This window comes from Streptomyces sp. NPDC028308, from assembly GCF_055565855.1.
This window is the reverse complement of record NZ_JBVHTO010000018.1, coordinates 1-115343: the sequence shown is the minus strand read 5'-3', so window position 1 is coordinate 115343 and position 115343 is coordinate 1. Positions and strand designations below refer to the sequence as shown.

At 71.4% G+C, this 115343-nt stretch carries 98 protein-coding genes and 1 tRNA gene (1 of these 99 running past the window's edge); 39 read left to right on the top strand and 60 right to left on the bottom strand.

Translation table 11 applies throughout. From position 1 onward, the window contains the following. Positions 1 to 1906: the 5' portion of a glycosyltransferase family 1 protein gene (locus ACZ4VA_RS35895; RefSeq protein ID WP_355780785.1), read on the bottom strand. It extends 713 nt beyond the left edge of the window; only the first 1906 of its 2619 coding nucleotides appear in the window; its start codon is at positions 1904 to 1906; its stop codon lies beyond the left edge, outside the window. 336 nt (positions 1907 to 2242) lie between these two features. Between ACZ4VA_RS35895 and ACZ4VA_RS35890 the strand changes: the two genes are divergently transcribed. The 5 genes from ACZ4VA_RS35890 to glgB all read left to right on the top strand — a co-directional run bounded on the left by ACZ4VA_RS35890 (position 2243) and on the right by glgB (position 11772). Next, positions 2243 to 3445, top strand: a complete 1203-nt coding sequence (locus ACZ4VA_RS35890) for a S8 family peptidase (RefSeq protein WP_468084075.1) — start codon at positions 2243 to 2245, stop codon at positions 3443 to 3445. A 222-nt stretch (positions 3446 to 3667) separates the two neighbouring features. Next, positions 3668 to 5788: an alpha-1,4-glucan--maltose-1-phosphate maltosyltransferase gene (locus tag ACZ4VA_RS35885; RefSeq protein WP_389390419.1), complete on the top strand. Its 2121-nt coding sequence runs from the start codon at positions 3668 to 3670 to the stop codon at positions 5786 to 5788. Continuing rightward, entirely contained in the window at positions 5785 to 7485 is a 1701-nt protein-coding gene (gene treS / locus ACZ4VA_RS35880; protein WP_355789481.1) for a maltose alpha-D-glucosyltransferase, read from the top strand. The genes ACZ4VA_RS35885 and treS overlap by 4 nt, the downstream gene beginning before the upstream one ends. Before the next feature lie 110 nt (positions 7486 to 7595). Beyond that, positions 7596 to 9002 carry a maltokinase N-terminal cap-like domain-containing protein gene (locus tag ACZ4VA_RS35875; protein ID WP_356169518.1) on the top strand — a complete coding sequence of 469 codons (1407 nt, stop codon included), beginning with the start codon at positions 7596 to 7598 and terminating at the stop codon, positions 9000 to 9002. Positions 9003 to 9051: 49 nt separating this feature from the next. Beyond that, the gene (gene glgB, locus ACZ4VA_RS35870; RefSeq protein WP_468084072.1) at positions 9052 to 11772 is read left to right on the top strand and encodes a 1,4-alpha-glucan branching enzyme; all 2721 of its coding nucleotides are present in this window, start codon (positions 9052 to 9054) and stop codon (positions 11770 to 11772) included. 67 nt (positions 11773 to 11839) lie between these two features. On the opposite strand, the gene ACZ4VA_RS35865 is transcribed toward glgB, so the two are convergent. From ACZ4VA_RS35865 to ACZ4VA_RS35850, 4 genes are all read right to left on the bottom strand, one after another. After that, positions 11840 to 14104: a HelD family protein gene (locus tag ACZ4VA_RS35865; protein ID WP_468084122.1), complete on the bottom strand. Its 2265-nt coding sequence runs from the start codon at positions 14102 to 14104 to the stop codon at positions 11840 to 11842. A gap of 147 nt (positions 14105 to 14251) precedes the next feature. Then, positions 14252 to 14584 (bottom strand): thioredoxin family protein, encoded by a 333-nt coding sequence (locus ACZ4VA_RS35860; RefSeq protein ID WP_355782541.1) that lies wholly within the window; start codon positions 14582 to 14584, stop codon positions 14252 to 14254. Further along, on the bottom strand, positions 14581 to 15009 hold the full coding sequence (locus tag ACZ4VA_RS35855) for a MerR family transcriptional regulator (RefSeq protein ID WP_355782560.1): 429 nt from the start codon (positions 15007 to 15009) through the stop codon (positions 14581 to 14583). Before ACZ4VA_RS35855 ends, ACZ4VA_RS35860 begins: the two co-directional genes overlap by 4 nt. A gap of 43 nt (positions 15010 to 15052) precedes the next feature. After that, complete coding sequence (locus ACZ4VA_RS35850; RefSeq protein ID WP_355782544.1) at positions 15053 to 15574, bottom strand: Lrp/AsnC family transcriptional regulator; 522 nt, start codon at positions 15572 to 15574, stop codon at positions 15053 to 15055. A 95-nt stretch (positions 15575 to 15669) separates the two neighbouring features. Between ACZ4VA_RS35850 and ACZ4VA_RS35845 the strand changes: the two genes are divergently transcribed. Beyond that, positions 15670 to 16602, top strand: a complete 933-nt coding sequence (locus tag ACZ4VA_RS35845) for an NAD-dependent epimerase/dehydratase family protein (protein WP_468084069.1) — start codon at positions 15670 to 15672, stop codon at positions 16600 to 16602. 217 nt (positions 16603 to 16819) lie between these two features. On the opposite strand, the gene ACZ4VA_RS35840 is transcribed toward ACZ4VA_RS35845, so the two are convergent. Further along, positions 16820 to 17449, bottom strand: a complete 630-nt coding sequence (locus tag ACZ4VA_RS35840) for a maleylpyruvate isomerase family mycothiol-dependent enzyme (protein WP_468084120.1) — start codon at positions 17447 to 17449, stop codon at positions 16820 to 16822. 102 nt (positions 17450 to 17551) lie between these two features. Between ACZ4VA_RS35840 and ACZ4VA_RS35835 the strand changes: the two genes are divergently transcribed. Further along, complete coding sequence (locus ACZ4VA_RS35835; RefSeq protein WP_468084067.1) at positions 17552 to 17992, top strand: MarR family winged helix-turn-helix transcriptional regulator; 441 nt, start codon at positions 17552 to 17554, stop codon at positions 17990 to 17992. A 73-nt stretch (positions 17993 to 18065) separates the two neighbouring features. Here ACZ4VA_RS35835 and ACZ4VA_RS35830 read toward each other — a convergent pair whose 3' ends face one another. Next, complete coding sequence (locus ACZ4VA_RS35830) at positions 18066 to 19865, bottom strand: MFS transporter (RefSeq protein ID WP_355792087.1); 1800 nt, start codon at positions 19863 to 19865, stop codon at positions 18066 to 18068. A gap of 223 nt (positions 19866 to 20088) precedes the next feature. Here ACZ4VA_RS35830 and ACZ4VA_RS35825 point away from each other — a divergent pair, with 223 nt between their 5' ends. Beyond that, positions 20089 to 20706 (top strand): TetR/AcrR family transcriptional regulator, encoded by a 618-nt coding sequence (locus ACZ4VA_RS35825; RefSeq protein ID WP_355792090.1) that lies wholly within the window; start codon positions 20089 to 20091, stop codon positions 20704 to 20706. 224 nt (positions 20707 to 20930) lie between these two features. Here the strand turns inward: ACZ4VA_RS35825 and ACZ4VA_RS35820 are convergent, their stop codons facing one another. Then, entirely contained in the window at positions 20931 to 22346 is a 1416-nt protein-coding gene (locus ACZ4VA_RS35820; RefSeq protein ID WP_388904082.1) for a cation:dicarboxylate symporter family transporter, read from the bottom strand. A gap of 339 nt (positions 22347 to 22685) precedes the next feature. Here ACZ4VA_RS35820 and ACZ4VA_RS35815 point away from each other — a divergent pair, with 339 nt between their 5' ends. The 6 genes from ACZ4VA_RS35815 to ACZ4VA_RS35790 all read left to right on the top strand — a co-directional run bounded on the left by ACZ4VA_RS35815 (position 22686) and on the right by ACZ4VA_RS35790 (position 30155). Continuing rightward, positions 22686 to 24413: a sensor histidine kinase gene (locus tag ACZ4VA_RS35815; protein ID WP_356169501.1), complete on the top strand. Its 1728-nt coding sequence runs from the start codon at positions 22686 to 22688 to the stop codon at positions 24411 to 24413. After that, on the top strand, positions 24410 to 25093 hold the full coding sequence (locus ACZ4VA_RS35810; RefSeq protein ID WP_356169499.1) for a response regulator: 684 nt from the start codon (positions 24410 to 24412) through the stop codon (positions 25091 to 25093). The genes ACZ4VA_RS35815 and ACZ4VA_RS35810 overlap by 4 nt, the downstream gene beginning before the upstream one ends. Positions 25094 to 25849: 756 nt before the next feature. Further along, positions 25850 to 27244, top strand: coding sequence for an extracellular solute-binding protein (locus ACZ4VA_RS35805; RefSeq protein ID WP_452922112.1), 1395 nt, complete (start codon positions 25850 to 25852; stop codon positions 27242 to 27244). A 92-nt stretch (positions 27245 to 27336) separates the two neighbouring features. Further along, positions 27337 to 28212 (top strand): carbohydrate ABC transporter permease, encoded by an 876-nt coding sequence (locus ACZ4VA_RS35800; protein ID WP_356169529.1) that lies wholly within the window; start codon positions 27337 to 27339, stop codon positions 28210 to 28212. A gap of 1 nt (position 28213) precedes the next feature. Beyond that, positions 28214 to 29074 (top strand): carbohydrate ABC transporter permease, encoded by an 861-nt coding sequence (locus ACZ4VA_RS35795; RefSeq protein ID WP_355779822.1) that lies wholly within the window; start codon positions 28214 to 28216, stop codon positions 29072 to 29074. A 451-nt stretch (positions 29075 to 29525) separates the two neighbouring features. Next, the gene (locus tag ACZ4VA_RS35790; RefSeq protein ID WP_355779845.1) at positions 29526 to 30155 is read left to right on the top strand and encodes an XRE family transcriptional regulator; all 630 of its coding nucleotides are present in this window, start codon (positions 29526 to 29528) and stop codon (positions 30153 to 30155) included. Positions 30156 to 30201: 46 nt separating this feature from the next. On the opposite strand, the gene ACZ4VA_RS35785 is transcribed toward ACZ4VA_RS35790, so the two are convergent. Further along, a complete protein-coding gene (locus ACZ4VA_RS35785; RefSeq protein ID WP_355779824.1) occupies positions 30202 to 31227 on the bottom strand; it encodes an ATP-dependent 6-phosphofructokinase in 1026 nt (341 codons plus the stop codon). Between the two features lie 281 nt (positions 31228 to 31508). Between ACZ4VA_RS35785 and pta the strand changes: the two genes are divergently transcribed. The 3 genes from pta (at position 31509) to pyk (ending at position 36386) form a co-directional block, all read left to right on the top strand. Next, positions 31509 to 33599, top strand: coding sequence for a phosphate acetyltransferase (pta, locus tag ACZ4VA_RS35780; RefSeq protein WP_355779827.1), 2091 nt, complete (start codon positions 31509 to 31511; stop codon positions 33597 to 33599). Further along, the gene (locus tag ACZ4VA_RS35775; RefSeq protein WP_356238326.1) at positions 33596 to 34882 is read left to right on the top strand and encodes an acetate kinase; all 1287 of its coding nucleotides are present in this window, start codon (positions 33596 to 33598) and stop codon (positions 34880 to 34882) included. The genes pta and ACZ4VA_RS35775 overlap by 4 nt, the downstream gene beginning before the upstream one ends. A gap of 73 nt (positions 34883 to 34955) precedes the next feature. After that, complete coding sequence (pyk, locus tag ACZ4VA_RS35770) at positions 34956 to 36386, top strand: pyruvate kinase (RefSeq protein WP_355779832.1); 1431 nt, start codon at positions 34956 to 34958, stop codon at positions 36384 to 36386. 201 nt (positions 36387 to 36587) lie between these two features. On the opposite strand, the gene ACZ4VA_RS35765 is transcribed toward pyk, so the two are convergent. The 4 genes from ACZ4VA_RS35765 to ACZ4VA_RS35750 form a co-directional block, all read right to left on the bottom strand. Then, positions 36588 to 37856, bottom strand: coding sequence for a hypothetical protein (locus ACZ4VA_RS35765; protein WP_356169491.1), 1269 nt, complete (start codon positions 37854 to 37856; stop codon positions 36588 to 36590). Beyond that, positions 37846 to 38421: a DUF6114 domain-containing protein gene (locus ACZ4VA_RS35760; RefSeq protein WP_355779837.1), complete on the bottom strand. Its 576-nt coding sequence runs from the start codon at positions 38419 to 38421 to the stop codon at positions 37846 to 37848. Before ACZ4VA_RS35760 ends, ACZ4VA_RS35765 begins: the two co-directional genes overlap by 11 nt. A gap of 106 nt (positions 38422 to 38527) precedes the next feature. Next, on the bottom strand, positions 38528 to 39160 hold the full coding sequence (locus ACZ4VA_RS35755; protein ID WP_355779839.1) for a DUF6230 family protein: 633 nt from the start codon (positions 39158 to 39160) through the stop codon (positions 38528 to 38530). A gap of 621 nt (positions 39161 to 39781) precedes the next feature. Continuing rightward, entirely contained in the window at positions 39782 to 40765 is a 984-nt protein-coding gene (locus ACZ4VA_RS35750) for a tetratricopeptide repeat protein (RefSeq protein WP_356169486.1), read from the bottom strand. A gap of 278 nt (positions 40766 to 41043) precedes the next feature. Here ACZ4VA_RS35750 and ACZ4VA_RS35745 point away from each other — a divergent pair, with 278 nt between their 5' ends. Next, entirely contained in the window at positions 41044 to 41670 is a 627-nt protein-coding gene (locus ACZ4VA_RS35745; RefSeq protein ID WP_355786950.1) for a TetR/AcrR family transcriptional regulator, read from the top strand. A gap of 211 nt (positions 41671 to 41881) precedes the next feature. Here the strand turns inward: ACZ4VA_RS35745 and ACZ4VA_RS35740 are convergent, their stop codons facing one another. The 4 genes from ACZ4VA_RS35740 to ACZ4VA_RS35725 form a co-directional block, all read right to left on the bottom strand. Beyond that, a complete protein-coding gene (locus tag ACZ4VA_RS35740) occupies positions 41882 to 43582 on the bottom strand; it encodes an acyl-CoA mutase large subunit family protein (protein ID WP_356169483.1) in 1701 nt (566 codons plus the stop codon). Positions 43583 to 43709: 127 nt separating this feature from the next. Beyond that, entirely contained in the window at positions 43710 to 44048 is a 339-nt protein-coding gene (locus tag ACZ4VA_RS35735) for a DUF3817 domain-containing protein (protein ID WP_355786956.1), read from the bottom strand. A gap of 65 nt (positions 44049 to 44113) precedes the next feature. Then, positions 44114 to 44623, bottom strand: coding sequence for a MarR family winged helix-turn-helix transcriptional regulator (locus tag ACZ4VA_RS35730; protein ID WP_355786960.1), 510 nt, complete (start codon positions 44621 to 44623; stop codon positions 44114 to 44116). Between the two features lie 10 nt (positions 44624 to 44633). Further along, on the bottom strand, positions 44634 to 46007 hold the full coding sequence (locus ACZ4VA_RS35725; RefSeq protein WP_468084059.1) for an MFS transporter: 1374 nt from the start codon (positions 46005 to 46007) through the stop codon (positions 44634 to 44636). Between the two features lie 84 nt (positions 46008 to 46091). Between ACZ4VA_RS35725 and ACZ4VA_RS35720 the strand changes: the two genes are divergently transcribed. Together ACZ4VA_RS35720 and ACZ4VA_RS35715 are read left to right on the top strand one after the other, a co-directional pair. Further along, positions 46092 to 47075, top strand: a complete 984-nt coding sequence (locus ACZ4VA_RS35720; protein ID WP_356169477.1) for an ArsR/SmtB family transcription factor — start codon at positions 46092 to 46094, stop codon at positions 47073 to 47075. A 116-nt stretch (positions 47076 to 47191) separates the two neighbouring features. After that, positions 47192 to 48199 (top strand): glycoside hydrolase family 6 protein, encoded by a 1008-nt coding sequence (locus ACZ4VA_RS35715; protein WP_468084057.1) that lies wholly within the window; start codon positions 47192 to 47194, stop codon positions 48197 to 48199. Between the two features lie 13 nt (positions 48200 to 48212). Here the strand turns inward: ACZ4VA_RS35715 and glxA are convergent, their stop codons facing one another. The 7 genes from glxA to ACZ4VA_RS35680 form a co-directional block, all read right to left on the bottom strand. Then, positions 48213 to 50168 (bottom strand): radical copper oxidase GlxA, encoded by a 1956-nt coding sequence (glxA, locus tag ACZ4VA_RS35710; RefSeq protein WP_355789174.1) that lies wholly within the window; start codon positions 50166 to 50168, stop codon positions 48213 to 48215. A 3-nt stretch (positions 50169 to 50171) separates the two neighbouring features. Then, positions 50172 to 51959 (bottom strand): glycosyltransferase family 2 protein, encoded by a 1788-nt coding sequence (locus ACZ4VA_RS35705; RefSeq protein ID WP_355789177.1) that lies wholly within the window; start codon positions 51957 to 51959, stop codon positions 50172 to 50174. A 252-nt stretch (positions 51960 to 52211) separates the two neighbouring features. Next, positions 52212 to 52841, bottom strand: coding sequence for a TetR/AcrR family transcriptional regulator (locus tag ACZ4VA_RS35700; protein ID WP_356169473.1), 630 nt, complete (start codon positions 52839 to 52841; stop codon positions 52212 to 52214). Next, entirely contained in the window at positions 52838 to 53518 is a 681-nt protein-coding gene (locus ACZ4VA_RS35695; RefSeq protein WP_468084054.1) for a DUF4166 domain-containing protein, read from the bottom strand. The genes ACZ4VA_RS35700 and ACZ4VA_RS35695 overlap by 4 nt, the downstream gene beginning before the upstream one ends. Next, positions 53515 to 54267: a hypothetical protein gene (locus ACZ4VA_RS35690; RefSeq protein WP_468084052.1), complete on the bottom strand. Its 753-nt coding sequence runs from the start codon at positions 54265 to 54267 to the stop codon at positions 53515 to 53517. The genes ACZ4VA_RS35695 and ACZ4VA_RS35690 overlap by 4 nt, the downstream gene beginning before the upstream one ends. 208 nt (positions 54268 to 54475) lie before the next feature. After that, the gene (locus ACZ4VA_RS35685; RefSeq protein WP_355785692.1) at positions 54476 to 54769 is read right to left on the bottom strand and encodes an MTH1187 family thiamine-binding protein; all 294 of its coding nucleotides are present in this window, start codon (positions 54767 to 54769) and stop codon (positions 54476 to 54478) included. Continuing rightward, positions 54766 to 55113 (bottom strand): DUF3817 domain-containing protein, encoded by a 348-nt coding sequence (locus ACZ4VA_RS35680; RefSeq protein ID WP_355785695.1) that lies wholly within the window; start codon positions 55111 to 55113, stop codon positions 54766 to 54768. The genes ACZ4VA_RS35685 and ACZ4VA_RS35680 overlap by 4 nt, the downstream gene beginning before the upstream one ends. A gap of 201 nt (positions 55114 to 55314) precedes the next feature. On the opposite strand from ACZ4VA_RS35680, the gene ACZ4VA_RS35675 reads away from it, so the two are divergent. The 4 genes from ACZ4VA_RS35675 (at position 55315) to ACZ4VA_RS35660 (ending at position 57962) form a co-directional block, all read left to right on the top strand. Further along, positions 55315 to 55947: an AIM24 family protein gene (locus ACZ4VA_RS35675; RefSeq protein ID WP_355785698.1), complete on the top strand. Its 633-nt coding sequence runs from the start codon at positions 55315 to 55317 to the stop codon at positions 55945 to 55947. Position 55948: 1 nt separating this feature from the next. Further along, entirely contained in the window at positions 55949 to 56599 is a 651-nt protein-coding gene (locus ACZ4VA_RS35670) for an AIM24 family protein (RefSeq protein ID WP_355785714.1), read from the top strand. Continuing rightward, the gene (locus ACZ4VA_RS35665) at positions 56596 to 57393 is read left to right on the top strand and encodes an AIM24 family protein (protein WP_355785701.1); all 798 of its coding nucleotides are present in this window, start codon (positions 56596 to 56598) and stop codon (positions 57391 to 57393) included. The genes ACZ4VA_RS35670 and ACZ4VA_RS35665 overlap by 4 nt, the downstream gene beginning before the upstream one ends. A 92-nt stretch (positions 57394 to 57485) precedes the next feature. Then, positions 57486 to 57962, top strand: coding sequence for a MarR family winged helix-turn-helix transcriptional regulator (locus tag ACZ4VA_RS35660; protein ID WP_121406028.1), 477 nt, complete (start codon positions 57486 to 57488; stop codon positions 57960 to 57962). 3 nt (positions 57963 to 57965) lie between these two features. Here the strand turns inward: ACZ4VA_RS35660 and ACZ4VA_RS35655 are convergent, their stop codons facing one another. Further along, on the bottom strand, positions 57966 to 59399 hold the full coding sequence (locus ACZ4VA_RS35655) for a sensor histidine kinase (RefSeq protein ID WP_452922127.1): 1434 nt from the start codon (positions 59397 to 59399) through the stop codon (positions 57966 to 57968). Then, the gene (locus ACZ4VA_RS35650; RefSeq protein WP_355794075.1) at positions 59396 to 60058 is read right to left on the bottom strand and encodes a response regulator transcription factor; all 663 of its coding nucleotides are present in this window, start codon (positions 60056 to 60058) and stop codon (positions 59396 to 59398) included. Before ACZ4VA_RS35650 ends, ACZ4VA_RS35655 begins: the two co-directional genes overlap by 4 nt. 127 nt (positions 60059 to 60185) lie before the next feature. Between ACZ4VA_RS35650 and ACZ4VA_RS35645 the strand changes: the two genes are divergently transcribed. Next, positions 60186 to 60764, top strand: coding sequence for a PepSY domain-containing protein (locus ACZ4VA_RS35645; RefSeq protein ID WP_356169459.1), 579 nt, complete (start codon positions 60186 to 60188; stop codon positions 60762 to 60764). A 479-nt stretch (positions 60765 to 61243) separates the two neighbouring features. Here the strand turns inward: ACZ4VA_RS35645 and meaB are convergent, their stop codons facing one another. Both meaB and ACZ4VA_RS35635 read right to left on the bottom strand, forming a co-directional pair. Continuing rightward, positions 61244 to 62200, bottom strand: coding sequence for a methylmalonyl Co-A mutase-associated GTPase MeaB (gene meaB / locus ACZ4VA_RS35640; RefSeq protein ID WP_355792008.1), 957 nt, complete (start codon positions 62198 to 62200; stop codon positions 61244 to 61246). A 97-nt stretch (positions 62201 to 62297) separates the two neighbouring features. Further along, complete coding sequence (locus tag ACZ4VA_RS35635) at positions 62298 to 63500, bottom strand: acetyl-CoA C-acetyltransferase (RefSeq protein ID WP_468084047.1); 1203 nt, start codon at positions 63498 to 63500, stop codon at positions 62298 to 62300. A gap of 148 nt (positions 63501 to 63648) precedes the next feature. Between ACZ4VA_RS35635 and mce the strand changes: the two genes are divergently transcribed. The 7 genes from mce (at position 63649) to ACZ4VA_RS35600 (ending at position 73531) form a co-directional block, all read left to right on the top strand. After that, positions 63649 to 64089, top strand: coding sequence for a methylmalonyl-CoA epimerase (gene mce / locus ACZ4VA_RS35630; RefSeq protein WP_355792002.1), 441 nt, complete (start codon positions 63649 to 63651; stop codon positions 64087 to 64089). Positions 64090 to 64344: 255 nt separating this feature from the next. Continuing rightward, a complete protein-coding gene (scy, locus tag ACZ4VA_RS35625; RefSeq protein WP_356169450.1) occupies positions 64345 to 68193 on the top strand; it encodes a polarized growth protein Scy in 3849 nt (1282 codons plus the stop codon). A 183-nt stretch (positions 68194 to 68376) separates the two neighbouring features. Next, on the top strand, positions 68377 to 69312 hold the full coding sequence (locus tag ACZ4VA_RS35620) for a coiled-coil domain-containing protein (protein ID WP_121406020.1): 936 nt from the start codon (positions 68377 to 68379) through the stop codon (positions 69310 to 69312). 121 nt (positions 69313 to 69433) lie between these two features. After that, complete coding sequence (locus ACZ4VA_RS35615; protein WP_356169448.1) at positions 69434 to 70423, top strand: ABC transporter ATP-binding protein; 990 nt, start codon at positions 69434 to 69436, stop codon at positions 70421 to 70423. Positions 70424 to 70425: 2 nt separating this feature from the next. Continuing rightward, positions 70426 to 71196: an ABC transporter permease gene (locus ACZ4VA_RS35610; protein WP_356169445.1), complete on the top strand. Its 771-nt coding sequence runs from the start codon at positions 70426 to 70428 to the stop codon at positions 71194 to 71196. Between the two features lie 254 nt (positions 71197 to 71450). After that, complete coding sequence (locus ACZ4VA_RS35605) at positions 71451 to 72689, top strand: ABC transporter ATP-binding protein (RefSeq protein ID WP_356169443.1); 1239 nt, start codon at positions 71451 to 71453, stop codon at positions 72687 to 72689. After that, a complete protein-coding gene (locus ACZ4VA_RS35600; RefSeq protein WP_468084043.1) occupies positions 72686 to 73531 on the top strand; it encodes an ABC transporter permease in 846 nt (281 codons plus the stop codon). Before ACZ4VA_RS35605 ends, ACZ4VA_RS35600 begins: the two co-directional genes overlap by 4 nt. Before the next feature lie 29 nt (positions 73532 to 73560). Here ACZ4VA_RS35600 and ACZ4VA_RS35595 read toward each other — a convergent pair whose 3' ends face one another. Then, entirely contained in the window at positions 73561 to 73902 is a 342-nt protein-coding gene (locus tag ACZ4VA_RS35595; RefSeq protein WP_355791413.1) for an ATP/GTP-binding protein, read from the bottom strand. Between the two features lie 220 nt (positions 73903 to 74122). Here ACZ4VA_RS35595 and ACZ4VA_RS35590 point away from each other — a divergent pair, with 220 nt between their 5' ends. Continuing rightward, on the top strand, positions 74123 to 75151 hold the full coding sequence (locus ACZ4VA_RS35590; protein WP_356169440.1) for an LLM class flavin-dependent oxidoreductase: 1029 nt from the start codon (positions 74123 to 74125) through the stop codon (positions 75149 to 75151). An 84-nt stretch (positions 75152 to 75235) separates the two neighbouring features. Here the strand turns inward: ACZ4VA_RS35590 and ACZ4VA_RS35585 are convergent, their stop codons facing one another. Further along, a complete protein-coding gene (locus ACZ4VA_RS35585) occupies positions 75236 to 75628 on the bottom strand; it encodes an SCO5389 family protein (protein WP_355791419.1) in 393 nt (130 codons plus the stop codon). Between the two features lie 298 nt (positions 75629 to 75926). Here ACZ4VA_RS35585 and nucS point away from each other — a divergent pair, with 298 nt between their 5' ends. Beyond that, positions 75927 to 76598, top strand: coding sequence for an endonuclease NucS (gene nucS / locus ACZ4VA_RS35580; RefSeq protein WP_355791422.1), 672 nt, complete (start codon positions 75927 to 75929; stop codon positions 76596 to 76598). An 80-nt stretch (positions 76599 to 76678) separates the two neighbouring features. Here the strand turns inward: nucS and ACZ4VA_RS35575 are convergent, their stop codons facing one another. The 3 genes from ACZ4VA_RS35575 to ACZ4VA_RS35565 form a co-directional block, all read right to left on the bottom strand. Further along, on the bottom strand, positions 76679 to 79111 hold the full coding sequence (locus tag ACZ4VA_RS35575; protein ID WP_468084040.1) for an ATP-binding protein: 2433 nt from the start codon (positions 79109 to 79111) through the stop codon (positions 76679 to 76681). 219 nt (positions 79112 to 79330) lie between these two features. Next, a complete protein-coding gene (locus ACZ4VA_RS35570) occupies positions 79331 to 79654 on the bottom strand; it encodes an STAS domain-containing protein (protein ID WP_037624916.1) in 324 nt (107 codons plus the stop codon). A gap of 158 nt (positions 79655 to 79812) precedes the next feature. After that, positions 79813 to 80661: a 3-hydroxyacyl-CoA dehydrogenase family protein gene (locus ACZ4VA_RS35565; RefSeq protein WP_355792605.1), complete on the bottom strand. Its 849-nt coding sequence runs from the start codon at positions 80659 to 80661 to the stop codon at positions 79813 to 79815. A 288-nt stretch (positions 80662 to 80949) separates the two neighbouring features. Between ACZ4VA_RS35565 and ACZ4VA_RS35560 the strand changes: the two genes are divergently transcribed. Beyond that, complete coding sequence (locus ACZ4VA_RS35560; protein WP_356169434.1) at positions 80950 to 81522, top strand: cob(I)yrinic acid a,c-diamide adenosyltransferase; 573 nt, start codon at positions 80950 to 80952, stop codon at positions 81520 to 81522. Here the strand turns inward: ACZ4VA_RS35560 and ACZ4VA_RS35555 are convergent. After that, positions 81439 to 82053 (bottom strand): hypothetical protein, encoded by a 615-nt coding sequence (locus tag ACZ4VA_RS35555; protein WP_356169432.1) that lies wholly within the window; start codon positions 82051 to 82053, stop codon positions 81439 to 81441. The genes ACZ4VA_RS35560 and ACZ4VA_RS35555 overlap by 84 nt on opposite strands. 151 nt (positions 82054 to 82204) lie before the next feature. Here ACZ4VA_RS35555 and ACZ4VA_RS35550 point away from each other — a divergent pair, with 151 nt between their 5' ends. The 3 genes from ACZ4VA_RS35550 to ACZ4VA_RS35540 all read left to right on the top strand — a co-directional run bounded on the left by ACZ4VA_RS35550 (position 82205) and on the right by ACZ4VA_RS35540 (position 86011). Continuing rightward, positions 82205 to 83389, top strand: a complete 1185-nt coding sequence (locus tag ACZ4VA_RS35550) for a sensor histidine kinase (RefSeq protein ID WP_468084036.1) — start codon at positions 82205 to 82207, stop codon at positions 83387 to 83389. Next, positions 83386 to 84027 carry a response regulator transcription factor gene (locus ACZ4VA_RS35545; protein WP_356169426.1) on the top strand — a complete coding sequence of 214 codons (642 nt, stop codon included), beginning with the start codon at positions 83386 to 83388 and terminating at the stop codon, positions 84025 to 84027. Before ACZ4VA_RS35550 ends, ACZ4VA_RS35545 begins: the two co-directional genes overlap by 4 nt. A gap of 145 nt (positions 84028 to 84172) precedes the next feature. Continuing rightward, positions 84173 to 86011: a glycosyl hydrolase family 18 protein gene (locus tag ACZ4VA_RS35540; protein WP_389390438.1), complete on the top strand. Its 1839-nt coding sequence runs from the start codon at positions 84173 to 84175 to the stop codon at positions 86009 to 86011. 160 nt (positions 86012 to 86171) lie between these two features. Here the strand turns inward: ACZ4VA_RS35540 and ACZ4VA_RS35535 are convergent, their stop codons facing one another. The 26 genes from ACZ4VA_RS35535 to ACZ4VA_RS35410 form a co-directional block, all read right to left on the bottom strand. Beyond that, positions 86172 to 86618 (bottom strand): DUF2550 domain-containing protein, encoded by a 447-nt coding sequence (locus ACZ4VA_RS35535; protein ID WP_355785602.1) that lies wholly within the window; start codon positions 86616 to 86618, stop codon positions 86172 to 86174. A gap of 138 nt (positions 86619 to 86756) precedes the next feature. Next, complete coding sequence (locus tag ACZ4VA_RS35530; protein ID WP_356169420.1) at positions 86757 to 87131, bottom strand: F0F1 ATP synthase subunit epsilon; 375 nt, start codon at positions 87129 to 87131, stop codon at positions 86757 to 86759. A gap of 118 nt (positions 87132 to 87249) precedes the next feature. Then, a complete protein-coding gene (gene atpD / locus ACZ4VA_RS35525) occupies positions 87250 to 88686 on the bottom strand; it encodes a F0F1 ATP synthase subunit beta (RefSeq protein WP_355780499.1) in 1437 nt (478 codons plus the stop codon). Further along, a complete protein-coding gene (locus ACZ4VA_RS35520; RefSeq protein WP_355780503.1) occupies positions 88686 to 89603 on the bottom strand; it encodes a F0F1 ATP synthase subunit gamma in 918 nt (305 codons plus the stop codon). Before ACZ4VA_RS35520 ends, atpD begins: the two co-directional genes overlap by 1 nt. A gap of 21 nt (positions 89604 to 89624) precedes the next feature. Continuing rightward, positions 89625 to 91214, bottom strand: coding sequence for a F0F1 ATP synthase subunit alpha (gene atpA, locus ACZ4VA_RS35515; RefSeq protein ID WP_355780506.1), 1590 nt, complete (start codon positions 91212 to 91214; stop codon positions 89625 to 89627). Between the two features lie 133 nt (positions 91215 to 91347). Then, positions 91348 to 92163, bottom strand: coding sequence for a F0F1 ATP synthase subunit delta (locus ACZ4VA_RS35510; RefSeq protein WP_468084032.1), 816 nt, complete (start codon positions 92161 to 92163; stop codon positions 91348 to 91350). After that, positions 92160 to 92705 (bottom strand): F0F1 ATP synthase subunit B, encoded by a 546-nt coding sequence (locus tag ACZ4VA_RS35505; protein WP_356169416.1) that lies wholly within the window; start codon positions 92703 to 92705, stop codon positions 92160 to 92162. The genes ACZ4VA_RS35510 and ACZ4VA_RS35505 overlap by 4 nt, the downstream gene beginning before the upstream one ends. Before the next feature lie 42 nt (positions 92706 to 92747). Continuing rightward, positions 92748 to 92978 carry an ATP synthase F0 subunit C gene (gene atpE / locus ACZ4VA_RS35500; RefSeq protein WP_355780514.1) on the bottom strand — a complete coding sequence of 77 codons (231 nt, stop codon included), beginning with the start codon at positions 92976 to 92978 and terminating at the stop codon, positions 92748 to 92750. Positions 92979 to 93053: 75 nt separating this feature from the next. Beyond that, positions 93054 to 93875, bottom strand: a complete 822-nt coding sequence (gene atpB, locus ACZ4VA_RS35495; RefSeq protein WP_355780517.1) for a F0F1 ATP synthase subunit A — start codon at positions 93873 to 93875, stop codon at positions 93054 to 93056. Positions 93876 to 94100: 225 nt separating this feature from the next. Next, on the bottom strand, positions 94101 to 94538 hold the full coding sequence (locus ACZ4VA_RS35490) for a hypothetical protein (protein ID WP_356169413.1): 438 nt from the start codon (positions 94536 to 94538) through the stop codon (positions 94101 to 94103). Between the two features lie 281 nt (positions 94539 to 94819). Then, positions 94820 to 96157, bottom strand: a complete 1338-nt coding sequence (locus ACZ4VA_RS35485) for an MraY family glycosyltransferase (RefSeq protein WP_355780523.1) — start codon at positions 96155 to 96157, stop codon at positions 94820 to 94822. A gap of 129 nt (positions 96158 to 96286) precedes the next feature. Beyond that, positions 96287 to 97525: a serine hydroxymethyltransferase gene (locus ACZ4VA_RS35480; protein WP_356169410.1), complete on the bottom strand. Its 1239-nt coding sequence runs from the start codon at positions 97523 to 97525 to the stop codon at positions 96287 to 96289. A gap of 71 nt (positions 97526 to 97596) precedes the next feature. Beyond that, positions 97597 to 98262 (bottom strand): arsenate reductase/protein-tyrosine-phosphatase family protein, encoded by a 666-nt coding sequence (locus ACZ4VA_RS35475; protein WP_355780529.1) that lies wholly within the window; start codon positions 98260 to 98262, stop codon positions 97597 to 97599. Next, the gene (locus tag ACZ4VA_RS35470) at positions 98259 to 98906 is read right to left on the bottom strand and encodes an L-threonylcarbamoyladenylate synthase (RefSeq protein WP_355780532.1); all 648 of its coding nucleotides are present in this window, start codon (positions 98904 to 98906) and stop codon (positions 98259 to 98261) included. The genes ACZ4VA_RS35475 and ACZ4VA_RS35470 overlap by 4 nt, the downstream gene beginning before the upstream one ends. A 53-nt stretch (positions 98907 to 98959) precedes the next feature. Further along, on the bottom strand, positions 98960 to 99799 hold the full coding sequence (gene prmC, locus ACZ4VA_RS35465; protein WP_355780534.1) for a peptide chain release factor N(5)-glutamine methyltransferase: 840 nt from the start codon (positions 99797 to 99799) through the stop codon (positions 98960 to 98962). A 93-nt stretch (positions 99800 to 99892) separates the two neighbouring features. Next, positions 99893 to 100969, bottom strand: coding sequence for a peptide chain release factor 1 (gene prfA, locus ACZ4VA_RS35460; protein ID WP_355780537.1), 1077 nt, complete (start codon positions 100967 to 100969; stop codon positions 99893 to 99895). A gap of 135 nt (positions 100970 to 101104) precedes the next feature. Then, complete coding sequence (gene rpmE, locus ACZ4VA_RS35455) at positions 101105 to 101326, bottom strand: 50S ribosomal protein L31 (RefSeq protein WP_010984345.1); 222 nt, start codon at positions 101324 to 101326, stop codon at positions 101105 to 101107. 173 nt (positions 101327 to 101499) lie between these two features. Continuing rightward, a complete protein-coding gene (locus ACZ4VA_RS35450) occupies positions 101500 to 102639 on the bottom strand; it encodes an LCP family protein (RefSeq protein ID WP_356169406.1) in 1140 nt (379 codons plus the stop codon). Between the two features lie 207 nt (positions 102640 to 102846). Then, a complete protein-coding gene (locus ACZ4VA_RS35445; protein ID WP_356238297.1) occupies positions 102847 to 104658 on the bottom strand; it encodes a trypsin-like serine protease in 1812 nt (603 codons plus the stop codon). Positions 104659 to 104832: 174 nt separating this feature from the next. Further along, positions 104833 to 106884: a transcription termination factor Rho gene (gene rho / locus ACZ4VA_RS35440; protein ID WP_356238295.1), complete on the bottom strand. Its 2052-nt coding sequence runs from the start codon at positions 106882 to 106884 to the stop codon at positions 104833 to 104835. Between the two features lie 392 nt (positions 106885 to 107276). After that, positions 107277 to 108206, bottom strand: a complete 930-nt coding sequence (gene thrB, locus ACZ4VA_RS35435) for a homoserine kinase (RefSeq protein ID WP_355786221.1) — start codon at positions 108204 to 108206, stop codon at positions 107277 to 107279. Positions 108207 to 108753: 547 nt separating this feature from the next. Beyond that, positions 108754 to 109812, bottom strand: a complete 1059-nt coding sequence (gene thrC, locus ACZ4VA_RS35430; protein WP_356169397.1) for a threonine synthase — start codon at positions 109810 to 109812, stop codon at positions 108754 to 108756. A gap of 6 nt (positions 109813 to 109818) precedes the next feature. After that, positions 109819 to 111117, bottom strand: a complete 1299-nt coding sequence (locus ACZ4VA_RS35425; protein ID WP_355790310.1) for a homoserine dehydrogenase — start codon at positions 111115 to 111117, stop codon at positions 109819 to 109821. A gap of 157 nt (positions 111118 to 111274) precedes the next feature. Continuing rightward, positions 111275 to 112666 (bottom strand): diaminopimelate decarboxylase, encoded by a 1392-nt coding sequence (gene lysA / locus ACZ4VA_RS35420; protein ID WP_468084025.1) that lies wholly within the window; start codon positions 112664 to 112666, stop codon positions 111275 to 111277. A gap of 7 nt (positions 112667 to 112673) precedes the next feature. Continuing rightward, positions 112674 to 113927, bottom strand: coding sequence for an ArgS-related anticodon-binding protein NrtL (gene nrtL, locus ACZ4VA_RS35415; RefSeq protein ID WP_468084023.1), 1254 nt, complete (start codon positions 113925 to 113927; stop codon positions 112674 to 112676). Positions 113928 to 114531: 604 nt separating this feature from the next. Continuing rightward, positions 114532 to 115020, bottom strand: a complete 489-nt coding sequence (locus ACZ4VA_RS35410) for a response regulator (protein WP_355783388.1) — start codon at positions 115018 to 115020, stop codon at positions 114532 to 114534. Positions 115021 to 115221: 201 nt separating this feature from the next. On the opposite strand from ACZ4VA_RS35410, the gene ACZ4VA_RS35405 reads away from it, so the two are divergent. Continuing rightward, positions 115222 to 115293 (top strand) — tRNA-Arg (locus ACZ4VA_RS35405). The last annotated feature ends 50 nt before the right edge of the window (positions 115294 to 115343 follow it).

Below are 115343 nucleotides of genomic sequence, written 5' to 3'. Positions count from 1 at the left end.
GGAACCACTCGTCCCACCAGCCGTCCAGGACGGACAGGTTGAGGCAGCCGTTCAGCGCGGCCTTCATGCCGCTCGTCCCGCAGGCCTCCAGCGGGCGCAGCGGGTTGTTCAGCCAGATGTCGCAGCCCGGGTAGAGCTTCTGCGCCATCGCCATGCCGTAGTCGGGCAGGAAGACGATGCGGTGGCGCACCCGGGGGTCGTCGGCGAAGCGGACGAGTTCCTGGATCAGGCGCTTGCCGCCGTCGTCGGCGGGGTGCGCCTTGCCGGCGACGACGATCTGGACCGGGCGCTCGGGGTGCAGCAGCAGGTCCATCAGCCGGTCCCGGTCGCGCAGCATCAGCGTCAGCCGCTTGTAGGAGGGGACGCGGCGGGCGAACCCTATCGTCAGGACGTCGGGGTCCAGGACGCCGTCGATCCACCCCAGTTCGGCCGTGCCCGCGCCGCGCCGGCGCCAGGAGGCGTACAGGCGTTGCCGTACCTCGGTGACGAGTTGTTCCCGCAGGACGCGCCGCAGGTCCCAGATCTCCTGGTCGGGGATCTCGCCCACCGCGTCCCAGCGGTCCGAGCCGCCGACGGTGAGCGCGTCCTCGGTGCGCCGGCCGCCGATCTGCCGGGCGCCGAGGCGGAACACCTCGGGGGCGACCCAGGTCGGCGCGTGCACCCCGTTGGTCACCGAGGTGATCGGGACCTCCTCCGGGTCGAAGCCCGGCCACAGGCCCGAGAACATCTCCCGGCTGACCTGCCCGTGCAGCAGGGACACGCCGTTGGCGCGCTGGCCGAGCCGCAGCCCCATCACGGCCATGTTGAAGAGGTTCGGCTCGCCGCCCGGGTAGGTCTCCATGCCCAGGCGCAGGATGCGCTCCACGTCGATCCGGGGCAGTTCGGCGTCGGGGCCGAAGTGGCGGGCCACCAGCTCCCGGTCGAAGCGGTCGATGCCGGCCGGGACCGGGGTGTGGGTGGTGAACACGGTGCCCGCGCGGACGGCTTCGAGGCCGGAGTCGAAGTCGAGCCCGGTGTCGCACAGTTCGGCGATGCGCTCCAGGCCGAGGAAGCCTGCGTGTCCCTCGTTGGTGTGGAAGACCTCGGGCTGGGCGTGACCGGTGAGCCGGCAGTACGTGCGGACCGCGCGCACCCCTCCTATGCCCAGCAGCATCTCCTGGAGCAGCCGGTGCTCGCTGCCGCCGCCGTAGAGCCGGTCGGTCACCCCGCGTTCGCCGGGGGCGTTCTCCTCGACGTCCGAGTCCAGCATGAGGAGCGGGACGCGGCCGACCTGGGCCAGCCAGACGCGGGCGCGCAGCCGGCTGCCGCCGGGCAGTGCCAGGGACACCTGGGCGGGGGTGCCGTCGGCCTCGCGCAGCAGCACCAGCGGGAGCTCGTTCGGGTCGAGGACGGGGTAGTGCTCCTGCTGCCAGCCGTCGCGCGAGAGGGACTGGCGGAAGTAGCCGTGCCGGTAGAGCAGGCCGACGCCGATGAGCGGGACGCCGAGGTCGCTGGCGGCCTTGAGGTGGTCGCCGGCGAGGATGCCGAGGCCGCCGGAGTACTGGGGCAGGGCGGCGGTGACGCCGAACTCGGGCGAGAAGTAGGCGATGGCGGCGGGCAGTTCGGCCGACTGGGTCTGGTACCAGCGCTCGCCGGTCACGTATTCGCGCAGGTCGTCGGAGGCGGCGGCCAGTCTGCGCAGGAAGCGCCGGTCCTCGGCGAGCTCGGCGAGGCGCGCGGTCGGCACGCTGCCCAGCAGCCGTACGGGGTCGCCGCCGGACGCGGTCCAGCGCTCGGGGTCCACGGACTGGAAGAGATCACGGGTCTCCGCATGCCATGACCACCGCAGATTGCGTGCGAGGTCGACGAGCGGGTGAAGGGCTTCGGGGAGTACGGGTCGAACGGTGAACCTGCGGATTGCCTTCACGAATTCCACCTTCACGGAGGACGTACGCGGCAGAGGGACGCACGTCGCTGTGCGCCCTTCGTCACCCACGACGGTAACGGGACGAGCGCCCTCGCAACCACGGCGCACGGCGGGACACGCGGCGGGTCTCCCGCGCCTGCCTGCCGACTTCGGCGTGAATTCGCCGCAACCTTCCCACCGGGCCGTCGTGCGCTCCATGGCCGGTTCCGCCCGCCTGTGCGCCCTTGTGGCGCTTCGCGCCCCACGAGAGGCTGCTCTCCGACGCACCGGCCCGGACCCGGCCCGACGGGGTGAACCGCGGCCCCCGTGCGCCGAGTCAGGGAGGGGAACCCGGACATGCCACAGACGCGCACCAGACGCCCGTACCGGGCGGGGGGCCTCGTCGCGGTCGTCATCGCGGCGGTGCTTTCGGCCACCGCGCCGCCCGCGCACGCCGCTCCCGAGGGACGGACAGCCGGGGCCGGGGGGCCCGGCGCGGTGGACGGGAGCTATCTCGTGACCCTCGAAGGGGGCACCGCGGCGTCCTCGGCGGCCGGGAGGGACGTCGCCGAGACGTATGGGGCGAAAATCAGCCACACCTACCGCGCTGCTCTCAATGGGTACGCGGTGCGGGCCGACCCGGCCCGGGCACGCCGGCTCGCGGCGGACCCCCGTGTCGTCTCGGTCGTCCAGGACACCGCGGTGCGCCTCGACCACCGGCAGCGGAACCCGCCCTCCTGGGGCCTGGACCGGATCGACCAGCCGGCCCGGCCGCTGGACCACCGCTACGCCTCACCGGATTCCGGGGGCGCCGGCGTCACCGTCTACGTCATCGACACCGGCATCCGCGTCACCCACCGGGACTTCGGCGGCCGGGCGGGCGACGGCTGGGACTTCGTCGACGGCGACCGCACCGCCGGGGACGGCAACGGGCACGGCACGCACGTCGCCGGCACCATAGCCGGGAGGACGTACGGCGTCGCCAAGAAGGCCCGCGTCGTCGCGGTGCGGGTCTTGGACGACGCGGGCGCCGGCACCACCGCCCAGGTCATCGCGGGCATCGACTGGGTGACCAGCCACGCCAGGAAACCGGCGGTCGCCAACCTGAGCCTCGGCGGCCCGGCGAACGCGCAACTGGACACGGCCGTACGCAATTCGATCGCCTCGGGCGTCACGTACGCCGTCGCGGCGGGCAACGACGGACTTTCGGCCAGTCTCTACTCGCCCGCCCGGGTCGGGGAGGCGCTCACCGTCGGAGCGACCGGCCGGAACGACGCCCGCGCCGGGTTCTCCAACTTCGGTCCCCGGGTCGACCTGTTCGCCCCGGGCGTGTCGATCACCTCGGCGTCGCACACCGGCGACACCGCCGAGGCCACCCTCTCCGGCACGTCGATGGCGACTCCGCACGTCACAGGGGCCGCGGCGCTCTATCTCGCCGGTCACCCGGGGGCCTCGCCGGCCCGGGTGGGCAAGGCGCTCGTCGAGCGGGCCAGCCGCGGGAAGGTCACCGGCGAGGGGCCCGGCTCGCCGGACCGGCTGCTGCGGACGAGCCGTCCGTAGCGGCGCGCATGGGAGCGCACCCCGGCCGGCCCGCCGGGGTCCGGCCGGCCGCGGCAACTTCCGGACGAGGCCGGTCTTGTGTGCAGATTTACGGGTGAGTAGTTAACAAAGCGCCGGATTGCTCACCCGAATAGGGTGGGAAGGCTCCTCCGGTACGCCCCGCAGGACCCACCTCCCCACACTCTCATCCGCCCACCCACGTTGACGCGGACAGGAGCGGTCATGCCCGCCAAGCACCACACGTCGCCACCCCCGACGCAGCACACCGTCACACCCTCCATGAGCAGGGTCGATTCAGGTCCCCCAGGTCCCCCCACCGCGGCGAAACCCTCCGCGGAGGTCACGGCGGGGGTCGGACGCATCCCTGTCCTGGACGTCCGGCCACGCGTCCTGGAAGGACGACGCCCCGCGAAGGCGGTGGTGCGCGAGTCGTTCGAGATATCGGCCACGGTCTTCCGCGAGGGCCACGACGCGGTCGCCGCCAACGTCGTCCTCAAGGACGCCGAGGGCCGCGAGGGGCCCTGGACCCCGATGCGTGAACTCGCCCCCGGCACCGACCGCTGGGGCGCCACCGTCTCCGTGCCGACGGAGGGCCACTGGACCTACGCCGTCGAGGCGTGGAGCGATCCGGTCGCCACCTGGCGCCACCACGCGGGCATCAAGATCCCCGCGGGAATGGACACCGAGCTGGTCCTGGAGGAGGGGGCCCGCCTGTACGAACGGGCGGCCGCCGGCCTGCCGGACGGCGGCGCACGGGACGTCGTCCTCGCCGCCGTGGCCGCGCTGCGCGACGGAGAGCGCCCCGCCGCGTCCCGGCTCGCCGCCGCGCTCACCCCCGAGGTGGACGAGGTCCTCGCCCGCCGTCCGCTGCGGGAACTCGTCACCTCCTCGGCGCCGCTGCCCCTCGTCGTGGAGCGCGAACGGGCGCTGTACGGCGCCTGGTACGAGTTCTTCCCGCGCTCCGAGGGCGCCGTGGTCCGGCCGGGCGAGCCGCCGGTCAGCGGGACGTTCCGCACGGCCGCCGAGCGGCTGCCCGCGATCGCGGAGATGGGCTTCGACGTCGTCTACCTCCCGCCGATCCACCCCATCGGCACCACCTTCCGCAAGGGCCCCGACAACACGCTGTCCGCGGGTCCGGACGACGTGGGCGTGCCGTGGGCGATCGGCTCACCGGAGGGCGGCCACGACGCCGTCCACCCGGACCTGGGCACGATCGAGGACTTCGACGCCTTCGTACGGCGGGCCTCGGGCCTCGGCCTGGAGGTGGCCCTGGACTTCGCGCTCCAGTGCTCCCCCGACCACCCGTGGGTCGAGAAGCACCCCGAGTGGTTCCACCACCGCCCCGACGGGACCATCGCCTACGCGGAGAACCCGCCGAAGAAGTACCAGGACATCTACCCGATCGCCTTCGACCGGGACATGCCGGGCCTGGTCGAGGAGACCGTGCGCGTCCTGCGGCACTGGATGGACCACGGCGTGCGGATCTTCCGGGTGGACAACCCGCACACCAAGCCGGTGGTGTTCTGGGAGCAGGTCATCGCGGACGTCAACCGCGCCGACCCCGACGTGATCTTCCTGGCCGAGGCGTTCACCCGGCCCGCGATGATGCACACCCTCGGGGCGATCGGCTTCCAGCAGTCGTACACCTACTTCACCTGGCGCAACACGAAGGAGGAGCTGACGGAGTACCTGACCGAGCTGTCGGGCGAGGCCGCCGCCTACATGCGGCCGAACTTCTTCGTGAACACCCCTGACATCCTGCACGAGTTCCTCCAGCGGGGCGGCCGTCCGGCGTTCGAGCTGCGGGCGGTGCTGGCTGCGACGCTCTCCCCGACGTGGGGCGTCTACAGCGGGTTCGAGCTCTGCGAGAACGTGCCCCTGCGGGAGGGCAGCGAGGAGTACCTGCACTCCGAGAAGTACGAACTGCGCCCCCGCGACTGGGCGGCGGCGGAGCGCGAGGGCCGCAGCATCGCGCCTCTCCTCGCGTCCCTCAACGCGGTACGGCGCCGCAGCCCGGCCCTGCGGCAGCTGCGTGACCTGCACTTCCACTCCACGGACAAGGAAGCCGTGATCGCCTACTCCAAGCGCAGCGGTTCGAACACGGTTCTGGTGGTGGCGAACCTGGACCCTCACCACACCCAGGAGGCCACGGTCTCGTTGGACATGCCGCAACTCGGCCTGGACTGGCACGAGTCCGTGCCGGTGCGCGACGAGCTCACCGGTGAGACCTACAACTGGGGCAGGGCCAACTATGTGCGTCTCGAGCCGGGTCACAGGCCGGCGCACATCCTCACCGTCCTGCGACCGTCCTCACCGCAGATCGGAGGGTCACCCGCCATATGATCGTCAACGAGCCCGTCCCGGACACCTTCGAGGACACCCCCGCCAAGGACCGCGACCCGGAATGGTTCAAACGAGCCGTCTTCTACGAGGTCCTCGTCCGCTCCTTCCAGGACAGCAACGGCGACGGCGTAGGTGACCTCAAGGGCCTCACGGCCAAACTCGACTACCTCCAGTGGCTCGGCGTCGACTGCCTCTGGCTGCCGCCCTTCTTCAAGTCACCGCTGCGCGACGGCGGTTACGACGTCAGCGACTACACCGCCGTGCTGCCCGAGTTCGGCGACCTCGCCGACTTCGTGGAGTTCGTCGACGCCGCCCACCAGCGCGGCATGCGCGTCATCATCGACTTCGTCATGAACCACACCAGCGACCAGCACCCGTGGTTCCAGGAGTCCCGCAACAACCCCGACGGCCCCTACGGCGACTACTACGTCTGGGCCGACGACGACAAGCAGTACCAGGACGCCCGCATCATCTTCGTCGACACCGAAGCATCCAACTGGACCTTCGACCCCGTCCGCAAGCAGTACTTCTGGCACCGCTTCTTCTCCCACCAGCCCGACCTCAACTACGAGAACCCGGCCGTGCAGGAGGAGATCATCTCCGCGCTGCGGTTCTGGCTGGACCTCGGCATCGACGGGTTCCGGCTGGACGCGGTGCCGTACCTGTACCAGGTCGAGGGAACCAACTGCGAAAACCTTCCGGCAACCCACGAGTTCCTCAAGCGGGTCCGCAAGGAGATCGACACGCAGTACCCGGACACGGTGCTGCTGGCGGAGGCGAACCAGTGGCCGGAGGACGTCGTCGACTACTTCGGCGACTTCCCCTCGGGCGGCGACGAGTGCCACATGGCGTTCCACTTCCCGGTGATGCCGCGCATCTTCATGGCGGTGCGCCGGGAGTCGCGCTACCCGGTGTCGGAGATCCTGGCCAAGACGCCGGCGATCCCGTCCGGCTGCCAGTGGGGCATCTTCCTGCGCAACCACGACGAGCTGACCCTGGAGATGGTCACCGACGAGGAACGCGACTACATGTACGCGGAGTACGCCAAGGACCCGCGCATGCGCGCCAACATCGGCATCCGGCGGCGGCTGGCCACGCTGCTGGACAACGACCGCAACCAGATCGAGCTGTTCACCGCGCTGCTGCTGTCCCTGCCCGGCTCGCCGATCCTGTACTACGGCGACGAGATCGGCATGGGCGACAACATCTGGCTCGGTGACCGCGACGCCGTCCGCACGCCGATGCAGTGGACCCCGGACCGCAACGCGGGCTTCTCGTCGTGCGACCCGGGCCGGCTCTTCCTGCCGACGATCATGGACCCGGTCTACGGCTACCAGGTCACCAACGTCGAAGCGTCCATGAGCAGCCCCTCCAGCCTGCTCCACTGGACCCGGCGCATGATCGAGATCCGCAAGCAGAACCTGGCGTTCGGCCTCGGCTCGTACACCGAACTGCCCTCCACCAACCCGGCCGTCATCGCGTTCCTGCGCGAGTACAAGGACGACCTCGTGCTGTGCGTGCACAACTTCTCCCGCTTCGCGCAGCCCACGGAGCTGGACCTGAGCGCGTTCAGCGGTCGGCATCCGGTCGAGCTGATCGGCGGGGTGCGCTTTCCGGCCATCGGCGAGCTGCCGTACTTGCTGACGCTCGCCGGTCACGGCTTCTACTGGTTCCGGCTCCGCAAGGACGCCGCGTAGAAGCGGGGCAGAAGCCGCGCAGAACCCGGTCGGGTCGGTTTCCACCGGCCCGACCGGGGCACGCATCAGTAACACCCCGCCCCGACCTCCCGGGGAAAGGACGCGACGCCATGTCGGAAGCCGCAACCCACCCAGTCACGGCCCCGGTCGCCCGCCCTGATCTGCTCGCGTCCCTCGATCCACTGCTGCGAGAATGGCTGCCGCGGCAGCGCTGGTTCGCGGGCAAAGGGCGTCCGGTGACCGGCTTCACCCTGGTGGCAGCCACCGAGCTGCTGCCGCCCGGCTCCACGACGGGCCTGTTCCACCTCCTCGTACGCGCACACCAGCCGCTCACCCCGGCACCGGGCGCCCTCGCCCACCCCGGGGACTGCTACCAGCTGCTGATAGGCGTGCGCGAGGCGCTGCCGCCCCGGCTGGCGCCCGCGCTGATCGGCCATCTCGACGAGGGCCCGCTGGCCGGACGGACCGCCTACGAGGCCCTGTACGACCCACGCTCCGCCGACGTGCTGCTCGAAGCGCTGCGGACGCAGGCCCGCATCGGGGACCTGCGGTTCGAGCGCGACCGGCGCCAGGACATCCGGGAGGACCTGGTTCCGCGGGTGGTGACGGCGGAGCAGTCCAACTCCTCCATCGTCTATGGAGATACGTTCATCCTGAAGCTGTTGCGCCGGATCGTGCCCGGGGTCAACCCCGATCTGGAGCTGCCGCTGGTGCTGGCCCGCGAGGGCTGCCCGCGGGTGCCCGCCCCCACGGCGTGGGTGCTCGCGGACCTGGCCGACGAGACGTACGTCCTCGGTGTCATGCAGCCCTTCGTGCAGGGTGCCGCCGACGGCTGGGAGCTCGCGCTGCGCGAGCTGGCCAAGGGCGAGGACTTCAGCGCCGAGGCCCGGGCGCTCGGCCGCGCCACGGCCGAGGTGCACACCGCGCTCGCCCGCGCGCTGCCCACGGTCACCGTCGGCCCGCCCCAGCTGCAACTGATCGTCGACGGCATGACCGAGCGGCTGGAGGCCGCCGCGCAGGCGGTGCCCGCCCTGCGGCCGTACGCCCCCGGGCTGCGCTCCGCCTTCCAGGCCCTGTCCGACCTGGCGGGCGAGGGTCACACCTGGACCGCCCAGCGCATCCACGGCGACCTGCACCTCGGGCAGTGCCTGCGCTCCGCGTCCGGCGAGTGGTCGCTGATCGACTTCGAGGGCGAACCGTCGAAGCCGCTCGCGGAACGCCGGATGCCGCAGCCTGCCGTGCGGGACATCGCGGGGATGCTGCGCTCCTTCGACTACGCGGCGCACTCGGCCGAGTCCCGGGCGGCGGGCTGGGCCGACGCCTGCCGGGCGGCGTACTGCAGCGGGTACGCGGAGGTCACCGGGCGCGACCCGCGCACCGATCCGGTCCTGTTGCGCGCCTACGAGACGGACAAGGCGATATACGAAGTGCTGTACGAGGCCCGGCACCGGCCCGACTGGCTGCCGGTGCCGATGGCCGCGGTGCGCCGGCTCGCCGCGGACGACGGCTCGCCGTGACCCGCGCCCCGAACCGCCCCACCTCACCCCTGCCGAGGAGGCCCTGCCCGTGACCCCCCGTCCCCCGTCCGAGGACAGTCCGAAGAAGACCGGCGCGAACGCGAGGAAGCCGGCCGCCGCCGAGAAGGCGGCCGACGGCAAGAGGACGGCCGCCGCGAAGAAGGCGGCCGGGAAGAAGACCACGGCGGCCCCGAAACGCTCCGCCGAGGAGAAGGCGGCCGTCAAGAAGGCCGCCGAGGGCGCACCGGCGGCGAAGAAGGCGACGGGGAAGAAGGCCGCCGCCAGGAAGTCGGCGGTCGTGAAGGCCGCGGCGACGAAGACCACGGCCGCCGGGACCACGGCCGCGCGGACACCGGCCGGGAAGACGGCCGCGAAGAAGACCGCGGACAAGAAGGTGCCCGCCCAGAAACGGGCCGGCGGTACGGGCGCCGGGCGGCGGAGCGATCAGGCGGGCGTCTCGGTCACCGCGCCCCGGACACCCGAGCCCGCGTCCGCCCAGGGGCCCGAGCCCACCAGTGCCCAGGTGCCCGCGCCCGCGCCCGCTCAGGTGCCCGCGCCCGCCGGGCCGCCGGAGCCGCCCGCCTTCGCCGGTGTCGAGCCGGACGACCGGGAGCGGCTGCTGAACGGCACGCACCACGACCCGCACGGGGTGCTCGGCGCGCACGTCGTGCCCGGCGGCGTGGCCTTCCGCGCGCTGCGCCCGTACGCCCTGGCGGTGTCCGTCGTCGTCGGCGAGACGCGGGCCGAGCTGCGGGACGACGGCGACGGCTTCTTCTCGGGAGTGCTGCCGCTGCGAGAGGTCCCCTCTCAACACCGGCTGGTCGTCACCTACGAGTCGGTGGTGCAGGAGACGGAGGACGCGTACGGGTTCCTGCCCGCGATCGGCGACTTCGACCTGCACCTGCTCGGCGAGGGCCGGCACGAGCAGCTCTGGAAGGCGCTCGGCGCGCAGCCGATGGTGCACCAGGGAGTGACCGGCACCCGGTTCACGGTGTGGGCGCCGAACGCGCGCGGCGTGCGCGTGGCCGGCACCTTCAACTACTGGGACGCCACCGGGTATCCGATGCGCTCGCTCGGCTCGTCCGGGGTGTGGGAGCTGTTCGTGCCCGCGATCGGCGAGGGCGAGCTGTACAAGTTCGAGATCACCAGGGCCGACGGTTCGAAGACCCTGCGGGCCGACCCGATGGCCCGGCGCACCGAGGTGCCGCCCAGCACCTCCTCGATCATCGAGGCCTCGCACCACGAGTGGCGGGACGAGGAGTGGATGTCCGCGCGTGCGCGGCGGCCCGCGCACGAGGCGCCCTTCTCGGTGTACGAGGTCCACCTGCCGTCCTGGCGGCCCGGTCTGACGTATCGTCAGCTCGCCGAGCAGCTGCCCGCGTACGTGGCAGACCTGGGCTTCACGCACGTCGAGTTGATGCCGGTGGCGGAGCACCCGTTCGGCGGCTCGTGGGGATACCAGGTCACCGGGTTCTACGCGCCGACGGCCCGGCTCGGCACTCCGGACGACTTCAAGTACCTGGTCGACGCCCTGCACCGGGCCGGGATCGGCGTGCTCATGGACTGGGTGCCCGCGCACTTCCCGCGCGACGACTGGGCACTGGCCGAGTTCGACGGGCGTCCGCTGTACGAGCACGCGGACCCGCTGCGGGCGGCCCATCCGGACTGGGGCACGCTGGAGTTCGACTACGGGCGCCGCGAGGTGCGGAACTTCCTGGTCGCCAACGCCGTGTACTGGTGCGAGGAGTTCCACATCGACGGCCTGCGCGTGGACGCCGTCGCCTCCATGCTTTACCTCGACTACTCGCGTGAACCCGGCCAGTGGACGCCGAACGAGCACGGCGGCCGGGAGAACCTGGACGCGGTGGCCTTCCTCCAGGAGATGAACGCCACCGTGTACCGGCGGAATCCGGGCGTGGTCACCATCGCCGAGGAGTCGACCGCCTGGGACGGCGTCACCCGCGCCACCCACCACACCGGGCCCGGCGGATTCGGCGGCCTGGGCTTCGGGCTGAAGTGGAACATGGGCTGGATGCACGACTCGCTCGGCTACGCGCAGCACGAGCCGGTCCACCGCCGGTACCACCACGACGAGATGACCTTCTCGATGGTGTACGCCTACAGCGAGAACTACGTGCTGCCGATCTCCCACGACGAGGTCGTGCACGGCAAGCGGTCGCTGGTGTCGAAGATGCCGGGCGACTGGTGGCAGCAGCGGGCCACCACCCGCGCCTACCTCGGCTTCATGTGGGCCCACCCCGGCAAGCAACTCCTCTTCATGGGCCAGGAGTTCGCGCAGGGCGCCGAATGGTCCGAGGCGCACGGACCCGACTGGTGGCTGCTCGACCCGGCGTACGGCGCGGAGGCCGACCACCGCGGCGTCCGCGACCTGGTCCGCGATCTCAACACCGTCTACCAGGGCGAACCCGCCCTGTGGGAGCGGGACACCGACCCCTCCGGGTTCGCGTGGATCGCCGGGGACGCAGCGGAGGACAACGTCTTCGCCTTCCTGCGGTACGACGCGGACGGCTCCCCGCTGCTCGCCGTCTCCCACTTCGCGCCGGTGGTCCGGCACGACTACCGGCTCGGGGTGCCGGACGACGTGCCCGCCTGGCACGAGGTCCTCAACACCGACCTCGGCCGGTACGGCGGCAGCGACGTCACCAACCCGCACCCGGTGAAGCCGGAGCCGCAGGGCGCCCACGGCCGTCCGGCGAGCATCCGGCTGACCCTGCCGCCCCTGTCGACGGTGTGGCTGCGCCCGGCCTGATCCGCGACCCGCTCACCGGCGCCGGACGGGCTGAATCCTCCCCCGGACGGATTCAGCCCCTCCGGCGTCAGGCCGTCTTCAGGGCCTCGGGCACGTCCCCGGTGTGCAGCACGCCCAGTACCTGGGTGGCGCGGGTCAGGGCGACGTACAGATCGCTCGTCCCGTACCGCCCCGGCTCGACCACCAGGACGGAGTCGAACTCCAGCCCCTTGGCCTGCCGGGGGTCGAGCAGCACGACGGTGCGGGTCAGGTCCGGCTCCGCGCCGGCGCTCACCCCGTCCAGCCGGGCGGCCAGCGCCCGGTGCAGGTCGCGGGGCGCGATCACGGCGAGCCGTCCCTCGGCGGGGGTGAGTTCGGCGACGGCCTCAGCGACGGCGCCGGGCAGGTCGTCGGTGGCGCGCACCCAGGGCCGTACGCCGGTGGAGCGCACCGAGCTGGGCGGCTCGAAGTCCGGGTTCCCGGCGCGCAGCACGGCCGCCGCGAGGTCCATGATCTCGGACGGGGTGCGATAGTTGACGGCGAGGCGGGTGTGCTCCCAGCGGTCCTCGACGTACGGGGCGAGGATGTCCGACCAGGAGCCGACGCCGCCCGCCTCGGACGTCTGCGCGGGGTCTCCGACCAGCGTCATCGAGCGGGTCGGGCTGCGCCGCATCAGCAGCCGCCAGGCCATCGGGGACAGCTCCTGCGCCTCGTCGACGATGATGTGCCCGAACGCCCAGGTGCGGTCGGCCGCGGCACGTTCGGCGGCGCTGCGGTGGTCGTCCTCCTCGTGCCGCTCGGCGAACCGCTCGGCGTCGATGATGTCGTGCGCGGACAGGATCTCGGAGTCCTCCTCGTCCTTGTCCTCGAACTCGTAGGTCCGGGAGGCGTAGGAGACGTCCAGCACGCCCTGGGCGTAGGCGACCTGCGCGTTGCGCTCCCGCTCGGCGGCGGCCCGCGCCAGCCGGTCGTCCTCGCCGAGGAGTTCGGCCGCCTCGTCCAGGAGGGGGACGTCCGCGACGGTCCACGCACGGGTGACCGGCCGACGGATCGCTGCCGCGTCCTCGTCGGCGACGTACCCCTCCGGGGCCGCCAGGAAGTCGGCGACCAGGCGCTGCGGGGTCAACCGGGGCCACAACTGGTCGATCGCGGACCAGACCTCGGGGTTCTCGGCGAGTTCGTCGCGGATCTGGGTGATGTCGCCGGGGTCGAGCAGGTTGGAGCCGTCGAAGGGGTCGGTGCCGATCCGCTCGGCGAGCATGTCGGTGAGGGTGTTGAGGACGTGGCCCTCGAAGTGCTCGCGCGCCGCGTTGTGGGGCAGCTTCGCCTCGCGGGCACGCTCGCGGGCCACCCGCACGAGGCCCTCGTCGAGCATCAGTATGTCGCGGTCGTGCTCGATGGCGATGACCGGATCGGGCAGCGCCTGCCGGTCTCGTACGACGGCGGCGAGGACGTCGGCCATGTCCGCGCGGCCCTTCACGGCGGCCGCCTCGGGCGTGTCGGTGGCGGTGGCCCGCACGCCGGGGAACAGCTCGCCGACGGTGGCGAGCAGCACGCCCGTCTCGCCGAGCGAGGGCAGCACCTCGCCGATGTAGCCGAGGAAGGCGGGGTTCGGGCCGACGATGAGGACGGCCCGCTTGGCGAGCAGCTCGCGGTGTTCGTAGAGGAGGAACGCGGCCCGGTGCAGCGCGACGGCGGTCTTGCCGGTGCCGGGGCCGCCCTCGACGACCATGACGCCCCGGTGCGGGGCGCGGATGATGCGGTCCTGCTCGGCCTGGATGGTCTGCACGATGTCGCTCATCCGGCCGGTGCGGGCCGAGTTGAGGGCGGCGAGCAGCACGGCGTCGCCCGCCGGGTCCTCGTGGCCGGTGCGCTCCCGCTCGCCGAGGTCGAGCAGTTCGTCGTGCAGGGCGGTGACCCGGCGGCCGTCGGTGGTGATGTGCCGGCGGCGGCGCAGGTCCATCGGCGTGTGGCCGGTGGCGAGGTAGAAGGGGCGGGCGACCGGGGCCCGCCAGTCGATCAGGATCGGGGTGAGCTCGGCGTCGTCGGCGCGGATGCCGATACGGCCGATGTGGTGGCTGACGCCGGTGGTGAGGTCGATGCGGCCGAAGCAGAGGGAGCCGTCCACCGCGTTCAGGGCGGCCAGCAGCCCGGAGCGCTCGGCGACGAGGACGTCCCGTTCCAGCCTGGCCTGCATCGGGGTGTTGCCCTGACCGAGCGCGTCGACGACGGACGCCTCCGTGGCGCCGCGCAGGGTGTCCACGCGGGCGTACAGGGCGTCGATGAATTCCTGCTCGTGCCGCAATTCATCGTCTGGAAATTCGGTGTTTGACAATTCCGCTCCCGGCCGGATATACTGTGCGCAGTGAACCTCATTCGCGACCTCAATTACGAAGTCGCGAATCATTGAATATACGCAGAGAAATCCCCCGAGCGCAATTGCTCGAGGGATTTTTTCGTTCCCGGCACCAGGCGGAGTCGCTCCGGGACCGCTCCGGGTTCAGAGCACGTCGGACAGCTCCTCCAGCAGCCGCCGCTTCGGCCGGGCGCCGACCATGGAGCGCACCGGCTCGCCGCCCCGGAACACCATGAAGGTCGGCATCGACAGCACCCCGTAGGCGAGAGCGGTCTGCGGATTGGTGTCCACGTCGAGCTGGACCACCTTCAGCCGGCCGTCCTCCTCGGCGGCGAGGGCGCTGAGCACCGGGCCCATCTGCCGGCACGGCGGGCACCAGTCGGCGGTGAACTCCACCAGCACCGGCAGCTCCGCCCCGATCACCTCCGCCGCGAAGTCCGCGTCCGTCACCTCGGCCACTCCTGCCGCTCTGATCACTGCGTCCGTCCTCCCAGTTCGCACACCGGTTCCGGGCCGCCCGGAACCTCCGCGTCCGCCGCCAGCTCGTCGCGCGCCCGCTCGGCCCTCGCCAGCTGGGCGCCGACGTGGGCGCGCACCTCCTGCAACTCACCGATCAGCGCGTCGAGTTCGCCGAGCTTGCGGCGGTACACGGCGAGCGAGGCGGGGCAGGAGTCGCCCTCGGGGTGCCCGGCCCGCAGGCACTCCACGAAGGGCCGGGTCTCCTCCAGGTCGAACCCGAAGTCCTGGAGGGTCCTGATCTGCCGCAGCAGCGTCAGGTCGTCCTCGTCGTAGGTCCGGTACCCGTTCTCGCCCCGCCGCGCGGGCAGCAGCCCCCGCGTCTCGTAGTAGCGCAGGGTCCGCGTGGTCGTCCCGGCCCGCGCCGCCAGCTCGCCGATTCGCATGTCCACGACGGTAGACCTTGACGCCGACGTCAGGGCAAGCGGTTCACCGCGGCGGGGGCGGGAGCAGCGGTTTCCGTTCCACCGGGGAGGACAGGACGATCGACGTCGTGGTCCGGCCGAGGGCGGAGGTCTGGGCCAGGACGTCCTCCAGGTGGACGGTGTCCCGTACCGCCACCTTGAGGATCCAGCAGTCCTCGCCGACGACGTGGTGGACCTCGACGACCTCGGGCCGGGCGAGGAGTTCGCGGGTCCTCGGGTGCCCGAGGGTGTAACCGCCGTGCGGGTTCACGCGGACGAAGGCCTGGATGCCGTAGCCGAGGCGGGCGGGGGCGACATGGGCGCCGTACCCGGTGACGGCCCCGGCGGACTCCAGCCGCCGGACGCGCTCGGCGACCGCCGCCGGGCTCAGGCTGACCCGCCGGCCCAGTTCGCTGAGCTTGATCCGGCCGTCGGTCTGCAGCAGTTCGAGGATGCGACGGTCCAGCCCGTCGAAGGCCGCCGACGTTTCGTCGGTGACGCCGCGCTGGGACCGTGGTTCCTTCGGTGCGACGGCCTGATCTCCCATGACTCCCCCTTCAGCGCCGCTGTCCGCGACGGAAGAATTATGACCGCACGGCCGGCGGCCGCCGGGTGCGGACAAAGGGAATTCAGGAGGGCGTCGTGCGTGACGTGTGTGTCATCGGCGGAAACCGCTATTTCGGAAAGCGGCTCATCGCCCGGCTGCTGGCCGCCGGGGACCGCGTCACGGTCGTCAACCGCGGCTCCGCGCCGCCGCCCGACGGCACGGTCCACCTCATCGCCGACCGCCGGGACGAGCGGGCCCTGACGGCCGCGCTCGGTCCGCGCACCTTCGACGTCGTCGTCGACCAGGTCTGCTACTCGCCCCGGCAGGCGGAGGTCGCGCGCCGCGTGTTCACCGGCCGCACCCGGCGGTACGTGATGACCTCCACGGTCGAGGTGTACGAGTACGAGGACTCGCCGACGCCGGTGCGCGAGGGGGCCGTCGACCCGCGGACGGTCGCGGTGGACCTCGGCCTCCCCTGGGACGACCCGGCGTTCCTCGACGCCCACTACGGCGAGGGCAAGCGGCAGGCCGAGGCGGTGTTCGCCCGGGACCCGGACTTCCCCCACGTCAGCGTGCGGGTCGCCCATGTGCTGGGCGGGGACGACGACTTCACGGGTCGGCTCGACCACTACGTCCGGCGGATCGAGGCGGGTGAGCCGATCGCCGTACCGGCGGTGAACCGTCCGGCGACGTACATCCACGTCGAGGAGATCGCCGACTTCCTCATGTGGGTGACCGGCGCGGACTTCACCGGGCCGGTGAACGCCGCCTCCCACGGGACGCTGACCACCGAGGAGTTGTGCCGCGCGGTGGCCGCGCACGTCCCCGGCGGCAGGACCGTGTTCCGGACCGTGGACGCCGGAGAGGTCTCGCCGTTCTCGTTCGCGCGCTCCTACGCGATGGACAACTCCCTTGCCACCGGGCTCGGTTACTCGTTCGGGCAGGCCCGGGAGTGGCTGCCGGGGGCGGTCACGGAGACGGTCGGCGCCACGGCTCGCGGCGCCGTGCCGCTCGGGAAGGGGGACTGATGTACGGCGGCACACCCTCGGCGGTCTTGGTGTGGGGCGGCCTGGCGGGCGCGACGCCGCTGTCCGTCGGGGGCGGTCCAGGCGAGGCGCGCGCCGTGGCCACCGTGCACGCCGCTCCCGACGCGGGCGCCATCCTGCCGGACACCGCCGACTCCTGGCCCCTTGCCCGGCGGGGAACCGGGGCACGACGAGCGGCTCAGGGCCCGACCGTGCCGGATCAGGGGCGGGTCGGCACGGCGCCGGTCAGGCGGGGCAGCGCCGCCGCCGTACGTCCCGTCAGCAGGAGCAGCAGGGCCGAGACCGGGCCGTGGATCTCCTCGCCCGAGCCGCGCGTCCAGTCGGCGTCGGTGGCGACCAGCCGGGCGCGCGGCAGCGGCCACGGGCGCGGCGGGAACCGCATGGTCCACACCCGGTCGGCGGCGTCGCACGCGGCGGCGACGGGCATGACGCGCGCACGGCCGACGGCCAGGGCGATGTCCTGGCCGTGGACGAGGATGTCGAGGAGGGGCTCGCGCCGGGTGGTGCCGGGCGCGAGACGCCGGGAGCCGACGGTGGCACGGATGTCGGCGAGGATCTCCTCGGCCGGCCGCCGCCCGGCGCGCACGGCGGTGTCGTGGATCATCCGGTCCGTGCTCCCCCGGGCGCGGACGAACTCGCGTACCGCCGTGCCGTACGTGATGTGCGGGGCCAGCGCCAGATGCGCGGCGACGTCGCGGACCCGCCAGTCGCCGCACTGGGTGGGCCGGTCCCACTCCTCGGGACGCAGCTCCTGGAGCAGGGCGGCGAGACCGGCCCGTTCGCCGTCGATCACCTGCCACCGCTCCTCGGTGCCGAGGACGACGCCCATGGGAATCACCGCCTACTCGAAATGGTAAGCTTCTCTGACCAAATTAGTCAGAGAGACTGACCGAAGTCAAGGAGCGGGACGGCTCACGATGGAGTGGCGATCATGGTGACGGAGAGCGAGCTCAACACCGGGCTGCTCCTGTTCATCCCGTACCGGGCACTGGAGAACCGCGTGTTCGCCGCGCTGGCCGAGTCGGGCTTCGACGATTTCACCCCGGCCCAGGCCCGCGTCATGCAGCGCATCGGCCCGGACGGCACCCGGCTGACCGACCTGGCCGAGCAGGCCCAGGTGACCAAGCAGACGGCCGGCTTCCTGGTCGACCAGCTGGAGCGGGCGGGGTACGTGCGGCGGGTGCCGGACCCGACCGACCGGCGGGCCCGGCTGGTGTGCGTCGCCGAGCGCGGGCTCGCGGCCGTTCCCGTCGCCGCCGCCGCGGTGGCCGAGGTGGAGGCGGAGTGGGCCGCGCACCTCGGCAGGCGTCGGATGACCCAACTGCGGGAAGCGCTGACGATGCTCCGGGAGATCACCGACCCCTACGCGTGAGACACGGCAGGGCCGGAGCCCGGGAAGCCCCCCGGCTCCCCGGACCCCGGCCCGGGTCCGTGCGACTCGTGCGTCAGGCCCGGTCGCGTCCGCCGACGGTCTCGGACTTCTCGTCGGTGGCCTTCTCGCCGTCGGAGCCCGCGTCGGCCGGAGTCCCGTCACCGCGCGAAGTCCTGTCGGCCTTCGGCGCCTTCGGCTCGTCGGCGTCCGTGAGCTGCGCCGCCGCCGGCTCCGGCTCCGGCTCCGTCCGCGCCGTACGCCCCTTGCGCGGCAGCATGACCGCCACCAGCACCGTGCCGACGCCGAGGACCACCGCGCCGACCAGGCTGGTGTGAGCGACCGCGTCGGAGAAGGACGCGCCGACCGCGTCGGCCATGTGCCGGGCGCCTTCGGCGAGTTGGTCGGCCTGCGACTTCAACTGGGCCGCCTGCTCGGCGTTCTGCGCGTGGGCCGCCTGCTCGCCCGCCTGCCGGGCCTTGTCGCCGATGCCCTGGGCGACCGCGTAGCCGGCGCCCACCGAGTCCTGCGCGGTGGAGAGGGCGCCCGCCGGGAGCCCCTGGCCCGCGGTGGCGTCGGACAGCTGGGAGGAGTACGAACTCGCCAGCACCGAACCGAGGATGGCGATCCCGAGGGAGCCGCCCAGCTCCAGCGAGGTGTCGTTGACCGCACCGCCGACGCCCAGCTCGGACTCGGGGAACGCGCCCATGATGGCGTCCGTGCAGGGCGAGAGCGCCAGCCCGATCGCGAGCCCCAGGACCACGAGCGGCAGCACGAAATCGCCGTACGAGGACGAGGCGTCGATGCGGGTGAGCAGCGCGAGGGCCGCCGTGCCGCCGACCATGCCCGCGGTGACGGTGATCCGCATGCCGACGCGCGGGGTCAGGTACCCGGTGAGCGCCGAGCCGACGAAGACGGCTCCGGCGAGCGGCAGCATGCGCACGCCCGTGTCCAGGGCGTCGTAGCCGAGGACGAACTGGAGGTGCTGGGTGAGGAAGTAGAAGGCGCCGAACACGGCCAGGAAGAAGAGCGCGACCGCGAGGTTGGAGCCCGCGAACCCGCGGTTCGCGAAGCGGCGCACGTCGACGACCGGGTGCGAGTGGTGCAGCTCCCACAGGACGAAGAGGACGAGACCGAGGCCGGCGACGACCGCGGCGGTCACGGCCTTCACGCCCCAGCCGAAGTGCGGTCCCTCGATGATCATGTAGACGAGCGCGCCGATCCAGATTACGGAGAGCAGCCCGCCGATGTAGTCGACACGATTGTGGTGCGCGGCGGCGGACGGCGGTACGAGGACGAGGGCGCCGACGATGGCCACGGCGGCGACCGGCACGTTGATCAGGAAGGTCGAGGACCAGCCGTGGTGCTCCAGGAGGGCGCCGGCGACGAGCGGTCCTGCCGCGATGGCGAGTCCGGCGGTGGCGGTCCACAGCGTGATCGCCTTGGCGCGCTCGGCGCGCGGGAAGGTCGCGGCGAGCAGCGAGAGCGTCGCGGGCATGATCAGCGCCGCGCCCACGCCCATGACGGCCCGGGCCGCGATGACCCCGGTGGAGCTGCCGACGAGGGAACCGGCGACGGCCCCGCCGCCGAAGACGACGAGCCCGAGGACGAGGGCGCCGCGGCGGCTGTACTTGTCGCCGATCGCGCCGAGCAGCAGCATCAGCGCGGCGTACGGGACGGTGTAGCCGTCGATGACCCACTGGAGGTCGGCACTGGACAGGCCGAGGTCCTGGGTCATGTCCGGGGCGGCGACCGTGAGCGCGGTGTTCGCCATCACGATGATCAGCAGGCTCAGGCAGAGCACCAGCAGGGCCCACCAGCGCCGGGCGTAGGGCCGGTCCATCCTCTCGACCGGTTCGTTCATGACGAGACGCATGGGTACGGGTCGCCCTTCCTGTGTCGACTCGCGCGGGAGCGGACGGTCGGCCCGCCGCCGCGATGGACCTGCGCGGTGGCCCTCTCACCTGACCACTTGCACAGCACCGTGCAATTGCACGACACTGTGCAACGTACGTCATTGCACAAGGCTGTGCAAATCCGGGAGGCAGGGACGCAGACCGGGCGGACACGGCGAGGGCCGAGGACGAAGGGCAGGCAGAATGACAGCCATGACCACGGGTAACGCCAGCCGCGCCGACGTGAACCGACGGCGCATCCTCGATGTCGCACTGGCCGAACTGCTGCGCGACCCCGACGCGTCCATGGACCAGATCGCCCGGGCCGCGGGTGTCGTCCGGCGCACGGTGTACGGGCACTTCCCGAGCCGCGAGGCACTGATCGGCACGCTCTTCGAGGGTGCGGTGGAGGCGGTGGAGGCGGCGCACGCGGCGGGACGCGAGGGCGTCGAGGACCCCGCGGAGTCGCTGGTCCGCTCGACGCTGGCGGTCTGGGAGATCGCCGACCGCTACCGGCTGCTGGTCGCGCTCGCCCAGCGCAGCGTGACCGTCCAGGGCATCCGGGACCGCCTCACGCCCGTCCGGGAGGCCAGCGCCGAGCTGATCGGACGCGGTCTGGAGCAGGGCGTGTTCGAGTCCCCGCTGCCGCCGCGGGCGCTCGCCTATGTGCACGAGCAGATGCTGTTCGCCCTGATGGAGGCGGTGAACGACGGCCTGCTGGCAGCGGAGGAGGCGGGCCGCTCGGCCGCGGTCACGATGCTGACCACGGCGGGCGTACCCGCCTCCCGAGCCACCGGCCTGGTGGCGGAGCTGAGCAAGTAGGTCCTGATGGTGGGGCGGGCCTGCGGAGCGGAGTCCGCTCGGTTCGGCCTGGACGTCCGAACGGCAGGTCCCGGACGGCGGCTCGGCGCGGCGTCCGTGCCGCACCGGGCGGCCGGGCCTACGGGGGGATGGCCCGGCCGCTCGGCGTTCTCGGGGCACCCGGCGCCGTCGGCGCCCGGGCCCGGTTCCGCCGGGCCCCCATCAGGGAGGGGCCCGGCGAAGCTCTACGCCTTGACCAGTTCCTTCTCGCCGCCCTGCTCGGGCAGCCCGGCCGGGGAGGCGTCCTCGTCGTGGTCCAGGAGCGTCTCCTCGTCGAAGGGGAGCTGTCCGGCGAGCACCTGGTCGACCCGCTCGCGGTCGATCTCCTTGGTCCAGGTGCCGATCAGCACGGTGGCGACCGCGTTGCCCGCGAAGTTGGTGAGGGCGCGCGCCTCGCTCATGAAGCGGTCGATGCCGACGATCAGACCGACGCCGTCCACCAGCGCGGGCTTGTGCGACTGCAGTCCACCGGCCAGCGTGGCCAGACCGGCGCCGCTGACACCCGCGGCGCCCTTGGAGGCCACCAGCAGGAAGAGCAGCAGCGGGATCTGCTCCCCGACGGACATCGGCTTGCCGAGGGCGTCGGCGATGTAGAGCGACGCCATCGTCATGTAGATCATCGTGCCGTCGAGGTTGAAGGAGTAGCCGGTCGGGACGGTGATGCCGACCACCGGCTTGCTCACGCCCAGGTGCTCCATCTTCGCGATGAGCCGCGGCAGCGCGGACTCGGAGGAGGAGGTGGACAGGATCAGCAGGAACTCACGGCCGAGGTACTTGAAGAACGTCAGGATGTTGAGGCCCGCGACGATCCGCAGCAGCGCGCCGAGCACGATGAAGACGAACAGGAAGCACGTGACGTAGAAGCCAAGCATCAGTACGGCCAGGCTCTTGAGGGCGTCCAGGCCCGCGGAACCGGTGACCGCGGCGATCGCGCCGAAGGCGCCGAGGGGCGCCGCCCACATCACCATGGCGAGGATGCGGAAGACGAGCCGCTGGATGTGCTCGATGCCGCGGAGCACCGGCTGGCCCGCCGAGCCCATCGCCTGGAGCGCGAAGCCGGCGAGCAGCGCGACCAGCAGGGTCTGCAGGACCTGGCCCTCGGTGAACGCCGACACCATCGTCGTCGGGATGATCGACAGGACGAACTCCACCGGCGGCAGCGCCTCGGCGGACACCTGTCCCTGACCGGCCTCCTTGACCGACTCGGTCACCGCGAGCCCGGTGCCCGGCTCCAGGATGTTGCCCACCACCAGGCCGATGGCGAGCGCGACCAGCGACATGACCAGGAAGTAGCCGAGCGCGATACCGCCGACGGCGCCGACCTTGGCGGCTTTGCGCACGGAGCCGATGCCCAGCACGATCGTGCAGAAGATGATCGGCGAGATCATCATCTTGATCAGGTTCACGAAGCCGGTGCCGATGGGCTTCAGCTCGACCGCGAAGTCGGGGGCGATCAGGCCCACGGCGATGCCGAGGACCACGGCGACGATCACGGCGATGTACAGATAGTGCGTGCGGTCCCGCTTGGCTGCGGGTGCGGCAGGTGCCGTTCCGGGTGTGCTGGTCACGGCTGCCCTCCTTGACGACGTCGTCGGCATCATCCGGCGTGCGGCTCACGTCCGGGCGGAACCGGGAGCGGGGGAGCTCCCGGACGTAGCCGGGAGTGGGGTCCCGGGCGGTGCCGGGAGTGGGGACTCCCGGTGGTGCCGGAAGCGGGGCTCCCGGGCGTAACCAGGAGTGGGGGGGCTCCCGGTGATGCCGGGAGCGGGGCTCCCGAGCGGTCCGGGAGTGGGGGCTCCCGGTGGGGTGGGGCCGGCGGACGCGGCCCCTGCGCGACCGGGAAAGCGACTCCCCGGTGCGGTGACTATCTCCCGGCCTGTGAGGGCGGTCACCCTTCCGTTCATTTAGTTCACGCTCACCGCGCGAGGCAGACTGACGGAATGCGCCTCCCCCGCGTCCCGACCCCCCGCAGCCTGGCCGGCCAGCTCTTCGCGATGCAGGCCGTGCTGATCGCGGTCCTGGTCGCCGGATACGCGCTCTTCACGTACATCAGCGACCGCAGCCAGGCCGAGGAGGCCGCGGGCCGCCAGGCCATGGCGGTCGCCCGCTCGGTCGCGGACGCCCCTTCCGTACGCGCGGCCATCCGCACCCCCGACCCGACGCGGAGCCTGCAGCCGTACGCGACGCGGGTGCAGCGGCACACCGGCGTGGACTTCGTGACGATCATGGATCCGCGGGGCATCCGCTGGACCCACCCGGACGAGGACCTGATAGGGCAGCACTTCCTCGGCCACACGTCCCGCGCCCTGGACGGCCAGTCGTTCACCGAGACGTACACCGGCACCCTCGGCCCGTCCGTACGCGCGGTCACCCCGATCAGCGACGGCGGCCGCATCGTCGGCCTGGTCAGCGCCGGCATCAAGGTCGAGGCCATCACCGCCCGGGTCCAGGACCAGGTCACCGCCCTGCTCGGGGCCGCCGCCGGGGCGCTCGCCCTGGGCGCCGTCGGCACGTACGTGATCAACGCCCGGCTGCGCCGCCACACCCACGGCATGAACGCCGCCGAGCTGAGCCGCATGCACGACTACCACCAGGCCGCCCTGCACGCCGTACGCGAGGGGCTGCTGATGCTGGACGGGCAGTACCGGGTGGCGCTGATCAACGACGGCGGCCGGGAACTGCTGGGCGTCAGCGGCGAGGTCGTCGGCCTCTCGGTCGCCCGGCTCGGCCTGCCCGCACCGCTGACGGGGGCGCTGCTGTCCTCCGAGCCCCGGATGGACGAGGTGCATCTGACGGAGACCCGGGTGCTGGCCGTCAACACCTCGCCGGTGTCGGGCGGCGAGCGCCGAGGCACGGTCGTGACCCTGCGCGACGTCACCGAACTGCAGTCCCTGATGGGCGAGCTGGACTCCGAGCGCGGCTTCACGCAGGCGCTGCGCTCGCAGGCGCACGAGGCCGCGAACCGTCTGCACACGGTGGTGTCCCTGATCGAACTGGGGCGTGCCGACGAGGCCGTCGACTTCGCCACGGCGGAGCTGGAGCTGGCGCAGGCGCTGACCGACCAGGTGGTGGCCGCCGTCAGCGAACCGGTCCTCGCCGCGCTGCTGCTCGGCAAGGCCGCGCAGGCGAACGAGCGGGGCGTGGAGCTGGTGGTGTCGGAGGAGAGCGGCCTCGACGACGGCCTGCTCCCGCCCTCGCTGCCCGCCCGTGACCTCGTGACGATCCTCGGCAACCTCATCGACAACGCGGTGGACGCGGCGCAGGGTTCGGTGGGGGCACGGGTGACGGTGACGGCGTGCACGGACGAGGAGGGGCTGGTCCTGCGGGTCGCGGACACCGGCGCGGGAGTGGCCCCGGCCCACGCGGAGGCCGTCTTCGAGCGCGGCTGGTCCACGAAGCCCGCGGGGCCCGGCGGCCGGGGGCTCGGGCTCGCCCTCGTGCGCCAGGCGGTGAGCCGTCACGGCGGCACGCTGACGGTGACGGAGGCGGCCGGGGGCGGGGCGGAGTTCGAGGTGCGGATGCCGTTGCCTACGGTGGGCTCCGCCCCGGGCGCGGCGGGTCGGTCCGGGGCGGAGTCCGCCGCGGCCGTCCTGCTCGCGGACCGGGTGCCCGGACCCGCCCGGCCCGCCCGCACCCCCCGCACCGCCCTGCCTGGAGGCGACGCATGACCGAGCCCATCCGCGTACTCGTGGTCGAGGACGACCCGGTCGCCGCCGACGCGCACGTCATGTACGTCGGCCGCGTGCCCGGCTTCACCGCGGTCGGCAAGGCCCGTACGGGCGCGGAGGCGCGGCGCGCGCTGGACCGTACGCCGGTGGACCTGCTGCTGCTCGACCTGCATCTCCCGGACGTGCACGGCCTTCAGCTCGCCCGCTCCCTGCGCGCCGCCGGCTACCAGGCGGACGTCATAGCCGTGACGTCGGCGCGCGACCTCGCCGTGGTGCGGGAGGGCGTCTCGCTCGGAGTCGTGCAGTACGTACTGAAGCCCTTCACCTTCGCCACCCTGCGGGACCGGCTCGTGCGCTACGCCGAGTTCCACGCGGCCGCGGGTGAGGCCAGCGGGCAGGACGAGGTCGACCGCGCGCTCGCGACCCTCCGCGCACCGGGTCCGGCGGCGCTGCCCAAGGGGCTCAGCGCACCGACGCTGGAACGGGTCACGCGGACGCTGCGGGACTCCGGGGAAGGCCTGACCGCGGCGGGCGTCGGCGAGGCGGTCGGCATCTCCCGGATCACGGCCCGCCGGTACCTGGAGCACCTGGTGGACGCGGGCTGGGCCGGCCGGAGCCCGCTGTACGGTCAGGTCGGCCGGCCGGAGCTGGTGTACCGGTGGGTGGAGGCGGCCAGGTAGCGCGGTCGGGGGCTAGGCGTAAACGCTTGCGTAAGCGTTTACGCGAACGCTTACGCACGCACTCGCCCCCGACCCCGGAGGCACCTACGGAGGCGCCCCCCAATATTCCGCCAACGCTGGCTCCGGGACTGCGGTGATGCGTAAACGTTTACGTAAGCGCTTACGCGAACGTCAAGCTTGCCTCCCCGCTCCCGGAGACGCTTACGGCGGCGCCCCCGGCGTTGCGCCCACGGCCGCCCCGGTGTTGCGCCCACGCCGGCCTCGGTATTGCGGCGACGCGTAAGCGTTTACGCAAGCGCTTACATGGAAGCTCACCTCCTGAACCCCGGAGGCGCGCACGGTGACATCCCCAGCATTGCGCCCACGCCGACCTCGGTTCCGCGGCGATGCGTGAACGCCTACGTAAGCCTCCACGTAAGCGCTTACGCGAACGTTTACGTACACACTCGCCCCTCCCCCGACCCCGGAGGCACCTACGGCGGCGCCCTCAGCATTCCGCCGACGCTGGCCCCGGAACTGCGGTGCCTCGCAGACGCTTACGTAAGCGCTTACGCGAACGTTTACGGACCTACAGGCCGCCCCCGACCCTGGAGGACCGCAGGTGACATAACGGCCCATCCTCGGGAACATGCGCCCCTCTCCCAAGAAACGGAGCCCCCCAACCATCCACCCCTGCAAGGTCATTGACCTGACTAGACCATTCCTCTTACGTTCACGGGGCAGACAGACTCGGCCGACGAAGGCCCGTAGGAGGTCGTGCCCGTGCGTCCCATCGCCGCCCGTCCCCGTACCAGCGCCCCGCTCCTCGCCGCCCTGCTCACCCTTTCCGCCGCCGGCACCCTGACCGCCTGCGGCAGCGGATCCGGCAGCGATCCGGACACGGTGAAGGTGTCCTTCAAGCAGTCCACGGACAACTCCGTCAAAGTGATGGACACCTATCTGGCGGACGTCAAGAAGCAGTTCGAGAAGGCGAACCCGGGCAAGAAGGTCGAGCTGGTCCCGATCAAGGCCCCGGACTCCGAGTACTACACGAAGCTCCAGCAGATGCTGCGCTCGCCGAAGACGGCGCCCGACCTGGTCTACGAGGACACCTTCCTCATCAACTCCGACATCACCAGCGGGTACTTGAAGCCGCTCGACGGCTACCTCGCCAAGTGGGACGACTGGGACCGGTTCGTCGACACGGCCAAGAGCGCGGCCAAGGCGCAGGACGGCAAGACGTACGGCGTCCCGGACGGCACGGACACCCGCGGGCTCTGGTACGACAAGGGCGTCTTCGCGAAGGCGGGACTGCCCGCCGAGTGGAAGCCCAGGACGTGGGAGGACGTGCTCGACGCCGCCCGCACGATCAAGAAGAAGGTCCCCGGCGTCACCCCGCTGAACGTCTACACGGGCAAGCCCGCGGGCGAGGCGGCCACGATGCAGGGCTTCGAGATGCTGCTGTACGGGACGAACGACGGGACGGCGGACCCGCTGTACGACACGGCCGCCAAGAAGTGGATCGCCGGGAGCCAGGGGTTCAAGGACGCCCTGACCTTCGTGGAGACGGTCTACAAGGAGAAGCTCGGCCCCGACGTCTCGGACGCCCTCGACCCGAACTTCGGCACCAAGGTCCGCGGGGAACTCCTGCCCGCCGGCAAGCTCGGCATCGACCTCGACGGCAGCTGGCTGCCGCAGGACTGGGGCGAGGGCGCCGGGCACGAGTGGCCGGAGTGGTCGCGCGAGCTGGGCCTCGCCGCGATGCCGACCCAGCACGGCCAGGCGCCCGGCAAGGTGAGCATGTCCGGGGGCTGGACGTGGTCGATCCCGGCCAAGGCGGCCAACCCCGACCTGGCCTTCGACTTCATCAAGACGATGCAGACGAAGGCGAACGCGCAGAAGTGGTACATCGCCAACTCCGGTATCGCCGTGCGTGAGGACGTCGCCGCCGACCCCGCGTACGTGAAGGCGCAGCCCGGCATCAAGTTCTTCACGGACCTGGTCGCGAGCACCCACTACCGGCCCGCGTACCCGGCGTACCCGAAGGTCTCCACCGCGATCCAGGAGGCCATGGAGGGGGTGACGACGGGTGACAGCTCGGTCGAGGAGGCGGCGCGCGGCTACGACGAGGAGCTGAAGTCCGCCGCCGACGGACAAGTGACCACGAAGTGAGCGTCGGTACGCGGACGGACCGGCATTCGGGGCCCGGCAGGCGTCCGCGCCGCGTCCCGGCGGCCGCCCATACGGCCGGTCCGCGGTCCGCGGTGCCGCGCCGCGGCGGGGCGGGCCGCTCCCTGGTCCGGGTGCTCCCGCTCTCCCCCGCGGTCGTCCTGCTGCTGCTGTTCCTCGCGGGGCCGATCGCCTACTGCGCCTGGATCGCCTTCACCGACCTCCAGCTCACCGGCCAGGCGCGGTCGTCCTTCGTCGGCGTCGACAACTTCCGTACCGCGTTCCGGGACGAGGCGTTCCTGAACGCGGTCTGGCTCACGCTCGTCTTCACCGTGCTCTCGTCCCTGGTCGGCCAGAACACGCTGGGCCTCGCCCTCGCCTCGCTCATGCAGCGCGCGTCGAAGCCGGTGCGCACGCTCGTCGGCGGTGTAGTCATCACGGCGTGGGTGCTGCCGGAGGTGGTGGCGGGTTTCCTGCTGTACGCGTTCTTCCGCCGCGAGGGCACGCTGAACGCGATCCTGGACTGGCTCGGTCTGCCGTCCCAGAACTGGCTGTTCACGCTGCCGATCCTCGCGGTGTCCTTCGCGAACGTGTGGCGGGGCACGGCGTTCTCGATGCTGGTGTACTCGGCGGCGCTGAACGAGATCCCGAAGGAGATCACGGAGGCCGCGGAGGTGGACGGCGCGGGCGGCTGGCGGCGGATGTGGCACATCACGCTCCCGATGATCCGCCGTTCCATCGGCACGAACCTGATGCTCAACACCCTGCAGACGCTCTCGGTGTTCGGGCTGATCTGGGTCATGACGCGGGGCGGGCCGGGCGACCGCAGTCAGACGTTGCCGCTGTTCATGTACGAACAGGCCTTCCAGAAAAGCATGATCGGCTACGGGACGGCGGTGGCCCTGCTGCTCCTGGTGGTCGGTTCCCTCTTCTCGCTGGTGTACATGCGCCTGCTGCGGACGGAGGTCTGAGATGGCACTGCCGGCCTGGTCCGCGATGGGCGGCCCGCGGTCCCGGCGTACGGCCAGGCGGCTGGCGGCGGACGCGGGGCTGCTCGCGGTGGCGGCGGCGTTCGCGCTGCCGCTGGCCTGGGTGGTCCTGTCCGCGCTGGACGCGCACGCGGACCTGCGGGTGAAGGCTCCGGACGGGGTCACCCTGGCCAACTTCGACGCGGTCCTGACGCGGGACATCGTGTTCACCCCGCTGCTCAACAGCCTGATCCTGTGCGGCGGCGGCACGCTGCTGACGGTGGTGTGCGCGGCGCTGGCGGCGTATCCGCTGTCGCGCTTCCGTTCCCGCCTCAACCGCCCGTTCCTGCTGACGATCCTCTTCGCGACGAGCCTGCCGATCACGGCGATCATGGTCCCGGTGTACGCGCTGTTCGTCCAGGTGAACCTGATCGACACGGTGCACGGCACGATCTTCTTCTTCGCCGCTTCCCAACTCCCCTTCGCCATCTGGCTGATGAAGAACTTCATGGACGGGGTGCCGAAGGAGCTGGAGGAGGCGGCCTGGACGGACGGGGCGTCGTCGTTCCAGTCGCTGCTGCGTATCGTGCTCCCGCTGATGGGGCCGGGCGTCGCGGTGGTGACGGTCTTCTCGTTCGTGATGATGTGGGGGAACTTCTTCGTCCCGTTCATGCTGCTGCTGACGCCGGACCAGATGCCGGCGTCGGTGAGCATCAACGAGTTCTTCGGGAACCGGGGGATGGTGGTGTACGGGCAGCTGGCGGCGTTCTCGGTGATCTACTCGACGCCCGTGCTGCTGCTGTACGTGCTCGTGGCCCGGCGGCTCGGCGGCGGGTTCGCCCTCGGCGGGGCCGTGAAGGGGTGAGGCGTATTCGCGCCGCGCGGTCGCGCCCCCCGGCCGGGACGACGGACGCACAGGAGCGGTGGACGGCCGGTCACGGGAGCGGCCTCCGGGTCCGGCGGCCCGGTGCCGCCGGGTGGCCCCGCATCTCCGGACAGCGGAGGTCAGGGGCCGGTCCCGGCCGCGCATATGCCCCGCCACCTTGCCGTTCGCCCCGTCACGGCCTCTGTGGACACCCCGCCGCGGAGGCCCTGTCGGCCCCAGCGGGCCCGCGCGGGAAGCACCGCACGATCTTCGGCCATCACGAACGGACGGCCGAAACCGTATGTTCCTACAATCTGTGATTGTGGCCGAACAGACCGTAGTCATCCCAGCCACACCCCCATAGCTTGTGCGCGTGCACCAGCTGCCTGCCCCCCAGCCCACCCCGCCCTTCAACGCCCTCGCCGCCCGCCGGCTGCGCGCCGGGCTCGGCATGGGACCCGAACACGTCGCGTACGGCATGCGCGTCTCGTACGGGCTGCCCTATGTCACGCCCGATCTCGTCGTCGCCTGGGAGCGGGGCATCTCCGCGCCGAGCAGCCCCGAACTCACCGCGCTCGCCGCCGTGCTGTGGTGTTCCCCGGGCGAACTCATCGGCGCCCCGCGCACGTTGCGGGAGCACCGCGTCGCGCGGGGGCTCGCCCCCGAGGACGTCGCGCGCACCGTCGGCCTGGAACTCCTCGCGTACCAGCGGATGGAGGAGACCGAGGAGTGGCGGGGCAACGAGCGGCAGTCGGCCGCGCTCGCCGAGCTGCTCGACCTCTCGCTGCCCGACTTCATCACCGTGACCGGGCGCGACGGGAGACTCGGGGAGCTGCTGCGCAGCGCGGTGACGACCCGCTGGCAGGCGTACGTGCGCCCGCTCGCCAAGACGGTGCCGCTGGACCGTCGGCTCCTGGAGGACGCCCTCCAGGAGCTGCACGCGGACTACCAGGGGCAGATGGCGGCCACGCTGAGCTGGGCCGACGGCGCGGCGGCGGGTGACGCCGGTGACGCGGGGCGGGACTTCATGGACCGGATCGTCGACCACTTCTGGGCGACGGTCCAGCGCAGCACGTACTGAGCGGGCACGGACAGGTCCGCACCCGCTCTCGTACGTGCGGCGGGGTCTAGAAGACCGACTCCGCCTCGTCCATGCGGTCCTTGGGCACGGTCTTCAGCTCGGTGGTCGCGTCCGCGAGCGGGACCATCTCGATCTCGGTGCCGCGCAGCGCCGTCATCCTGCCGAAGGCGCCGCGGTGGGCGGCCTCGACGGCGTGCCAGCCGAAGCGGGTGGCGAGCACCCGGTCGTACGCGGTCGGCGTGCCGCCGCGCTGGATGTGGCCGAGGATGACCGGCTTGGCCTCCTTGCCCAGGCGCCGCTCCAGCTCGTACGCGAGGGCCGCGCCGATGCCCTGGAAGCGCTCGTGGCCGAACTGGTCGATGGCGCCGTGGCCGTAGTCCATGGTGCCCTCGGCGGGGTGGGCGCCCTCGGCGACGCAGATGACGGCGAACTTCTTGCCGCGCGCGAAGCGCTCCTCGACCATGGCGACGAGGTCGGAGGGGTCGAAGGGCCGCTCGGGCAGGCAGATGCCGTGGGCGCCGGCGGCCATGCCGGACTCCAGGGCGATCCAGCCCGCGTGCCGGCCCATGACCTCGACGACCATGACGCGCTGGTGCGACTCGGCGGTGGTCTTGAGGCGGTCCATCGCCTCGGTGGCGACGCCGACCGCGGTGTCGAAGCCGAAGGTGCGGTCCGTGGAGGAGATGTCGTTGTCGATGGTCTTCGGCACGCCGACGACCGGCAGGCCCGCGTCCGACAGCATCCGGGCGGCGGTCAGGGTGCCCTCGCCGCCGATCGGGATGAGCACGTCGATGCCGAACTCGCGGGCCATGTCCTGCGCGTTCTCGCAGGCCTCGCGGAGCCGGTCGCGCTGGAGCCGGGAGGATCCGAGAATGGTGCCGCCGCGGGCGAGGATGCCGCTGACGGCGTTCAGGTCGAGGGTGCGGTAGCGGCCGTCGAGCAGTCCGGCGTAGCCGTCCTCGAAGCCGATGACCTCGTCCCCGAAGTTGGTGACCGCTCGGTGCACGACCGACCGGATCACTGCGTTCAGCCCCGGGCAGTCTCCGCCTGCGGTGAGAACTCCGATGCGCATCGTGCTGTGTCTCCTGCTCGCTGTTGGTACGTGTGAGCCAGTCCGATTGTTTCACGCCCCACAGGCGGCCGCCGCTGCCGTCCGGCGCGCGTGAAGCGGACCACGCCCCGCCGCCCCGACCCCCGTGGAACCCTTGTCCCGCCTCACCAGGACCTTCCATCTGGCGGGCGTCCTAGCCAGCCGCGGAGGTATTGTCAAGAGGGTTCTGCTCACCATAGCGGGTATTTTTCCCGAGCCACGAGAAGCACCAAGCCGGCCCAGTGATGAAACGGAGAGCACGCGTGACGCGCAGCGTGTACGTGACCGGGATCGACCGCGGCGACGGCCGCCAGGTCGTCGAGCTGGGAGTCATGGAACTCCTGACCCGCCAGGTGGACCGGGTGGGGGTGTTCCGCCCGCTCGTCCACGACGGCCCGGACCGGCTCTTCGAGTTGCTGCGCGCCCGCTACCGGCTGACGCAGGACCCGGCGACGGTCTACGGCATGGACTACTACGAGGCGTCCACCCTCCAGGCCGAGCAGGGCACCGACGAGCTGGTGTCCACGCTCGTGGACCGCTTCCACCTGGTCGCCCGCGACTACGACGTCGTCCTCGTCCTCGGCACCGACTTCGCGGACACGCAGTTCCCCGACGAGCTGGCGGTCAACGCCCGGCTGGCCAACGAGTTCGGCGCCTCCGTCATCCCGGTCGTCGGCGGCCGCAAGCAGACGGCCGAGTCGGTGCTCGCGGAGACCCGCAACGCGTACCGGGCGTACGACGGGCTCGGCTGCGACGTCCTCGCCATGGTCACGAACCGGGTCGCCCCCGCCGACCGCGCGGAGATCCACGAGCGCCTCGCCGACCGGCTGCCCGTGCCCTGTTACGTGCTGCCGGACGAGCCCGCGCTGTCCGCGCCCACGGTCGCCCAGATCACCCACGCCCTCGGCGGCACGGTGCTGCTCGGCGACGACTCGGGGCTGGCCCGTGACGCGCTGGACTTCGTCTTCGGCGGTGCGATGCTGCCGAACTTCCTGAACGCGCTGACCCCCGGCTGCCTCGTGGTGACCCCGGGCGACCGCGCCGACCTGGTGGTGGGCTCCCTCGCCGCGCACAGCGCCGGCACGCCGCCGATCGCCGGCGTCCTGCTCACCCTCGACGAGCGGCCGAGCAACGAGGTCCTGACGCTGGCCGCGCGCCTGGCCCCCGGCACCCCGGTGGTCTCGGTGCCCGGCAACAGCTTCCCCACGGCGGCCGAACTCTTCGGCCTGGAGGGCAAGCTGAACGCCGCGACCCCGCGCAAGGCGGAGACGGCACTCGGCCTGTTCGAGCGGCACGTCGACACGAGCGAGCTGCTGAAGCGGGTCTCCGCGCCGAGCAGCGACCGCCTCACGCCGATGATGTTCGAGCACAAGCTGCTGGAGCAGGCCCGCTCGGACAAGCGCCGCGTCGTGCTGCCCGAGGGCACCGAGGCGCGCGTCCTGCACGCCGCCGAGGTGCTGCTGCGCCGGGGCGTGTGCGAGCTGACGCTGCTCGGCCCGGTCGACCAGATCCGCAAGAAGGCCGCAGACCTCGGCATAGACCTGGCCGGCGTCCAGCTCATCGACCCGCAGACCTCCGAGCTGCGGGACCGCTTCGCCGAGAAGTACGCGGCGCTGCGCGCCCACAAGGGCGTGACGGTGGAGCTGGCGTACGACGTGGTCGCGGACGTGAACTACTTCGGCACCCTGATGGTCGAGGAGGGCCTGGCCGACGGCATGGTGTCCGGCTCGGTGCACTCCACGGCGGCCACCATCCGCCCGGCCTTCGAAATCATCAAGACCAAGCCGGAGGCGAAGATCGTCTCCTCGGTGTTCTTCATGTGCCTCGCGGACAAGGTCCTGGTCTACGGCGACTGCGCGGTGAACCCCGACCCGAACGCGCAGCAGCTCGCCGACATCGCCGTCCAGTCGGCCGCGACCGCCCGGCAGTTCGGGGTGGAGCCGCGGATCGCGATGCTGTCGTACTCGACCGGCACCTCCGGCTCGGGCGCGGACGTCGACAAGGTGCGCGAGGCCACCGAGCTGGTCCGGGCGCGCCGCCCCGACCTGAGCGTCGAGGGCCCGATCCAGTACGACGCCGCCGTGGAGCCGTCCGTCGCGGCCACCAAGATGCCCGGTTCGAAGGTCGCGGGACAGGCGTCCGTGCTGATCTTCCCGGACCTCAACACGGGCAACAACACCTACAAGGCCGTGCAGCGCTCGGCCGGCGCGATCGCGGTCGGGCCGGTCCTGCAGGGCCTGCGCAAGCCGGTCAACGACCTGTCCCGGGGCGCTCTCGTCCAGGACATCGTCAACACCGTCGCCATCACGGCGATCCAGTCCCAGACCCCGAGCGAGAAGGCCATCGCCCAGTGAGTTCCCATCCGTCGCCCGCCGGCGCGCTGCCCGACGAGCAGCGCCAGGCCGCCCCTTCGCGCGTCCTCGTCCTCAACTCCGGTTCGTCGTCGGTGAAGTACCAGCTGCTCGACATGCGAAACCACAGCCGCCTCGCGATGGGCCTGGTCGAGCGCATCGGGGAGCGGACGAGCCGGCTCACGCACACGCCGCTCACCGGAGGTGGCGCCGAGCCCCGGGAGACGACGGGCCCGATCGCCGACCACGAGGCCGCGCTGAAGTCCGTGGCCGAGGAGCTGGCCAAGGACGGTCTCGGCCTGGACTCCCCCGAACTCGCGGCGATAGGCCACCGGGTCGTGCACGGCGGCCTGAAGTTCACGCGGCCCACCCTCGTCGACGACACCGTGCTCGCGGAGATCCAGCGGCTGATCCCGGTGGCCCCGCTGCACAACCCGGCCAACCTGACGGGCATCCTCACGGCCCGCGCGCTGCGCCCCGACCTGCCGCAGGTCGCCGTCTTCGACACGGCGTTCCACACGACGATGCCGGAGTCGGCGGCGCGCTACGCGATCGACGTGAAGACCGCCGACGAGCACCGCATCCGCCGCTACGGCTTCCACGGCACCTCGCACGCGTTCGTGTCGCGTGCGACGGCGAAGCTCCTCGGCAAGGACCCGTCCGAGGTGAACGTGATCGTGCTGCACCTGGGCAACGGCGCGTCGGCGTCCGCGGTGCGCGAGGGCCGGTGCGTGGACACCTCGATGGGGCTGACGCCCTTGGAGGGCCTCGTGATGGGTACGCGCTCCGGTGACACGGACCCGGCCGTCATCTTCCATTTGATGCGTGTAGGCGGGATGTCCACGGACGAGATCGACACTCTTCTCAACAAGAAGAGCGGGCTGATCGGTCTGTGCGGCGACAACGACATGCGGGAGATCCGGCGCCGGGTGGACGCGGGCGACGAGCAGGCGCGGCTCGCCTTCGACATCTACATCCACCGCCTGAAGAAGTACATCGGCGCCTACTACGCGGTGCTCGGCCGGGTGGACGCGGTGGCCTTCACGGCCGGGGTCGGCGAGAACGCCGCTCCGGTCCGGGAGGCCGCGGTGGCCGGCCTGGAGGGGCTCGGCCTGGCGGTCGACGCCGAGCTGAACGCCGTACGGTCGGACGAGCCGCGGCTCATCTCCCCCGAGCACGCGCGGGTCGCGGTGGCCGTCGTACCGACCGACGAGGAACTGGAGATCGCCACGCAGACGTACGCACTCGTGAGCGGGTCCGCCGAGCGGTCCGACGGCCTCACCTGAGCGGCATCCCGCCCCTTTGTATCTTCCGCCAGACGGAATATTCCGCAGCGAAACAAACCGATAGGATCGCCCTATGCGCCGTTCGAAAATCGTCTGTACTCTCGGCCCCGCGGTCGACTCCCACGAGCAGCTCGTCGCGCTGATCCAGGCCGGCATGAACGTTGCTCGTTTCAACTTCAGCCACGGCTCGCACGCCGAGCACCAGGGCCGGTACGACCGTGTCCGGGCGGCCGCCGCCGAGACCGGCCGCGCCATCGGCGTACTCGCCGACCTCCAGGGCCCGAAGATCCGCCTGGAGACCTTCGCCGAGGGCCCCGTCGAGCTGGTGCGCGGTGACGAGTTCACCATCACCACCGAGGACGTCCCGGGCGACAAGACGATCTGCGGCACGACCTACAAGGGTCTGCCCGGCGACGTCTCCAAGGGCGACCAGGTCCTCATCAACGACGGCAACGTCGAGCTGCGGGTCGTCGAGATCGAGGGCCCCCGGGTCAAGACGGTCGTCATCGAGGGCGGTGTCATCTCCGACCACAAGGGCATCAACCTGCCCGGCGCGGCCGTGAACGTGCCCGCGCTGTCCGAGAAGGACATCGACGACCTGCGCTTCGCCCTGAAGATGGGCTGCGACCTGGTCGCGCTCTCCTTCGTGCGGGACGCCCACGACGTGAACGACGTCCACAAGATCATGGACGAGGAGGGCCGCCGGGTCCCCGTCATCGCCAAGGTGGAGAAGCCGCAGGCGGTGGAGAACATGGAGGCCGTCGTGGCGGCCTTCGACGGTGTCATGGTCGCCCGTGGCGACCTGGCCGTCGAGTACCCGCTGGAGAAGGTCCCGATGGTGCAGAAGCGCCTGGTGGAGATGTGCCGGCGCAACGCCAAGCCGGTGATCGTCGCGACCCAGATGATGGAGTCGATGATCACCAACTCCCGTCCGACGCGCGCCGAGGCCTCCGACGTCGCGAACGCGATCCTGGACGGCGCGGACGCGGTCATGCTGTCGGCGGAGTCCAGCGTGGGCGCGTACCCCATCGAGACCGTGAAGACGATGTCGAAGATCGTCACCGCCGCCGAGCAGGAGCTGCTCTCCAAGGGCCTGCAGCCGCTCGTCCCCGGCAAGAAGCCGCGCACGCAGGGCGGTTCGGTGGCCCGTGCCGCCGCCGAGATCGCCGACTTCCTCGGCGGCAAGGGCCTGGTGGCCTTCACCGAGTCCGGTGACACCGCCCGCCGCCTGTCCCGCTACCGCGCCGCGCAGCCGATCCTGGCGTTCACCACGGACGAGGGCACCCGCAACCAGCTGGCGCTGAGCTGGGGCGTCGAGTCCTACATCGTGCCGTTCGTGAACAGCACCGACGAGATGGTCGAGCTGGTCGACTCCGAGCTGCAGAAGCTCAACCGCTTCGACCAGGGCGACGTCGTCGTGATGACCGCGGGCTCGCCCCCCGGCGTCCCCGGCACCACCAACATGGTCCGGGTGCACCACCTGGGCGGCACCGGCCGCGACTGACCGGTCTCCCGTACGCCACCGAGGGCGCCCCCTGCACCAGGGGGCGCCCTCGGCGCGTTCCGGGAGAGGTACGGCGGTGGCGGCCCGTCCTCGGGCGGACAGACCGCGACCCGGCCCTCGCGGTGGCGAGGAACCGGGTCGTGGCCCTGTCGCGGCTCCCGAACGGGTCCTTGGGCCGGCCTCGGCCGGCGGGTGCGGCGGTCAGCCGGTGGTGTACTGGTGCAGCCCCGGCACGTGCAGATCTCCGCCGAACTGACCGGCCTGCACGACCTTCACCTTGGTGAAGTAGATCAGCGGGATGTTCAGCGGCGGCGGGTTGTCCGGGTCGAAGGTGACCGGGATCAGACCGAGCAGGTTGCCGGAGATGCTCTCCGTGTACATGACGGTCTTGCCGTTGCGGATGGTGGACGTCGAGCCCTTGGCCGCCTCCACGTGGTACGTCTTGCCGGCCTGCTTGTCGTCGACCGTCTGGTGCAGGTCGCCGATGTCGGTGCCGTCGGAGATGACGTACTTCAGGACCTTCTTGACGGTGCCGTTTGCGGTGCGCACCTTCACGATGCCCTGGTAGTCGGCACCCTTCAGCAGCAGCGAGCTGGCGTTGAGGTGCCACGGCTCGTCGGGCAGGGAGACGATCTTCTCGACGCCGCCCTCGTCGTCGGTGGCCGTCGGGCAGCCCTCGGCCGGGTCCTCGCTCTCGCTCGCGGAGGGGCTGGGGGACGCGGTGGCGTCGCCGGCCGCCTCCTTCGCCTTGTCCGCGGTGTCCTTCACCGTCTCGGACGCCGTGTCCTTGGTGTCCTTCGCGGTGTCCTCGACCGTACCGGTGACCTTGTCCGCGGTGTCCTTGACCGGGTCGGAGGTCTCCTTGCCCGGGCTCGCCGTGGCGGAGGCGGACGGCGTCGGGGTGGGGCTCGCCTCCTCCTTCTCGTCGGGCGTGAGGACGTCCTTGATGGCGTCGCCGATGCCCAGCGGGTCCAACGGGTTGCTGCTGCTCTGGGACGGCGAGGGGGTCGCGGTGGCCGTGTCGCCGCCACCGCTCTGGGCCGTCTTGCTGGGGGCGGGCGCCGGTGCGGGGTCGGCCTCGTCGTCGGAACCTGAATCCGGCGAAGAGGTCTTGTCCGGGGACGCCGTGGCCGTGGGAGCGGGCTCGGTCGCGGTGGCGCTCGCCGAGGCGGAGGCCGAGGGCGACGGCGAGGCCGACGGTTCCTCGGAGCCGTCCAGTGCCTCGACGCACTTCTGGTACTCGTCCGCCGTAAGGCTCTTGGACGAGGGGTGGTCCTCGGCCTGCGCGAGCGTGGGAGTCAGTCCCATCCCCATGAGGACGGCCGTCGGCATGGCCGCCAGGGCTATCGCCTTGCCGGCCGGTACGTGGAACCTGGTGAACAACGGCTTCCTGGGCGCCGCGTGACGCGGCCCGGTTCTCACACGGGACTCGTCCACATCCGTCCCGTGGGTCACCTCGTCAGCCGGCACTGTGCCTCCCGTTCGCCCCGTTCGTCGGGCTCGTTCCTGACAGATCGTTCGGCTCGTTCGGCTCGATGGGCTTGCTCAGTCCGGGGACGGGCTGGGCGGGCGCGCTCTCGGCGGGGGCCGCGCTCACGGGGACCTCGTCCTTGCGGGCCACCCCGGCGGGCTCCGTCTCCCGCGCGCCGGGCGCCCAGGAGACCGCCATCGCCCCGCCGATCAGGGCGAACAGGAAACCGATCAGGAAGCCACCCAGGTTCGACACCGGGATGGACACCAGGGCCAGAAGGATCGCCGCGACACCCGCGAAGGTGCGCACGTGCTTCTGGAACCAGAGGCTGAGCCCCAGCACCACGAGCAGCACGCCGATGATCAGGGACCCCGCGCCCGCCGTGGTGGCCATCGCCAGCGTCAGATGGCCGATCTGCAGGTTCGCGTACGGGAAGTAGGCGATGGGCAGTCCGCTGAGCAGGACGAACAGGCCGGCCCAGAACGGCCGGTCACCCCTCCAGGCGCGGAACCGCGACCTCAAGTGGCTGAACTGGCCGGGCGCGGCAGGAGTCTCGGCGCTCATGGAAAACAGCTCCCTGGAACGGCTTTGCTGTGAGAAGTACGCGTACTGCGGAAGGGATGGGGTGGACGAGGCAGCCGACGGCTCCCCCGTCCACCCCACGGAGTGCTTAGTAGCACTCCTTGACGCCCTTGGACAGCGACATCTTCAGGCCGCTGAGCTTGAACGTTCCGGCAGTGGTCGCCCACGCCGTCTGCTTCACGTCGGTCAGCGTGGCCGAGTCGGCCTGCTGCGCGAAACCGTAGGGGTTCGCCTGGTCGCCCTTGGCGATACCCGGACCCTTGCTGGCGTCCTTGGCCGCAACACCGATGTCGATGTTGCGGAACGTCGCGTCGGCCTGAAGGTCCTCGACGTCGATGTACAGGTTCTCGGCCTTGACCGGGGTGTCGCCACCACCGGCCTTCAGGATGAGACTCACGGAACCGAGCAGCGGCACGTCCGGGGTGACAACGGACTGACACATGCCCTGGATCGAGGCGGACTTGAACGCCGAGACGGCGACGGGGTGAGCCGTCTTCTTGCCGTCCAGGGTGTAGCCCGCGTCAATGGCTCCGTACTGCGAGAAGCCCGTACCGTCGAGCCGGTCCGCCGTCACCTTGAACGACTGACCGGAAACGCTGAACGACGCGGCGAGAGCGCCCTGCGCGAGGGCGACACCTATCGCTGCCGTGGCGGCCACGCTGGGCACCATCACGACGGCGAACCGCTTCCATCTGGTCCCGCCACGCACCTGGGACTCCATATTTCCTCCTTCTCGGACGTACATCTCCTGGCCCTGACTGCCCCATGACGGCGGCTCAGCCGGGCAGGGATGGGAGAAGTGCTACGTCCTCGGGAAGGAGAGCGCCCGATCTCGACAGCGCGAACTGCGCCCGATTCACCGGCGATCACCCCCGAGCGACAACCACTGGTCGCGCCTGACACACATCACGCACAACCTGCTGGACAGGCTCCGCCGTAGAGCAGAGACCCCCCTGTCCAAGAGCCGGCGCCACTGCCGCCGGCCCTACTCGGTGGGGACCCAGAGAACCCGGTGGCCCGATTGGCTGTCGGGGTACGGAAATGGACCGAGCGTCGCCGATCGTGGTGCATTCTCGCCGCCGACACAAGGGGGTTCGTTACTCGCTAGTAACGGGCGGATAACCGAACAACGACCCGCCGGTCTCGGTCGACGACTCAACGTGGCGTCAAGCGAGGGGGCAAAGTACTTGATTCACGGACGGAATCCGACAGATCAACGCCCCTGATTTACTCCAAGTAACAGCGGCCGCGTTTACCAAGTTTTGGTAAAGCGCGGCCGCGTGGTCACTCAGGAGGCGATCCCTTCACCCGGGCAACACACGTCCGGGCGTTTAGGGACTGGTCAGAACAGGGCGCGCGCCAGCGCCCTGCGCGCCGCGGTCACGCGCGGGTCGTCGGCACCGACGACCTCGAACAGTTCGAGCAACCGGAGCCGCACCGCGTCCCGGTCGTCGCCGGCCGCGCGCCGCACGGCCTCGATGAGGCGCCCGAACGCGTCCTCGACGTGCCCGCCCACCAGGTCCAGGTCGGCGGCGGCGATCTGCGCCGCCACGTCGCCCGGCTTCTCGGCGGCGTCCTTGCGGACCTGCTGCGGGTCCGCGTGCTGCACCCGCTGGAGCAGCTCGGCCTGGGCGAGGCCCAGCTTGGCCTCGCTGTTGGCCGGGTCGTCGCTCAGCACGTTCTTGTAGGCCTGGACGGCACCCGCCAGATCGCCGGCGTCCAGGGCCCGTACGGCGGCTTCGAGGAGGGCGTCGTAGGGGCCGGCCGGGATCTCCGGGGCGACGGCCGGCGCGGCGTCCGGACCGGCGGCGTCCGGGTCGACGGTCAGACCGGTGAGCCCGAAGCGCTGCTCCGCCACCTGGACGAGCTGGTCCAGCGTGCCGCGGATCTGCGCCTCGCCCGCGGCCCCCTGGAAGAGCGGCAGCGCCTGGCCGGCGACCACCGCGAAGACTGCCGGAATCCCCTGGATCCCGAACTGCTGCATCAGCATCTGGTTGGCGTCGACGTCGATCTTGGCGAGGACGAAGCGCCCGTTGTACTCGATCGCCAGCCGCTCCAGGACCGGGCTCAGCTGCTTGCAGGGCTCACACCACTCGGCCCAGAAGTCGATGACGACCGGTACCTCGGTGGAGCGCTGCAGGACGTCGCGCTCGAATCCCGCCTCGTCTACGTCGATGACGAGACTGGCGGGGGACACGGCCCCGCCTCCGCCGCCCTGCCTGGCCGCTTCGGCGCGCGCCTGCTCCGCCTTCGCCTTGGCCTCCTGGGCCGCCTTCACCGCGGCGAGGTCGACGACTCCGCTCATGGACATGTTCCGTGGCTGCATGAGTACATCCTCCCCCTTCCGCGCGCACGTGTGAAAAGCGTGCCCCGAGCCGGGCCTCCGGCATGGTCAAAGCCGGGCCCGTGATGTGCTGTTCGGCGCCGGGTCCCCACCTGGCGCCAGTGGTTGTCGCCCGTGCGGCGCGGCCGCACAAGCTTTCGCTACGAGTCGTAGCGTAACTCCCCCGGGGCGTCGCCGTACGCCATTCCCCGGTGATCTCCCTCACGACTTCCCACAACAGCCGGATATCGTCCCCGGCATGCCCGGATATGGTCGCTGACATGCAGAGTCGCACTCCGGCCCCCCGCACGGGCCGACCACGCAGCGCCGCCGCGGACGCCGCGATCCTGGACGCGACACGCGCGGCGCTGGTCGAACTGGGCTGGTCCAAGCTGACGTTGGGCGACGTCGCGACCCGCGCCGGGGTCGCCAAGACGACGCTCTACCGACGCTGGGCGGGCAAGAACGAACTCGTCGTCGACGCCGTGGCCGTCCTCTTCGACGAGCTGGAACTCCCCGACCGGGGCAGTCTCGCCGCCGACATCGAGGGCGTCGTGCTTCAGTTCGCGGCGATCCTCGGGCGCCCCGAGACGAAGACCGCGCTGATGGCGGTCGTCGCCGAGTCGACCCGCGACGAGCCGCTGCGCGAGCGCATCCGCACGTCGATCGTGGACCGCCAGAAGCGCCTCGTCGTGGAGGGCCGCGCCCGCGCCCAGCAGCGCGGTGAGCTGCCCCCCGAGGAGGACCCGGAGTCCGCCGCCCGCACGGCCGACCTGATCTTCGACGTGGTCGCCGGAGCGGTGGTGCACCGCACGCTCGTCAGCGCGGAGCCCGCGGACGAGGAGTGGGTCCGCAGCTTCACCCGCGTACTCCTGCTGGGCCTGACAGGCGCGGCGACGGAACCCTGAGGGCCCCGGGCGCCGGCCATGTGTCAGCCCGTCCGGCGATTGAGGACGAGCGCGCCGGCGCGATACGACGGTGCCACGGGCGTACGTGAGCCCTCCCGGACAGGCGGGAAACCCTTCAGCCCGTCCGGCGCTTGAGGACGAGCGCGCCGGCGCGATGCGGGGGTCCCCGGGGGCAGCGCCCCCGGGAACTGGCCCCGGCCCCGGCGGAGGCCTAGAACCCGGCCGGCTCCGTGTACACCCCCCACTCGTCCCGCAGCACCCCACAGATCTCCCCGAGCGTCGCCTCGGCCCGAACCGCGTCGAGCATGGGCCCGATCATGTTCGACCCGTCCCGCGCGGCGGAGAGCATCGCGTCCAGCGAACGCCGGACGGCCGCGTCGTCGCGCCCGTCCTTGCGGGACGCCAGCACCCGCACCTGCTCCCGCTCGACCTCGTGGCTGACCCGCAGGATCTCCAGGTCGCCGGTGACGGAGCCGTGGTGCACGTTGACGCCGACGACCCGCTTGTCGCCCTTCTCCAGGGACTGCTGGTACTGGAAGGCGGACTCGGCGATCTCGCCGGTGAACCAGCCGTCCTCGATGCCCCGCAGGATGCCGGACGTGATCGGCCCGATCGGGTGCCGCCCGTCGGGGTGCGCCCGCAGCCCGCGCTCCCTGATCTGCTCGAAGATCTTCTCCGCCTCGGCCTCGATGCGGTCGGTGAGCTGCTCGACGTACCAGGAACCGCCCAGCGGGTCCGCGACGTTGGCGACGCCGGTCTCCTCCATCAGCACCTGCTGGGTGCGCAGGGCGATCTCGGCGGCCTGCTCGGAGGGCAGCGCGAGGGTCTCGTCCAGGGCGTTGGTGTGCAGGGAGTTGGTGCCGCCGAGCACGGCGGCGAGCGCCTCCACCGCCGTCCGGACCACGTTGTTGTACGGCTGCTGCGCGGTGAGCGAGACACCGGCGGTCTGCGTGTGGAAGCGCAGCCACTGGGCCTTCTCGGAGGTGGCGCCGTAGACGTCGCGCATCCAGCGGGCCCAGATCCGGCGCGCGGCGCGGAACTTGGCGATCTCCTCGAAGAAGTCGACGTGCGCGTCGAAGAAGAAGGAGAGTCCGGGCGCGAACACGTCCACGTCCAGCCCGCGGCTCAGCCCCAGTTCGACGTACCCGAAGCCGTCGGCGAGCGTGTACGCCAGCTCTTGGGCTGCCGTGGAACCGGCCTCCCGGATGTGGTAGCCGGAGACGGACAGGGGCTTGTACGCGGGGATCTTCGCCGCGCAATGCTCCATCAGGTCGCCGATGAGGCGAAGGTGCGGCTCGGGCTGGAAGAGCCACTCCTTCTGCGCGATGTACTCCTTGAAGATGTCCGTCTGGAGGGTGCCGTTCAGCACGGACGGGTCGACGCCCTGACGCTCGGCGGCGACCAGGTACATGCAGAAGACCGGGACGGCCGGTCCGCTGATCGTCATCGACGTCGTGACGTCACCCAGCGGGATGTCCTTGAACAGGACCTCCATGTCGGCCGCCGAGTCGATGGCCACGCCGCAGTGCCCGACCTCGCCCAGCGAGCGGGGGTCGTCGGAGTCGCGTCCCATCAGCGTCGGCATGTCGAAGGCCACGGACAGGCCGCCGCCGCCGTTGGCGAGGATCTTCTTGTAGCGCTCGTTGGTCTGCTCGGCGTTCCCGAACCCGGCGAACTGCCGGATGGTCCACGTCCGCCCCCGGTAGCCGGTCGCGTAGAGCCCGCGGGTGAACGGGTACTCCCCCGGCCAGCCGATCCGGTCGAAGCCCTCGTAGGTGTCCCCGGGCCGCGGCCCGTACACCGGCTCCACGGGATCGCCGGAGAGCGTGGTGAAATCGGCCTCGCGCTTGCGCGAAGCGTCGTACCGGGCCTGCCAGCGACGGCGGCCCTCCTCGATGGCGTCAGCGTCCATACCCTCGAATTTACTAGGACGTCCTAGTAAATGTCGATGGCTCACCGCCGTACACGCCGTACGGCGGTCCCGTCGGCCCGGCCGGACCCCGCCACGGGGGCCCTGCGACCGGGCTCGGGGAAGCGTTTCAGGCCTTGGCGACGGCGGGCGCGTCGTCCGCGATCCGCGCCTCGAGCTCCCTGCTGACCTTGCGCTCCACGAAGAAGGCGGCCGTCGGGATCGTGCCCGCCGCGAGCACCCACAGCTGCTTGCCGACCGGCCACTTCGCCTTGGAGCCCAGGTCGAAGGCGAAGAGGAGGTAGACGACGTAGAGCCAGCCGTGCGCGATGCCGACCACCTTGGTGAAGTCCTCGGCGCCGTCCATGTGCAGGAGGTACTTGGCGATCACACCGAGGGTCAGCAGGACCAACAGCACGCCGGTGACGTAGGCCATGACGCGGTAGCGGGTCAGCACGCTCTTTTTCATGCGTACGAGCGTAACCGCCGGTCGGGGGCGATCTTCGCGGGCCCCCGCGGCCGTACGCGGGCCCCTCAGTCCTCGTCGAAGTCGTGGGCCGCGATGCGCAGCGGGCGGAGCATCGCGAAGATCTCCGCGCACTCCTCGGCGTCGTACGCGCCGAGGCCGAAGTCCATCGCCATCAGGTCGCGGGTGGCCGCGTCGACCACCTCGCGCCCCTTGTCCGTGATGGAGGCGAGGGTGCCGCGCCCGTCGTTGGGGTTGGGGCGCTTGTCGACCAGGCCTGACCTGACCAGCCGGTCCACGGTGTTGGTGACCGACGTCGGGTGCACCATGAGCCGCTCACCGATCTTGGACATCGGCAGCTCGCCCTCCTTGGAGAAGGTGAGCAGCACCAGTGCCTCGTACCGCGCGAAGGTCAGCCCGTACGGCTTGACGACCGCGTCGACCTCGGCGAGCAGGATCTGGTGCGCGCGCATGATCGAGGTGATCGCCGCCATGGACGGCACGGCACCCCAGCGGCGCTTCCAGAGTTCGTCGGCGCGGGCGATGGGATCGAAGGCGAGACTGAGGGGCTTCGGCACGGCAAAGACCCTACCGGCCGGTCATATCGTGGTCAGCCCCGTCTCGCGTTTCGGTCTCCGCCGCCGTTTCGGCCGGATTTTCCCCCGGTACGAGGCTCCCGCGGGCCGGACTCTCACGCGGCCGGGAGGTCTCCGCGTGCTCCGCTCCGGCCTCCGTCCGCCGGGCCTCCGCGGCGAGCAGTACGCAGCACGCCGTGCCCAGCACCCCCGCGCCCGCGACCGTGGCGGTCACCCCGGCGAACTCGGCGGCGACGCCCGCCAGCGCCATCCCGGCCCCCTGGAGGGTCATCAGCCCGGCGGTGTTCAGGACCATCGCCCGCCCGCGCAGCTCCTCCGGCACCGCCCGCACGAACCACTGGTCGAGCCCGAGGGTGTACGCCGATCCGGCGCCGGCGAGGACGAGCAGGGCCAGGGACCAGGCGAGCCCGGGGCGCAGGGCGAAGCCGAGGTAGGGCAGCAGGGTCAGGCAGACCAGCGGCAGGGTGATCCGGCCGCGGGTCGCCGGACGCAGCCGTGACCCGGCGTACAGCTCCCCGAGGACGGTGCCGACGGGCAGGGCGCACATCAGCAGCCCGAGCCCGGCCGGGCCGGCGCCGAGTCCGTCGGCGTAGGGGGCGGCCAGCGCCTCGGGGACGACGACGAACATCGGCGGCACCCAGAACAGCAGGAGCAGCACCCGGGTGCGCCGGTCGGCGAGCACCTGCCGGGCGCCGCGCAGGGAGTCCTTCACCAGTGCCGCCCCGGTGCCCGCCCGGGCCGGGCGGCGGACGGTGCCGAGGCGCAGCAGCGCGGCCGAGACGAGGAAGGTGCACACGGTGACGAGGAGCGCCCCGCGCGGCGCCACGACGCTCAGCAGCAGCCCGCCGAGCCCGAACCCCGCGAGCAGCGCGCTCTGCGAGACGATCCGCAGCAGTGAACGGCCGAGGACGAACAGGTCGCCGTCGCCGAGGACGTCCGCCAGGGTGGCCGTCCGCGCGCCCTGGAAGACCGGCGAGACGACGGCGAGCGCGCAGCGCATCGCGAGCAGCACGGCGATGTGCGCCCCGGGGACCGCCATGACGGCCACGCAGCCCGCGCACACGAGGTCGCACACGACCAGGACCCGCCGGGCGGGGAACCGGTCGGCGATCCCGGCGAGCAGGGTCCCGCCGATCAGGTAGGGGAGGAAGCCCAGCGCGAAGGTCAGGGCGCTCAGCAGGGGCGAGCCGGTGAGGTCGTAGACGAGGACCGACAGGGAGATCTCGCTGACGACGAGGCCGAGCAGCGAGAAGGCGTGGGCGGCGAAGACGGCACGGAACTCGCGTACGGCGAAGACGCGCAGGTATCCGGTGGCGGGTTCGGGCGGGGCGGGCACGGTCGACGTGCCCTCGGACTCGTTCGGCATGGACAGCAGCGTGCCGGGAGGGTCGTGGCCCGCCGTAGAGTTTCGGCGTCAGCCGAATCTTCCGTGGGCGCGGCAGGGGGTGTGATGCCGTTCCGTCTCTACTTCGGCGAGGACGACCTGTTGCGCTGCCGGTTCGCGGTGTCCGCGCTGTGGGAGACGCAGGAGGCGGTCCGTACGCTCCACCGGCCCGAGCGGCACGGCTATCACGCGCCCTGGCTGCGCCGGATCCACGCGGCGGCGGCCGGTCTCGATCTCGCGCCGCTGCGGCTGCTCATGCCCCGGCGCGGGCACAACCCGGACTGGCTCGGCCCGCCGCCGATCGGTCCGGCCGCGACCTTCGAGGAGGAGATCGCCGCGGTCCGCGCCGCCGACCCGCAGGCCGCCCTCGACGACACGGCGCGGGCGCTGGCGGACACCCCGGGGGCCCTGGACTCCCCCCGTGGCCGCGCCCTCCTGGCGGATCCGGTCCGCATGATCGAGGAGCTGGCCGATCTCCTGGAGGCGGCCTGGCGCGCGCTGGTGGAGCCGGACTGGCCGCGGCTGCGGGCGCTGCTGGAGGCGGATGTGGCGTTCCACTCGCGCCGGCTGGCCGAGGTGGGCCTCGGCGGGCTGCTGCCGGAGCTGGACCGGCGGTTCGCGTGGAGCGCGGGGACGCTGACCGTGGACGCGCGGAGTTCGCACGAGCGGGAGCTGCGGGGCCTGGGCCTGGTCCTGATGCCGAGCGTCTTCTCGTGGCCCGACGTGGTGAGCGGCTTCGACCCGCCCTGGCAGCCCACCCTGGTCTATCCGGCCCGGGGGATCGGCGGGCTGTGGGCCGAACCGGGCGGGCACGCCCCCGACGCGCTGGTACGGCTGCTCGGGCGCGGGCGGGCCGCGGTGCTCGGCGCGCTGGACGAACCCGCCGGCACGACGACCCTGGCCCACCGCCTCGGGCTCGCGCCGTCGTCGGTGTCCGGCCATCTCTCGGCGCTGCGCGGAGCGGGGCTGCTCACCTCGCGCCGGTACGGACACCAGGTGCTCTACGAGCGGACGCCGCTCGGCATGGCGCTGGCGTCGGGCGGGGTCTGAGGCGGCCGTACGGCACGCCGCCGGTGCCGTAGTCATGTCGGTTCCCCTCCGACGGTGACCGTTATGTCACGATTGCTGACGAATCATCACAAAGTCACTTCGCCCAAGGGGGCAGGATGTCCCGGCTGATCCGTACCTTCGCGGTCCTCGCGACGCTCGGGCTCGCGGCGGGCTGCTCGTCCGCGCCCGACGCCGACCGGGCCTCCGTCGCCCGGGGCGCGTCCCGGGACGGGGACTCCGTCGCACGGTCCCCGTTCTGGGTCGACCCCGCGAGCCCGGCCGCCCAGCAGATCCAGCTGTGGCGGCGGGAGGGCCGCACGCACGACGCCGACCTGCTGAAGCGGATCGCCCGGCAGCCGGCCGCGCTGTGGCCGGCCGGCGACGACCCGGGCGCCGTGATCAGGACCGCCACATCGGCGGCGACGCGGGAAGGGCGTACGGCGCTGTTCGTCGCGTACAACATCCCGCACCGCGACTGCGGTCAGCACTCGGCGGGCGGGGCGCCGGACGCGGACGCCTACCGGCAGTGGATCGGGCGGTTCGCGGAGGCGCTCGGCGACAGCAAGGCGCTCGTCGTCCTGGAGCCGGACGCGGTCGCGCACGTCGTGGACGGCTGCACGCCCGCCGAGTACCACGCCGAGCGCGAGCAGCTGCTGTCGGAGGCGATCGTCCGCCTCAAGCAGCAGCCGGGCACCAAGGTGTACCTGGACTCCGGCAACCCCGCCTGGATCGACGACCCCTCCCGGCTGGTCGAGCCGCTCCGGCGGGCGGGCGTCGAGCACGCCGACGGCTTCTCGCTGAACGTCTCCAACTTCCAGACGGACGGCACCACGAAGGAGTACGGCGTCCGGCTCTCCAGGAGCCTCGGCGGCAAGCACTTCGTGATCGACACCAGCCGCAACGGCAACGGCCCGCTGCGCGGCGACCGCGGCGACGCCTGGTGCAACCCGCCCGGCCGGGCCCTCGGCACCAGTCCGACGACCGACACCTCGGAGCCCGCCCTCGACGCCTATCTGTGGATCAAGCGGCCCGGCGAGTCGGACGGGCAGTGCCGGGGCGGACCGGCGGCCGGCCAGTGGTGGCCCGACTACGCCCTGGGGCTGGCGCGCAACTCCGGGGCGTAGCCGGTCCGTCGGGCTACGGCACCTGGATCCACTTCGCCTCGGACGGGGTGCCGTCCGCGTCCGTCACGAACAGCATGTACCAGCCGGGCGGCACCAGGCTCGGGTCCTTCGGCACCTGCACGGTCACCGACGACCGGTCCTTGTCGACCTTCAGGTCGATGGAGCGCTGCTCGACGTCCGTCGTGTGGGTGACCGCGCTGGGACGCATCAGCCGGGCCTTGGCGACGCGTTCCGGGTGGTCGGTGGCGAAGGTCGCGCGGTGCTGCCGGTCGAGTTCCTCGGGCCCGTCGCCGAGCACCGGACGGTTCTTGCCGTTCTTGTGCAGGGCCGGCGGGGTGAAGACCTCCATGCGCTGCTCGAAGTGGCCCAGCTTGGTGTTCTGCTGGTCGTCGAAGAGCGGGTCGGAGCCGAAGGTGGCGACCCGGCCGTCGGGCAGCAGCAGCGCCTCGGAGTGGTAGTTGCGTCCCACCCGGGGTGCGGCCGCGGCGCGGAAGGTGTTGGACTTCGGGTCGTAGAACTGCGCCTTGTGGATGTTGCTGGCGCTGCGGCCCCGGTAGTCCTTCGCCCCGTTCGTGGTGAACACCGAGTCGTCCGGCATGATCACGCTGTTCAGGTAACGGGTGCCCTGCGGCAGGTCCGGCCCGTCCTCGAAGACGGGGTTGTCCTTCTTGAGGTCGACCACCGCCGTGCGGGGCGTCGACTTCCTGGACTCGCCGACGCCTCCCCCGCCGAGGATCATCACCTTCTGGTCCTGGGCCGGCGGCAGGAGCAGCGAGGCGGACGTCTCGGTGGCGTCCGCGTCCCGCAGCCCCGGCACCTTCCGGAAGGTGTTGGACTCCAGGTCCCACAGGCCCGCCTCACGGCCCTTGTCCGCGGGGCCGTACCCGGCGTTGGACGCCGGGTAGAACAGCTTGCCGCCCTTGGTGAGGAAGAGGGCGGGGTACGTCGGGAAGTACCGCTTGGGGCCGGGCGTCCACTGCTTGGTCTCGGGGTCGTAGATCTCGTTGTCGCCCGGGTCGATCACCCCGACGTCGTCGAGACCGGAGACGGCCAGCACCCGGCCGTCGTCGAGGCCGACGAGCGTCGGGTACCAGCGGGCCTTGGCCATCGGGTCGACGGGGATGTACTTCTCCGCCTTGGGGTCGAACTCGTAGGCCGCCCTGATCCCCTGGAAGTCCTGCTTGTCCAGGGTGATCTTCTCGGAGATCCCGTACGTGTTGGCCCCGTCCTTGCCCTTCAGCCCGACGATCTCGTACTGGGCCTGCTTGTCCGTCACGGACAGCGGGCCCTTCTCGGTGGCCTCCACGAAGACGCGGGCCTCGCTCGCGGTGACCTTGGTCTTCCAGGGCTGCATGACGCCCGCCCGGTTGTACGTGATCTCCTGCGTGCGCTTGGCCCGCGGGATCGTCACCTCGAACTTGCTGACGTACTCGACGCCGGCCGGTGAGCGGAAACGGGTCCCCTTCTTCAGGACCATCGCCTTGTCGGGGTCCTCGTTCTTCACCCGCATCCCGCCGCCGGCCCGCTCCACCTCGCCGTCGAGCCGTTCGTAGCGGGCGGTGCCGCCGGCCACCAGCAGCCTGCCGTCCGGGAGCTGGGCGTGCCCGGAGCAGAAGAAGTCGTCGGGGGTCGGGATCTTCTTGAAGGTGTTCTTCCGCGGATCCCACAGGACGGTGTCGAAGGAGCCCTTGTCGAACTTCTTGATCTCGTTGCCCGAGCCCGCCACGATCAGCACCTTGCCGGTGTGCAGCAGGGCGGCGTGGATGGCGTTGGTACGGAACTCCTTGGGGATGTCCAGCTGCGACCAGGAGCCGTACCGGGCCTTGTAGGCGGGCTGGGCGATCTTGTACTCGTAGTACTGCTCCTCGGCGAAGCCGAGCGCGGCCGGGGCGTTGAGCCCGGCGAGCACGGCGATGCCGCCGATGCTCAGCACGGTCTTCTTGGTCTTCTTCGAGGGCCGGTAGGCCATGGCCTAGTTGCCTCCTGTCGTGGAACCGGAGACCGGGGTCGGGGTGCCGCCGGTGGCGAGCGCGGGCTCCTTGGCTTCGGGGATCCGGGCCGCGGCCGGCCGAGGCAGCGCACCGGCCCTGCGGTCCTTGAGCTGGGTGGTGAGCCACACCCCGACGGGCGCCAGGGAGATCCCCATGGCGAGGACGGCCCAGGTGCGCATGGCCGCGTGGGTGTGGCCGAAGACGAACGACACGAGCAGCGAGAACGCGAGGAGCGCCGCCCAGGAGAGATGGATGCGGAAGGTCGCCAGCCGGTCGGGGCTGGCGCCGCCGCCCTTGGGGGTGACCACGAACCGGCTGGGGGTGCGCTTGAGTGCGGCGCTCAGCGACTTGAGGTAGATCGGCGCCGAGAGCGCCGACATCGCCATCCCGGCGAGACCGCCGGAGCCCTCCGGTTCGTGCGGGGAGACGTTGTGCCGCCGGTTCCACAGGTACAGCCCGATCTGCAGCGCCGCCGCGTCGCTGTAGAGCATCAGCCAGACGGACGCCGCGACCTGGGTGCCCGAGGCGCCGAACCACAGGAACAGGACGCAGCTGAGGATGCCCAGGAGCCAGTTGACGGCCGTCATCGGGTAGTAGACGAGCATCATCGTGTACGAGAACAGGCGGCCGGGAGGCATCGTGAACGGCGCCTTCCAGTACTGCTTGAACAGGGTCTCGTAGGTGCCGCGGGACCAGCGCAGCTGCTGGGTGAAGAAGTCGGTCCAGGACGCGGGGCCCTCGCCGACGGCGAGCACGTCGGGGGTGTAGACCGAGCGCCAGTGGCCGCCCGTCAACGGGTTGCGGTGGCGGTGCAGCTCGAAGCCGGTCGCCATGTCCTCGGTGATGGAGTCGTACAGGCCGCCGATCTGGCGGAGCGCGGCGATCCGCACGACGTTGTTGGTGCCGACGAACATGGGTGCGCGGTAGCGGTTCCCGGCGCGCTGGATGAGCGCGTGGAAGAGGAACTGCTGCGACTCGGCGGCCTTGGTGACGGGGCTGTCGTAGTTGCCGTAGACCTGCGGTCCGACGACGAACGCGACGTCCGGGTCGCGGAAGTACCCCATCATCCGCTCCAGGAAGCCGGGCAGCGGGACGTGGTCGGTGTCCACGGAGGCGAAGAACTCGTATTCGCCGCCGTGCATCGCGATCCACGCGTTGTAGTTGCCGTGCTTGGTGCGGGCCTTGTGGACGCCCTTCTCCCGGTTCCACTCGGGGACGCCGAGCCGGGTGAAGTGCCGTACGCCGAGCTCGGCGCACAGGGCCTTGGCCTGCTCGTCGTCGCCCTCGTCGAGGAGCCAGACGTCGAGGGGGCCGGTGTGGGTGACCCTGACGGCGCCTTCGAGGGTGGCGCGGACCATCGAGAGGGGTTCCTTGCCGGGCACGTACGTGGTGAGGAACGCGACGCGGGTGCCGGGCTGCGGGACGACGGGGATTGGGTCGCGGGCGACCATCGTGGCGTGGGCGATGGAGGCGACGTTGACGACCATGAACAGCTCGATCAGGCCGATCGATATGAGCATGGTGACGTCGAGTCCGATGAGCCAGCGGGCACCGCCCTCGCGCTCGACCCAGTGGGTGGGCCACACCAGGTAGACGAGGAGCAGGCAGGTGAGGAGGGGCGCCAGCGTCATCAGGAGGACGGCTCGTATTCGACGCGGCTCTCGCGAGAGGAGCTTTGTGTACTGCACCCGGTAGGCCGAGGCGGGCGGCTGCGTGAGCGGTCCCGCCAGTCGGCTGTAGGTGTCGTAGTCGTAGCCCTCGGGCCGCACAGCGCCCTCCAGTGATTGAAACGGGGTGATCGAACGAGCCGATACCCCCACACAAGTGGAGTTTCTGTGACGTGTCGAACTGGACGGGTCAGACGGAGTACGGGAGCCGCACCGGCCGGCGTCACGGCCGCGGGCACGTCCACGGGAGGCGCGGAGCCAGGCCGGCGGGCCCGCCCCCGGCGTCGGCCGCGGGGCGGGCGGGGGCGCGCTAGGGCGGCGCCGGGCAGCGGCGCCGCCTCGGGCGGGCGGAGCTCAGGGGCGGGACCGGCGCAGGTGGTGGCGGACCGCGCGCTGGGCCACCGGGCCCAGGGACTCGACCGCCGAGAGCAGGACGGCGAGCTGGTCCAGCGCGGCGAGGGCCACTCCGGCCCCCTCCGGGTCGACGCCCTCGTACAGCTCGATCCCGACGAAGGACGCGGCGACCGCCCGCGCCAGGCCCGCCGGGTCGGTGAACTCCCCGAACGGTGTGCCGGCCAGGACCCGGGTGAGGACCTGCTCGATCTCCGTGATCCACAGGTCGAGGCCGGCCGCGGTGGCCGGCGCGATCCGGGGATGCGTCTGCGCTCCGGCGAGCAGCTGCCCGAGGACGGCGACATGTCCGCCGGCGCGTTCCTCCACGTGCATCTCCCGCCCGAAGGCGAGGAGTTCGGACAGGGACGAGATGCCGGCGAGGCGTTCGCGGTGGCGGGCGACCCGCTGCTCGGCGCCGTACCGGCAGGCGGCCGCGAGCAGTTCGTCGACCGTGCCGAAGTGGTAGAAGACCAGCGCCTGGTTGACCCCGGCCGTCGCGGCGATCGTGCGGGCGGAGGTCTTGGCGATGCCCTGCTCCGTGAGCGTCCGCAGCGCGCCCTCCAGGAGTTTGGCCCGGGTCGCCTCGCTCACGCGCGGGCCTCCTCGCGCACGGGACGCAGCCCGGCCCGTACGCCGCTGGTGCGGACGTCGGCGTACGTGGCCCGGAAGGAGCCCTCGTACCCGAACAGCGGGCCGAAGCGGCGGTTCACGACCCGCACCCGGATGCGGAAGCGGCCGGTGGTGTCGTCGAAGGACTCGCGCACCTCGGCCTGACCGCCGAGGAGTTCGGGGACCCGCAGGTCCACCGGGCCCTCACGGAAGCGGTGTTCCCCGGAGCGGACGAGCAGGGAGCCGTCGGCCTCGGCGCTGAAGTGGAGGTCGCTGGCGAGGTGTTGGTGGGTGCCGAGGTAGTCGAGGACGCGGTCGCCCCGGGGGCCGAGCACCATCTGGGCGTCGAAGCGCCGGGGGCCGCCGGGCAGGTCGAAGGTGCGCACGAACGTCACCGTCTCACGGCCGAACCCGTCGGAGTACGGCACGTTCTCGATGGTGAAGGGGACGTCGCGGCCCGCGCGCGGGACCAGGATGTGGCGGGTGCCGCCGAGGGCGAGGAACGGCTTCACGAAACCGCGGCCGTGCCAGATCCGGTCCATGACGCCGTGGCCCGTGCACGCCTCGCCGGACGTGAGGCCGACGGAGAAGCGGCGGCGCAACTGCGGGTGCAGCCGGTCGAAGTCGGTACCCATGACGGTACGGAAGATCGAGGTCACGACGGCTGCTCCAGGGTGGCGAGAAGGCGCGGGGCGTGGGTGCGGGCCGGCGGTGTGCGCAGGCAGCGGCGGGCGGCCGGGGTGCCGGGCAGGGGTGCAGCCAGCAGGGCGAGGGCGACGGCGACCAGGCACAGCAGCGGGCAGAGGTAGGCCGCCGCGGGCGACAGCGGGCCGAACGGGCCGGTGCGCGGGGCGAGTCCGAGGCCCGCGCACCCGGCCGTGGCGAGCAGGGCCCGCGCCAGCAGCTCGGCCGCCCAGTTCCGCCGCGCCCGCTCCGGGGTGATGCCCCGCTCCACCCAGAGGCGCAGCCGGTCGAAGGACCAGGCGGTGGCCCAGCCCATCAGCGGCCGGAAGAGGAGACGGTCGGCCAGAGCGCCGGGGCGGCCCCAGCGCGGGCGGTAGTCGTACCCGGTGAGGAAGCGGACCCCGTCGCCGTCGGGCACGTAGCGCCAGTAGCCGCTGCCCTCGGCGAGCGGGGAGAGCGGGTGCGGTGAGGCGAACCGCAGCGCGGAGGTGCGGGTGCTGTCCGGGCGTTCCCGTTCGCCGGCCGAGACGCCGGTGCCGGAGACGGTCAGCAGCGGCAGCACGCGCGTGGCGTACCGGAAGTGCCGCGGTGCGCCGGGCGCGTGCGGGAGCGGGGCGATCTGGGTGAACCTCAGGTCCCAGCGCTGGTGCCGGCCGGGGTCCTGCGTGCGCTCCCACACCGTGTCGAGCGGCCCCCGGATGCGCGCCTCCACGTAGATCCCCATCACGAACCCCCCAGCTCGGCCTGCCGATTGAGCGACTGCTCAAATCAACTGGACGGGATCGTAGCGTCGTTTGAGCGATCGCTCAAACCCCTTGGCGCGCGAAGAGGCGCCGCCGGGACGGACACCGTTCCCGAGCAGGCGCCCCTGTGCGGCGGCACGGAAAAACCCCGGTCCGCCGGACCGGGGTTCACGTGGAGCTGTTCGGTGGCTACGCCGACAGGTGGCGTTCCACCGTCGCCACCTTGGACGTCAGGCCGTCGGTGACGGAGGGCCTGATGTCGGCCTTCAGGACGAGGGAGACCCGGGGCGCCCGCCGCTCCACGGCGGCGACCGCACGTTTCACCACGTCCATGACCTCGTCCCACTCCCCCTCGATCGAGGTGAACATGGCGTCGGTGCGGTTCGGCAGGCCCGACTCGCGGACCACCCGGACCGCGTCGGCGACGTACTCGCCCACGTCCTCGCCGACTCCCAGCGGCGTCACGGAGAAGGCGACGATCATGACGCCTTCACGACTCCCTCGCGGCGGGCGCGGGACGCGATGACCGCGTCCTCGGCCTCGCGCCGCAGCTTGCGCTCGGCGAAGAACCCGCCGGTGGGCAGCACGGAGAGCACGAAGTAGAGGGCGGCGGTCCCCAGCGGCCACTTCGTGCGGTTCCAGGCGTCGGCCCAGAAGATCACGTACAGGATGAACAGGACACCGTGGATCGCGCCCATGACGGGCACCGCGTTGAAGTCCGTGGTGCGCTTGAGCACCGAGCAGACCAGCAGCAGGAGGAAGGACACGGCCTCGGGCGCCGAGACCAGGCGCAGGCGGCGGAGGGCGGTGGCGGTCTTCAGGTCCACGGGTCACCTTCGGGGGATTCGCTGTCGGCGGGCAGGGGCGCTTTGTGAACGCACGCACAAGCGTTCCTTCATTGTGGCATCCGGGCCGGAGCGCCCTGGTCCGGGGGTGACGGCCCTCCCCGTCAGGGTGCGCTCGGGGTCGTTCTCCACCCTGAGGCCCTGTCGGCGGCCACCTCCGGCGGCTACCTTCACACCGTGGCGATGTTCCGACTCCAAGGCAGCAAGGTGCTGGCCGTAGACATGACCGGCGACGCCGTGAAGGCGAAGAACGGCTCGATGGTCGCGTACGACGGGCAGATGGCCTTCAAGAAGCTCAGCGGCGGCGGTGAGGGGATACGGGGGATGGTGACCCGGCGTCTCACCGGCGAGCAGATGATCATGATGGAGGTGAAAGGGCAGGGGACCTGCTATTTCGCCGACCGGGCCTCCGAGATCAATCTCGTGAACCTCCAGGGGGACAAGCTGTACGTCGAGTCCAGCAACCTGCTCGCGACGGACGCCGGCCTGCGGACGGGCACGTCCTTCACCGGCCTGCGCGGCGCCTCCCAGGGCAACGGCCTGTTCACGACGACCGTGGAGGGCCACGGCCAGGCGGCGATCATGTCCGACGGCCCCGCGGTGGTCCTGCGGGTCAGTGCCCAGTACCCGCTGACCGTCGACCCGGGCGCGTACATCGCGCACCAGGGCAACGTGCGGCAGTCCTTCCAGTCCGGTGTGACGTTCCGCACGTTCATGGGCGAGGGTGGCGGCGAGGCCTTCCAGATCCGCTTCGAGGGCGACGGCCTGGTCTACGTCCAGCCCAGCGAGCGCAACACGATCGCGGGGGATGTGTGACATGCCCTTCCGCGAGATCAACTCGAAGATGATCGAGGCGACGGTCCTGCCGGGCCAGCGGCTGTTCAGTCAGCGCGGCGCGATGCTCGCCTACAAGGGCGAGGTCTCCTTCACGCCCAACATGCAGGGCGGCCAGGGCGGGGTGATGTCCATGATCGGCCGCCGCCTGGCGAACGAGGCCACCCCCCTGATGACCGTCGAGGGCTCCGGCACCGTGTTCTTCGGGCACGGCGGCCACCACATCGAGGTCATCACCCTCACCGGCGACACCCTGTACGTGGAGGCCGACCGGCTGCTCGCCTTCGACGGCACGCTGGAGCAGGGCACGATGTTCATGGGCTCGCAGGGCGGGGTCATGGGCATGGTGCGCGGCCAGGTGACGGGCCAGGGCCTGTTCACCACGACCCTGAAGGGCCACGGCGCGGTCGCGGTCATGGCGCACGGCGGTGTGGTCCAGGTCCCGATCACCCCGCAGCGCCCGGTCCACGTCGACCCGCAGGCGTACGTGGCGCACCACGGCGACGTGCGCAACAAGCTGTCGACGGCGCTCGGCTGGCGGGACATGGTGGGCCGCGGCTCGGGCGAGGCGTTCCAGCTGGAGCTGAGCGGCAGCGGTGCGGTGTACGTCCAGGCCTCGGAGGAGAAGCTGTGAGCGCGTACGGGGCCCAGGGCCCGGTGATCTTCGACCCGGCGACCCTGCCGGTCGACGACAACGTGAACAAGTACACCTTCTGCGTGGAGCTCAAGGGGAGCCAGTGGTTCCTGCAGAAGGGCAAGATGATCGCCTACTACGGCTCGATGGAGTTCAACGGCATCGGGCACGGCCGGCTGGACCGTCTGGTGCGTACGTCGTTCCATTCGCCTCTGCACGCGAGCGACTGGGTGGTGGCCGAGGGCTCGGGCAAGATGCTCCTCGCTGACCGGGCCTTCGACGTGAATTCGTACGACCTCGAAGAGGGCAACCTGACCATTCGCTCGGGCAACCTGCTCGCTTTTCAGCCAAGTCTCGCGCTGAAGCAGTCGATCGTCCCGGGCTTCCTGACGCTCATCGGAACGGGCAAGTTCGTGGCCGCGTCGAACGGCCCCGTGGTGTTCATGGAACCGCCGATCCGGGTGGACCCGCAGGCGCTCGTCGGATGGGCCGACTGCCCCTCCCCCTGCCACCACTACGACCACGGCTACATGACAGGTGTCATGGGCGGTCTACGTGCGATGACGGGCATCGGCGGGGCCTCCGGCGAGGAGCACCAGTTCGAGTTCGTGGGGGCGGGTACGGTGCTGCTCCAGTCGTCCGAGGCACTGATGGCCGAGCAGGCCACCGGAGCGGTCCCGCAGCAGGCCGGCGTACCGGGCGGCGGCGGGGTACCGGGTCAGCCCGGAGGGCAAGCCGGCGCACCGCGTCTTCCCGGACAGCTGGGGGACCTCCAGCGTCGCTTCGGGCTGTGAGCGGTAGTCTGCGGAGTGTGACGTCGAACGCGTGCGCGTAGTCACACCGCCCTCACTAGTTCGCCTTTCAACCTTTTAGGTAGACTTCATTCATGGAGACCGAGACGGCCACGCGCTGGCTGACCGATGCGGAGCAGTGCGCCTGGCGCACCCACCTGGAGGTCAACAGGCTGTTGACGTATCAGCTCGAGAAGGACTTGCAGCCGTTCGGACTGACGATGAACGACTACGAGATCCTGGTGAATCTCTCCGAGTCGGAGGACGTCCGGATGCGGATGAGCGACCTCGCGTCCGCCACCCTCCAGTCCAAGAGCCGCCTCTCGCACCAGATCACCCGCATGGAGAACGCGAACCTGGTACGTCGTGAGAACTGCGAATCCGACCGACGAGGACTGTACGCGGTCCTCACCGACCACGGCCTGGAGACGATGCGGAAGGTCGCCCCGCACCATGTGGCGTCCGTCCGCCGGCACTTCATCGACCTGCTCTCCCCGGAGGCCCTGAACGACCTCCACAAGTCGCTGACCCCGATCGCGGAGCAGCTGCGGGGCCAGCGGGGCCGTCCCTGACCGTCACCCGACCCCGGCGCCCCGTGCCGACCGGCCCACGGGCAGCCTGAGTTCGAAGAGCGCCCCACCTCCGGGCGCCTCGCGGACGGTGAGCGTGCCGCCGTGCCGCAGCGCGACGTCGCGGGCGATGGCGAGGCCCAGACCGGCCCCGCCGTCGTCGCGGCTGCGGGCGTCGTCGAGCCGTACGAACCGCTCGAAGATCCGCTCCCGCTCCGCCACCGGCACGCCCGCGCCGTCGTCCGCGACCCCGAGCACGGCCCGGGCGCCCTCCCGGCGCAGGGTGACCGCGACCCGGGCGCGCGCGTGCCGGCCCGCGTTGTCCAGCAGGTTGGCCAGCAGCCGCGCCAGCTGCCCCCGGGAGCCGGTCACCTCGACCGCCTCGGCGTCCGCCGTGACCCCCGTGCGCCCGGCCGCCTCCTCCCGCACGAGCGCGCCCAGGTCGAACCGGGCGTCCCCGGGCCCCTCCCCCGCGTCCAGCCGCGCCAGCAGCAGCAGATCGGCGGCGAGCCGCTGCAGCCGTACGGTGTCCTCGACCGCGCCCGCGACGTCCAGCAGCCCGGGATGGGCCGCGCCCACCTCCAGCTGGGTCCGCAACGAGGCGATGGGGCTGCGCAGTTCGTGCGAGGCGTCCGCGACGAACCGCCGCTGCCGCTCCACGGACGCCTCCAGGGCGGCCAGCGTCTCGTTGGTGGTCCGGGCGAGCCGGGCGACCTCGTCGTGCGTGGCGGGCACCGGCACCCGGCGCGCAAGGTCCTCCGAGGCCGTGATCGCGGCCATCTCCGTCCGGATGCCCTCCACCGGGCGCAGCGCCCGCCGGGTGACCAGCCAGGTCACACCGGAGACCACGGCCAGCAGCAGCGGGAACCCGATCAGCATCACGGTCAGCGCGGTGCCCACGGCGCTCTGTTCGGCCGACAGCGGCGAACCGGCGTACACGGTGAGGTCGCCCTTGTCCTCGACGCTCACCTCCACGGCCGCGAAGCGGTAGTCGGCGCCGTCCCCGTCGATCGTGGCGGGCCCCTCGCTGTACTCCACCTCGTCGCCGATCTCGCCCGGTTCCGGCGAGTCGTCGTCCCCGCGGTCCTCGCCGCCGTGGTCGTCGCGCCCGGCCGCCGCCGGGGACACGGGCCGCACGGTGTCGACGCCGGTGCCGCTGATCCGCTCCAGGTGCTCGCTCACGGCGACCAGCCGCCCGGACCCGTCCACCACCTGCACCGGCTGGTCGTCGTCCAGCGACAGCTCGTCGTAGGGGGTCCCGCCGGCCAGGTCGGCGGCCACCTCCCGCGCGGTGCGCTCGGCCTGCGTACCGGCCTGCACGATCAGGTTGGACCGCAGCGAGAGCAGTACGGCGGTCCCGGCGGCGACCAGCGCGATCGCGACGACGACGGTGGCGCCGAGGGTGGCCTTGGCGCGGACGGAGCCGAAGAGGCGCCTCATCGGGCGTCCAGCCGGTACCCGGCGCCGCGCACGGTCCTGATCAGCTCGGCCCCCAGCTTGCGGCGCAGCGTGCTCACGTACACCTCGACGATGTTCGGGTCCCCGTCGTACGCGAAGTCCCAGACGTGCTCCATGATGTCGGCCTTGGAGACCACCTCGCCGGCCCGCACGACGAGCTGCTCCAGCACGGAGAACTCCTTGGTGGTGAGGGCGATCTCGTCCTCGCGGAGGAACACGCGCCGGGCCGCCGCGTCCAGCCTGAGGTCGCCGACCACCCGCACCGGCGAGGCCCCGGACGTGCCGCGCCGGCGCAGCAGGGCCTTCACCCGCGCCACCAGCACCACATACGAGAACGGTTTCGTCAGGTAGTCGTCGGCGCCCGTGTCGAGGCCCTCCGCCTCGTCGTACTCGCCGTCCTTGGCGGTGAGCATCAGGATCGGCACGTCGTGGCCGGCGGCGCGCAGAGCGGCGCAGACGCGGTAGCCGTTCATGCCGGGCAGCATGATGTCGAGGATCACGAGGTCGTACGTCCCCTCACCCGCCTGGTGGAGGCCCTCCCGCCCGTCGTGGACGACGTCCACGGCGAAGCCCTCGGCGGTCAGTCCCCTCGCGAGCGACAGGGCCAGCCGCTTCTCGTCCTCCACGATCAACAGGCGCATGCGCCCAGCGTCGCAAACCGAAGCTGAAGAGGGCTTCAGGCGGCTTCAGGCCGGGTTCAGGTCCGCCGGGCAGATTGATCCCGTCGAAACACGGCGTCACAGTCCACACACACCGGGAGGAACCCCCATGAAGCGCAACCTCGTCATCGCCACCGTCGCCGCCGCGACCCTCGTCGCGGGCGGCTCCGCCACGGCCCTCGCGGTCTCGGGCGACGACGACACGCGGCGGTCGAGCGTACGGGACGCGGACGACGACCGGAACGACGACGCCCGCGACAGCGAGGACGCCGCCGCGACCTCCGCGAAGGTGAGCGCCGCCGAGGCCGTCGACGCGGCTCTGGCCCGTACGCCGGGTACCGCCGTCGGCGTGGACCTCGACGACGACGGGGGCCCCGTGGCGTGGGAGGTCGACGTGCTGGCCGGGAGCGGCGCCTGGCACAGCGTCCGGATCGACCCCGGCACCGGCAAGGTCCTCGGCTCCGGGGCCGAGGACGAGGACGACGCCGCCGAGGTCCGGGTCGCGCTGAAGGGCGGCTCCACGTCCGCGGCGGAGGCGGCTCGGGCCGCCGCCGCGAAGGGGACGGTCACGTCGGTCGAGCTCGACGAGGACGCGGGTGCGTGGGAGGCGGAGACCCGCACCGACGGCAAGCCCCAGGACTGGCAGATCTCCCTGACCAACACCCAGGTAACCCCGGACGCCAGCTGACACGCCCTCAACATCTTTGAGGGAGGGCCCACTTAGCCCGCACGACCGCCTAGGTGGGCCCACTCCCCCCTCGCTCTCATCGGCACCCGGTGCCGCAGCTGGGTGGGGGTGGGTCGGCGAGCCCGGCGCCTACGGGGAGCCGCCTGCGCCCACCCGTGCCGCCCCGAGCGGCACGCATGCCCGCAGCGGGAGCGGGCGGACGGCCGCACCCGGCCAGGGGTGGGCGTCGCCCAGCGGCCCGCACCGGAGCCACCGCGCCCGCGCCCCCGCGGCTCAGCCCCCACGGCCCGCAGTCGCCCTGCGACGGAAGGGGCCGTGCCGGTACATCAAATGGCCGTCGAGACGGGGACGTACCCGACCGAGGAACGCTGGTAACGGGGGCCGGCAACGACTACCGACGGCCGGATGTACCGGCACGGCCCCGACCCACCCACCGGACCAAAGGCGCCAGGCGCCCACCGGGCCGGACGCCACACACCTCAGCCCCGCGTAAGCCCCGCCACCAGTTCGTCCGCCGCCCCGTACGGGTCCAACTCGCCCGACACGATCCGCTCCGCCAGCGCGCTCAGGCGGCGGTCGCCGTGCAGGTCGCCGATCCGCTCCCGCAGCGCGGTGACCGCGATCGTCTCGACCTCGCGAGAGGCCCGCGCCAGCCGCCGCTCGGCCAGCACCCCGCGCTCCTCCATCCACGCCCGGTGCTTCTCCAGGGCCTCGACGACCTCGTCGATGCCCTCCCCGCGCGCCGCGACCGTCTTCACGATCGGCGGCCGCCAGTCCCCCGGCCCCCGGGACTCCCCGAGCCCGAGCATGTGGTTCAGCTCGCGGGCCGTCGCGTCGGCCCCGTCCCGGTCGGCCTTGTTCACGACGTACACGTCACCGATCTCCAGGATCCCGGCCTTGGCCGCCTGGATCCCGTCCCCCATGCCGGGGGCGAGCAGCACCACGGACGTGTCGGCCTGCGAGGCGATCTCCACCTCGGACTGCCCGACGCCGACGGTCTCGACCAGGACGACGTCGCAACCCGCCGCGTCCAGGACACGGATCGCCTGGGGGGCCGCCCAGGCGAGCCCGCCCAGGTGCCCGCGGGTGGCCATCGAGCGGATGTACACCCCCGGGTCCGACGCGTGCTCGGACATCCGCACCCGGTCCCCGAGCAGCGCACCACCCGAGAACGGCGACGACGGGTCGACGGCGAGCACCCCCACCCGCCGGCCCAGCCGCCGGTAGGCGGTCACGAGCGCCGACGTGGACGTCGACTTACCGACACCCGGCGACCCGGTCAGCCCGACGACGTAGGCGTTCCCGGCGAGCGGAGCCAACGCCGCCATGACCTCGCGGAGCTGCTCGGACGCCCCCTCCACCAGGGAGATCAGCCGGGCCACGGCCCGCGGCCGTCCTTCCCTGGCCTGGGCCACCAGTGAGGAGACGTCCTGCATCACAGCTCCGTTCAGTCGAGTCGTACGAAAGGGGCGAACAGCGGTCCGACGGGACGAGCACCCGGGATCACCCCGCCGGCGGGACGAACCCCCGGTGTCAGGCCTTGGGTACCCGCACGATCAGCGCGTCACCCTGCCCACCGCCACCGCACAGCGCCGCCGCGCCCACGCCACCACCGCGCCGCTTGAGCTCCAGCGCGAGGTGGAGGACGAGCCGCGCACCGGACATCCCGATCGGGTGACCCAGCGCGATCGCACCACCGTTGACGTTCACCTTGTCCGAGGTCACGCCGAGGTCCTTCATCGACTGCACGGCGACCGCGGCGAACGCCTCGTTGATCTCGATCAGGTCAAGATCCGCGACGTCCAGGCCGTCCTTCTTGAGGGCGTGCTGGATGGCGTTGGACGGCTGCGACTGCAACGAGTTGTCCGGCCCGGCCACGTTCCCGTGCGCGCCGATCTCGGCGATCCACTCCAGACCCAGCTCCTGCGCCTTGGCCTTGCTCATCACGACCACGGCGGCGGCGCCGTCCGAGATCTGCGAGGAGGTGCCAGCGGTGATGGTGCCGTCCTTGGTGAAGGCGGGCCGCAGCTTGCCGAGCGACTCGGTGGTGGTGTCGCCGCGGATGCCCTCGTCCTGGCTGAAGACGACGGGCTCGCCCTTGCGCTGCGGGATCTCGACCGGCGTGATCTCCGCCTCGAAGATCCCGTTCTTCTGGGCGGCGGCGGCCCGCTGGTGGGACAGCGCCGCGATCTCGTCCTGCTCGGGACGGGCGATGCCGAGACGGGTGTTGTGCTTCTCCGTCGACTCGCCCATGGCGATGTTCTCGAAGGCGTCCGTCAGCCCGTCGTACGCCATGGCGTCGAGCATCTGGATCGCACCGTACTTGTAGCCCTCACGGGACTTCGGGAGCAGGTGCGGGGCGTTCGTCATGGACTCCTGGCCGCCGGCGACCACCACGTCGAATTCGCCGGCGCGAATGAGCTGGTCGGCGAGCGCGATGGCGTCGAGGCCCGACAGACACACCTTGTTGATGGTGAGCGCCGGCACGCTCATCGGGATGCCGGCCTTGACCGCGGCCTGCCGTGCCGGGATCTGCCCCGCCCCGGCCTGCAGAACCTGGCCCATGATGACGTACTGCACCTGGTCGCCGCCGATGCCCGCACGGTCGAGGGCGGCCTTGATCGCGAATCCTCCGAGGTCGGCTCCGGAGAAGGACTTCAGCGAGCCGAGCAACCGTCCCATCGGGGTGCGGGCACCCGCGACGATCACGGAGGTCGTGCTGTTCGTTCCAGACATGAGGTGCGATCCCCTTACCGGCTTGCACAGCCGAGGAGTGAACGAGGGTTTACTGAGAATGTACTGAGCGGTACGCCACCCGTCATCCGGCCCGCGGTGTGATCGCGCGCACGTTGCGTAACCACGCCAGGAGCGCTGCACTGACTCCATGCTGACGCGAATCGACCACATCGGGATCGCCTGTTTCGACCTCGACAGGACTGTCGAGTTCTACCGGGCGACGTACGGCTTCGAGGTGTTCCACTCCGAGGTCAACGAGGAGCAGGGCGTCCGCGAGGCCATGCTCAAGATCAACGAGACGTCCGACGGCGGCGCCTCCTACCTCCAGCTGCTCGAACCCACCCGCGAGGACTCCGCCGTGGGGAAGTGGCTGGCCAAGAACGGCGAGGGGGTCCACCACATCGCCTTCGGCACCGCGGACGTCGACGGCGACGCGGCCGACATCAAGGACAAGGGCGTACGAGTCCTCTACGACGAGCCCCGCATCGGGTCCATGGGCTCCCGGATCACCTTCCTCCACCCCAAGGATTGTCATGGCGTGCTGACAGAACTGGTCACTTCGGCGGCTGTTGAGTCACCTGAGCACTGACCTCCGTATATCTGGGCCGGTAGGGTTGGGGACGGCCGCCGCCTCATCGGGGCGGCCCGGGGCCTGTCGTTGGACCGGCCCCGGGTTCTGTCTGCGACAGGACCAGGGCCGGGGTCCAGGTTTCGGGGGGCGAGCGTCGGGGCAGCAGCCCATGCTCCGCCGTTGATCTGACACCATTCCCCGGGGGCCCCGTTCGGCGGACGGACGGAGCTCGTTCGGAAAGACTTGCGACCAGGGGACGGATGGGACCGCGCAGTGCGGGGCTACGAACGCCAGGAGCGAGAGCCGGCGGCTGACGTCGACCACCTCTCTCGGTTCGAGGCCGAGATGGAACGGCTGAAGACCGAGCGGGAGAAGGCCGTCCAGCACGCCGAGGACCTCGGCTATCAGGTCGAGGTGCTGCGCGCCAAGCTGCACGAGGCGCGCCGCAGTCTGGCGACCCGTCCTGCCTACGACGGTGCGGACATCGGCTATCAGGCCGAGCAGTTGCTCCGTAACGCCCAGATCCAGGCCGACCAGCTGCGCGCGGACGCCGAGCGGGAGCTGAGCCAGGCCCGTGCCCAGACGCAGCGCATCCTCCAGGAGCACGCCGAGCAGGCCGCGCGCCTCCAGGCGGAGCTGCACCAGGAGGCGGTGACCCGCCGCCAGCAGCTCGACCAGGAGCTGGCCGAGCGCCGGCAGACCGTCGAGTCGCACGTCAACGAGAACGTGGCCTGGGCCGAGCAGCTGCGGGCCCGCACCGAACAGCAGGCGCGCCGGCTCCTGGAGGAGTCGCGTGCCGAGGCCGACCAGGCGCTGGCCGCCGCTCGTGCCGAGGCCGAGCGGATCGCCGCCGAGGCCCGCCAGCGGCTGACGAACGACGCCGAGGCGGCCCGCGCTGAGGCCGAGCAGCTGCTGCGCCGCGCCCGCTCGGACGCCGAGCGGCTGCTGAACGCCGCGTCGACGCAGGCCCAGGAGGCCACCGAGCACGCCGAGCAGCTGCGCAGCTCCACCGCCACCGAGTCGGACGCCGCGCGCCGCCAGGCCACCGAGCTGAGCCGGACCGCCGAGCAGCGGATGGCGGAGGCCGAGAAGGCGCTGCGCGAGGCGCGCGCCGAGGCCGACAAGCTGGTCGCCGAGGCGAAGGAGGCCGCCGCCAAGGCGCTGTCCAGCGCGGAGTCGGCGAACGAGCAGCGCACGCGCACCGCGAAGGAGCAGGTCGCCCGGCTGGTCAGCGAGGCGACGAAGGAGGCCGAGACCACCAAGGCGGACGCCGAGCAGCTCGTCGCGGACGCCAAGGCGGCCGCCGAGAAGATCGTCGCGGAGGCCGAGGAGAACGCGCGCAGCCTCACCGCCGAGGAGACCGCCTCGCAGCTCGCCAAGGCGGCGCGGACGGCCGAGGAGGTGCTCGACAAGGCGTCGGAGGACGCCAAGAAGACCACCCGGGCGGCGACCGAGGAGGCCGAGCGGATCCGCTCCGAGGCGGAGGCCGAGGCGGACCGGCTGCGGGCCCAGGCGCACGACATCGCCGAGGAGCTCAAGGGCGCGGCGAAGGACGACACCAAGGAGTACCGGGCCAAGACGGTCGAGCTGCAGGAGGAGGCGCGCAGGCTGCGCGGCGAGGCCGAGCAGCTGCGGGCGGAGGCGGTCTCCGAGGGCGAGCGGATCCGCGGCGAGGCGCGGCGCGAGGCCGTCCAGCAGATCGAGGAGGCGGCCAAGACCGCCGAGGAGCTGCTGGCCAAGGCGAAGGCGGACGCGGACGAGCTGCGGACGACCGCCACGGCGGACAGCGAGCGGGTGCGCACCGAGGCCATCGAGCGGGCGACGACGCTGCGCCGGCAGGCCGAGGAGACCCTGGAGCGCACGCGCGCCGAGGCCGACCGGCACCGCGCGGATGCCGTCGAGCAGTCCGAGGGCATCAAGGCGGACGCCGAGCGGGCCGCGCGGGAGCTGCGCGAGGAGACCGAGCGGGCCGTCGCCGCGCGGCAGACCGAGGCCGCCGAGGAGCTGGGCCGGCTGCGCACGGAGGCCGAGGAGCGTGTGGCCGCGGCCGAGCAGGCGCTGACCGACGCCCGCGCGGAGGCCGAGCGGATCCGCCGCGAGGCGGCCGAGGAGGCGGAGCGGCTGCGCGCGGAGGCCGCCGAGCGGATCCGCACGCTTCAGGCGCAGGCCGAGACGGAGGCGGACCGGCTGCGCACGGAGGCGGCGGCGGACGCGTCCGCGTCGCGTGCCGAGGCCGAGAACATCGCCGTACGGCTGCGTTCGGAGGCCGCGGCGGAGGCCGAGCGGCTGAAGTCGGAGGCCCAGGACACCGCCGACCGGGTACGCGCGGAGGCGCAGGCCGCGGCGGAGCGGCTGGCGACCGAGGGCGCGGAGACGCTGGCCGCCGCTCAGGAGGAGGCCGTCCGGCGCCGTCGCGAGGCCGAGGAACTGCTCGGCTCGGCGCGGCAGGAGGCGGACCAGGAGCGCGAGCGGGCCCGCGAGCAGAGCGAGGAGCTGCTGGCGTCCGCGCGCACCCGGGTGGACGAGGCCCAGGCCGAGGCCGTACGGCTGGTCGAGGAGGCCGACCGGCGCGCGACCGAGATGGTCACGAGCGCCGAGCAGACCGCGCAGCAGGTGCGGGACGCGGTGGCCGGGCTGCACGAGCAGGCCCAGGAGGAGATCGCCGGGCTGCGTTCGGCGGCCGAGCACGCGGCGGAGCGTACGCGCGGCGAGGCGCAGGAGGAGGCGGACCGGGTCCGTGCCGACGCGTACGCCGAGCGGGAGCGCGCCTCCGAGGACGCGTCGCGGGTCAGGCGGGAGGCGTCCGAGGAGTCGGAGGCCGCCAAGGCGCTCGCGGAGCGTACGGTCGCGGAGGCGATCGCCGAGTCCGAGCGGCTGCGCTCGGACGCCGCGGAGCACGCCCAGCGGGCCCGTACGGAGGCGTCCGACACGATCGCGAACGCCGATCAGGACGCCTCGCGCACCCGTGCCGAGGCCAGGGAGGACGCGAACCGGATCCGTTCGGACGCGGCGACGCAGGCGGACACCCTCATCACCGAGGCGCGGTCCGAGGCGGAGCGCCTGACCGCGGAGACGGCCGCGGAGGCGGAGCGGGTCCGTTCGGAGTCCGTCTCGAAGGCCGAGAAGCTCATCTCGGACGCGACGGGCGACGCGGAGCGGCTGCGCGCGGAGGCCGCGGAGACGGTCGGCTCGGCGCAACAGCACGCGGAGCGGATCCGCACCGAGGCGGAGCGCGTCAAGGCGGAGGCGGCGGCGGAGGCCGAGCGGGTCACGGCGGCCGCGCGGGAGAAGGCCGAGCAGACGCTCGACGAGGCCCGCAAGGAGGCCAACAAGCGGCGCTCCGAGGCGGCCGAGCAGGTCGACACGCTCATCTCGGAGACGGCGGCGGAGGCCGACAAGCTCCTCTCGGAGGCGCAGCAGGCCGCGCAGAAGACCACGGCGGACGCCGAGGCGCAGGCCGACACGATGGTGGGCGCGGCCCGCAACGAGGCCGAGCGGCTGGTGTCCGAGGCGACCGTGGAGGGCAACACCCGGGTGGAGCGGGCCCGTACGGACGCCGACGAGCTGCTGGTCGGCGCGCGCCGGGACGCGACCGCCATAAGGGAGCGCGCGGAGGAGCTGCGGGACCGCATCACCTCGGAGATCGAGGAGCTGCACGACCGGGCCCGCCGGGAGTCCGCGGAGGCGATGAAGACGGCCGGCGAGCGCTGCGACGCGCTGGTGAAGGCCGCCGAGGAGCAGCTCGCGGAGGCAGAGGCGAAGGCGAAGGACCTGGTCGCGGAGGCCAACTCCGAGGCGAGCAAGGTGCGGATCGCCGCCGTGAAGAAGGCGGAGGGGCTGCTCAAGGAGGCCGAGCAGAAGAAGACCTCGCTGGTCGCCGAGGCCACGAAGATCAAGGCGGACGCCGAGCAGGAGGCGCGGCGCATGGTCGAGGAGGGCCAGCGCGAACTCGACGTGCTGGTCCGCCGGCGCGAGGACATCAACGCCGAGATCTCCCGTGTCCAGGACGTCCTGGAGGCGTTGGAGTCCTTCGAGGCCCCGTCCGCGCCCAAGGACGGCGGGGTCAAGGCCGGCGCGGCCGTCGGAGCGCCCCGTTCGGGTGGCAAGACGTCAGAGGGCTAGCGGAGGACACCCGTTACGTGCTTGGCCAGGACCTTCCGGACTGCCCCTGGCAAGCTCTCCGGCAGGTAGCCACCCGAAAGGAGTGTCATTCTCCAGATCAAACACGTATCCGCTCGATGACACACCGCTTTGGCCCCTAGGATTCCCTCTATCACCTCACCGGTCTCATTCGACAGGAACCCCATGAGCGACACTTCCCCCTACGGCTTCGAGCTTGTGCGGCGTGGGTACGACCGCGCTCAGGTGGACGAACGCATTTCGAAGCTCGTCTCCGACCGTGACAGCGCTCTGGCCCGTATCACTGCTCTCGAAAAGCGCATCGAGGAACTCCACCTCGAGACGCAGAACGCCCAGGCCCAGGTCAGCGACGCGGAGCCGTCGTACGCGGGTCTCGGCGCGCGCGTCGAGAAGATCCTCCGCCTCGCCGAGGAGGAGGCGAAGGACCTGCGCGAGGAGGCCCGTCGCGCGTCCGAGCAGCACCGCGAGCTCGCCGAGTCGGCGGCCCAGCAGGTGCGCAACGACGCAGAATCGTTCGCTGCGGACCGCAAGGCCAAGGCGGAGGACGAGGGCGTCCGGATCGTCGAGAAGGCCAAGAGCGACGCCTCCCAGCTGCGTTCCGAGGCGCAGAAGGACGCGCAGTCGAAGCGCGAGGAGGCGGACGCCCTCTTCGAGGAGACCCGCGCCAAGGCCGCGCAGGCTGCCGCGGACTTCGAGACGAACCTGGCGAAGCGCCGCGAGCAGTCGGAGCGCGACCTCGCGTCCCGTCAGGCCAAGGCGGAGAAGCGTCTCGCGGAGATCGAGCACCGCGCGGAGCAGCTGCGCCTGGAGGCCGAGAAGCTGCGTACGGACGCCGAGCGCCGCGCCCGTCAGACGGTGGAGACCGCTCAGCGCCAGGCCGAGGACATCGTGGCCGACGCGAACGCCAAGGCGGACCGCATCCGTTCGGAGTCCGAGCGCGAGCTGGCGGCGCTCACCAACCGCCGCGACTCGATCAACGCGCAGCTCACGAACGTCCGCGAGATGCTCGCGACGCTCACGGGCGCCGCGGTGGCCGCGGCCGGCACGCCGGCCGAGGACGAGCCGATCTCGCGTGGGGTCCCGGCGCAGCAGTCCCGCTAGCCGGTAGCGAGGAACAGCGACAGCAGGGCCCGCGCCTCCGCTCCGGAGGCGCGGGCCTTCGTCGTACCCGGGCACCTCGTCTGCGGTGGCAGGCCCCGGGGGCCCGTTCTACGGTGGCCGCATGATCGAGCTCGAGGGGCTGACCAAGCGGTACGGCGAGAAAGTGGCGGTCAACAACCTCACGTTCGCCGTCAGACCGGGCATCGTCACCGGCTTCCTCGGTCCCAACGGCGCGGGCAAGTCCACCACGATGCGGATGATGCTGGGGCTCGACCGGCCCACCTCGGGCGACGTCCGGATCGACGGCCAGCGCTACGACCGGCTGAAGGATCCGCTGCGGTACATCGGTGCCCTGCTGGACGCCAAGGCGATGCACGGCGGGCGCAGTGCCTTCAACCACCTGCTGTGTCTGGCGCAGAGCAACGGCATCCCGAGCGGGCGGGTGCATGAGGTGCTCGACACGGTGGGGCTCACCTCGGTCGCCCGGAAGAAGGCGAAGGGGTTCTCCCTCGGCATGGGGCAGCGGCTCGGTATCGCGGGCGCACTGCTGGGCGACCCGCGGATCCTGATGTTCGACGAGCCGGTCAACGGCCTCGACCCGGAGGGCATCCACTGGATCCGGAACCTGATGAAGTCGCTGGCCGCGCAGGGCCGTACGGTCTTCGTCTCCTCGCACCTGATGAGCGAGATGGCGCTCACCGCGGACCACCTCGTCGTCATCGGCCAGGGCCGGCTGCTCGCGGACACGTCCATGGCGGACTTCATCGCGCAGAACTCGCGCTCGTACGTGCGGATCCGCTCGCCCCACCGGGAGGAGCTGCTCGACGCGCTGCACCGGGCGGGGGTGACGGTCCTGGAGGTGGGCGACGGAGTGCTGGAGGTGGACGGCGTGCGGTCGGAGGAGATCGGTGAGCTGGCGGCGCGGAACCGGCTCGTGCTGCACGAGCTGAGTCCTCAGCGGGCGTCGTTGGAGGAGGCGTTCATGCAGCTGACGGCGGAGTCGGTGGAGTACCACGCGCACGCCGACACCCCGCTGGACCCGGCCGGGGCGCCGCCGCCGGCACCGCCGGACGCGCGGCAGGGCTGGGGCGGCGACTGGAAGAGGGGCTGAGCATGGCGGTGACGCAGGTCGTCAGGTCCGAGTGGACCAAGATCCGTTCCGTGGCGTCCACGGTCTGGACGCTCAGTCTCGCGCTGGTCGTGACGGTGGCGCTCGGCATCCTGATCTCGCTGCTGTCGAAGAACGAGTTCGACGACATGAGCGCGCGGGACCGGCTGTCCTTCGATCCGACGTTCATCAGCTTCGCCGGCATGAGCCTCGGTCAGCTGGCGATGATCGTGTTCGGCGTGCTGGTCGTCTCGAACGAGTACAGCACCGGCATGATCCGCACCTCGCTGGCCGCCGTGCCGCAGCGGGGCACGTTCCTCTTCAGCAAGATCGCCGTGGCGACCGGTCTCGCGCTGCTGGTCGGGCTCCTCACCAGCTTCGTGACGTTCTTCCTGGGGCAGGCGGCGCTGGGCTCGCTCAGGGCGTCGATCAGCGATCCGGGCGTCCTGCGGGCCGTGATCGGCGGCGGCCTCTACATGACGCTGATCGCCGTGTTCTCGATGGGCGTGGCGACGATGCTGCGCAGTCCGATGCTCTCGCTCGGCATCCTGATGCCGTTCTTCTTCCTGATCTCCGCCATCCTCGGCAACGTGTCCGCCACCAAGAAGGTCGGCCGCTTCCTGCCCGACCAGGCGGGCAGCAGGATCCTGCGGGTGGTGACCCCGCTGGACGACGACACCCCGTACGGCCCATGGGGCGGGCTCGGCATCATGCTGCTGTGGGTGGCGGTGGCGCTCGTCGGCGGCTACGTGCTGCTGAGGAAGCGGGACGCGTGACGCCCTGACGCCCTGACGCCCTGACGCCCTGGCGTGCTGTACCGACGTCCCGTATCGGATGGTCCACTTCCGGATCACCGCTGACCAGGAACGACACGTACCTGACAAGGATGGGCACGCCTCGCTGACGACGCACCCGCGTGACCTGCGTCGTTTTACCGTCTCTTGAGTGGAACCGCCGGCGCCCGGATATCCTCCTAACCCTTACGGGGGCGTGTGCCCCGTCGTCCTGAACCTTTCGATGGGTGCGGAGCATGATCGAGGCAGTCGGCCTGACGAAGCGCTATGGCGCCAAGACGGCCGTGTACAACCTTTCCTTCCAGGTGCGGCCGGGCGCCGTCACCGGCTTCCTCGGGCCCAACGGCTCGGGCAAGTCGACGACGATGCGCATGATCCTCGGCCTCGACAACCCCTCCTCCGGGCAGGTGACGATCGGCGGCTACCCCTACCGGAAGCTGCCCAACGCCCCCCGCCAGGTCGGCGCGCTCCTCGACGCCAAGGCCGTGCACGGCGGCCGGCACGCCCGCAACCACCTGCTCTGCCTCGCGCAGCTCTCCGGCATCCCGGCCCGCCGGGTGGACGAGGTCCTCGGCGTCGTCGGCCTCCAGGACGTGGCCAGGAAGCGGTCCAAGGGCTTCTCGCTCGGCATGGGCCAGCGGCTCGGCATCGCCGCCGCCCTCCTCGGCGACCCCCAGGTGCTGCTCTTCGACGAGCCGGTCAACGGCCTCGACCCGGAGGGCATCCTCTGGGTGCGCAACCTGATGAAGTCCCTGGCCGCGGAGGGCCGTACGGTCTTCGTCTCCTCGCACCTGATGAGCGAGATGGCGCTCACCGCCGACCACCTCATCGTGATCGGGCGCGGCCAGCTGCTCGCCGACTCCAACATCCGCGACTTCATCTCGCACAACTCGGCCGACTTCGCCCGGGTCCGCACCCCGGACACCGAGCCGCAGCTGCGCGAGAAGCTGACGGCCGCGCTGACCGAGGCCGGCGGCCAGGTGCTGCCCGAGCAGGACGGCGCGCTGCGGGTGATGGGCCTGCCGCTCCCCCGCATCAGCGACCTCGCGCACTCCGCCGACGTACGCCTGTGGGAGCTGTCGCCGCACCAGGCGTCGCTGGAGGAGGCGTACATGCGGATGACGCAGGGCGCCGTCGACTACCGCTCGACCATCGACCAGAAGGCGGGCCTCCAGCAGGAGCTGCCGCCGGGCGCCCTGCCGCCCGGCATGCCGCCGCAGCAGATGCCGGTACCCGGCCAGGGCCAGCCCGGCTGGTACGCGCCGCCGCCGCCCCAGCAGGGCGGCCAGCCGTTCGCGATGCCCCAGGGACAGCCCGCCGCGGGCCCGTACGGCGCCCCCGCGGCACCCGGCCCGGGTCAGCCCAACCCGTACGCCCAGCCCGCCCCGCAGGCGCCCGCACAGCCCTCCGCGGCACCCGCCGCGCCCTCTGCCGCTCCCGACCTGAACAAGCGCGACAGCGAGGACTCCCGATGAGCACGCCCCAGCCCCCGATGCCGCAGCAGACCGCTCCCGCCCCCAACTGGCAGGCGGGGCCGGGCGGTTCGTACACCTCGCCGATCCCGGTCACCCGGACCCACCTCGTTCACGCGCTCGCCTCCGAGTGGACGAAGATCAAGTCGGTTCGCTCCACGATGTGGACGCTCGGCGTGTTCCTGCTGCTGGTGATCGGCATCGGTTTCCTGGTGGCCGCCCAGACGAGCGACGCGGACTACAGCGACGTCCCGTACACGATCCCGGCCTTCTTCGGTCTGATGCTCGGGCAGATCTGCCTGATCACGCTGGGCGTCCTGGTGGTCTCGTCCGAGTACGGCACGGGCATGATCCGTACGACCTTCACGGCCTCGCCGCAGCGCCACCGGGTGCTCGCCGCCAAGCTGCTGATCTTCTTCGCGGTCGCGTTCGTCGTCTCCGCGTTCGCCATCGGGCTGGTCGGCCTGACCACGTCGGGCCTGCACGGCGGTTCGTCGGACAACGAGTGGGGCGGCACGGTCCTCAAGGGCGCGCTGTACGTCTCGCTGCTCGGGGTGCTGGCGCTCGCCGTCGGCTCGATGCTGCGGCACTCGGCCGGCGCGATCACCACCATGCTGGGTGTCGTGCTGGTGCCGGCGATCATGCCCGCGTTCCTGATGATGTCCGAGAGCATGCGCAGCATCGGCGAGAAGATGATGGACTACAACGCCCCCAACGCCCTCGCGAAGATCTTCGAGCTGGACGGTGAGAGCGGCGGCGGCACCGCGCAGCTCGGCCTGCTCGCCGGAGTGACCGCTGCGGCGATCGCGGGCGCCTTCGTCCTGCTGGAGCGCCGCGACGTCTGAGGCCCACGGCCGCCCAGGCGGTACGGGGTTCAGAACCTCGGCGCGTTACGGGACCGCTGCACCCGCGAGGTGCGGCGGTCCTTCGCGTTCCAGCAGGCCTTGTGCCAGTGGCGCCGCTCGTCCACCCCCGAGTGCTCGGGCCATGCCACCACGTGCGGGACGCCGGAGGGGATCATCTGGTCGCAGCCGGGGCAGCGGTACGTCTTGCCCTGGGCGCTCGCGCCCGCCACGTGCCGTACGCTCCACTCCTCGCCGCGCCAGCTCTCCGTGGACTGCCAGCCCCCGTAGCGGCCGGACCGCTCGTCCTGGTCCGCGGACCCGCTCGGGCCGGGCGAGCCGGCGCCCTTCGGACGGTTGCGACGCGGGGACACAGGACACCTCACGGAGCTATACAGGGAGCAGGAGCCGCGTCCAGCCTACGCGGCGGGCGCCCGGGGTACGCGTACTCCACCAACCCCCTCCGACCCCCATCGACCGGCCCAATCTGCAGACAATCCGCAAATCTCCCCGGCAACCCGTGTCTTCGGCACGTGTCAGGGGGTTATGCCGGGTGGGGAAGCTCCGCGTCGGTGCCAAGGAGGCAGGAGTGCGATGCGCGTAGGAAGTTTTGTACTGGCGGCCCAGTTCCCGGGTCAGGGCCAGGGGGAGGCGCTGCACCGCGCGGTGCGCTCGGCCGAGGTCGCGGAGGAGGCGGGACTCGACTCGGTGTGGCTGGCCGAGCACCACTTCGTGCCGTACGGGACGTGCCCCTCGGCCGTCACGCTGGCCGCGCTGCTGCTCGGCCGCACCCGCCGGATCCGGGTCGGCACGGCGGTCAGCGTGCTGCCCACCGTGCACCCCGTGGCCCTCGGCGAGCAGGCCGCGCTGCTGCACGTGACGTCCGGCGGGCGGTTCTCGCTGGGCGTCGGGCGCGGCGGCCCCTGGGTGGACCTGGAGGTCTTCGGCGCGGGCCTGGAGGCGTACGAGAAGGGGTTCCCGGAATCACTCGATCTGCTGGTGCGCTGGCTGCGCGAGCCGTCCGTCGCTGGCACCGGTGAGCGGTTCGCCTTCCGCGAGGTCCCGGTCGTGCCGCGGCCTTCGGAGGATCTGAGCGGTGCGGCGGGCCCCGAGGTGGTCGTCGCCTGCACCTCGCCGGCCAGTGTCCGGCTCGCCGCCGAGCGCGGGCTGCCGATGCTCCTGGGGATGCACGTGGGCGACGAGGAGAAGGCCGAAATGGTCGCGTTCTGGCGGCGGCACGCACGCGCCGCGGGACGCCCGGCCGAGGAGGTCGTCGGCGCCGGTCACGTCTCGGCGGGCGTCTGCCAGATCGCCGACCGCCGCTCCGACGCGGTGGAGACGCTGCTCAAGGCGATGCCCGGCTGGCTGAAACAGGGACTGGACGCGCATGTGACGGTGGACGGCCGCGCCCGCAGCATGCGGGACCCCTGGGCGTACACCGAACTGCTCTGCGGGCTGCACCCGGTGGGGACGCCGAGGCTGTGCGCCGACCGGCTCGCGGCGACCTCGGAGCGCACCGGCATCTCGCGCTTCGCCCTGCTGGTCGAGGGCTCGGGGGATCTGGCGGCGACCGAGGAGAACGTACGACGGCTCGGCTCCGAGGTGCTCCCTCACCTCGGCTGAGCGGCCCGGTCGTTCGGGGAGCTTGCCGCCCCGGTACAGATGCACCTCCCGCGTACGGAGCGGCAAGCCGTGCGGCTCAGTGCGTCAGCAGTCCCGGAACTCCGGCGACTGGTTCAGCAACTGGCTGCGGACCGACGTGAAGCGTGCCAGCGTGTCGTCCACCGTGGCGTCCAACGGGAACACCGCGACCCGGTGGCAGTTCTGGAAGGCCAGTCGCACTCCGAAGTGCCGCTGCAGCGCGCCGCGTATCGCGTCGCTCGCGAGCGCACGGAGCAGCTGGCCACGCGCCTGCTCGTCCGGCGGCGGCGTCTGGTTGTCGGCGAAGTTGCCGCCGTCCACCTTCAGCTGGGCCACCAGGGAGCTGATCATCTCCCATGCGTAGGGCAGGGAGGTCCGGACGCAGTCGACGAAGTCAGCTTCGTCGACCTCGCCTCGCTCGGCCTGTTCGAGTAGGGCCGGTGAGACGTCGAGCGACATGGGTTCTCCTCTCGCACCCCCGCGGGAACGGGGGTTGACGGACAGGGCGGAAGACCGCGACATCAGACACGCTGCGTACACGCGTCGCGACCTCCCGTTTATACGGTAAGCAACGGAGGAGGGCGGCACCAGGAGAATGCCCACACAGCGGGCGACCGGTAGGCACACAATCGGCCAGGACCGAACACGGGGTTTCCAGGGCAAACAGGCGTGTTCGAAAGCCCTCGGGGGGCGGGTGGGGCCGGGGGGACGCAGGCGAATCGCGTGCACAGGTGCCCTTCGAGTAGCGTTGCCGACCATGCGTCTCGTCATCGCCCGGTGCTCCGTCGACTACGCGGGCCGGCTCACCGCCCATCTCCCGTCCGCCCCTCGCCTCATCCTCGTGAAGGCGGACGGCAGCGTCTCCATCCACGCGGACGACCGGGCCTACAAGCCCCTCAACTGGATGTCGCCGCCCTGCACGCTGAAGGAGGGTTCAGGCGACGAGGACGGCGTGTGGACCGTCGTCAACAAGGCGGGCGAGAAGCTCATCATCACGATGGAGGAGGTCCTCCACGACTCCTCGCACGAACTGGGCGTCGACCCCGGCCTGATCAAGGACGGCGTGGAAGCGCACCTCCAGGAACTGCTCGCGGACCGCATCGAGACGCTCGGCGAGGGCTACACGCTGATCCGCCGCGAGTACATGACGGCCATCGGACCCGTCGACATCCTGTGCCGCGACGCCGAGGGCCAGACCGTCGCCATCGAGATCAAGCGGCGCGGCGAGATCGACGGCGTGGAGCAACTCACGCGCTATCTGGAGCTGTTGAACCGCGACCCGCACCTCGCGCCGGTACGCGGCATCTTCGCCGCCCAGGAGATCAAGCCGCAGGCCCGGGTCCTGGCCACGGACCGCGGTATCGGCTGCACGGTCCTGGACTACAACGCGCTGCGCGGTATCGAGGACGACAAGCTGCGGCTGTTCTAGGAACGGGCACCGGCGCGCGCCGGTGGTACGAAGGGCCGGGTCCGTGACGGACCCGGCCCTTGTGCCGTCGCGCTCCCGGCTCACATCAGCGGAGCACCGTCCGCGCCGCCGGCGGGCCCGCTCGCGGAGTTCGAGGTGGCCGGCGAGGACGACGGGGTCGTGCTCGGCGTCACGGACGGCGTCGAGGACGGCGTGGACGACGGAGTGCGGGTCGGCGTCCTGGTGGGCGTCCTGGTCGGGGTCTTCGACGGCGTCTTCGAGGGCGACTTGGACGGCGACTTCGACGGGGTGGCCCCCTTCGTGCCGCTCGGGTCGTCCGAGGGCTCGCCGGCGTCGGAGGGCGTCGGGTCGTCCGACGTCCCGTAACTGCCGTCCGGGCCCGGATCGGTCGGCTCGCTCGACGTGCCCGCGTCCCCGGAACCCTTGTCGGCCTTGTCGGCGCCGAGGCTGTCGTCCTCGGCGCCCTGGCTGGTCGTGGGGTTGACGCCCACCCGCTCGGACGGGTCGTCGTTGTTGTCGGAGGTCATGCCGAGGGTCACCACCGTGCCGAGCACGGCGGCCAGGAGCGCGCCCGAGCCGGCGGCGACCAGGTTGCGGCGCGTCCCGCTCACCAGGCCCTTGACGCCGGCGGTCCGGCGGGCGGGCGCGGTGGCGGCGGGCCGCTGGGTCACGAGGGTCGAGGGCTCGGGCGGCGCGGGCAGCGCGAAAGCGGCCGGTACGCCGCCGGGGGGCGACGCCGGCCCCTCGTGCCGTGCGTCGGGCACCTCGTCGCCCGCGACGGCGGGAAGGACGGGAAGCCCGGCGCCGGAGCGGTCGGCGACCAGGGCGAGGGCGCGGCGGCCGGCGACGGTGCCGCGCTTGTCGGCGAGGGCGCCGCGCAGCGCGATGGACGCCTCCAGTTCGGCGCGCGAGCGGTCGAACTGGCCGCCGCACAGCGCGAGGACGCCCAACTCGTGGTGGAAGTAGGCCTGATCCGGGACCTCGCCGGCGAGCTGCGACGCCTCGGCACCGGACCGCAGCGCGCGCTCCCAGGCGCTCCAGTGCAGACCGGCGGCGAACGCGGGCGCGGCCGTGCGGGCGAGGTGGACGGCGGCGCTCTCCTCGTCGTCCAGCGGGGCCGTGGTGAGGGGCACCAGCAGGGTCAGCGCGGCGAGGACGGCGTCCGCCTCCGCGCAGACCCGCTCCGGGGTGACGGAGGGGTGACCGGCCCACCAGGTGTAGTGCCGGGCGGCGGTGAGGGCGTGCTCCTCGATGTCGTCGGCGTACCCGGCGGCCTCCAGCTGGGCCTGCACGCCGGCCGCGAGCCGGTAGCGGGAGCCGACCGGGGAGACCAGAGCGCAGCCGGCGAGTTCGGCGAGGGCGGCGTCGGCGTGGGTGTCGCCCACGAGGGCCGGCAGGTGCGCCTGGTGGGGCACCTCTCCGCCGAGGGCGACCGCGAAGCGCAGGGTGGCGCGCGCCGATTCGCTGAGCCGGGAGGCGAGCAGCGCGGCGGGCGCGGCGCCCTCGGCGAGCGAGGGCAGCGGGACGGCGGGCGCGTCCTCGGCGTCGAGGGGCGCGTCGGCGGGGGCGTCCTCGTAGTAGCCGAAGGCGTCGGCGCCCTCGGGGCCGGCGCGCAGCCGGTCGCGCTGCCGCAGCAGGGCGCCGGCCTGGACGAACCGCAGCGGCAGTCCCTCGGACTCGAACCAGAGGTCGCCGGCCCAGTTCGACTCGTCCTCGGTCAGGGTGCGGCCGACGGCGCGTTCGAGGAGTTCGAGGCTGGCGGCGCGGTCGAGGCCGCCGAGGAACACCTCTTCGAGGAGGGAGTCGGCGGACGGCGCGGGGACGTCGGGCGTGGCGCCGAGGACGAAGGCGCACTCGGGGGTGGCGTCGAGCAGTTCGTCCAGCGCGCTGCCGCCGAACTCCAGGTCGTCGAGGACGACGACCGCGCCGATCTCGTGGACGAGCCCGAGCAGTTCCTCGCGTCCGGGCCGGTGCCGGGGGGCGTCGTGGACGGCGGCGAACAGGTCGTGCAGCAGGTCGGCGGCCGTGCGCCGGTAGCCGCTGAGCCGGACGACGCCGTCGGGCGCGAGGTCGGCGCAGTCGTCGGCGACGGCGTCCAGGAGGGCGGTGCGGCCCGAGCCGGCGGGGCCGGTGAGGCGTACGGAGCGGCCGCGGGCGAGGAGCCGGACGAGGCGCTCGCGCTCCTCCTGGCGCTCCAGGAGCGGCAGCCGGGCCTGCGTGGGTCCCGGCGGCACGGGCGGCCGGGCGGCGCGGTCGCGTTCGGCGCGCTCGTCGGCGCTGAGTTTCGGGGGCTTCGGGGGCCGCTGTCCCGGCGGGTAGTTCTCTATCTCGCTGCCGTCGACCGGGTTGACGGTGAGCAGCAAGTCGCCCGTCACGAGCTGGACGGTGCGGGCGAGCGCCGGTACGGGCTGGCCGAAGTCGGAGGTCAGCGCTTCGCGCGGCGGACGCTGCCGAGGCGCCCGGCCGTCGTCGTCATGACCGTACTCTGCGGGTTCCCGGGTGTTCGGGTCCATGATGTCCTGCCCCCCAAAAGCGTCGTGTGCCGAGCCCCTCCCGGCCTTGGTGCACACCGCGCTGTCGCTTCTGGTCCGGTGCCCGCTCCAGGGGTTCCGACGGCGGGCAGGCGAACCCTAAACCTTCGCTCAGTATCCAGGAACAGCCGGGGTACCGCGCCGCCCGAGACATCACAGCTTCGTGAGGATTGCGCGCGAGGTGACGTTTCGTACGTGGTGTCAGACCCGGGGCAGCGACTCGACGCCGATGCCGCCCTCGATGGCGAGGATGCGGTGCAGCCGGGTCGCCACCAGCAGGCGCTGCATCTGTGCCGGTACGCCGCGGAGTACGAGCCGTCGGCCGCACCGCCCGGCGCGTCGGTGGGCTCCCATGATGACGCCGAGTCCGGTGGCGTCCCAGGAGTCCAGCTCGGACAGGTCCAGCACCAGGTCGCCGGCTCCGTCGTCGACGGCCGAGTGCAGGACCGTGCGGGCGTCCGCCGCGCTGCGGACGTCGAGGCGGCCCCCGACGACCAGCTCGGCGTGGTCGCCCCTGATGTACATATGCGCTCCCCGAGAGTGCGTTTCGTACTCCGCGTCTGTCTGTCTGCGTATGACTGTGTGCACCGTCTGACTGCCCTGAGGGCGCAGAGGTTGCCGTCTGTAAGCGAACCGATACCGAATTCACCCTGGGGGGTGATGGCCGGAAGGGCCGTACGGATTCAGTGCTTGTAGAAGCCCTGCCCGCTCTTGCGTCCGATGTCACCGGCGTCAACCATCCGGCGCATCAGCTCCGGCGGCGCGAACTTCTCGTCCTGCGACTCGGTGTAGATGTTGCTCGTGGCGTGCAGGAGGATGTCGACGCCCGTCAGGTCGGCCGTGGCCAGGGGTCCCATCGCGTGGCCGAAGCCCAGCTTGCAGGCGAGGTCGATGTCCTCGGCGGTGGCCACGCCCGACTCGTACAGTTTGGCCGCCTCGACGACGAGCGCCGAGATGAGCCGGGTGGTGACGAAGCCGGCGACGTCGCGGTTGACGACGATGCAGGTCTTGCCGACGGACTCGGCGAACTCCCGTGTGGTGGCGAGGGTTTCGTCGCTCGTCTTGTAGCCGCGCACCAGCTCGCACAGCTGCATCATCGGGACCGGCGAGAAGAAGTGGGCGCCCACGACGCGCTCCGGGCGCTCCGTCACGGCCGCGATCTTGGTGATCGGGATGGCGGAGGTGTTGGAGGCGAGGACGGTGTCGTCGCGGACGAGCTTGTCGAGCGTACGGAAGATCTCGTGCTTGACTTCGAGCTTCTCGAAGACGGCCTCGACGACGATGTCGGCGTCGGCTGCTGCGTCGAGGTCGGTGCTGGTGGTGATGCGCCCGAGCGCGGCCTCGGCGTCCTCGGCCGACAGCTTGCCCTTGCTCACGAACTTGTCGTACGACGCCTTGATTCCGTCGGTGCCACGGGTCAGCGCCTCGTCGGTGACGTCACGCAGAACGACGTCCCAGCCCGCTTGCGCGGAGACCTGGGCGATACCGGACCCCATGAGTCCGGCTCCGATGACGGCGAGCTTCCGTGCCACTCCGACTCCCCTTAACACGCTGTTTATGTAGCCTCTCCGGCGGACCCTAGCGCTCGTGAGGGCCGCTGTGACCGGTAAGTAATGCGCGTCACGTCTCATCTGACGGACATCACACCGGCATGGGTCATTGCGCCGCTCGTACGGCGTAGTTGAGGGCCTTCCCCCTCAGCGGGTCCCCCATCTCGCCCCTGAGCACCGGCGTCCTGACGGCCCTCGGCCCGACCGCGGGCGCCGTGACGGTGGGCACACGGGTCTTCCGCGGGGCCGGAGCGTAACTACGCTGGCCACATGGTCAATCTGACGCGCATCTACACCAGGACCGGCGACACCGGCACCACCGCCCTCGGCGACATGAGCCGGGTCGCCAAGACCGATCCGCGGATCTCGGCGTACGCGGACGCCAACGAGGCCAACGCGGCCCTCGGCACGGCGATCGCGCTCGGCGGGCTGGAGGAGGAGATCGTCGAGGTCCTCACCCGCGTCCAGAACGACCTGTTCGACGTGGGCGCGGACCTGTCGACACCGGTGGTGGAGAACCCCGAGTTCCCGCCGCTGCGGGTCGAGCAGTTCTACATCGACCGCCTCGAAGCCGACTGCGACCGCTTCAACGAGCGGCTGGAGAAGCTGCGCTCCTTCATCCTGCCGGGCGGCACTCCCGGCGCGGCGCTGCTGCACCAGGCGTGCACGGTCGTGCGCCGGGCCGAGCGCTCGACCTGGGCGGCCCTGGAGGTGCACGGCGAGGTGATGAACCCGCTCACGGCGACCTACCTCAACCGGCTATCGGACCTGCTGTTCATCCTGGCCCGCACGGCCAACAAGGGAGTCGGGGACGTCCTGTGGGTCCCGGGCGGGGAGCGCTGACGCCGGGCGCCGCTTGGGCCACACCAGGTAGGTGAGCGCGATCAGGCCGTGGATGCCGGCCGCCCGCAGCGCCACCGCCTGCCAGGCGCGCAGGGGCTCGGCGCCCTCTTGGCCGACGTAGGCGACCGCGCCCTGGAGCAGGGCGCAGGCGACTGCCGCCGCCACGAGGGTGCGCAGCCACAGCCCGCCCTCGTGACGGGCCCGCGCGAGGCCGTAGCGGGGCGGCTTCGGCGGGGGCGGTCCGCCGGCCAGGCGGTGGGCCGCGTGGGCGTCGAGCCACCGGACCGTGCGGTGCCCGTACGCGACGGTGAACCCGAGGTAGAGGGCGGCCAAGCCGTGCTCCCAGCCCGGTTCGGCGCCCCGCCGCAGGTCGACGGCCGTCACCGCGAACAGCACCAGTTCCAGCAGCGGCTCGCACAGCAGCAGGGCAAGGCCGGTCCGGCGCAGCCCCAGCAGGTAGCGGGCGGTGAGCCCGGCCGCCAGCAGCACCCAGAAACCGGCCTCACAGGCGATGATCAGTCCGACGACCACGGTCGCTCCTCTCCCTCACCACCCAAGGCTCCCGTCCGCGGCGGGACCGGGCGTCGTCGGCGCTGACGAGGTGCGACTGCATCCTTCGATGTAGTCGGGACCGTCCGCCGGGAGCACGCGCCGGGGTCGCCCGCCGTGTTGGATGGAGGTCATGGCCGCCCCGCTCCCCCGCCCGCACCGCTTCGACGTGTACGTCGCGCTCGCCGGGCTGCTCGGCGGCGTACTGGTGTGGGCGTTCGGCCTGTACTCCAACGGGACCGGGCTCCTTCCCGGGCCGTGGGTACTGGTCCCGCTCGCCGTGATGGCGGGCCTCGAACTGCTGCGCCGGAGCAGACCGCGGGCAGCCGTGCTGGCCGGCACCCTGGCGCTGGTCGCCGACCAGTTCACCCGGGGCAGCGTCGTGACCGTCCTGATGTACACCGACCTGATGTACGCGGCGGCGCTGTACGGCAGTCCGGCCACCGCCCGGCGGCTGCCCGTCACCACGGGGCTGGTCACCGTGGCGGCGACGATCGGGTTCCTCGCCTGGTGGCGGACGCCCGAGGCGCTGCTCGTCGGCTTCCTGACCGGGATCGTGTCCTTCGGCCCGGCCGTGACGGGCGTGGTCGTCCGCAACCACCGGGACGCCGCCGACACCGAGCGGCTGCGGGCCGAACAGACCGCGCTGCTGGCCGAGAAGGACCGCGTGCAGGCGGTCACCGCGGAGCGGGCCCGGATGGCGCGCGAACTGCACGACATGGTCGCCAACCACCTGTCGGCGATCGCCATCCACTCCACGGCCGCGCTCTCCCTGGACGACCCCCGCACCACGCGGGACGCCCTAGCCGTCATCCGCGAGAACAGCGTCGACGGGCTGGCCGAGATGCGCCGGCTCATCGGCATCCTGCGGCACGACGACGGCGGCGGCCGGGAGCCGGCGGCGGCGCCGACCCTGGACGGGATCGGCGCGCTGGTGGCGGGCGCCCGCGCCAACGGTCTCGACGCCGTGCTGGAGGCCGCGCACGAGGACGGCCTGCCCGCGCCGGTGGGGCTCGCCGCCTACCGCATCGTCCAGGAGTCCCTGACCAACGCCCTCAAGCACGCCGACGAGGGCCGGGTCACCGTCGGGCTGGCGCAGCACGACGGCGTGCTCACCGTGTGGGTGACCAGCCCGTACGGCGACCGGGACGGGCCGCGGGCACCCGGTTCCGGAGCCGGTCTGATCGGCATGCGCGAGCGGGCCGCCCTGCTGCGCGGCACCTTCGAGGCGGGCCCGGAGGAGTCGCCCGGCTCCTCCTGCGGGACGGTCTGGACGGTGCGCGCCACACTGCCCCTCGGCCAGGGAGGAACCCGATGATCCGCGTGCTCGTCGCCGAGGACCAGGCCGCCGTACGGGCCGGGCTCGTCCTCATCCTGGGCAGCGCGCCCGACATCGAGGTGGTCGGCGAGGCCGCAGACGGTGAGCGGGCCGTGGCGCTCGCCCGGGAACTGCGGCCCGACCTGGTCCTGATGGACATCCAGATGCCGCTGCTCGACGGGGTCGCGGCCACCCGCCGGGTCGTCGCCGAGGAGCTGGCCGACGTCCTCGTGCTCACCACCTTCGACCTCGACGAGTACGTGTTCGGGGCGCTGCGCGCCGGCGCGGCGGGGTTCCTGCTGAAGCACACGGACGCCAGGGACCTGCTGGAGGCCGTGCGGACGGTGGCGCGCGGGGAGGGTCTGATCGCCCCGGCCGTCACCCGGCGGCTGATCGCGGAGTTCGGCGCCGGGCCCGTACGGGAGCCGGCGGCCGACCCGTCCGTCCTCGACTCGCTCACCCGCCGGGAACGCGAGGTGCTGTCCTGCCTCGGCCGCGGGCTGTCCAACGCGGAGATCGCGGTCCGCCTCGACATGGCCGAGGCGACGGTGAAGACCCACGTCAGCCGCCTGCTGGGGAAGCTGGAGCTGCGCAGCCGGGTCCAAGCGGCCGTGCTCGCGCAGGAGTTGGGCGTCTAGTCCGCCGCAAGCTCACTGGTCCAGACCTATTGACCCGTGGTCCAGACCTTTCTATTCTCGCCGCACTGCGCCTAGCCATGCCCACGACATCCCCGCCGCCGGTCGCAGCGCCCCGGAGGCGAACAGAATCAAGAGGAGAGGCACCATGCGCTTCAGGCAGAGAGCCAGACTCAGAGCCGTCGCCGGTCTCACCACCCTGCTGCTCCCGTTCGCCGCGCTGGTCGGGCTCGCGAGCCCCGCCTCGGCGGCCACCTCGGTCACCGCCACCTACGCCAAGACCCAGGACTGGGGCTCGGGCTTCGAGGGCAAGTGGACCGTCAAGAACACCGGCACCACCAGCATCAGCTCGTGGACCGTCGAGTGGGACTTCCCCTCCGGGACGTCCGTCACCTCGGCCTGGGACGCCGACGTCACCAGCTCCGGCACCCACTGGACCGCCAAGAACAAGTCCTGGAACGGCACGCTCGCCGCCGGCGCCTCCGTCTCCTTCGGCTTCAACGGCTCCGGCACCGGCTCGCCCTCCAACTGCAAGCTCAACGGCGGCAGTTGTGACGGCACCACCGTCCCCGGTGACGCGGCCCCCTCGGCGCCCGGCACCCCGACCGCCTCCAGCGTCACCGACACCTCGGTGAAGCTCTCCTGGAGCGCGGCCACCGACGACAAGGGCGTCAAGAACTACGACGTCCTGCGCGACGGCGCCAAGGTCGCCACGGTGACCACCACCTCGTACTCGGACACCGGCCTCACCGCCGGCACCGACTACTCGTACACCGTCCAGGCCCGCGACACCGCCGACCAGACCGGACCGGTGAGCGGCGCGGTCAAGGTGCACACCACGGGCGGCGGGACGGACCCCGGCCCCGGCACCGGCAGCAAGGTCAAGCTCGGCTACTTCACCGAGTGGGGCGTCTACGGCCGCAACTACCACGTGAAGAACCTCGTCACCTCCGGCTCCGCCGCGAAGATCACGCACATCAACTACGCCTTCGGCAACGTCCAGGGCGGCAAGTGCACGATCGGTGACGCCTACGCCGACTACGACAAGGCGTACACCGCCGACCAGTCGGTGAGCGGAGTCGCGGACACCTGGGACCAGCCGCTGCGCGGCAACTTCAACCAGCTGCGCCAGCTGAAGGCCAAGTACCCGAACATCAAGGTCCTGTGGTCCTTCGGCGGCTGGACCTGGTCCGGCGGCTTCACCGACGCGGCGAAGAACCCGGCCGCCTTCGCGCAGTCCTGCTACGACCTGGTCGAGGACCCGCGCTGGGCCGACGTCTTCGACGGCATCGACATCGACTGGGAGTACCCGAACGCCTGCGGTCTGACCTGCGACACCAGCGGCCCGGCGGCGATCAAGACCCTCACCTCCGCCCTGCGCACCAAGTTCGGCGCCAACAACCTGGTCACCGCCGCGATCACCGCGGACGGCAGCGACGGCGGCAAGATCGACGCGGCCGACTACGGCGGCGCCGCCGCCTCGCTCGACTGGTACAACGTGATGACGTACGACTACTTCGGCGCCTGGGACAAGACGGGCCCGACCGCCCCGCACTCCCCGCTGACCTCGTACTCGGGCATCCCGAAGGAGGGCTTCACCTCCGCCGCGGCGATCTCCAAGCTCAAGGCCAAGGGCGTCCCGGCGAGCAAGCTCCTGCTCGGCATCGGCTTCTACGGCCGCGGCTGGACGGGCGTCACGCAGTCCGCGCCCGGCGGCACCGCGACCGGCCCGGCGACCGGGACCTACGAGCAGGGCATCGAGGACTACAAGGTCCTCAAGACGTCCTGCCCTGCCACCGGCACCGTCGGCGGCACGGCGTACGCGCACTGCGGCACCAACTGGTGGAGCTACGACACCCCGGCCACCATCGGCTCGAAGATGAGCTGGGCCAAGAGCCAGGGCCTGGGCGGCGCGTTCTTCTGGGAGTTCAGCGGCGACACCGGCAACGGTGAGCTGGTGAGCGCCATCAACAGCGGTCTCAACTGACCCTGGCGTCCTTGACGCACTCCGCGCCGCGGACAGGCCCCCGGGCCCGTCCGCGGCGCACCTCTTTGGGGCCCGTCCCGGCACACACCCGCGCGCCGCGCACTCCGGCGCCGGGCCAGGTGAGGTCAGGTCGGGCAGGCAGGCAGGCAGGTCGATCAGGTCAGGCGACGTTGACGCGCTGGCCGGGCGGGGCCGCCTCCAGCCAGGCGAGGAATCCGGTCAGCGCGTCCTCGCTCATCGCCAGCTCCAGGCGCGTACCGCGGTGCAGGCAGGTGAGGACGGTGGAGTCGGACAGCAGGGCCAGCTCCTCCTCGCCCTCGGGGGCGCGGCGGCCGGCCACCTCGATCGCCGAGCGCTCCAGGGTGCGGCGCGGCCGGGGGGCGTAGGAGAAGACGCGGTACCACTCGATGCGGTCGCCGTTGTAGCGGGCGACCCCGTAGCTCCAGCCCTTGCCGTTGGGGTCGCTCTTGTCGGGGACGTCCCAGCGCAGACTGCAGTCGAACGTTCCGCCCGAGCGCTGGATCAGCCGGCGGCGGAGACCGAAGACGAACAGCCCCACCACCACGAGCGCCACTACCAACCCGCACACAGTCAGAGCGAGGACCATCGACACCGACCTCCTCGTCTCCTAGGTAAAGCAGGTAACGGAACGGAAAAAAGCACCCGCATCGCCTCAGCCGCGACCCGGTCTGGATTGCTCCAGTCCCGGCCGCGGCTGAGTCACGTCATTACGTGCGTGCTGGGGTCAGCGAGCCGACACCGCACGCAGTCGGACGTCCGCGCGACGCTCGGCGGACGCGTCCGCGTCCGACTTCGCGCGCTCGAGCGCCCGCTCCGCACGCTGGATGTCGATCTCGTCCGACAGCTCGGCGATCTCGGCCAGCAGCGAGAGCTTGTTGTCCGCGAACGAGATGAAACCGCCGTGCACAGCGGCCACGACCGTCGCACCGTCGTTCGTACGGATGGTCACCGGGCCCGACTCCAGCACACCGAGCAGCGGCTGGTGACCGGGCATGACGCCGATGTCGCCGGACGTGGTACGCGCGACGACCAGGGTGGCCTCGCCGGACCAGACACTGCGGTCCGCGGCGACGAGCTCGACGTGCAGCTCAGCAGCCAAGGTGGGCTCCTCGGGTCACCACCCGGCGTTGCTGCCGGGTGTTGGGTCAAAGTCTAGTAGGCGTGACAGAGGGGGCGGGACGCACCCGCCCCCTCTCGCCACGATTGCGGGGCCGACGTCAGGAGACGCCGAGCTCCTTGGCGTTGGCCTTCAGGTCCTCGATGCCACCGCACAGGAAGAACGCCTGCTCCGGGAAGTGGTCGTACTCACCGTCGATGATCGCGTTGAACGCGGTGATCGACTCGTCCAGCGGCACGTCCGACCCGTCGACGCCGGTGAACTGCTTGGCGACGTGGGTGTTCTGGGACAGGAAGCGCTCCACGCGACGGGCGCGGTGGACGACGAGCTTGTCCTCTTCGCCCAGCTCGTCGATACCGAGGATCGCGATGATGTCCTGAAGGTCCTTGTACTTCTGCAGGACCGTCTTGACGCGCATCGCGGTGTTGTAGTGGTCCGCCGCGATGTAGCGGGGGTCCAGGATGCGGGACGTGGAGTCCAGCGGGTCCACGGCCGGGTAGATGCCCTTCTCGGAGATCGGACGGGAGAGAACCGTCGTCGCGTCGAGGTGGGCGAACGTGGTGGCCGGGGCCGGGTCGGTCAGGTCGTCCGCGGGGACGTAGATCGCCTGCATCGAGGTGATCGAGTGACCGCGGGTCGAGGTGATGCGCTCCTGGAGGAGACCCATCTCGTCGGCCAGGTTCGGCTGGTAGCCCACCGCGGAGGGCATACGGCCGAGCAGGGTCGAGACCTCGGAACCGGCCTGCGTGAAGCGGAAGATGTTGTCGATGAAGAACAGCACGTCCTGCTTCTGAACATCGCGGAAGTACTCCGCCATGGTCAGACCGGCCAGGGCCACGCGCAGACGGGTGCCCGGGGGCTCGTCCATCTGACCGAAGACCAGCGCGGTCTTGTCGATGACGCCGGACTCCGCCATCTCCTCGATGAGGTCGTTGCCCTCACGCGTGCGCTCGCCGACACCGGCGAACACGGAGACACCGTCGTGGTTGTTGGCGACGCGGTAGATCATCTCCTGGATGAGCACCGTCTTGCCGACACCGGCACCGCCGAACAGGCCGATCTTTCCACCCTTGACGTACGGGGTGAGGAGGTCGATGACCTTGACGCCGGTCTCGAACATCTCGGTCTTCGACTCGAGCTCGTCGAAGTTCGGCGCCTTGCGGTGGATGGACCAGCGCTCGCCGTCGTAGGTCTCGTCGACGTTCAGCACCTCACCGAGGGTGTTGAACACCTTGCCCTTGGTGAAGTCGCCGACCGGGACGGTGATGCCCGTGCCCGTGTCGGTCACCGGGGCCTGGCGGACCAGACCGTCGGTGGGCTGCATCGAGATCGTGCGGACCAGGCCGTCACCCAGGTGCTGGGCGACCTCCAGGGTCAGCGTCTTGAGCTCGCCCTCCTGCGCCGGGTCGGCGACCTGGACGTGCAGGGCGTTGTAGATCTCCGGCATCGCGTCGACGGGGAACTCCACGTCGACGACCGGGCCGATGACCCGGGCGACGCGGCCCGTGGCAACGGCCGTCTCAACAGTGGTCGTCATTACTTGTCACTCCCCGCGGTCGCGTCGGCGAGGGCTGCGGAGCCACCGACGATCTCGCTGATTTCCTGGGTGATTTCGGCCTGGCGGGCCGCGTTGGCAAGTCGGGAGAGCGTGGTGATCAGGTCTCCCGCGTTGTCGGTGGCCGACTTCATCGCGCGGCGCGTGGCGGCGTGCTTGGAGGCAGCCGACTGGAGCAGCGCGTTGTAGATACGGCTTTCGACGTACCGCGGCAGCAGGGCGTCGAGGACGTCCTCCGCCGACGGCTCGAAGTCGTACAGCGGAAGGATCTCGCCCTTGGTGGACGTCTCCTCCGCGACCTCTTCGAGGCTGAGGGGGAGCAGCCGGCTGTCGATCGCCGTCTGCGTCATCATCGAGACGAACTCGGTGTAGACGATGTGGAGTTCGTCCACGCCGCCCTCAGCCGTGTCCTTCTCGATCGCCTCGATCAGCGGACCCGCGACCTTCTTCGCGTCCGCGTACGAGGGCTCGTCGGTGAAGCCCGACCACGACTCCACGACCTTGCGCTCGCGGAAGTTGTAGTGGGCCAGACCACGGCGGCCGACGATGAACGTGTCGACCTCCTTGCCCTCGGCCTCGAGACGCGCGGTCAGCTGCTCCGCCGCCTTGATGGCGTTGGAGTTGAAGGCGCCGGCCAGTCCGCGGTCGCTCGTGAGGAGCAGCACCGCGGAACGCGTCGGCGTCTCCGCCTCCGTGGTCAGCGGGTGCCTCGTGTTCGACCCGGTACCGACCGCCGTGACCGCACGGGTGAGCTCGGTCGCGTACGGCGTGGAGGCCGCCACCTTGCGCTGCGCCTTGACGACGCGCGAGGCGGCGATCATCTCCATCGCCTTGGTGATCTTCTTGGTCGCGGTGACGGATCGGATGCGACGCTTGTAGACCCGGAGCTGGGCTCCCATGAGTCAGGTCCCTTCCTTACGTCACTTGGCGGCGGCCGGAGCGTCCTCGCCGAGAAGCTTCCCGTCCGAGGTCTCGAACTGCTTCTTGAACTCCGTGATGGCGTCCGCGACGGCGGTCAGCGTGTCGTCCGACATCTTGCCGCCCTCCTTGATGGAGGTCATGAGGCCCTGCTCCTTGCGGTGCAGGTGCTCCAGGAGCTCCTTCTCGAAGCGGCGGATGTCCTCGACCGGGACGTCGTCCATCTTGCCGGTGGTACCGGCCCACACGGAGACGACCTGGTCCTCGGTCGGCATCGGCTGGTACTGCGGCTGCTTGAGCAGCTCGACCAGACGCTGACCGCGCTCCAGCTGGGACTTCGAGGCCGCGTCCAGGTCGGAACCGAAGGCGGCGAAGGCCTCCAGCTCACGGTACTGGGCGAGGTCCAGACGCAGTCGGCCGGAGACCTGCTTCATCGCCTTGTGCTGCGCGGAACCACCGACTCGGGAGACGGAGATACCGACGTTCAGCGCGGGGCGCTGACCGGCGTTGAACAGGTCCGACTCCAGGAAGCACTGGCCGTCGGTGATGGAGATGACGTTGGTCGGGATGAACGCCGAGACGTCGTTGGCCTTCGTCTCGACGATCGGCAGACCGGTCATCGAGCCCGCGCCCATGTCGTCGGAGAGCTTCGCGCAGCGCTCCAGCAGACGGGAGTGCAGGTAGAAGACGTCACCGGGGTAGGCCTCGCGCCCCGGCGGACGGCGGAGCAGCAGGGACACGGCGCGGTAGGCGTCGGCCTGCTTCGAGAGGTCGTCGAAGATGATGAGGACGTGCTTGCCCTCGTACATCCACTGCTGACCGATGGCCGAACCGGTGTACGGCGCCAGGTACTTGAAGCCGGCCGGGTCGGACGCCGGGGCGGCGACGATGGTCGTGTACTCCAGCGCGCCGGCGTCCTCGAGGGCGCCACGCACGGAGGCGATGGTCGAGCCCTTCTGGCCGATGGCGACGTAGACGCAGCGGACCTGCTTCTTCGGGTCGCCGGTGCGCCAGTTGTCACGCTGGTTGATGATCGTGTCGACGGCCAGGGCGGTCTTGCCGGTCTGGCGGTCACCGATGATCAGCTGACGCTGGCCACGGCCGATCGGGGTCATCGCGTCGACGGCCTTGTAGCCGGTCTCCATCGGCTCGTGCACCGACTTACGGGCCATGACGCCCGGGGCCTGCAGCTCCAGGGCGCGACGACCGCTGGTCTCGATCTCGCCGAGGCCGTCGATCGGGTTGCCGAGGGGGTCGACGACGCGGCCGAGGTAGCCCTCGCCCACGGCGACCGACAGGACCTCGCCGGTACGGGTGACCGGCTGACCCTCCTCGATGCCGTTGAACTCACCGAGGACCACGCAGCCGATCTCGCGCTCTTCGAGGTTGAGCGCAAGGCCGAGGGTGCCGTCCTCGAACTTCAGCAGTTCGTTGGCCATGGCCGAGGGGAGACCCTCGACCTTCGCGATGCCGTCGCCGGCAAGGGTGACCGTACCGACCTCCTCGCGCGAGGCCGCGTCCGGCTTGTACGACTGGACAAAGTTCTCCAGCGCGTCCCGGATCTCCTCCGGCCGGATCGTGAGCTCCGCCATCTGGGTTCCCTGCTCTCCTTGTTGGGCCCGAAGTTTCACTTTGGGGGGTTGGGATCCCCCCTGAAAGAGGTGAATCCTCTGCAACGGCCCAACCAGGGCCGCGACTACTGCGTTCTTGCTTATGAAGTTGCTGTCAGCTCGCCATGCGGCGGGCGGCCTCTTCGAGCCGGTCCGCGATGGAGCCGTTGATGACCTCGTCACCGACCTGCACCCGGATCCCGCCGAGGACCTCGGGGTCCACGTCGAGGTTGAGGTGCATCCGGCGGCCGTAGAGCTTGGCCAGGGCGTCGCCGAGGCGCCGCTTCTGTCCGTCGCTCAGCGGTACCGCCGAGGTGACGACGGCGACCATGCGGTCCCGGCGCGCGGCGGCGAGCTTGGACAGGGACTCCAGTCCCGATTCCAGGCTACGTCCACGCGGCACGGTCACGAGGCGGGTCACCAGTCGCTCGGTCACCGGGTGGGCCCGGCCGCCGAGCAGGCTGCGCAGCAGCTCGCCCTTGGCCGCCCGGCCGGCGGCCCGGTTGGTCAGCGCGGCGCGCAGCTCGGTGTTCGAGGAGACGATCCGGCCGAACCGGAACAGCTCGTCCTCGACGTCGTCGAGCGCGCCGGCCTGCTGCGCCTTGGTGAGCTCGGCGATGCTCGCCAGCTCCTCCAGGGCGTCGACCAGGTCACGCGGCTGCGACCAGCGGGAGCGCACCAGACCGGACACCAGGTCGGCGGTCGTACCGCTGACCTGGGCGCCGAGGAGGCGCCGGGCCAGCTCGGCCTTCGCCTCGCCGGGCTGCGCCGGGTCGGTGAGGACCCGACGCAGCGACACCTCGCGGTGGAGCAGCGCGGTGACGGCGGCCAGCTCGTCGGCGAGCTGCGCCGCGTCCACGGACGTCGAGTCCGTCAGCGCGTCGAGACGCTCACGTGCGGCTGCCAGGGCCTCGCGGCTCGCTCCGTTCATCGCGCGGCCTCGGCCTTCTCCTCGAGCTCGTCGAGGAAACGGTCGATCGTGCGGCTCTGCCGGGCGTGGTCCTCGAGGGACTCGCCCACCAGCTTGCCGGCCAGGTCGGTGGCGAGCTTGCCCACGTCCTGGCGCAGCGCCTGAGCTGCGGACTTGCGGTCGGCCGCGATCTGGGTGTGACCGGCGGCGATGATTTCCTCGCGCTGCCGCTGGCCTTCCGCACGCATCTCGGCGATGAGCGTGGCGCCCTGCTCCTGCGCCTCCTGGCGCAGACGCGCGGCCTCGTGCCGAGCCTCGGCGAGCTGAGCCTTGTACTGCTCAAGAACGCTCTGGGCCTCGGTCTGAGCGGCCTCGGCCTTTTCGATACCGCCCTCGATGGCCTCGCGACGCTGCTCCAGAACCTTGTTGATGTTCGGGAGGAGCTTCCACGCCAGGAAGCCGAAGACGATGACGAAGGCGATCAGGCCGATGACAAGCTCGGGGATCGGCGGGACGAGGGGGTTTTCCTTCTCCTCGGCCGCCAGAATGAGCAGCTGGCTCATGTCAGTGCCTTTCGTCTAGTGGGCTGTCGCTGATCGGTTGGATCAGGTGCCGTAGACGAACGGCATGACCAGACCGATGAGGGCGAGCGCCTCACAGAAGGCGAAGCCGAGGATCTGGTTGGCGCGGATCAGACCGGCGGCTTCGGGCTGGCGGGCCAGGGCCTGGGTGCCGTTACCGAAGATGATGCCGACGCCGACGCCGGGGCCGATCGCGGCGAGACCGTAGCCAATGGAACCGAGCGAGCCGGAGACCTCGGCAGCGAGGTTCATCATGTCTGCATTCCTTTGCTGTGAACTGGCCGGTGGGGGTTGGCCACCGAACAACTAGGGGGTCTTGGGGTGGGTCGCTCAGTGGTGCTCGGCGAGCGCGCCCTGGATGAACGTGCAGGTCAGCAGCACGAACACGTACGCCTGCAGGGCCTGGATGAACAGCTCGAAGGCCGTCATGACGAGGACCATGATGAACGAGACGCCCGAGTAGACGATCCCGAACCCGTTGAGCAGGTACCAGCTGGCGATCGTGAACAGCAGCAGCAGGGTGTGCCCCGCGAACATGTTCGCGAAGAGTCGCACTGCGTGCGTGAACGGCCGCACGATCAGGTTCGAAAGAAGCTCGATGAACATGGCGAGCGGCAGAACCGGGCCCAGCGACTTGTCGTAGCCGGTGATGTTCTTCCACGCGCCGATGAAGCCGTGCCGCTTGAACGTCAGCGAGACCCAGACGACGTAGACGATCAGGGCGAGGACCGCCGGGTACGCGATGATCGCGGTGACCGGGAACTGGGCGACCGGGATGATCGACCAGAGGTTCATCATCCAGATGAAGAAGAACAGCGAGACGACCAGCGGGACGTACTTCTCGCCTTCCTTCTTGCCGATCGTCTCGTAGACGACGCCACGACGGATGAAGTCGTAGCCGGCCTCGGCGACCATCTGGAGCTTGCCCGGGACAACCTTCGGCTTTCGGAAGGCGGCCCAGAAGAAGCCGACGACGACCAGCGAGCCGAGCAGCGCCAGGAGCATCGTCTTGTTGAAGTAGACGTTGCTGTCACCGTCGCCCCACAGGGGCTCGAACAGGAACGAGTGCAGGCCGGGAGCCGGGAATCCACAGCCGTCGAAGATGTGGCAGTCGGTCTCGAAGGCGAGCACCTGCGTCGGGTCAGCACTCACCGCGGGCTCCTTCAGCGTGGCGCATAGGTACGGCAACCTCGTTGTGTCGGCGCGGCGCGCAGCCGCGGTTCGGCACTGGACTGGTGTTACGGATGTGAGGGCGGCTGTGGGGCATCAAGCCTCGCGATTGAGCAGGCGTCAGCTCAGATGCCCGCGCCCGCGATGCCGCAGTTGGCACCGGACGATAGCAGGATCTCCTACGCGCCTTTATCCCGGCCCTACCCCTCACGACGAGTGCTCCGACTTTTCGGGCTTGTCGCCCTTCGAAGAGTCGGGTTCGACGTAGAGGATCTTGGCCTTCATGTGGGCGCGCGCCTGGGCGCCGATCCACGCGAGCGTGGCGGCGACCAACGTGATCGCGAAGGCTTTGGGGTTGAACAGCGTCGTGTTCTTGAACACGGCGACGAAGATGAAGAGCAGCAGGATCTGCGCCGTGTAGAGCAGCAGTCCCATCGCCTGGAACAGATGCGGAAGCGTGGCGGCGACGCGCTGCAGAACGTAGAGCCCGAGACCCATGAAGAGGATCACGACCAGCGTCGCGACGAGCGCCCCGAGGGCTCCCTTGCCGCCGGCGGCCACGGCGCTGACGACGGCGGCGATCGCGCCGACGGCAGCTGTGGGCACAGCGGCCTGAAGGAGAATCCGGGCGTCATTGGACGGCATGGCGGCAACTCCGCTTGCTAAGGGGGCGTGTCGTCATGGACGAGCGTAGTCCCGGGTCGAGTGGTGACCTCACGCCAAGAGACCGTCGCATCACGGTCCTTCGGCTCCAGCCCGGGGTTCTCGTGAACGGTATCACAAACTATTTGATGAGGTCTTTACCTGCTTGGTGTGCTCGGCGTCACACATGAGAGTTAATCCGCGCGTCTGTGCAAGATCGGGGCCAACTTGTCTGGTAATGGGCCCTTTCGCGGGCACGGCTCTTGCGGGATTCTTACCTTCCGTCAGTGCGAGGACCCCGCCCCGCGCCGGTCCAGCCGGCGCTCGCGGACCCCAACTGCCGTGGCCCCGTTGACGCCTGAGACGCCCGTGACCACAGGGGTGCGCGGCTCCTCCTCGCCGGGCTCGTACGCGGCGGACTCCTCGCCCTCGTCCCGCGCGGTGTCGACGGCCCCGCGACGGCGGTAGCGCGGCGGCACGAAGCGCTCGGCCCAGCGCGGGGTGCGCGGAGTGAAGCGCGGCAGCAGGAGCAGCACCAGGCCGACCGCGCTGAACAGCATGACGCCGAGCACGATCCACATGGACGCCGAGTTCACCGAGTAGGCCAGCGCCCCGAAGGCGATCACCGCCGACCAGAAGTACATGATCAGGACGGCCCTGCTGTGCGAGTGGCCGACCTCCAGCAGACGGTGGTGCAGGTGCCCGCGGTCGGCCGCGAAGGGCGACTGGCCGCGCCAGGTGCGCCGCACGATGGCGAGCACGAGGTCGGCGGCCGGCACCGCGATGATCGTCAGCGGCAGCAGCAGCGGGATGTACACGGGCACCGTCTGGTGCACCGTGTTGCGCTCCGACCCGGAGAACAGGTTCATCGCGTCGGGGTCGATCTGCCCCGTGATGGAGATCGCGCCGGCGGCCAGCACGAGCCCGATGAGCATCGAGCCGGAGTCGCCCATGAAGATCCGGGCGGGGTGCATGTTGTGCGGCAGGAAGCCCAGGCACATCCCCATCAGGATCGCCGCGAACAGCGTCGCGGGGGCGGCGGCCTCGATGCCGTAGCTGTACCAGATGCGGTACGCGTACAGGAAGAACGCGGCGGAGGCGATGCACACCATGCCGGCGGCGAGCCCGTCCAGGCCGTCCACGAAGTTGACGGCGTTGATGGTGATGACGACGAGTGCCACCGTCAGCAGCGTGCCCTGCCACTGGGTCAGCGCGACCAGGCCGACACCCGGGATCGGCAGCCACAGGATCGTCAGACCCTGCATGACCATCACGCCCGCGGCGATCATCTGGCCGCCCAGCTTGATCAGGGCGTCGATCTCGAACTTGTCGTCCAGGACACCGATCAGCCAGATCAGCGCCGCCCCGGACAGCAGCGCCCGCGGTTCGTTCGAGCTGGCGAAGACCTCGTTCAGGTTCTCCAGGTGGTCCGCGACCAGCAGGCCCGCGCACAGTCCGAAGAACATCGCGATCCCGCCGAGCCGCGGAGTGGGTTCCCGGTGCACGTCACGCGCCCGGATCTCCGGCATGGCTCCGGCCACGATCGCGAATTTACGTACCGGCCCTGTCAGCAGGTACGTCACCGCGGCCGTGATGCAGAGCGTCAGCAGGTATTCACGCACGGGCTTCCCCACAGGTCTCGCTGGCCATCACAGCCCCACACCCTAGCTTCGCGCGCATATGAGTGAGGACTTCCGGGTAGCGACGATGGTTGCACGAGTGGCTGTGCCCGCATCGCCACCCACCCGTCGTCAGCCGGGATAGGGCGGAAATCTTCCGGTCAGCTCCCGCACTTCTTCACGTGCCGTCCTGGCCTCGGCCCCGTCCCGCAGCACGTTCGCGAACAGTACGGCGATCCGCACCATCTCCGCCTCGCCCATGCCCTGCGTGGTCACCGCGGCGGTGCCGATGCGCAGCCCCCGCGCGTCCCCGTGCGGCAGGGCGCAGGTGTCGAGGACCAGTCCCGCGGCGGCGAGCCTGCCGCGGGCGGTGCGCCCCTCCACGCCGAGCGGCGCCGGGTCCGCGGTCAGCATGTGGGTGTCGGTGCCGCCGGTCGTGACCGTGAGCCCCTGTCCCTCCAGCGCCGCGGCCAGCACACGCGCGTTGGCGACCACCTGGTGGGCGTACGCCGAGAAGGCCGGCGTCGACGCCTCACCGAAGGCGACGGCCTTGGCGGCGATCGTGTGCATCTGCGCGCCGCCCTGCGTGAACGGGAAGACCGCGCGGTCCAGCCGCTCCGCCAGTTCGCTCCCGCACAGCAGCATCCCGCCGCGCGGACCGCGCAGCACCTTGTGGGTGGTGGCGCACACGACGTCGGCGTACGGCACCGGGCTGGGCGCCGCTCCCCCGGCGACGAGCCCCATCGGATGCGCGGCGTCGGCGATCAGGTAGGCGCCCGCCTCGTCGGCGATCTCCCGGAAGGCCGCGTAGTCGATGTGCCGCGGATAGGAGATCGAGCCGCACACGATGGCCTTCGGGCGGTGCGCGCGGGCGAGCGCCCGCACCTGCTCGTAGTCGATGAGCCCGCTCTCCGCGTCGACGCCGTATCCGACGAAGTCGAACCAGCGGCCCGAGAAGTTCGCGGGCGAGCCGTGTGTGAGGTGGCCGCCGTAGGGCAGGCCCATCGCCAGCACGGTGTCCCCCGGGCGCAGCAGCGCGGCGTACGCGGCGAGGACCGCGGAGGAGCCCGAGTGCGACTGCACGTTGGCGTGCTCGGCGCCGAACAGGGCCTTGGCGCGGTCGACGGCGAGGCGTTCGGCGACGTCGACGAGCTCGCAGCCGCCGTGGTGCCGGGCGCCCGGGTAGCCCTCCGCGTACTTGTTGGCGAGCGGCGACCCGAGGGCGGCGAGCACGGCGGGCGAGGTGAAGTTCTCCGCGGCGATGAGCTGAAGGGTCGTCGACTGCCGGTCGAGCTCCCCGAGCAGGACGTCGGCGAGTTCCGGGTCCTGGCGGCGCAGGACGTCCGCTTCGAGCGTGGGTGTGACCGGCATGGTGGGCTCCGGACCTCGGCGGGGCGTGGCTTACGTCCAATGTAGGACCGGGACCGGTGGCACGCCCGGTGTCAGGTCCGGGCGGGGACACCTGTCAGCGCCGTGACGACCGGATCGAGCGCCTCGTTGATCTCGTCGCCGACGGAGCGGAAGAACGGGAGCGGGGCGCCGTACGGGTCGTACACCTCGTCCGCCTCGGCCGTCGGGGCGAGGAGCCACCCGCGTAGAGCCGCCGCGGCGCGCACCAGGGCGCGTGCGCGCGCGACCACCCCGTCGTCCAGGGGCGGCAGCGTGGCCGGGTCTATGGCGCGCACCAGCCGGGTGAACTCCTTGAGGGTGAAGGTGCGCAGGCCCGCCGAGTGGCCCATGGAGATGACCTGGGCGCGGTGGTCGCGGGTCGCCGTCAGCACCAGGTCGGCCCTGATGACGTGGTCGTCGAGCAGCTCGCGTCCGACGAACCCGGAGGCGTCCGCGCCGAAGTCCGCGAGGACGGCCTCGGCGTTGGCCTCCATGGGCGCGCCCTCGTGGCCCCAGGTGCCGGCGCTCTCCACGATCAGCCCGCCCCACGAGGGGTCGCCGAGGCGGTCCGCCAGGGCATGGCGGGTCAGCCGCTCGGTGATCGGCGAGCGGCACACGTTGCCGGTGCTGACGTGGAGGATGCGGAAGGACCCCTGGGGGGACCCGTTGGTCCCCGTGATCCCCGTGCCTATGCCACGCCCCGCGTCAGGGGCTGTCAATTCGCCACCTCGAGGTCGGGTACGACCTTGCGCAGCTCTTCGGCGGACAGTGCCCCCTCGCGGAGCAGCACGGGCACCTTGCCGGTCACGTCGACGATCGACGACGGCACGATGCCCGGGGTCGGGCCGCCGTCCAGGTAGACCGAGACGGAGTCGCCGAGCATCTCCTGCGCGGCGTCGCAGTTCTCGGGAGACGGGTGTCCGGTGAGGTTCGCGGAGGAGACGGCCATGGGGCCGACCTCGGTGAGCAGCTCGATGGCGACCGGGTGCAGCGGCATGCGCACGGCGACGGTGCCGCGGGTGTCCCCGAGGTCCCACTGGAGGGACGGCTGGTGCTTGGCGACGAGGGTGAGGGCGCCGGGCCAGAACGCGTCGACGAGCTCCCAGGCCATCTCGGAGAAGTCCGTGACGAGGCCGTGCAGCGTGTTCGGGGAGCCGATGAGGACGGGCGTGGGCATGTTGCGGCCCCGGCCCTTGGCGTCCAGCAGGTCGGCGACGGCCTCGGAGCTGAACGCGTCGGCACCGATGCCGTAGACGGTGTCGGTCGGCAGCACCACGAGCTCGCCACGGCGGACGGCGGACGCGGCCTCGCGCAGCCCGGTCGCGCGGTCGGTCGCGTCGTTGGTGTCGTATCGCCGTGCCATCTAGCGGGCCTCCTCGTACACGTACTGCTGGTTTGTCGTAACGGTGGGCGCGCTCACGGCATCGCCCTGCGGGCGGTCGCGAACCGCGGCCGGTTGTTGAGGTCCGGGTGGTCGGCCGCGTCGGCCCAGCCCCGCTCCTCGGTGAAGATCCACGGCACCTGCCCGCCCTGGGTGTCGGCGTGCTCGATCACGACGACGCCGCCGGGGCGCAGCAGCCGGTGCGCGGTGCGCTCGATGCCGCGGATGAGTTCGAGTCCGTCCTCGCCGGAGAACAGGGCGAGTTCGGGATCGTAGTCGCGGGCCTCCGGGGCGACGTACTCCCATTCCGTGAGGGGGATGTACGGCGGGTTGGAGATGACCAGGTCGACCTGGCCGTCGAGGTCCGGGAAGGCCTCCAGGGCGTCTCCCTGGCGCAGGTCGACCCTGGACCCCTCGACGTTCAGCCGCGTCCACTTCAGGGCGTCCTCGGACAGCTCCACGGCGTGCACACGTGAGCGCGGGACCTCCTGGGCGAGGGCGAGGGCGATGGCGCCGGAGCCGGTGCACAGGTCGACGATGAGGGGTTCCACCACGTCCATGGCGCGTACGGCGTCTATGGCCCAGCCGACGACGGACTCGGTCTCGGGCCGGGGCACGAAGACGCCGGGGCCGACCTGGAGTTCCAGGTAGCGGAAGTAGGCGTGGCCGGTGATGTGCTGGAGCGGTTCGCGCGCCTCGCGGCGCGCGATCACCTCCCAGTACCGGGCGTCGAAGTCGATGTCCTTGACTGTGTGCAGCTCGCCCCGCTTCACGCCGTGCACGAAGGCGGCGAGCTCCTCCGCGTCGTTGCGCGGCGAGGGCACGCCGGCGTCGGCCAGGCGCTGGGTGGCCTGGGCCACTTCCGCGAGCAGCACGCTGCGGGGGTTCGGGGGTCGCCCCCCAAGATGTTGCTGCACGCTGGTCCTCCGGGGCTGAGCTGTTGTCGTACGGCTTTGCTGGTACGTGCCTTACGCGGCGGCGAGCTTGGCCGCCGAGTCCGCGTCCACACACGCCTGGATCACGGCGTCGAGGTCACCGTCGAGCACCTGGTCCAAGTTGTACGCCTTGAAGCCGACGCGGTGGTCCGAGATGCGATTCTCGGGGTAGTTGTACGTGCGGATCTTCTCGGAGCGGTCGACGGTGCGGACCTGGCTGCGGCGGGCGTCCGCGGCCTCCCGCTCCGCTTCCTCCTGGGCCGCCGCGAGGAGCCTGGAGCGCAGGATACGCATCGCCTGCTCCTTGTTCTGCAGCTGGCTCTTCTCGTTCTGGCAGGAGGCGACGACTCCGGTGGGCAGGTGGGTGATGCGCACCGCGGAGTCGGTGGTGTTGACGGACTGGCCGCCGGGTCCGGAGGAGCGGTAGACGTCGATCCGCAGGTCGTTGGCGTGGATCTCGACGTCGACCTCCTCGGCCTCGGGCGTGACGAGCACGCCGGCGGCGGAGGTGTGGATGCGGCCCTGCGACTCGGTGGAGGGCACGCGCTGCACGCGGTGCACGCCGCCCTCGTACTTCAGGCGGGCCCAGACGCCCTGGCCGGGCTCGGTGGCGCCGTTGCCGCCCTTGGTCTTCACGGCGACCTGGACGTCCTTGTAGCCGCCCTGATCGGACTCGGTGGCGTCGATGATCTCGGTCTTCCAGCCGACGCGCTCGGCGTACCGGAGATACATCCGCAGGAGGTCCCCGGCGAACAGGGCGGACTCGTCGCCGCCGGCGCCGGCCTTGACCTCCAGGATGACGTCCTTGTCGTCGTTGGGGTCACGCGGAACGAGCAGCAGGCGCAGCTTCTCGGTGAGCTCCTCGCGCTGCTTCTCCAGCTCCTTGACCTCGGCGGCGAAGTCGGGGTCGTCGACGGCGAACTCCTTCGCCGTGCCGATGTCGTCCCCGGTCTGCTTCCAGGAGCGGTACGTCGCGACGATCGGGGTCAGCTCGGCGTAGCGCTTGTTGAGCTTGCGCGCGTTGGCCTGGTCGGCGTGGACCGACGGGTCAGCGAGCTTCTTCTCCAGATCGGCGTGCTCACCGATGAGTTCCTCGACCGCCTCGAACATCTCCGGCTCCAATGGGCTGTCCCGCGCCGGTTGACGAGCGGCGGGACGTAGGTACGACGAATGGGGGCTGCACCGCAAAGCGCCGGTCCCGGCGTCCCCTGCGCGGGGACACCGGAGACCGGCGCTGTGGGCTCGCTACTTCTTGGCAGCGGCAGCCTTGCCGAAGCGGGCCTCGAAGCGGGCCACACGGCCACCGGTGTCGAGGATCTTCTGCTTGCCCGTGTAGAACGGGTGGCACTCGGAGCAGACCTCGGCACGGACGGTGCCGCTGGAGATCGTGCTGCGGGTGGTGAACGACGCGCCACAGGTGCAGCTGACCTGCGTCTCGACGTATTCGGGGTGGATGTCGCGCTTCAAGGGTGTCTCCTAGTTTCGGGAGGGCGCCGGGTCGCCGCCGCGGGATGCGGGTGCGTGAACCGGAGCCGACGTACCAGTCTGCCAGGACTGGGCGCATCCCCCAAAACCGGGGTGGGGGACGATCTATTCCCCGGGGCCCTCCGGCCCGGCCCCGGGAGGGGTGCCCTTGCCGCTCAGCCGGAGCTGACGACGCCCTTGGCCTCGCCGGTCGCGGTGCCCTCGGTCGCGGACTTCGGGATCGGCCGGTCGTCCTCGAGGGCCGTCCAGACCTGCTCGGCCTTGGTCTTCTCGACGAGGACGCGGTTGGCGTTCGCGCTGTCGTAGGCGACCGGCATGGTGACCATGCGCATCTTCGACGAGCTGATGCCCTTGAGGCCGCCGGCGAAGGACGCGAGCTCCTTGACCGAGCCGAGGTCGGAGTCGGTGGTGACGGTCTTGGTGGCGGTGTCGGCGACGTCGAACAGCTTCTTCGGGTTCGTCAGCACGCCGAGGTCCTTGACCTGGTCGACCAGCGCCTTGATGAACGCCTGCTGGAGCTGGATGCGGCCGAGGTCCGAGCCGTCGCCGACGCCGTGCCGGGTGCGGACCAGGCCGAGCGCCTGCTTCCCGTCGAGCGTGTGGCTGCCGGCCTTCAGCTTCAGGTGGCTGTCCGGGTCGGAGATGTCCTTCGTCGTGGTGATGTCCACGCCGCCGAGGTCGTCCACGAGCTTCTCGAAGCCGCTGAAGTCGACCTCGATGTAGTGGTCCATGCGGATGCCGCTCATCGACTCGACGGTCTTGACCGCGCAGGCGGCGCCGCCGGTGGAGTACGCGGAGTTGAACATGACCTGCGACGCGGCGTCGTGGGTGACGCCCTCGCCGTCGGTGCAGGAGGGCCGGTCGACGAGGGTGTCCCGCGGTATGGACACCACACTCGCCTTCTTGTGGCCCTTGTAGACGTGCACGACCATCGCGGTGTCCGAGCGGGCCGAGCCGTCGTCGGTGCCGCCGCCGAGCTTCTTGTTGGTGCCCGAGCGGGTGTCGGAGCCGAGGACGAGGATGTCCTGCGAGCCGTTGTCGACGTCCAGGGGACGGTGGCCGCCGAGGGCCTGGTTGATGTCGACGCTCTTGATGTTGCCGTTGAGCTTGAAGTACACGTACCCGACGCCGGCGCCGCCCAGGGCCACGACGCCCGCGGCGGCCCAGGCCGTGATCAGCAGGCCCTTGCGCCGCTTGCCGCGGGGGGCCCGGCGGCGGCCCGGGGCGCGGTGGCGGGGGCCGCCCGGGCCGGGTTCCGGGGGTGTGCCGGGTACCGGCGTGCTCTCGGCAGACATGTGCTCCTCAGTCCTTGGTCGGTCGGTTACCCCCTGCTTCCAGGGCTGGGCCCGGTCTGTCATGACTCGTACCGGTCCATGGTCACTCCGTACGGTCAGACGGGGAAACCCGGGAAAGGGTTGCACAACGCACTGTGCCCACCGCGTGGAGCGGTGGGCACAGTGCGTGACGGGCGTGACCCGGAGGATCCGGGCTCACCTGCGATTTCAGGCGAAGATGTCGTACTTCTGGTATCCGGTGCCGATCGTGATCCTTGTGGCGAAGATCTCCGAGGTGGCCTTGCCGGTGCCCTTGTACAGGTAGAGCGTGCCGCCGGGGGTGCGGGCCAGGAAGTCGGCCTTGCCGTCGCCGGTCACGTCACCGGGGGCGTCGAAGGCGTTGTAGCCGCTCCAGGTGCGCACCTTGATGCGGGTGGAGAAGGCTCCGGAACCCGCCTTGCCGGTGCCCTTGTACAGGTACACGTACGAGCCGCTCTTGCTTCGGGTGATCAGGTCGGCCTTGCCGTCGCCGGTGAAGTCGCCGTGGCCGCGGACCGAGTTGTACTGGTTCCAGCCGGAGCTCACCTGGACGCGGGACGAGAAGGAGCCGTTGCCCTTGCCCGGGTAGATCCACAGGTAGCCGGCGGAGTCGACGGAGAGCAGGTCGGGCAGGGCGTCCCCGGTGACGTCGCCGGGGGCGACGATGCGGGTGCGGGTCTTCCAGTTGTCGAAGATCTGCTTGGTCGCCCAGGTGCCGCTGGCGGGCACGTAGTGCTGCCAGAAGACGTCGCCGTCGGAGCTGCGGCGGATCACCATGTCCTGGTAGCCGTCGCGGTCGAGGTCGGTCTGCAGGATGACGTTGACCCCGGCCCAGCCGCCCCAGGACTGGCGGGCGCCGAACGTGGTGCCCTTGGAGTCCTTCTCGAACCCCTCGTCGTTGGAGTTCTGGCGCAGGAACAGGTCGGCCTTGTCGTCGCCGCTGAGGTTGGTGTCCTCGACGCGCGGGTACGCGGCGCCGGCGTACGAGCCGACCTTCGAGAAGACGCTGTACGCGCCCTCCGCCACGCAGTCCTTCACGCCCCAGGAGACGACGCCGACGATGCGGCCGCCGACGACGAGCGGGCCGCCGGAGTCGCCGTTGCACGCGGAGGTGGTGCCGGTGTCGCTGCCGGTGGCCGGCTTGCCCGCGCAGACCATGTGGCCCTTGATGAAGTCGGAGCCGTAGTAGCCCGCGCAGGTGCTGTCGGACTGGATCGGCAGGGTCGCCGTCTTCAGCGTCTCCGAGATGTCCTCGGTGGTCGAGGTGGTGCGGCCCCAGCCGTAGAGCGTGGCCTCGGTGCCGGCCGCGTACGACGCGGTGTCGCCCGAGGTCGTCATCCGGATCGGCTTGGCCGAGATCGGGTTCGGCAGCGTCAGGACGGCGATGTCGTTGTCGATGGTCGCGTCGCTGTACGAGGGGTGGTCCCACTGGCGCCAGACGCCGGAGACGGTGCCGCCGTGCAGGTCGGTGTTGTCCGACTCGTCGGTGGTCGGCAGCTGCGAGGTGTTGGTGATGACGGCGCCGTTGGCGTGCCAGTCGTAGCCGTCGACGCAGTGCGCGGCGGTGAGGATCTTCGTCGGCGAGACGACGGCGCCGCCGCAGAAGAAGCCGAGGTCGTCGCTCTCGCCGGCGGTGCCCTGGTCGTCGTAGTACCAGAGCTGCGCCATCCACGGGGCGGAGGTGATCGTGGTCTCGGTGCCACCGATGATCTTCGGGTCGATGGCCGAGGCGCCGGTACCGGCGCTCAGCGCCGACTTCTTCGGCGTCTCGCCGGCGATGTCGTCACCCGCGACCGCGCCCGCCACCCGCTTCGTCAGCTCGGCGAGCGTCGCGGAGCTGGTCGTGGGCTTGACGGTCGGCTCGGGCAGCGCGGTGGCCGCGTCCGCGGACGACATCAGCAGCGCGCCGGCGACGGCCGCGGCGAGCGCGGCCGCCGCGACCGGGACGGCTATGCGGATCCGGCGTCTGTGCCGACCGGCTCCGGACGTGGTTGTGCCCACTCAAGTCCCCCCACAGAGTCAAGAGTTGAGAGAGCGAAGCGTCGTCGAACAGTAATCGAAGACTTCTTCGACTCAAGATGAAGTCGCGATCGTACACCGGCCCCCACGCAGCACAGAGGGCCGCCCCCGTCACGTGCGTGACGGGGGCGGCCCTCGTGGTTCCTACCGGCTGAGTCAGTCGTTGCCGTTGCCCGGCGACGGCGTCGTCTTCTGGATCTGGAGCAGGAACTCGGCGTTCGACTTCGTCTGCTTCATCTTGTCGAGAAGCAGCTCGATCGCCTGCTGCTGGTCGAGCGCGTGCAGCACCCGGCGCAGCTTCCAGGTGATGGCCAGCTCGTCGCTGCCGAGCAGGATCTCTTCCTTACGGGTGCCGGACGCGTCGACGTCCACCGCCGGGAAGATGCGCTTGTCGGCGAGCTTGCGGTCGAGCTTGAGCTCCGCGTTGCCGGTGCCCTTGAACTCCTCGAAGATCACCTCGTCCATGCGCGAGCCGGTGTCGACCAGCGCGGTGGCCAGGATGGTCAGCGAGCCGCCGTCCTCGATGTTGCGCGCGGCACCGAAGAAGCGCTTCGGCGGGTACAGCGCGGTCGAGTCGACACCACCGGACAGGATGCGGCCGGAGGCGGGCGCGGCGAGGTTGTACGCACGGCCCAGACGCGTGATCGAGTCGAGCAGCACGACGACGTCGTGGCCCAGCTCCACCAGGCGCTTGGCACGCTCGATGGCGAGCTCGGCGACCGTGGTGTGGTCCTCGGCCGGACGGTCGAAGGTCGAGGAGATGACCTCGCCCTTGACCGACCGCTGCATGTCGGTGACCTCTTCCGGACGCTCGTCGACCAGGACGACCATCAGGTGGCACTCGGGGTTGTTGTGCGTGATCGCGTTGGCGATCGCCTGCATGATCATGGTCTTGCCGGTCTTCGGCGGGGCCACGATCAGACCGCGCTGGCCCTTGCCGATCGGCGCGACGAGGTCGATGATCCGGGTCGTCAGCACACCCGGGTCCGTCTCCAGGCGGAGGCGGTCCTGCGGGTACAGCGGCGTCAGCTTGTTGAACTCCGGTCGGCCGCGGCCGTGTTCGGGAGCCATGCCGTTGACGGAGTCGAGGCGGACGAGCGCGTTGAACTTCTCGCGGCGCTCCCCCTCCTTGGGCTGACGGACCGCGCCGGTGATGTGGTCACCCTTGCGCAGACCGTTCTTGCGGACCTGGGCGAGGGAGACGTACACGTCGTTCGGCCCGGGCAGGTAGCCGGAGGTGCGGATGAACGCGTAGTTGTCGAGGATGTCCAGGATGCCCGCGACGGGGATCAGGACGTCGTCGTCGGCGACCTGCGGCTCGTTGGCGCCGAACTCGTCACGGCCACGACGGCCACGACGGTCGCGGTAACGCCCCCGGCGGCCGCGGCGGCCACCCTCGAAGTCGTCGTCGTCCTGGGGTCCGTTGTCCCGCTGCTGCCGGTCCTGGCGGTCCTGACGGCCGCCGCCCTGCTGCTGGCGGTCCTGACGGTCCTGGCGCTGCTGACCGCCGCCGCCCTGGCCGCCCTGCTGCTGGTCGTCGCCCTTGCCACGGCGGTCACGGTCGCGGCCACCACGGTCGCCACGCTCACCGCGCTCACCGCGCTCACGGCGGTCGCGACGGCCCTGCCGGCCCTCGGCGCCGTCGTCGACGGACGCCTCGGCCTTGGGCTCGTTCTTCGCCTCGGCGGCGACCGTCTCGGGGCTGCCTGCCTCGGCGGTGGCCCGGCGGCGGCGACGCTCGCCCGCGGGGGCGTCGTCTCCGCTGCGCTCGGCCTCGGCCGTGCGGGCCGGGCCCCCGGCGGGCTGGCCGGGGATCTCGATCTGCTGCTGGGCCACGGCCTTCTCGGCGGCCTTGTCGGCCTTCTCCGCCGACTTCGCGGCGGGCGCGGCCTCGTCACCCGTACGGGCCTTGGAGGTGGCGCGGCGCTTCGGCTTGGTCTCGGCGGCGTCGGCGGTCTTCGCCGCGGCGCCTCCTCCGGCCTGCGCCTCCTTGATGACCTCGATCAACTGGCTCTTGCGCATACGCGCGGTGCCCCTGATGCCGAGGCCGGATGCGACCTGCTGCAGTTCGGCCAGCACCATGCCGTCGAGGCCGGTGCCACGGCGCCGCCGGGAGCCGGCACCGGTGGCAGGCGCGGAGGCGTCCGTGGCGGGCGCGGCAGCGGTCTCCTCGACACGTGCGCCCATCAGATCGGTGGTGTCGCTCACGAAGGGTCCTTCCCTGGAGCGGACGTCGGCCTGTCTGGCTCGGCGACCGGTTGTGCTGTCCGGCTTTGGTCCTGTCTCTGTGGACCGTGCCGGGGCGGTGGTCCGCCAAAGCGGCGGAAGAGATATCTGGTGATGACGATTCCCGGAGCCGTGGCACTCGGTGCCTGTGTCACGCGGCTCGGTCACGCCGGTTCCGGAGCGTGCTCGGCAAACCGCTCAGTGTCGTCGTACGGAGTACGGAACACGCTGCGGCTTGGGAGGCTCCCGGAAGAATGGTTGTCCCGGACGGGGACACGAAGCACCTCGCCATGGCGGGGTCGGGTGCAGACTTGAGGTTAACACTACCGGATCCAACAAACATTCCCCCTCTCGAAATCCGGCAACCGTGGCTCCTAGTGGGCGCCGGTCGGTGCGAGCGGCAGCACGCTCGCCCCCTGTGCGTCGAGGTCCAGGCGGTTCGCGGCCCAGCCCTCGCCCGCCAGGTGGGCGACCTTGTCGGCGCTCGCCTCGTCGGCCAGCGCCAGGACCGTGGGCCCCGCGCCGGAGATCACCGCGGGCACGCCGTCGGCCCGCAGCCGCTCCACCAGTGCGGCGCTCTCCGGCATGGCCGGAGCGCGGTACTCCTGGTGCAGCCGGTCCTCGGTGGCGGGCAGCAGCAGCTCGGGGCGCCTGGTCAGCGCCTCGACGAGCAGTGCGGCACGGCCCGCGTTGGTGGCGGCGTCGACGTGCGGGACGGTGCGCGGCAGCAGTCCCCGCGCGGTCTCGGTGAGCACGGCCTTGCCGGGCACGAAGACGACCGGGACGACGGAACGGGCGGGCTCCATCCGGATCGCCCGCGCGGCGCCGCTCTCCATCCAGGAGAGCGTGAAGCCGCCGAGGAGACAGGCCGCGACGTTGTCGGGGTGGCCCTCGATCTCGGTGGCGAGTTCGAGCAGCGCCGTGTCGTCGAGCCGGCTGTCGCCCCCTATCGTCACGGCGCGCGCGGCGACGATGCCCGCGCAGATGGCGGCCGACGAGGAGCCGAGGCCGCGGCCGTGCGGGATGCGGTTGGCACAGACGATCTCGAGACCGCGGGGCTGTCCGCCCAGCAGGTCGAAGGCGGTGCGCAGGGAGCGTACGAGCAGGTGGCTCTCGTCGCGCGGGAGCGTCTCGCTGCCCTCGCCTGCGATGTCTACGTGCAGCCCGGAGTCGGCCACCCGGACGACGACGTCGTCGTAGAGCCCCAGTGACAGGCCGAGGGCGTCGAAGCCCGGGCCGAGGTTGGCACTGGTGGCGGGGACGCGCACCCGGACGGCGGCGGCGCGGAAGGCTGGACCGGCCATCGCTCGATGACTCTCCTTGAGCTGCGTGATGTGCGAGATGTCGATGAACTGCGATACGTGCGCAAGACCCGTGGGCCGCAGGCGCGGCGCGGCTCCGCGGCATATGCGGCGGGCGGGTTCGGTACAGCCTATCGAAGGAAGGTTCTGTGGCGACATAGGGCGCACGGGAGGCGCACGATGCGTGTCGTAAGCCCCTTGTGCACCCGCTGCCGGGTCCCCGCGGAACGGCCCCGCGAGCGGCCGCCGACGAGGCCCGCGCACCACTTACCCCGGAACCCGGCCTCCCTCACCCTCCGACTCCCCCGCGCGGACACCGAGGGCGGCTGAGCAGGCGTTTCACACCCGGCGGGCGACGGCGCCAGGGGCCAGGTTCCGTCGGCGGGCCAGCGTCCCTCCGTACGGGGGTGGCCCGTGGCCGGGCGTCGCCCCGTGTGCCGGGTGCCGCGGTGGGCGCGGCCTGCGCCTGCCCACCGTCGGCCCCGGGTGTCGGTGCCCCGCGGCGGCCGTCGCCCTGCGGGGCCACGCCCGCCCGAGGCCCGTCGGACCTCTACGCGAGACCGAGCCGCTCGGCCGCCGTCACCGCGTCGACCGGGACGGTGACCGGCTGCGGGGCGCCCGCGACGGCCCAGTCCGGGTCCTTGAGCCCGTTGCCGGTCACCGTGCAGACGATCCGCTGGCCGGGGTCGACCAGTCCCTGCTCGGCCGCCTTCAGCAGACCGGCGACGGACGCGGCGGAGGCGGGCTCGACGAAGACACCCTCCTGGGCCGCCAACAGCCGGTAGGCGCGCAGGATCTCACGGTCCGTCACCTCGTCGATGAGGCCGCCCGACTCGTCCCGGGCGGCCAGCGCGAACTGCCACGAGGCCGGGTTGCCGATACGGATCGCGGTGGCGATGGTCGACGGGTCCTTGACGACCTCGCCGCGCACGATGGGCGCGGAACCGGATGCCTGGAAGCCCCACATCCGGGGGGTCCGCGAGGCGATCGAGTCCGCGGCGTACTCGCGATAACCCTTCCAGTACGCCGTGATGTTGCCCGCGTTGCCGACCGGCAGGACGTGGATGTCGGGCGCGTCGCCGAGCATGTCGACGATCTCGAACGCGGCCGTCTTCTGGCCCTCGATACGCACCGGGTTGACCGAATTGACCAGCGCCACCGGGTAGTTGTCCGACAGCGAGCGGGCCAGCGTGAGGCAGTCGTCGAAGTTGCCGTCGACCTGGAGGATCTTCGCCCCGTGCACGAGGGCCTGGCCCATCTTGCCGAGCGCGATCTTGCCCTGCGGCACCAGGACGGCGGAGACCATCCCGGCGCGTACGGCGTAGGCGGCGGCCGAGGCCGAGGTGTTGCCCGTGGAGGCGCAGATGACCGCCTTCGCGCCCTCCTCCTTGGCCCGCGTGATGGCCATGGTCATACCGCGGTCCTTGAAGGACCCGGTGGGGTTCGCGCCCTCGACCTTGAGGTGGACCTCGCAGCCCGTGCGCTCGGAGAGCACCTGCGCCGGCACGAGCGGCGTACCGCCCTCCCGGAGCGTCACGACCTCAGTGCTGTCGGAGACCGGCAGCCGGTCCCGGTACTCCTCGATGATTCCGCGCCACTGGTGGGTCATTGCTGGTTACTCTCCTTCAACCCGCATGATGCTGGCGACGCCCCGTACGGTGTCGAGGCTGCGGAGCGCCTCGACGGTCCCGTTCAGGGAGGCGTCGGACGCCCGGTGGGTGACGACGACGAGAGAGGCGTCGTCGCCTCCGTCTGGTCGGCCTTGCTGGCGCACGGTGTCGATGGAGACGCCGTGCTCGGCGAAGACGGTCGCGACCTGGGCGAGCACGCCCGGTTTGTCCGCCACGTCGAGACTGATGTGGTAGCGCGTGACGACCTCGCCCATCGGCGAGACCGGCAGCTGGGTGTACGCGGAGTCGCCGGGCCCGGTCGCGCCGCTGAGCCGGTTGCGGCACACCGCCACGAGGTCGCCGAGCACGGCGGACGCCGTCGGCGCACCGCCCGCTCCGGGGCCGTAGAACATGAGCTGGCCCGCCGCGTCCGACTCCACGAAGACGGCGTTGTACGCGCCGCGCACGGAGGCCAGCGGGTGGCTGAGGGGGATCATCGCGGGATGCACGCGTGCCGTGACCGAGCCGCCGTCGGCCGCCCGCTCGCAGATGGCGAGCAGTTTGATGGTGCAGCCCATCCGGCGCGCCGAGGCGAAGTCGGCGGCGGTGACCTCGGTCATGCCCTCGCGGTACACGTCGTCGAGACGCACGCGCGTGTGGAAGGCGATACCGGCGAGGATCGCGGCCTTGGCGGCGGCGTCGAAGCCCTCGACGTCCGCGGTCGGGTCCGCCTCGGCGTACCCGAGGGCGGTGGCCTCGTCGAGGGCCTCCTGGTAGCCGGCGCCCGTCGAGTCCATCTTGTCGAGGATGAAGTTGGTCGTGCCGTTGACGATGCCGAGCACGCGGTTGACCTTGTCGCCGGCGAGGGACTCGCGCAGCGGGCGGATCAGCGGGATGGCACCGGCGACGGCGGCCTCGTAGTAGAGGTCCCGCCCCTGCTGCTGGGCGGCGGCGTGCAGGGCGGCGCCGTCCTGGGCGAGCAGCGCCTTGTTGGCCGACACGACCGAGGCGCCGTGCTCGAAGGCGGTGGTGATGAGTGTGCGGGCCGGCTCGATGCCGCCGATGACCTCGACGACGACGTCGATGTCCCCGCGCTTGACCAGCGCGGTCGCGTCCGTGGTGACCAGGGCCGGGTCGATGCCCTCGCGCACCTTGGAGGGCCGCCGCACCGCCACGCCGGCCAGCTCCACCGGGGCGCCGATGCGCGCCGTGAGGTCGTCGGCGTGCGTCGTCATGATGCGCGCCACCTCGGAGCCGACGACCCCACAGCCCAGCAGCGCCACCTTCAGCGGACGCGTACGCATCATCCGACCTCGTTTCCTCATACCGTCACGGTTGGACCAGTCTCACTCACCGGACGGGAGTTTCTATCCCTCGTCCGGATCGTGAGATGTCTATTTCATTTTCCTGAGCGGCGGACACGGGAGATCTTCCGCCCGCCGCCGGGCGTCCCCGGGAGCGTCATCCGACGTCGAGACGCAGCAGGTCCTCCTCGGTCTCGCGGCGGACGATCACCCGGGCCTCGCCGTCCTGGACCGCGATCACCGGCGGCCGCAGGGCGTGGTTGTAGTTGCTCGCCATCGAACGGCAGTAGGCGCCGGTCGCCGGCACCGCGATGAGGTCGCCGGGCGCGAGGTCGGCGGGCAGGAACGCGTCGCGGACCACGATGTCGCCGCTCTCGCAGTGCTTGCCGACCACCCGGACGAGCATGGGCTCGGCGTCACTGGTCCGCGACACGAGCGAGACGCTGTACTCGGCGTCGTACAGCGCGGTCCTGATGTTGTCGGACATGCCCCCGTCGACGGAGACGTACGTCCGCAGGCCCTCCAGCGGCTTGATCGTGCCGACCTCGTACAGCGTGAAGGCGGTCGGCCCGGCGATGGCGCGGCCCGGCTCCACGGAGATGCGCGGCGTGCGCAGCCCGGCCGCCTCGCACTCGCGGGTGACGATCTCGCCGAGCGCCTTGGCGATCTCGTGCGGCTCGCGGGGGTCGTCGTCGCTGGTGTACGCGATGCCGAGACCGCCGCCGAGGTCGATCTCGGGCAGCTCCACGCCGTGCTCGTCGCGGACCGCGGCCAGCAGCGCCACGACCCGGCGGGCGGCGACCTCGAAGCCGGCCATGTCGAAGATCTGCGACCCGATGTGCGAGTGGATCCCGATGAGTTCGAGCCCGTCGAGGGTCAGCGCACGGCGTACGGCCTCGGCGGCCTGCCCGTCCGCGAGCGCGATGCCGAACTTCTGGTCCTCGTGCGCGGTGGCGATGAACTCGTGCGTGTGGGCCTCGACGCCGACGGTGACGCGGATCTGCACGCGCTGCCGCTTGCCGAGGCCGTCGGCGATGTGCGCGACCCGGACGATCTCCTGGAAGGAGTCGAGCACGATGCGCCCGACCCCGCTCTCGATGGCCTGGGTGATCTCGCGGACCGACTTGTTGTTGCCGTGGAAGGCGATCCGGTCGGCGGGCATCCCGGCGGACAGCGCGGTGGCGAGCTCGCCGCCGGAGCACACGTCGAGGTTCAGCCCCTCCTCGTGCAGCCAGCGGACCACGGCACGCGACAGGAAGGCCTTGCCGGCGTAGAAGACGTCGGCGTCGTGCCCGAAGGCGGAACGCCAGGCGCGCGCCCGCGCCCGGAAGTCCGCCTCGTCGACGACGTAGGCGGGGGTGCCGAACTCCTCGGCCAGCCTCGTCACGTCGATCCCGCCGACGCTGACGACACCGTCCTCGGTCCGCGTGACGGTATGGGCCCACACCTTGGGGTCGAGGGCGTTGAGGTCCTTCGGCGGGGCGCTGTAGTGGCCCTCGGGGAGCACATCGGCGTGACGGGGCCCGGCGGGGTGTGCGGAACGGCTCATTCTTCTCTCACAGGTAGTCAGGGGCACTGATGCCGAGCAGGGACAGGCCGCCGGCCAGCACCGCCCCGGCGGCTTCGGCGAGCGCGAGCCGGGCACGGTGGGCGGCCGAGGGTTTCTCGTCCCCGAGCGGCAGCACGGTGTGCTGGAAGCCGAGGACCGCGTCGGCGACGACCACCAGATGCCGGGCGAGCCGGTCGGGCGCGTACTGGGTGGCGGCGGCGCGCAGGGCCTGGGGGTGGTCGGCGAGAGCGCGAAGAAGAGGGGCGGCGTCGGGCGCCTGCGGATCACCCGGGGTACCGGTGAAACCCAGCCGGGCGGCGTTACGGCCGAGCGCCCGGGTCCGGGCGTGGGCATAACTGACCCGGAACAGCGGATTGACGGCCCGCTGCACGAGATGGTCGGCGGTGACCCGCGGCAGATCACGCCCAGCAGGATGAAGCAACGCCCACCGCGCGGCATCACCCCCGAGGGGGGTCGGGTCCTCGGGGGCGGGGAGGGGGCGGAGGTTTATGGGGGTGGGGGGTGTGGGGGGCTCGGGGGCGGAGGGAGCCTGGGGTACGGGGGGCTCGGGTGCGGAGAGAGCCGGGGGCACGGTCGTACGGGCCCGGTGCTCGACCTCGGCGCGGCCCCCGTCTGAGGGCGGGGACGTAGGCGCGCGGTGCACCCGCTCGGGACGGCCGGCTTCGGAGGTCGCAGCCGTACGGTGCTCGACCTCGGCAGGCTCGCAGTCCGCGGGCGTGGCCGTGGACGCCCCGTGCACCCGCTCGGCGCTGCTGCCCTCGGTGCTGACGGCCGTACGGTGCTCGACCTCGGCACGGCCGCCCTGGGTGGCGACGATGCGGACGAGGGCGTCGGCGACGACCTCCGCGCGGATGTCGTACGGAATGCGGAACCGCAGCACCTGCCCGGCGAGGGCGTCGCTGTGGCCGTACTCACCCGCTCGGATCTCGCGTACGAGGGCGGTGGCGGGGTCGGCCGTCCTGTCGAGGCGGATGTTCAGGAACCCGGGGCCGGTGATCTCGACGTCGGCGACACCGGCGGAGCGGGTGAGGTGGGGCCGCAGGACCTGGGCGACGTGCAGGGGCGGACGTCCGGCGGGCCGGGCCAGCTGCAAGGCGATGTTGGTGGCGTAGTCCCCGCAGCCTCCGGGTCCCGGCACGGTGACGACGGCACGTGCGGGCACGGCCACGCTCAGCTCCCCCTCGTCGACAGCACGACGCACCGCGCGCAGCACGGTACGGGAGAGCTCGACGGGGGTCACGGGTCAAGCCTAGGGGAGGAGGGGGGTGCGGAGGCGACTCGGTTTCCCGGGGTTCCGGGATGTGGACGGGGGTGGGGCAGGGAGAGGGGGGCGGAGGGGGTGCGTTGGGGAAGCCTCTGCGGGGCGGGTTGGAGCGAGGTGGGGCGGCGGAGTGGGGATGCGGTGCGGCGGGGGCCGGCGGGGTGCGGCGGGCAGAGCCGGCAACGAACGCTCGACCGGCGAACTCGGGGTCGCTATGCCGTGGACAACCCGGTGCCGTGGACAACCCGGTGAGCGAGCCTCGCCGTGAGGAGTGCCACTGGGGGTGGGTGAGGTGCGGCGGGGCGACCCGGGCAACGAGCGCTCGACCGGCACGCTCGGGGCCGCTACGCCGTGGACAGCCCCGGTGAGCAAGCCTCGCCGTGAACACCCCCACCGAGGCGGGCGAGGTGCGGTGGGGCGGACCCGGTCAACGAACGCGAACTTCTGACCCACCGATCGCCGTAAGCCCACCGGCCGACGGGACCCTCGCGAACAGCGAACAGCGAACAGCGGTCGGCGAGCGGCGAGCGGCGGTTGCCCGGTCGGCACCGAGATTGACGGGCAATGACCGATGCCGACGGATCTAACTCCCGCTGCGACCGGCGCGCTCGGGATCGCCACTGCCATGGACACTCCCGTGGCCCTCACCGTGAACGGTGCCGTGGACGCCGCCATGGGCGTTCCCACGGACGCCCGAGTTGGGCCCGATCGCCCGGCCAGGCTCGGTGGCCCGGTCCATCAACTGTCGTACGACGCGCACGAGTTCGGTCGGCTCGAACGGCTTGGCGAGAAATACGTCGACGCCAACATCGAGCCCGGTGTCGACCTCGTTTTGAGTGCACGCGCTGATGATGGCGAGGGGAAGATTCCGGGTCCGGGGATCGGCACGGAGCCGGGCGGCGGTACGCAGTCCGTCGAGACGGGGCATCACGACATCGAGGGTGACGACATCGGGCCGTACCTGGTGGACTATGTCCAGACATTCGGCACCGTCAGCGGCGGTCACGACCTCGATGCCCTCCAGCTCGAGGTTGACCCTGATCAGCTGCCGGATCACCTTGTTGTCGTCCACGACAAGGACCCGACCGGACGCACCTGGCACAACTCGAGAGTAGGTCGGCGGCCACCACCGCGTCCGGGTTTTCCCGACTTCCACCCCCTGAGGGTCACCCGGCCCAGTTCAGGGCCCCGACTCCCCGCGGAAACCTGTTCATGGCACCCCCTGTCGAGCTGGTAGGGTTCTACCCGTCGCCGCACACACCACGGCCGACACGCCCCCGTAGCTCAGGGGATAGAGCAACGGCCTCCGGAGCCGTGTGCGCAGGTTCGAATCCTGCCGGGGGCACCTTGCATGAGGTGCCCAAAGACCCCGTCACCAGCGGAAACGCTGAGGCC

Bases quoted from the DNA above. Each gene is read 5' to 3' on its own strand.
- ACZ4VA_RS35785 (WP_355779824.1), bottom strand. From the start codon at position 31,227: ATGCGCATCGGAGTTCTCACCGCAGGCGGAGACTGCCCGGGGCTGAAC.
- ACZ4VA_RS35590 (WP_356169440.1), top strand. From the start codon at position 74,123: ATGCGCGTAGGAAGTTTTGTACTGGCGGCCCAGTTCCCGGGTCAGGGC.
- ACZ4VA_RS35585 (WP_355791419.1), bottom strand. From the start codon at position 75,628: ATGTCGCTCGACGTCTCACCGGCCCTACTCGAACAGGCCGAGCGAGGC.
- ACZ4VA_RS35815 (WP_356169501.1), top strand. From the start codon at position 22,686: ATGCGCCTCCCCCGCGTCCCGACCCCCCGCAGCCTGGCCGGCCAGCTC.
- ACZ4VA_RS35835 (WP_468084067.1), top strand. From the start codon at position 17,552: ATGGTGACGGAGAGCGAGCTCAACACCGGGCTGCTCCTGTTCATCCCG.
- ACZ4VA_RS35540 (WP_389390438.1), top strand. From the start codon at position 84,173: ATGCGCTTCAGGCAGAGAGCCAGACTCAGAGCCGTCGCCGGTCTCACC.
- ACZ4VA_RS35760 (WP_355779837.1), bottom strand. From the start codon at position 38,421: ATGAGCGCCGAGACTCCTGCCGCGCCCGGCCAGTTCAGCCACTTGAGG.
- prfA (WP_355780537.1), bottom strand. From the start codon at position 100,969: ATGTTCGAGGCGGTCGAGGAACTCATCGGTGAGCACGCCGATCTGGAG.
- thrC (WP_356169397.1), bottom strand. From the start codon at position 109,812: ATGACCCACCAGTGGCGCGGAATCATCGAGGAGTACCGGGACCGGCTG.
- ACZ4VA_RS35520 (WP_355780503.1), bottom strand. From the start codon at position 89,603: ATGGGAGCCCAGCTCCGGGTCTACAAGCGTCGCATCCGATCCGTCACC.
- ACZ4VA_RS35545 (WP_356169426.1), top strand. From the start codon at position 83,386: ATGATCCGCGTGCTCGTCGCCGAGGACCAGGCCGCCGTACGGGCCGGG.
- atpE (WP_355780514.1), bottom strand. From the start codon at position 92,978: ATGATGAACCTCGCTGCCGAGGTCTCCGGCTCGCTCGGTTCCATTGGC.
- ACZ4VA_RS35575 (WP_468084040.1), bottom strand. From the start codon at position 79,111: ATGGACCCGAACACCCGGGAACCCGCAGAGTACGGTCATGACGACGAC.
- nucS (WP_355791422.1), top strand. From the start codon at position 75,927: ATGCGTCTCGTCATCGCCCGGTGCTCCGTCGACTACGCGGGCCGGCTC.
- ACZ4VA_RS35510 (WP_468084032.1), bottom strand. From the start codon at position 92,163: ATGAACGGAGCGAGCCGCGAGGCCCTGGCAGCCGCACGTGAGCGTCTC.
- ACZ4VA_RS35840 (WP_468084120.1), bottom strand. From the start codon at position 17,449: ATGGGCGTCGTCCTCGGCACCGAGGAGCGGTGGCAGGTGATCGACGGC.
- ACZ4VA_RS35670 (WP_355785714.1), top strand. From the start codon at position 55,949: ATGCCCTTCCGCGAGATCAACTCGAAGATGATCGAGGCGACGGTCCTG.
- ACZ4VA_RS35550 (WP_468084036.1), top strand. From the start codon at position 82,205: ATGGCCGCCCCGCTCCCCCGCCCGCACCGCTTCGACGTGTACGTCGCG.
- treS (WP_355789481.1), top strand. From the start codon at position 5,785: ATGATCGTCAACGAGCCCGTCCCGGACACCTTCGAGGACACCCCCGCC.
- ACZ4VA_RS35875 (WP_356169518.1), top strand. From the start codon at position 7,596: ATGTCGGAAGCCGCAACCCACCCAGTCACGGCCCCGGTCGCCCGCCCT.
- ACZ4VA_RS35855 (WP_355782560.1), bottom strand. From the start codon at position 15,009: ATGCGAATCGGCGAGCTGGCGGCGCGGGCCGGGACGACCACGCGGACC.
- glxA (WP_355789174.1), bottom strand. From the start codon at position 50,168: ATGGCCTACCGGCCCTCGAAGAAGACCAAGAAGACCGTGCTGAGCATC.
- ACZ4VA_RS35740 (WP_356169483.1), bottom strand. From the start codon at position 43,582: ATGGACGCTGACGCCATCGAGGAGGGCCGCCGTCGCTGGCAGGCCCGG.
- atpA (WP_355780506.1), bottom strand. From the start codon at position 91,214: ATGGCGGAGCTCACGATCCGGCCGGAGGAGATCCGGGACGCGCTGGAG.
- ACZ4VA_RS35735 (WP_355786956.1), bottom strand. From the start codon at position 44,048: ATGAAAAAGAGCGTGCTGACCCGCTACCGCGTCATGGCCTACGTCACC.
- ACZ4VA_RS35480 (WP_356169410.1), bottom strand. From the start codon at position 97,525: ATGCCGGTCACACCCACGCTCGAAGCGGACGTCCTGCGCCGCCAGGAC.
- mce (WP_355792002.1), top strand. From the start codon at position 63,649: ATGCTGACGCGAATCGACCACATCGGGATCGCCTGTTTCGACCTCGAC.
- ACZ4VA_RS35685 (WP_355785692.1), bottom strand. From the start codon at position 54,769: ATGATCGTCGCCTTCTCCGTGACGCCGCTGGGAGTCGGCGAGGACGTG.
- ACZ4VA_RS35675 (WP_355785698.1), top strand. From the start codon at position 55,315: ATGTTCCGACTCCAAGGCAGCAAGGTGCTGGCCGTAGACATGACCGGC.
- ACZ4VA_RS35790 (WP_355779845.1), top strand. From the start codon at position 29,526: ATGGGACCCGAACACGTCGCGTACGGCATGCGCGTCTCGTACGGGCTG.
- ACZ4VA_RS35635 (WP_468084047.1), bottom strand. From the start codon at position 63,500: ATGTCTGGAACGAACAGCACGACCTCCGTGATCGTCGCGGGTGCCCGC.
- ACZ4VA_RS35720 (WP_356169477.1), top strand. From the start codon at position 46,092: ATGCCGTTCCGTCTCTACTTCGGCGAGGACGACCTGTTGCGCTGCCGG.
- ACZ4VA_RS35570 (WP_037624916.1), bottom strand. From the start codon at position 79,654: ATGTACATCAGGGGCGACCACGCCGAGCTGGTCGTCGGGGGCCGCCTC.
- ACZ4VA_RS35750 (WP_356169486.1), bottom strand. From the start codon at position 40,765: ATGCAGCCACGGAACATGTCCATGAGCGGAGTCGTCGACCTCGCCGCG.
- ACZ4VA_RS35830 (WP_355792087.1), bottom strand. From the start codon at position 19,865: ATGCGTCTCGTCATGAACGAACCGGTCGAGAGGATGGACCGGCCCTAC.
- ACZ4VA_RS35755 (WP_355779839.1), bottom strand. From the start codon at position 39,160: ATGGAGTCCCAGGTGCGTGGCGGGACCAGATGGAAGCGGTTCGCCGTC.
- ACZ4VA_RS35795 (WP_355779822.1), top strand. From the start codon at position 28,214: ATGGCACTGCCGGCCTGGTCCGCGATGGGCGGCCCGCGGTCCCGGCGT.
- ACZ4VA_RS35885 (WP_389390419.1), top strand. From the start codon at position 3,668: ATGCCCGCCAAGCACCACACGTCGCCACCCCCGACGCAGCACACCGTC.
- atpD (WP_355780499.1), bottom strand. From the start codon at position 88,686: ATGACGACCACTGTTGAGACGGCCGTTGCCACGGGCCGCGTCGCCCGG.
- ACZ4VA_RS35655 (WP_452922127.1), bottom strand. From the start codon at position 59,399: ATGAGGCGCCTCTTCGGCTCCGTCCGCGCCAAGGCCACCCTCGGCGCC.
- ACZ4VA_RS35660 (WP_121406028.1), top strand. From the start codon at position 57,486: ATGGAGACCGAGACGGCCACGCGCTGGCTGACCGATGCGGAGCAGTGC.
- ACZ4VA_RS35535 (WP_355785602.1), bottom strand. From the start codon at position 86,618: ATGGTCCTCGCTCTGACTGTGTGCGGGTTGGTAGTGGCGCTCGTGGTG.
- ACZ4VA_RS35725 (WP_468084059.1), bottom strand. From the start codon at position 46,007: ATGCCGAACGAGTCCGAGGGCACGTCGACCGTGCCCGCCCCGCCCGAA.
- ACZ4VA_RS35450 (WP_356169406.1), bottom strand. From the start codon at position 102,639: ATGTCTGCCGAGAGCACGCCGGTACCCGGCACACCCCCGGAACCCGGC.
- ACZ4VA_RS35615 (WP_356169448.1), top strand. From the start codon at position 69,434: ATGATCGAGCTCGAGGGGCTGACCAAGCGGTACGGCGAGAAAGTGGCG.
- ACZ4VA_RS35645 (WP_356169459.1), top strand. From the start codon at position 60,186: ATGAAGCGCAACCTCGTCATCGCCACCGTCGCCGCCGCGACCCTCGTC.
- ACZ4VA_RS35690 (WP_468084052.1), bottom strand. From the start codon at position 54,267: ATGGGGATCTACGTGGAGGCGCGCATCCGGGGGCCGCTCGACACGGTG.
- ACZ4VA_RS35810 (WP_356169499.1), top strand. From the start codon at position 24,410: ATGACCGAGCCCATCCGCGTACTCGTGGTCGAGGACGACCCGGTCGCC.
- ACZ4VA_RS35560 (WP_356169434.1), top strand. From the start codon at position 80,950: ATGGTCAATCTGACGCGCATCTACACCAGGACCGGCGACACCGGCACC.
- thrB (WP_355786221.1), bottom strand. From the start codon at position 108,206: ATGGCCGGTCCAGCCTTCCGCGCCGCCGCCGTCCGGGTGCGCGTCCCC.
- ACZ4VA_RS35425 (WP_355790310.1), bottom strand. From the start codon at position 111,117: ATGCGTACGCGTCCGCTGAAGGTGGCGCTGCTGGGCTGTGGGGTCGTC.
- ACZ4VA_RS35600 (WP_468084043.1), top strand. From the start codon at position 72,686: ATGAGCACGCCCCAGCCCCCGATGCCGCAGCAGACCGCTCCCGCCCCC.
- ACZ4VA_RS35610 (WP_356169445.1), top strand. From the start codon at position 70,426: ATGGCGGTGACGCAGGTCGTCAGGTCCGAGTGGACCAAGATCCGTTCC.
- ACZ4VA_RS35850 (WP_355782544.1), bottom strand. From the start codon at position 15,574: ATGGGAGATCAGGCCGTCGCACCGAAGGAACCACGGTCCCAGCGCGGC.
- pyk (WP_355779832.1), top strand. From the start codon at position 34,956: ATGCGCCGTTCGAAAATCGTCTGTACTCTCGGCCCCGCGGTCGACTCC.
- ACZ4VA_RS35605 (WP_356169443.1), top strand. From the start codon at position 71,451: ATGATCGAGGCAGTCGGCCTGACGAAGCGCTATGGCGCCAAGACGGCC.
- ACZ4VA_RS35745 (WP_355786950.1), top strand. From the start codon at position 41,044: ATGCAGAGTCGCACTCCGGCCCCCCGCACGGGCCGACCACGCAGCGCC.
- ACZ4VA_RS35820 (WP_388904082.1), bottom strand. From the start codon at position 22,346: ATGATGCCGACGACGTCGTCAAGGAGGGCAGCCGTGACCAGCACACCC.
- ACZ4VA_RS35650 (WP_355794075.1), bottom strand. From the start codon at position 60,058: ATGCGCCTGTTGATCGTGGAGGACGAGAAGCGGCTGGCCCTGTCGCTC.
- ACZ4VA_RS35715 (WP_468084057.1), top strand. From the start codon at position 47,192: ATGTCCCGGCTGATCCGTACCTTCGCGGTCCTCGCGACGCTCGGGCTC.
- lysA (WP_468084025.1), bottom strand. From the start codon at position 112,666: ATGAGCCGTTCCGCACACCCCGCCGGGCCCCGTCACGCCGATGTGCTC.
- ACZ4VA_RS35505 (WP_356169416.1), bottom strand. From the start codon at position 92,705: ATGAGCCAGCTGCTCATTCTGGCGGCCGAGGAGAAGGAAAACCCCCTC.
- ACZ4VA_RS35825 (WP_355792090.1), top strand. From the start codon at position 20,089: ATGACAGCCATGACCACGGGTAACGCCAGCCGCGCCGACGTGAACCGA.
- ACZ4VA_RS35620 (WP_121406020.1), top strand. From the start codon at position 68,377: ATGAGCGACACTTCCCCCTACGGCTTCGAGCTTGTGCGGCGTGGGTAC.
- ACZ4VA_RS35490 (WP_356169413.1), bottom strand. From the start codon at position 94,538: ATGCCGTCCAATGACGCCCGGATTCTCCTTCAGGCCGCTGTGCCCACA.
- meaB (WP_355792008.1), bottom strand. From the start codon at position 62,200: ATGCAGGACGTCTCCTCACTGGTGGCCCAGGCCAGGGAAGGACGGCCG.
- ACZ4VA_RS35890 (WP_468084075.1), top strand. From the start codon at position 2,243: ATGCCACAGACGCGCACCAGACGCCCGTACCGGGCGGGGGGCCTCGTC.
- ACZ4VA_RS35470 (WP_355780532.1), bottom strand. From the start codon at position 98,906: ATGGCACGGCGATACGACACCAACGACGCGACCGACCGCGCGACCGGG.